Raw genomic sequence first — 115,343 nt, 5'->3', positions numbered from 1 at the left:
GATATAAAAAAAACGTGCTAAATTAAGTTTAGCACGTTTTTTTATGGTTTTAATTGTAATCTATTTCTTGCGTTTAGCAGCTCTTTTAGCTTCTACTGCTCTATTACGAGGTTTAGTTTTACGTGGGTTACGTTTACCAGGACCTCCAAGATTTACCTTTTGGTTTTTATCTTTCTTCTCGTGGAAAGCAGCTCCTTTTTCTATTGGCTTTTTAACCTTAGCAAGTTGTTTAGACTTTAACTTAGATTTTTCAAACTCCATAAGTGACTCAGAAATGACTACTTCTTCAGGTATTGTCATTGCTCTAAGTTCTTTTTCCATTAGAATCTCTGCAGCTAATTTTACTTCTTCCTCTTTAGGATCTACGATAGAGATAGCTGTACCTTTTTTATCAGCACGTCCTGTACGTCCTATTCGGTGAATATACTGTTCTGGAGAGTCAGTGAACTGTAAGTTGATTACGTGGCTAATATCAGAGATATCAAGTCCACGAGCCATTATATCTGTAGTTAGAAGACCTCTTAATTCATTCGCTTGGAACTCAGCCATAGATCTCATACGGAAGTTCTGAGATTTGTTAGAGTGAATTACAGTGAACTCTTCAGGAAAGGCAGCCTCTAATTTCTCCATTACAACATCTGCAAGACGTTTACTGTTGATAAAGATAAGTACTCTATTAAACTCTTCTTTATTGCTAAGTAAGTGCATTAATAGATTTAACTTCGTGTTGAAGTTAGGTACATTATATATCTGTTGATCTATATTCTCTAACGGAGTTCCAGAAGGAGCAAGAGATACTTCTTCAGGGAAGTCAAAATATTCGTCAAGTACTTCGTCTACTTCTTCTGTCATAGTAGCAGAGAATAAGATATTTTGACGTTTTCCTTTCATCATTGTAAGAATAGATGTAAGCTGTGTTCTAAACCCTAAGTTTAGTATTTCATCAAATTCATCAATGACTAACTTCTGTAAATTATCAAAACGCAATACTCCATCTAGAGCTAAGTCCATCATACGTCCAGGTGTACCTACTAGGATATCTACACCTTCATAGACAGCTTTTCGTTGTGTATTGATATTGGTACCACCATATACCCCTAATGTTCTTACAGACATATAGGCTGTAAGCTTTTCTACTTCATCTACTACTTGTACTACAAGTTCACGTGTAGGTACTAGTATCACTACTCTAGGAGATTCAGCATGGCTAAACTTCCATTGTTTTAAGATAGGTAGAAGGTAGGCGAATGTCTTTCCTGTACCTGTTTGGGCAATACCCATCATATCTCTTCCAGAAAGAATAACTGGAAATGATTTAGCTTGTATAGGAGTTGGTGAAATAATATTAAGCTCATTAAGAGCTTTTTCAAGGGCTTTCGGTAGATTAAATTGCTCGAAAGTATTCATATATGTCGATATTTGCAGCAAAGATACGTTTATTTTTTTTGCAATATCAAATAGTTTCTATTGTCTTAACGAATAGTTTTTGAGCCAAATAGGATAAAATAGTTAATAAAAAAACAATTACATAAGTCCTTGTAATGAATTGTGCTCCCATTAGAAAAGTGGAGACCTAAACTTACTATAGACTTAAATGATTTTCTTGATTACTCTTAGTTTATGAGTATGTCTACCAGAATCGATATTATAAATTCCTAAGTGATCTAGTCTGTCTATACGGACTTTTCCATGAGCATGTATGATATAGTTGTTCTCCATGATTATCCCTACATGGATGATATTACCCTCAGCATTGTCAAAGAAAGCTAAGTCACCTATTTCGCTTTCTTCGATGAAGCTTAAGGCTTCTCCTATAGCTGCTTGTTGTGAGGCATCACGAGGAATTCTATATCCATTGATTCTGTAAACCATTTGTGTAAAACCAGAACAGTCTATTCCGAAAGGCGTTTTCCCTCCCCATAAGTAAGGAGTATTTAAGTACATAAACGCAGTCTTTAGAAAGGTTTGTTTTGTAAACTGACCAGTGATAGTCAGTCCTTCATAAGTGAAGTTATCTGTATTGATGCTATTCTTTTTTAATCCTGTAAGGCAACTACCAAGAGGTACTGCCATTAAGTGATTGTTGTTAGAAGAAATAAAGTCTACTAACTCCGCAGAGTGAATAACAGATGTGTTTTGAAGGTATTTATAATCTTCTTCAGAGATTTCTTGATATTGTTTATTATCTATCCAACCTTGGTACTTGTCGAAAGCTAATTCTATTTTCGACCACTTCTCTGTTCTTTCTAAAATAGTAAAGTGTTCACCGAAAAGGACTTGAGAGACCATTTCGCTTCTGTCGCTTGGTTCAAGTCTTAAGGGTACAATGGCAAGGTTGCAATATGCAAACATAATATAGGTTTGAATTAAAGTACAAAAATAAAAGATGAGTTTGAACTAATCAAACTCATCTTGAATATATTATTAAAAATTAAGCTCTTTCGATAACTAATGCTGATGCACCACCACCACCATTACAGATAGCAGCAGCTCCTATTTTTGCATTGTTTTGTTCTAATACACTTAATAATGTTACGATGATACGAGCACCAGAACATCCTAGAGGGTGACCTAAAGAAACAGCTCCACCGTTTACGTTTACCTTTTCTGGATCGATATTAAGTAATTTAGTATTAGCAATACCAACTACAGAGAACGCTTCGTTAAATTCGAAGAAGTCCACATCTTCGATAGCTACATTCGCTTTTTTAAGCGCTTTAGGCAATGCTTTAGCAGGAGCAGTAGTAAACCACTCAGGCTCTTGAGCAGCATCCGCATATCCTTTGATATAAGCTAGAGGTTTTAATCCTAAGCTTAATGCTTTTTCTTCGCTCATGATTACTACAGCAGCAGCCCCATCATTAATAGTAGAAGCATTAGCAGCAGTTACAGTTCCTTCTTTTGTAAAAGCTGGACGTAAAGAAGTAATCTTATCTAATTTTACATTCGTGTATTCCTCATCCTTAGAAACTACGATAGCATCTCCTCTTCGTTGAGGTACAGATACAGGAACTACCTCGTTGTTAAACTTACCAGCATCCCATGCTTTTGCAGAACGCTCATAAGATTTAATAGCGAAGTTATCTTGTTCTTCTCTTGAGATATTATGTGTACTAGCACATAAGTCAGCAGATACTCCCATAGCATTATTGTCATAAGCATCTACTAGACCGTCATTTTGTAAACCATCAATGATAGTTGCAGGACCAAATTTGTTACCATTACGCATGTGTACATAATGAGGAATCATACTCATATTCTCCATTCCACCCGCTACAACTATTTCTGCATCACCTGCCATAATAGCTTGTGTCCCTTGCATAATCGCTTTCATACCTGATGCACAAACTTTATTTATTGTAGTACAAGCTACCTCTTTAGACAAACCTGCTTTTAAAGCTGCTTGACGTGCAGGTGCTTGTCCTTCTCCTGCTTGAACTACATTCCCCATCAATACTTCATCTACTAGATTAGCATCAAGGTTGATCTTATCTAGTGCCCCTTTAATAGCAGTAGCACCTAATACTGTAGCTGGTACAGTTGATAAACTTCCTAAGAAACTTCCTATTGGTGTTCTAGCAGCAGAAACAATAACTACTTTTTTACTCATAATTTATAGAATTAATTAAGTTTGATTTTTGTTTTAAAACTTTAGACCTTCTGTAAGGTTCAATAAAGATGTGGGAAAATACATAAAATATCTTGATTTTGGATAATTATCTAAGAAATAAAAAAATAATGTTTTTTTTATTTGTGTTTACTTCCTTGACTATGAATAGGTTTGTTTTTATGTGGTAATTTTTTGTTGTTTTTTTCTTTCAAAAGCTTGCATAGAACCAAAAGTAGTGCTAAGTTTGCATCCGCATTAGAGAAGTAATTCTCTTAGCAACGGAGAGGTGCCGGAGTGGTAACGGAGCAGATTGCTAATCTGTCATCGGGTAACCGATGCCAGGGTTCGAGTCCCTGTCTCTCCGCTTCTTTCGGGGTGTAGCGTAGCCCGGTCATCGCGCCTGCTTTGGGAGCAGGAGGTCGCAGGTTCGAATCCTGCCACCCCGACGAAAGAAAAACATCTAATGTTTTTTGGTTAGGTCCAATAGCTCAGCTGGATAGAGCAACTGCCTTCTAAGCAGTAGGTCTCAGGTTCGAATCCTGATTGGATCACAGAAGCCTCAACTTACGTTGAGGCTTTTTTGTTTTTAAATTGTTTTAGTTGATCTCTTTAAACAGAATAATAACATTTATTTTATTCTATAAAAGCTTAAATGTTATATATTTATATAAACTAAATAAGGATCAGTGACAAAAGTTGGGGACTAGGCAAAAAGTCTAGTTAATCTAAAAAGGAAAAACTTCTTATCTCTAACACCTCTATACATCATACGGAAGTATTTAATTTTGGCATTAAATGATTCCGCAGAAGCATTTGTACTTCTATTAATAAAGTAATTGATGATTTCGTTATAGTGTACATTAAAAGTCTTTAAAACAGTACTAAAGTGTTTGAGTGAAGCTTTTTCAATATCATTAAACCAATGAGCTAGCTTAGTCATAGCTATTTCTTTATCTATTTGTAGATTATATATCTGTCTAAGGTTATTAGCAAGTAGATAGGCTTGTTTAATCTCTGGGTATAATTCAAATAGTATCTTAGCTCTTTCTTGTTGGTCAGATGTCCAATTAATTTGGTTTTTATGGATCAGTGACAAAAGTTGGGGACTACGCAAAAAGTTTAGTTAATCTAAAAAGAAAAAACTTCTTATCTCTAACACCTCTATACATCATACGGAAGTATTTAATTTTGGCATTAAATGATTCCGCAGAAGCATTTGTACTTCTATTAATAAAGTAATTGATGATTTCGTTATAGTGTACATTAAAAGTCTTTAAAACAGTACTAAAGTGTTTGAGTGAAGCTTTTTCAATATCATTAAACCAATGAGCTAGCTTAGTCATAGCTATTTCTTTATCTATTTGTAGATTATATATCTGTCTAAGGTTATTAGCTAGTAGATAGGCTTGTTTAATCTCTGGGTATAATTCAAATAGTATCTTAGCTCTTTCTTGTTGGTCAGATGTCCAATTAATTTGGTTTTTATAAAGTAGAGAACGTGAGCGAACTAAAAGTTGCTTCTTAGTATCTCCATTACTAAGTATTTCAGGATTATATATAATGCCTTCTTCCTTAGCCTTTAAAACAGCAGTGTTCTCAGCGTCAAGCTCAGCCCATCTATATTTTATTCTAATATCTTGTACAGCTTCACTTACAAGCTTTTGTACATGAAAACGATCAATTACTTGCACAGCTTTAGGGAAGCACTTCTTAGCTATCTGTTTCATAGCCCCTGCCATATCTAAAGTAATCTCGGTAACTTTATTTCTAAATTTTTTAGGTAGTTTAGATAGATGCTTTATTACAGTATCTGATTTTGTTCCTTTAACTATCGCTACAATGGTCTTTTTCTGACCTTTACCTGCTTTAGAAGTCAGTATAGTGTACAATTCTCCCATAGATAAACATACTTCGTCTATGGACAGTTGTTCAGTTATATTTTCTGGATAGAGTAGCCAGTCTTGTGCATGTTCTTGTTGATTCCATTGTTTGAAACCACTAGTTTTATGTTTGTATTGGCGTTGAAACTTTTCACCTTTAACTCCAAATAATTCACCAATAGCCTTACAGCTAAGTACTTTAGTATCGGCCAATTTTTTTTAAGAACTCCGAAAACTCTGTAGTCATTCGTGTTCCTTCTGCGATGATATTCCAATCACGTGATATAATTTCTCCTGTTTGTTTATCTGTCCAACGACGACGTTGTACGTGTAGTTTAACTGATTTACCTCGTAACGGGAAGTCTTCAATAGTAATCATACTATGGAAACCTTTAGAAATAAGCTGTCTTTCAGCACATTGATTTCCGTAATCATTCTTCTCTTCAAAGTAGATATGTAGTTTGGTCTCTAATTCTTCTACTTTAGTAATATTGAAGTGTTCTACTAAGTAAGTAGGTAAGATTAGTTTTAGTATTTCTTGGCTATCCATCATAGCACAAAGATATTATTTTACACTTTCCTCCCCAACTTTTAACGTTGATCCGGAATAGGCGGGCATAAAAAATATGTAAGAAAAGACTTAACTAGGCCAATTATTATACAATCACATATAGATCCTGTGCCTGAGTTTATTGTTAAGCAGATTCTTCGACATTTAGGTTTTGATAAAAAGCAGTTTCATGAGTATTTAAAAGCTTATTATTAAGAATAGAACATATAGGAGCTTATTTGTCTTTTTGAGTTTAAATGGAATGCTTATCTTATTCTTCATAACAGTAGTTTTTAGTTCTTTTCTTTTTTACAGTAATGTGTCTTGTTAGGAGGGAGAATAGTTAAATCTAGAAGTAGTGTCAATATTTTGTCACTAGGTAAAATCAAATCTATCCTATAATCTAGGCTTAATAGAATGAGAATATCCTACAGAATCTTATTTGCACACCCCAGATATCCTTTTTATTTTTGAGACTAACGACAATAAAACTTACCGTAAATGATTACAGCTATTCAAGATTGTGTCTTAGTCAATCAAAAGAATATTTTTTATAAACACTTTTTTTATCAAGGAGAGAGTAAGTGCACGCTAGTGTTATTACATGATTCATTAGGTTGTGTTACCCTGTGGAGAGATTGGCCAGAATTGTTAGCAGAACGGTTGCAGTGTGATGTAGTAGTATATGACAGAGTAGGGTACGGACTATCAGATAAGATGGATACTACGAAGAGAGGAAAAGACTATCTAAAGCAAGAAGCAGTATTCTTAAAAGACTTATTGGAAGAATTAGAGTTAGAACGTGTCGCTTTATTTGGGCATAGTGATGGTGCGTCTATCGCTTTATTATTTGCAGCAATGTATCCAGATCACACTTTAGCGTTAGTAGCTGAGGCAGCACATATCTTTGTAGAGAAAGTAACTTTAGAAGGAGTGCAAGCTGCTAAGACTGCTTATGAGACTACAGATTTAGCTGAGCGCTTGGTTAAATATCACGGAACTAAGGTAGATGATGTAGTCCGAGCATGGGTAGATACTTGGTTATCTCCAGAATACCAAGATTGGACAGTAGAAGAGGAGATGAAGGGAATAGTGTCTCCATTGTTATTTATACAAGGAGATCAAGATGAGTACGGTAGTCTAGACCAAGTAGAGAAAACAATAGCGAAGGCTCAAGGAATTGCAGAGAAGGTTATTTTCCCTAATGTAGGGCATACTCCGCATAAAGAGATAAAAGAGCTGACGCTAGAGGTCATAGTATCGTTCTTTCAAAAGAACATTTAATTATAGTGCTTTTAGCGCTTCTATTTTGTCATAGAATAGTTTCTCTAGTCTTGGGTCAACACTACTCAAATAAGCGCTCTTTAAGCTTTTTAAGTATTTGTTTAGATCAGTTACGGTACTTCCAGGGTCTAGGTGAAAAGGTGTACTTAGATTCTTAGAAAGAATAATTTCGAATGCGTTGTTGATGTATTGTTGTTTATCCATGATTCTACAGATGTTATTAGGAGACAAAGGTACACAGAATTCAGAAGCATTAAAAAAACAAAGAGCGCTTATTTAATACATTAAATAAGCGCTCTTTGTTTTGGCTTTATAGCTAGATTAAATTCCTTTAGTTGGAATCTCTATTTCATATACTTTACCTTTTACTTTTAAACTAGTGTTTACTAACCACGGGTTGTATAGTTTTAGTAATTTGTAGTTGATACCTTGTTCTTTTGCGAATAAAGCTAAATCATCTATATCATAAGATACACTCACTTTTTTAGTAGGTACTATTGGATATTTTTCAGATTCAGGTACGTCAAAACCGTATTTTACAGGGTTAGACATAATCTCTTTTAAGGCTAATATTCTGAATACGTATCTAGAAGTCTCTTGGTTTAAGAATAAGTCATAGTAGTCCTCTACATATTGACTTTCCATAGCACGTGACATACCTGCCATTCCTCTATTATAAGACGCAGCAGCCATTGTCCAGCTACCGAAACGGTTTTTGGCACTTTGGAAGTATTTACACGCAGCTTCTGTTACTTTGATTAAGTCGTATCGTTCGTCTACGTATTCATCTATGTATAAGTTAAAGTCCTTAGATGTTCCTTTCATGAACTGCCAGAATCCACTAGCTCCAGCAGGAGATACCGCATTAGCTAGTCCGCTCTCTATCACACATAAGTACTTAAAGTCATCAGGAATACCATTCTTTTTTAAGATTGGTTCGATGATAGGGAAGAATCTATGTGCTCTTTTTATCGTTGTTATGGTACTACCGTGAAGATTCGTATTGATGATCATCTCTCGGTCAAATCTTTCTTTGACATCTATCTTGTCTAAAGGGGCTTTTTCTCCAGCGAAGTTAGCAGATAGCGGTAGAGGATGAGCGTGTAAGGCTGCTTCATTATGATCCTCCGTAGTGCTAGATATAGTAGTAGCAAACATAAACGAAGAAGCTACTGCTATAATAGCAGCGGTTACAAATACAGTTCTAAGTGTCTTTTTCATTATTTTTCTTAAGTATAATCGTTTCTAAATTTTCATTAAACCATTTGTGCTTGATGATAATCATCGCATGAGTACCTCCTTTTACCTCGATGGCAGATTGTATATTCTTATAAGGAAATATCTCATCGTTAGTCCCATGTATGTGTACTACGTTAGCTAATGGTTTGTCTTGTTTCCAATGCAGTACTTCTCTGATACACCAGTCTACATATTTCTTATCTCTTATTGGGAGATAGCGATCATATAGTGCTAATCTTTTCTTTTTTTTCTCTGAAGCTGTTTTTTTGATAACGTTCCAAAGAGTAGGGATAAGAGATGTAGGCAACCATTTATAGAGTCCTGTTTTTCTAGCGATACGATAGCGTTTAGGGAACTCTTTATTAGAACGTACACTCGAAATAATAATTGTCTTTCTTACAGAAATTAATTTACTTATTTCTTGAGCTATAATTCCTCCAAAAGAAACGCCTATTAAGATAGGATTATCATGTGTGATTAGGGGAAGATAACGCTTTACGTATTGTTCTAGTGATTCAGATTTATTTATAGGTAACCATTCTAAAAAGACAATTTCAAACTTTTCTTGATTCAAACTAAGATGTTCAAAAATCAAAGAAGTAGAGGACATACCTGGGAAGAAATAAATAGGTATTTTGCTCATTATAAATATTTTAAATCATTTTTATAAGGTTATGTGGAAAAAAATCCCGAACTTTGCTAAATATAGAGATTATAGTAACTTAAAAAAAGAAATACTAGATAATTTATTTTTTACTACAGTTTTAACGACAAATAATCCAATAAGAGCAGATTTATCGCATACACATCATGAGGTATATTAGTGATTAGAGATAATCATTTAGCATACCTGAGGTACTGTTATATGCTATAGTGTATTAGTTGGTCGTTAGAGAGTAGGAGTATACACTTACCCTCCTAATTAGTTTAGGAAGCACTGCAGTTATTATAATTTGTTTTGTAATCATAAAACTTGGAGATATAATGGAAATTAAAGACAATGAGTTACTACGTCAGTTCGAGTATGAGACTGAGCAAGGGTTGCTTAGTGTAGAGTATTCACTACAAGAGAGAAAGATTTTTCTTACAAAACTTACTGGATTAGAAGAAGCTTTACCAACACAAGCATCTGACTTTTTAAAAGGTATTTTGGAGATGTTAAGAGAGAAGAGATTAAGAGTAGTACCTACACATCCTAAGATTGTTTCTTTCTTTAGAAAGAACCCTACGTATAAAGAGATGTTACCTCCTGGTATCCGTATCTAAGTAATATTATACACGTTATAGCCTTTTAAAATAATAAGGACTAGAATGTAATGATATAAAAAAGCCTGTTTAGAAGATTCTAAACAGGCTTTTTTATATTTCTATATTGTATCAGATTTCTAATCTGTGACGGTCTATTGATGTCGTGTATAAACTTGTGTTAGATAAACTCTAACCTTACGATACCATCCTCATCTATCTTCGTTAACTTCACTGCGTGTAATGTATTTACTAACGCTGGATCCCATGGTGTTTTTACCTTCACATAGTTTTCTGTGAATCCGTGGATATAACCTTCTTTATTCTCACCTTCGAACAGAACTGTTTTCTCTTTGCCGATTTGAGACTCATAGAACGCACGACGTTTCTTTACGGAAAGTCCTCTTAGCATTTTACTTCTCTTATTACGTACATTCATAGGTACCACTTCATCCATATCTACAGCCTCTGTATTATCGCGTTCAGAGTATGTAAATACGTGTAGGTATGAAATGTCTAAATCACTTAAGAAATTATACGTCTCTAAGAATTTCTCGTCAGACTCCCCAGGGAATCCTACGATTACATCCACACCGATACAGCAGTCTGGCATCACTTCTCTGATCTTCTCTACTCTCTCTACATATAACTCGCGTAGGTAACGACGTTTCATTTTCTTAAGAATGTCGTTACATCCAGACTGTAATGGAATGTGGAAGTGAGGAACGAATGTTCTACTCTTCGATACGAAGTCTATTGTCTCATTCTTTAATAAGTTAGGCTCGATAGAAGAGATACGAAGTCTCTCTATACCCTCTACTTTATCTAATTCTTGTACTAGTTCTAAGAAAGTGTGTTCGTGTTTCTTATTCCCAAACTCTCCTTTACCATAGTCACCGATATTCACTCCTGTTAGTACGATCTCTTTTATATTCTGAGCAGAGATCTCAGCTGCATTTTTCAATACATTATCCATAGTATCACTACGAGAGATACCACGAGCTAATGGGATGGTACAGTATGTACATTTATAATCACATCCATCCTGTACTTTAAGGAAAGCACGTGTTCTGTCCCCTATAGAATAACTCCCTACGTAGAAGTCAGCCTCTGATATTTCGCATGAATGCACTTGTCCCATTTCATTCTTAGACAAGTCATTGATGTAATCTGTTATTTTAAACTTCTCTGTCGCTCCTAATACTAAGTCTACACCATCTACAGAAGCGAGTTCTTCTGGTTTTAATTGAGCATAGCATCCTACTGCAGCTACGAAAGCTTTATCGTTTTTCTTCTGAGCCTTTTTTACTATTTGCTTAAATTGTTTATCTGCATTTTCTGTTACAGAACATGTATTGATAACATATATATCAGCCACTTCTTCGAAATCTACTCTATCGAATCCTTCCTCTGCAAAATTTCTAGCGATAGTGGAAGTTTCTGAGAAGTTAAGCTTACAACCTAATGTATAAAAAGCTACTTTTTTTCTATTTTCCATAATGATTACTTACTAAGTAGTAACTTTGAATTATATTTACTTTTTCAATATTGAAAAGGTTTGCAAATTTACGTACAAAAATCGGTTTGATGAAATCAATAATTCATTACGTTTCAATATTTTGTGTCTGTGCACTGACGTTTTCTTGTCAGAAAAAAACAGCTGATCAGGATAAAAATTTAGTTTTTAGATATAACGAGAATGCTAATATTCAGACACTAGACCCTGCTTTCGCAAGAAATATGGCTATCATCTGGCCGTGTAATCAACTCTTTAACGGATTAGTACAGTTAGACGATAGTCTGCATATACAAGCAGATATCGCCAAGTCATGGACGATCAGTGAAGATGGTAAGCAGTATGACTTTATACTGAGACGGGATGTCTATTTTCACAAGCATAGCCACTTTGGGGCAGATAGTACTCGTGTAGTAGTAGCTAGTGATTTCGAATACAGCTTTAACAGGGTATTAGATGCGAATGTGGTTTCGCCAGGAGCGTGGATATTCCAGAAGGTAAAGAATTTTAAGGCAATTAATGATACCGTCTTTCGCATCGAATTAAAAGAAGCCTTTCCTGCCTTTTTAGGATTGCTGTCGATGAGGTACGCTTCTGTAGTGCCGAGAGAGATAGTAGAGGATAAGACGATAGACTTTCGTTCTCATCCCATTGGTACAGGGCCTTTCTATTTTAAATTTTGGGAAGAGAACATTAAGTTAGTCCTTCGCAAAAATCCAAATTATTTTGAAAAAGATGAGAAAGGCAATCAGTTACCTTATCTTGAGGCTGTATCTATTACATTTTTACCTGATAAGCAAAGTGGTTTTTTACAGTTTTTGCAAGGTAATCTAGATTTTATATCCGGCTTAGATCCATCTTATAAGGATGATATTATCACAGAGAATGGAGAGTTAAATCCGAAGTATAAGGAGAAGGTGCAGATGGTGACAGGCCCTTATCTAAATACAGAGTACCTAGGCTTTAACTTAGAGGCACCAGGTGCTATACAAGATGTAAGAATACGCAAAGCCCTAAATATGGGGTTTGACCGAAACAAGATGTTGTTGTATCTGCGTAGTGGTATGGGAGATGGAGCAGTAGGAGGAATTATACCACAGGGTCTCGGAGGGCACTTTAGTACTGATAAACTCTATAATCCAGAAGAGGCTAAAGCACTAGTGGATGATTATAAGAAGACGAGTAAAGAGAGTAAGGTAGAGATCACCTTGTCTACGAATGCTAACTATCTCGATATCGCAGAATACCTACAACGCGAGTGGAAAAAACTAGGGATAGAAGTAATAGTAGATGTGACACCGCCTGCTTCTCTACGTCAGGGTATGGCATCAGGTAAGGTGTCATTCTTCAGAGGAAGTTGGATAGCAGACTATCCTGATGCAGAGAATTACCTTTCGTTATTTTATTCAAAGAACAAGGCTCCTAATGGGCCTAACTATACTCGCTTCACTAATCAAAAGTTTGATCAGCTCTATGAACAAGCTTTTAAAGAAGTGTCAGAAGAGAAGCGAAATAGTATCTATCAACAGATGGATCAGATTATAGCAGATGAGGTACCCGCTATCATCTTGTTTTACGACAGAGCAGCGAGGTTCTCTCATCAGAATGTAAAAGGACTAGGAATTAACCCTATGAACAATTTATTCTTAAAGAGAGTTTACAAAGAATAATATAGTCCCGCCGCAGTACCTACTGTGGGATAAGAATACAAAAAGTCAGTTCACACGATCTTGTGTGGACTGACTTTTTTGTTTTTAGGAGTGTATAAGTCTTGTATTTATTTATGAATAGGTAGTAGGAGACTGTTTAGAGAAGTTTCGAAGTTGTTTACCATTATCCAGATAAGCTCATTAGAGGAGAATAGGTGGAATATAAAAGAAGCATTGTTCGACAAACAAGGCTCTAGCTCCACCATTCTCGAGGTATTGTCCATGTATTGTCGAGGGATTTGCAGATATCGTTAATGTTTATAGGGGTTGTGGGCATTTTAAGAGGAAGTGTATAATTAGGTGTTTTGTATTTAATGTGTTGATATATAGTGTTTTGATTGTTTTGAGGTTGTAAAAAAAATGAGATTGTTTTTTTATTAATTACTCTGTTTAGCAGGTTTTTTGGGGGAGAAGGATAAAAAAAGAGAGATAGAAGTGACTTTTTTAGTCTTTATAAGTCTTTATACTAGCTGAAAAATAAAAAAGTAAACTAATTAATTTTGAATACATCTTACAGGTTTGTAGGAATTGAGAATCAGTGTTGTAGTTTTGAATGTATCACATAAATCAGAAATGCATTAGAATAGTGTCGTGTTTTGATTGTATTTCATCAAGTAAAACATAAGTGAGTCATCAGCTGTAAGTACCAGTAGGATGAATATTATTGCCTATTTATATCAGTAGATGTAGTGAGGATATGGATGTATTGTTTATTTTTGCGTATACCACCATTATTATAAAATAAATACCTTACGAACATGATGAATGAACTAGTTGTTTTAGTTGTAGATGATGAACCTAAAGTAGCTGAAGTACTCAAAACGATTATAGAGAAAAAAGTAGTATACCACGAACGAATAGTCGTACATACTGCCCATTCTGTGCAAGAAGCTGCAAAAGAAGTTAATGCTATTTTGCCAGATATAGTATTCTTAGATATTCACATGCCAGAAGAGGATGGATTTGAGTTATTTAATTATGTTGATCAAAGTACTTTTGAGGTGGTGTTTACTACAGCGTATGACCAGTATGCTATAGAGGCCATTAATAAGTATGACTGTCTGAAGTATCTACTGAAGCCGATAGGGATACAGGATGTACAGAACGTATTCGACAAGTATAAAGAGTTAGAGGGGTATCACTACTTTTATAAGATCATAAAGAATAATCAGAAGCGCTATATCGTACGAGTAGAGGACATCGTGTACTGTAAGGCTGCGGATAACTACTGTGAGATTTATTTAAAAGATCAGAAATATTTAGTGTCTAAGACATTAAAGAATGTGGAAGATAAAATAAAGCATAAAAACTTTAAACGTGTGAATCGCTCTTATTTAGTGAATGTAGATCATATCGATTATATCGATAAGGATACGAATGTGATTTGTTTTAAAGAACAGATGGTAGTGAATCATGAAGAGGTGGATAATGTGATTACGGTGGCTTCTGCTATGATGAAGGAGCTTAATAGCCTTAATATATGAGATATTTACTAACCGTATTTTTTGTATTCTTTTACTTTATAGGATTCGGACAGGGGATTATCACGAAGCAGTATACCATAGAGAATGGTCTGATGGCTAATGATGTACGTGCGCTCTGTGTGGATTCTAAGGGAATAGTATGGATAGGATCTCGATCTGGTCTAGCACAAAAAATACAAGGATTAGTAAAAGCCAATGAGGATGCTGCTCGATACCGATATACTAATATAACAGATATCATAGAGGATGATAAGCAGGGTATCTGGGTAGGGAGTTATGGGCAAGGTATCTTATATAGAGGTAAAGGTGAGGTACGCATCATCAGTGTACAGCAAGGGCTTATCTCTAATAGAATAAGGCGATTATATCACAATGGCGATTATATCTATGTAGCTACCTCTGATGGGGTGTCTCTGATTTCTAAAAAAGACTTCTCAGTTATTACTCCTAGTTTTGTTACGAATAAGCATCACCCATTTGAGGTGAGTGATTTCTTTGAGTATCGAGGAGAGGTATATGTAGCTACGATTAATGATGGAATATTTAAGCTCATAAATAATGAGTTAGTTCTAGTAGAAAAAGAGGGAAGAATATTTGCTGCTATTGGTTTTGACGATAAGGTGTTTATCGGAGGTCAGGATGGCTTAGTAGTTAAAGATTTATCTACTAAAAAAGTGATAGCCAAGTATGATATTCCACCAGTCAAGGATATAAAGAAAGCAAATAATCAGCTGTATATCGTCAGTGGTGGAGTAGATGATAATAATGGGCGACTGTATAGATGGGATGGAGTCTCATTAGATAATATCACAGAGTACTTAGGAGTAGCTTCTACGGACTTCTATTCTGTGGGATATGATGAAAAGAATGACTTCTTATATATAGGGACTAAATCTCAAGGAGTATTTCAGATCGATTTATTCTCTCCTCTGAGTTATGATAGTTCACACGGAGGGGTATCTGTTATAAAAAAGTTGAAAGACAGAGTGTTCTTCTTTACTCAAAAAGGAGTGTTGATACAGAATAAAGATGAGGAAGTAGGGACTATACCTCTATCAGCATTTAAGCATTATCAAGAACAGCATTATCGCAAACATTTAGCTATAACTACGAAAAGCAATCACTTTTTTGAGATTGATTATACGGTGCCTGTAGATAAGATTATATTCTACTCAGCAGTAGAGTATAATGGTGCGATTTGGGTTAGTAGTAATATAGGTGTGTTTCAGATAGGGTATAACGGGTATATTTTATCTTATCATTCTATTCATACCTACCAGTTTGGCTTTTATCAAAACAGATTTATTGAGACTAATCCTTTTGGAGGAGTAAGGGTGTATCAGGATTTGAATAAGATGGACTATCAGTACCACTTTAGGGTAGATAGTGAGGATATACCAAGAGATATTGTTGATATAGAGTATGTTGGAGACAAGATGTTTTTGGCAGGAGCTCTAGATGGATTGTATACTTTCGATGGAAAGAACTTTATGTCCTTGTCTAAGCGCAATCTGTTTCCTGAGAATAGATTAAAGAAGATAGAGAGAGGAGCTAATAATACGCTTTACGTAGCTACGGACTTTAATGACATTTATATACTAGAGACGCAGAGCGGAAAGTATATGGTGAAGGACTTTATCTCAAATAAAGATATTGTAGGAGCCAATATAACCTTGCTCAAGTGTATAGGACAAAAGATCTTAATAGGAACGAGTAAAGGGCTAACTGTTATAGATGATAATCACAAGTTTCAATTTAATAAGGAACAAGGCTTTGGCAATGATGAGATCCTATCTTATGAGTTAAAGGATAATTTACTATTCATAGGGACAGTAGATGGGGTGTATACTTTAGATATCACTTATTTTAAAAGAAGAAATGTTCAGTATGAGGTCAATATTTCAGAGATTACAGTCAATGGGCATGAATTAGAAAAAAATGGAGAGGTCTATCATCATATACGAAAGTTAGAATTAGATAGCAGAGAGAACAATATTCAGATAGGCTTCGAAGTATTAGGAACGAAGTTTCCAGGCAAATTAGAGTTTCAGTATCGCTTAAAGTTAGGCGAGAATTGGATCAGTGTAAAAGAGAATAGACTAGATTTACATTATCTAGAGTCAGGACTATATCCTATCGATATTAAGGTGTATGACTATGACAGTGGTAATGAATTGATATACCCACTCTTATTAGTAGAGGTAGATAAGCCTTTTTATGCAAAGGCTTGGTTTATTATACTATGTGCTATTCTACTATTAACTGTTTCTTCTTTATTCTATTTATTTAGGTTTAAACAGTTGAGAAAAGTTCAAATAGCAGAACGTAAAAGGCTAGAATATCAAAAGAGATTAGCAGAGGTAAAACTACAGTCTGTACGTAGTCAAATGAACTCTCACTTTATCTTTAATGTATTGAGTTCTATTCAGTACTATATTATAAAAGAAGAGGTAGATGATGCACTCTTTTATTTAGAGCGTTTTGCTCAATTGATTAGGACAACATTAGATATGTCTACCAGAGAACGCATTACCTTAAATGAGGAATGCGAGTACCTGAGCACATACGTCGAGATTGAAAATATGCGATTAGACGGAAGGGTGAGTTTCGAGATAGATGCAAAGGGAGTAGATCTAAGAGGTATATTAGTTCCTCCTTTATTACTACAGCCTTTCGTAGAGAATAGTTTAGTACATGCTTTTCCTCAGCATATAAAGAGTCCTCGTATTGTGATTCGTATTTATAAAACAGAAGAAGAGTATTTAGCTATAGAAATAAAGGACAATGGAGTAGGAAATACTACTGTGAATAATAAGAAACATGAGTCTAAAGGTATGGCGATCGTGAAAGAGAGAATCTCGCTAATCCAATCGTATCTAGATGATGACTTAATCATCAAGCATGATAGCGAAGGAACATTAGTGAGAATAGTATTAAAAAATGTTTTAAAGTAATCAATGAAGAGATTTCTTTTTTTAGGCATATTCATTATGTATATGCTGTCTAATGTGTATGTGTTTTTTAATTATAGTGCATTAGTTAGAGATAGTGATTATAGTGTTAAAGTGTTGTTCGGTGCTATAGCATTGACGATGTCGTTAAGTATACTTATATTTTATAGTGTAGGGAAGAGAATGCCTGTATACTTAGCATCGTATTTCTATAGAATAGGTACGGGGTGGCTTATGTTGAGTATATACGCTTTTATGCTGTGTTTACTTTTTGATATAGGAGCGTTGATTAATCACTTTACACAGCAGTCTACCTTGTTTATTTATGATCATTACTCTTCTGCACGTGGTTCTCTATTGATACTGTTGACATTAGTAATTGCGTTTATAGGACATATTACCTATCTTAAAAAGAAGAGAAAAGAAGTAGTGATCAAGGTGAATAAGAAGTTGCCTAAAGAGCTTCGTTTTGTTTTGTTAACAGATTTGCATCTTGGGTATGCTATAGAACACAAAGAGTTAAATAAATGGGTAGATACTGTCAATGCAGAGCATGCTGATGCTGTACTTATCGCAGGAGATGTGATAGATGTAAGTCTGATACCATTACAATATTATAAGTTAGATGAGGTATTAAAGCAGTTTAAGAGTGAGTATGGTACATATGCCTGTCTAGGTAATCACGAATATCTGGCAGGGGTAGAAGGAAGCGTTACGTTCTTAAAATCAGCAGGTATAAATATATTACGAGATCAGGTCAAGGTACTAGAAGATATAAACGTGAATCTGATAGGACGAGATGATAAGACGAATCGACATCGTAAAGAGTTAGGTGAACTGATGGAGAACATAGATGGTGACAAACTGAATATTCTCTTAGATCATCAACCTTACGCCTTAGAAAATGCGGTGAACAATAGAGTGGATCTACAGTGTTCTGGACATACACATAGAGGACAGATGTGGCCTGTGTCTTGGATAACAGATCGGTTATTTGAGAATTCGCATGGGTATCTAAAGAAAGAGGATACACATATCTATGTCAGTTCTGGTGTAGGAATATGGGGAGGTAGATATAGAATAGGTACTGTGTCAGAATACGTCGTAATCAGAGTACAAGGAATATAATAAAATAAAGGCTATTTTTGTAAAAAATATTAGATTGTGAATTATTTATCGGTTGAGAATATAGCGAAATCATTTGGTGCGAGAACATTGTTCGAGGATGTATCATTTGGAATTAATAAAGATCAGAAAATTGCTTTCGTAGCAAAGAATGGAACAGGTAAAACAACCATTTTAAAAATCCTAACAGGAGAAGATTTTCCGGATGCAGGACAAGTAGTTATGCGCAAGGGAATCCGTATGGCCTTTTTGCCTCAGGAGCCTGTACTTCAGGATGAATTGACAATAGAAGAAAGTATTTTTGCCTCAGACAATGATACTTTAAAAATCATAGAAGAATACGAGAAGGCATTAGAGAATCCGGAAGATGCAGATGCTTATCAGAAGGCATTCGAGAAGATGGATGCTCATAATGCTTGGGATTTTGAGACGCAGTATAAACAGATCTTGTTTAAGCTGAAGTTAGAGGATCTAAAGGTAAAAGTAAAAACGCTATCTGGTGGACAACGCAAAAGGTTAGCATTGGCTATTATCTTAATTAATAGACCAGATTTGTTAATCCTAGATGAGCCTACTAACCACTTAGATCTAGAGATGATCGAATGGTTAGAGAATTACTTCGCTAAGGAAAATATTACGCTGTTTATGGTGACGCACGACCGTTTCTTTTTAGAAAGGGTTTGTAATGAAATTATTGAACTAGATAATGGTAAGATTTATCAGTATAAAGGAAACTACTCTTATTATCTAGAGAAAAAAGAGGAACGTCTAGCGATAGAGAATGCAAGTATAGACAAGGCGCAGAACTTGTTTGTAAAAGAGTTATCTTGGATGAGAAGACAGCCTAAGGCACGTACGACTAAGTCTAAGTCTCGTATTGATGACTTCTATGTGATTAAAGAAAAAGCACATAGTAGAAGACGTGAACACCAAGTAGAGTTAGAAATCAATATGGAGCGTATCGGTAGTAAGATCGTGGAGCTTCATAAATTACATAAGAAGTTTAAGGATAAGGTCATCTTAAATGACTTTAGTTATAATTTCAATAAAGGTGAGCGTATTGGTATTATCGGAAAGAATGGTAGTGGAAAGTCTACTTTCTTAAATATCCTTACTCAAGGTATACTACCAGATGCTGGTAAAGTAGTGGTAGGAGAAACTATAAAAATAGGATACTATACACAAGGAGGGATTAATATAAAACCAGAACAGAAGGTAATCGATGTGATTAAAGAGTTTGGTGAGTATATTCCGTTAGCGAAAGGTAGATCTATATCGGCAGGACAGCTTCTAGAGCGTTTCTTATTTGATAGAAAGAAACAACATGACTTCGTAGAGAAATTAAGTGGAGGAGAGTTAAAACGTCTTTATTTATGTACAGTATTGATTCAGAACCCTAATTTCTTGATTCTGGATGAGCCTACGAATGATTTGGATATCGTGACTTTAAATGTCTTAGAAAGCTTCTTATTAGACTATCCAGGTTGTTTAGTGGTAGTTTCTCACGATAGATACTTTATGGATAAGATCGTGGATCACTTATTCGTATTTAGAGGAGAAGGAGAAATAGAGGATTTTCCAGGTAACTATTCTGACTTTAGAACGTATGAAGATAGTATAGAACCAGTAAAAGAAGAGTCAGCAAAAGAGAAGGTAAACTGGAAAGAAAGTCAAGTTAAAAAAGGATTGACATTTCAGGAGCAAAAAGAGTTTCAAAAAATAGAAAGAGAGATTGCTAATCTGGAGCAAAAGAAAGTAGAAATAGAGAAATTATTTTCTGATGGAAAAGTAGGAGATGATGAGATCGAATCTAAAGCGAATGAACTACAGAAAGTGTTAGCAGAATTAGAGGATAGAGAAGAGAAATGGTTTGAACTTTCTTCTAAAATGGAAGAATAAAAAACACCATAATTAAGAAAAATAAGAAAGGTACAATATTGAGCAATATTGTACCTTTTTTTCGTTTAATAGCCTATTTTAGTGATGTGAGCTCCTTTAATTTAGGATTTATTTATGAAACAAACAAGATTGAAAAAGTTAATTGTTTATTTTTCAAATGGTTGATTTTTAATATTTTATATTGTGTGTTGGTGTTAAAATTTGAAAAGTGATATTAAAAAAATAGGAGAATGTGAAAAATGAAGTAACTTTGCAGACAGAAATTTCAAGTGGTGACAGGGCTTGAGAAATTAGTTTTAATGAGAAAAAAATGTTCTTTTTTTATTGGTATTGTCCTATTAACAGGGGTAGGAGTTTCAGGTTTTAAACAGTATGAAACTATGCTTTTAGAGGAGTATAAAATAGTTCCTGAAGGCCCCCTATCTTATGATTTTCCATATAGCGATTTAGCTATGGAGGAGTCAGGAGAGTTATTAGCAATACCATTTATCGGAAAGACTTATGTCGGTTTTAAACAGGCATTGGCAGTACGCGAATCTTATGGATTGTACAGAATAGTAAATTCATATGGTTACATGGGCAAATACCAGTTTGGTAAAGTGGCATTACGTTCAATAGGAGTAACGGATACGACTAATTTTTTACATGATCCACTAATGCAAGAGAAAGCTTTTGATGCTTTGGTTGCAAAAAACAAATGGATCTTGAGAAAAGAGATTGAAAAATTTGATGGTAAACGCATCGGAGGAATTGCAATTACAGAGTCAGGAATCTTAGCAGCAGCTCACTTAGGTGGAGCAGGTTCTGTAAAGAAATTCTTGAACAGTAATGGAGCAAACGGTTTCCAAGATGGATACGGTACTTCGATACGTACATATCTAAAAAGTTTTAGTGGATACGATGTATCTGATATTACAGCAGAAAAAGATGCTGTAGTGATGCTATAACTCTTTAGAAAAGAAAAACTTAAAGGATATCATTTAAAAAATGGTATCCTTTTTTTATTGTTTATTGAAAATAAGTTTCTACATTTGCAATTCAATAAGTAGAAAAACGAAATGAATTTAATTCTAACAAATACTTGGTGGTGGACTAAACTTACGTCGAATGTCGTGAGCAGTCCTTGCTATGTATATATGAATTAAGAGAAATAATATATAATACCTAGAAGAGGCTTGTCAAACGACAAGCCTCTTTTTTTTGTGCCTTATCGAAAGTAAAATTTAAAACAATATATAAAATGAAATATCAAGTTAATCAAGACGGTTATTATGGGAATTATGGAGGAGCATTTATTCCTGAAGCATTAGCTCCAATTATTGGCCAATTACAGAGCGAGTATATCACCATTATTGAACAAGAGGATTTTCAACAAGAAATGAATCAGTTATTAGAAGATTATGTAGGTCGTCCTACTCCTTTATATTTTGCAAAGGGGTTATCAGAGAAGTATAATACTAAAGTGTATTTAAAAAGAGAAGATCTATGTCATACAGGAGCTCATAAGATTAATAACACTATCGGTCAGATATTATTAGCAAAACGCTTAGGAAAGAATAAAATAGTAGCAGAGACAGGCGCAGGACAACATGGAGTAGCTACCGCTACAGTATGTGCTCTTATGGGCATGGAGTGTATCGTATATATGGGAGCTTTAGATATAGAAAGACAAGCGCCTAACGTGGCACGTATGAAAATGCTAGGTGCTGAGGTGAGAGCAGCGGAGTCTGGTGCAAAGACATTAAAAGAGGCTGTAGATGAGGCTTTATTATACTGGATAGAGAACCCTGATGATACATTCTATTTGATAGGATCAGCAGTAGGTCCACACCCTTATCCTGATATGGTGAGTAGATTCCAATCTATTATATCTAAAGAAATTAGAAAACAACTATTAGCAAAAGAAGGAAGAGAAGAACCTGATTATATAGTAGCTTGTGTTGGTGGAGGTAGTAATGCAGTAGGAGCTTTTTACCATTTCTTAGAAGATGAACAAGTGAAGTTAATTGTAGCAGAAGGTGGAGGAGAAGGAGCTGATAGCCCAAAAACAGCGGCTACTTCTTTTGTAGGAAAAGAAGGAGTGCTACATGGAAGTAAGACTTTGTTTATGCAAGATGAAAATGGAGAACCTCTAGAAGCATATTCAGTATCGGCAGGATTAGATTACCCTGGTTTCGGTCCTTTGTATGCACATATGAAAGAATTGGGAAGAGCAGAGTTTTATGCGATTAAGGATGATGAGGCAATGACAGCTGGGTTAGCCTTGTGTAAAATAGAAGGAATTATCCCTGCGATAGAAAGTTCTCATGCTTTAGCAGTATTAGAACAACGCAAATTTAAACCAGAGGATATTGTTGTAATCAATTTATCAGGAAGAGGAGATAAAGATTTAGATAATTATCGCAGTTATTTTAACTTCTAAAATAGATAAGGTATGTATTTAAGAATTGTTATCTGAAGAGAACTGTTTAAAAAGTAAAAAGCCAATAACATATTATATGCTATTGGCTTTTCTATTTAAGGTTCAGTATGTTTTAATCTTCGATGTTACCGATCATTAACTTAGGATCAACCCACTTGTCAAAATCTTCAGGTGTAACATATCCTAAGCGAACAGCTTCTTCTTTTAGCGTTGTGCCATTAGCATGAGCAGTTTGCGCTATTTCGGCTGCTTTGTAATAACCAATTTTAGTATTTAAAGCAGTTACTAGCATTAATGAACTATCTAATAATTCTTTAATACGTTTGTCGTTTGCTTCAATTCCTTGTGCACAATGCTCATCAAAAGAGATACAGGCTTCTCCTATCAGTCTAGCAGACTGTAAGAAGTTGGCTGCCATAACAGGTTTGAATACGTTTAGTTCGAAATGACCCTGAGTACCAGCAAAAGATATTGTTGTATCATTACCTATCACTTGTGCAGCTACCATAGTAAGTGCTTCACATTGTGTAGGGTTTACTTTACCAGGCATGATAGAAGACCCTGGTTCATTTGCAGGAATAATGATTTCGCCAATTCCAGAGCGTGGTCCAGAAGCTAGTAGTCTGATATCATTAGCTATTTTATAGAGAGAAACAGCAAGTTGTTTTAATGCTCCATGTGTTTCTACAATTGCATCATGAGCGGCTAGAGCTTCAAATTTGTTTGGAGCCGTTACAAAAGGTAGTTTCGTGAATTTAGCAATATACTCTGCTACTTTTACATCATATCCTTTAGGAGTATTTAAGCCTGTACCTACAGCAGTACCTCCTAGAGCTAATTCAGCAAGATGAGGTAAAGTGTGATTTAATGCTTTTAGTCCATAATCTAATTGTGCGACGTAACCTGATATTTCTTGACCTAGTGTAAGAGGGGTAGCATCCATAAGGTGTGTACGGCCTATCTTTACTACATCTTTTAGTTCTTTAGCTTTTTTGTCTAATGTGTTTCTCAATGCAGTCACACCTGGGATAGTATATTCTACGACAGCTTTATAAGCAGCAATGTGCATTGCAGTAGGGTAGGTATCATTAGAGGATTGAGATTTGTTTACATCATCATTTGCTTTAAGTACTGGTTCGCCTTCACCTATTTGAAGACCAGCTAATACTTGAGCTCTATTAGCAATTACTTCATTCACATTCATATTAGACTGTGTACCAGAACCTGTTTGCCAAATAACTAAGGGAAAATGATCATCTAGTTTGCCTTCTAGTATTTCGTCACATACTTTAGCGATGTGATCTCTTTTTTCTGAAGGTAAAACATTTAAATCAGCATTCGTAAAAGCTGCTGCTTTTTTAAGATAAGCAAAAGCTTCTATGATTTCGTGTGGCATAGATGCCTCAGGACCTATTTTAAAGTTGTTTTTAGAGCGTTCCGTTTGTGCTCCCCAATATTTGTCTTTAGCAACTTTTATTTCTCCTATAGTGTCTTTTTCTATTCTGTATTCCATTATTAATTTATTTAGAATGATTGTACCCTAAAGATAAGGAGAATTATTTAGTTTCATTCTAAAGAAAGATTAAAAGTTAAGGTAGACTAGGTAGAAAAAATAAAAGTGAGTATATTTACGGCGTATATACAAAAATTAATCCGGAGAAAACATGTTTGAATTTCAACAGTATTTAGGTTTCATCGTTGCCATGACTGTAGTTACTATGGCATTTTGGCTTATGATGTTCTTAGTTGGTTTCGTATCTTACTGGGCAGTAGGTGGAGCTAGAGAACTAATCAAAGAGAAGAAAGCTAAAAGACAGCAATTAGAAGACAATCAGATCTAGTATTTGGTTTAAGAAATAAAGAGTCATAATATGTATTATGGCTCTTTTTTTATGCCTATTTATGAGGGTTGATAGATTCGAAAAATATGGAGATAAAAAAAGGGACTACCCAATGGTAGTCCCCTAACAAATAATAAATTTATAATAGTTTAGTAAAGGTTTCTTTGTTTGATTACATCATTTCTCCTTCTCCTTGTTCTTCGCCACCACCAGCATTTCTTTGTTGTTTCTGTCTGTCCATTTTAGTTTGGTTAAAACGATAAGTAAATGATAAGTTTACTTGTCTTCCTCTCCACTGCATTTCACTATGTGAAATAGATGTTGGTAAATAAGTGTCTGTTTCTCTTTTTCTAGAGTCGAAGATATCACTAACATTTAATGTAATGGTAGCTTTGTCTTTTAAGATATCTTTACTTATAGAGGTATTAGCTGATAAGTTTCCTAATGCTTTTCCTTGTGACGTATCATAAGGTGCTCTATACATTCCGTTTACTTGCCAATCTATTTTATAAGGCAATGATATCTTAGATGATAATCTAGTAAACCAAGCATAAGAGTTTTGGTCAAAGTTTTGCGTTTCTACTGTTCCATCTAGTTTAGTGAAAGTATAGTCTCCTTTTGTTTCTGTTCTAAAGAAGTTGAAGTTACCATTTAATTTCCACCATTTAAATGGAGTATAGTTTAAGGTGAAATCAAATCCATATCTGTATTCTGTAGCTAAGTTAATTGGTGAACTAACAATAATAGTTGTACCACTTGCATTTGTACCCGCTTCTCTTCTTACGAATTGGAATGTGTCATCCGTTTTATTTAAGTAAGCAGATGCACTAAGAGTGAAGCCACTCCATCTCTTCAAATACCCTAAATCAAATGCATTTGTTTTAGCAGGGTTTAAATCAGGGTTTCCTTGAAAGAAGTTGATGTCACTCGTATAATTAGAGAAAGGGTTTAAGAAACGCCCTCTAGGACGCATAATACGTTTACTATAACTAATACTCACATTACTAGATTCATCCAATTCATAGTTTAAAAATAAACTAGGGAAGAAGTCATCATATTTCTTGTTGTTGTAATCGTTGCTAGTTAATTGATTTACGTCAATATTACTTTTTTCCCAACGGAACCCAACCATATAGTTAAGTTTGTCAGTTATTTTATCTCCATATTGAGCATAGAATGCATTAACTTGTTCTTTGTATTCTAGTACGTTAGAAACTCTAGTGTTATTAATCCATTCATTATTAGTTAGATTATATAATCCAAAGTTATTAGTTGTCGATTTAAATGTACCTAAGTAACCTGCTTCAAAGTTTCCACTCTCTCCTAAAGGTAATGTGTAATCTACTTTTACTAGACCTGACTTATATTTGTCATCACTAAGAGTTCTTTCGTAAGTCATTAGGTTATGCTTATCATTAATGTCAGAGATATTAGCATCGTCATCACTAGTGTCTTTAGAAATACTAGCCTCTACTGTTAACTTGTGATCTTCTTTAGCGAATTTCTTTTCAAATGATGTTGTATATTCTACACTGTTATAGCTTGACTTACGTCTTTCTTCTCTATATCTATTATAGTCTAAGTTGTGGTTACCATCGTAATATTGGTAATCAACAAAGTTAGGAGAGGTACCATTACTTCTACGTACATTCACACTATTAGACCAAGTTAGAGAAGGAGTAATATAGTAGTCTAGACCGAACATACCGTTGTAGCCTTGTCTTTCTCTATTGTTGTCTTTATATTCATCGATGTACTGTATAGGATTACCATCGTGATCTAGATATTGGTTGTTGTTAACGTTATATCCTTTTGTTTTAGTATCTCTATAAGATAAGGTCGTATAGAAGTTATATTTCTCTCCACGAATATTTACATTACCATTTAATTCATAGTTGCGAGGATCTCCTATTGTACCCGTGATATTTCCATTAATACCTTGTGCTTTACCTTTCTTAAGGACGATATTAATAATACCAGCACCTCCTTCAGCTTCATATCTAGCTGATGGATTAGTGATTACTTCTACTTTTTCGATTGATTCAGCAGATAGAATACGCATTGCTTCTTGGATATTATTAGCAAGACCAGTAGGTTTACCATCGATAAGTACTTTTACATTCTCGTTACCACGTAAACTAACAGCACCTTCACTATCTACAGTTACTGAAGGAACGTTGTCTAATACATCTCCTGCAGTCCCCCCTTTTACAATCATGTCTTCACCTACATTGTAAACTTTTTTGTCAAGCTTAATATCTACAGTAGATTTTTCTGCAATGACTAGTACTTCGTCTAGCATTTGAGCGTCATCTGTAACTTTCTTAATACCTATATTAGTATTTCCATTGACAGCTACTTTGCGTAGTTCAATAGTTTTAAAACCTAAGTATTCTATACGAATTAAGTATGACCCGTCAGGTACTTCAAAAGAGTATTGTCCTTTTGAGTCGGTCATACCTCCTGAGACAATATTAGCATTGTTCTCATTTTGTGCGAATACACTCGCATATTCTAAGGGAAGATTTGTAGCAGCTTCTACTACAGTACCTGTTACAGTACTTTTTTTAGAGTTCTGTGCTAATGCTGTTACCCCGAACATTAGAGTTAACAGCATTAGAAGAACTTTTGTAGTTTTTAATCTTTTCATTATAGTCGTTAGTTTTATATCTATTAGACTATAATTTGCGGTGAAGGTTTAAAAACAAAATGGTTAATAAATTGTTAATTAGTCTTACAGAATTTCATGAATCTTTTCTGTAGGTCTTGCAATAACAGCTTTAGGGCCATTAACAACAATAGGTCTTTCAATCAGCTTTGGGTTTAAAACCATAGCTTCGATTATCTCGTCATCGCTCAATGTATTACTTCCAAAAGTATCTTTCCAAAATGCATCTTTTGTACGAACTAAATCGATTGGATTGTAATTGAGTTTTGTTAGTATTGTCTTTACATCATTTTCAGTAAGGTCTGCATCCAAATATTTTATAATTTTGTATGCTACACCTTGCTCTTCCATGAAAGCAATACTTTCGCGTGATTTGCTACAACGCGGATTGTGATAAATTGTGATCATAAATAAGGAATTTTATACCAAATATAGTACATTTTTTGAGATATGGGAATTATTGAACAGCTATTGAGAATAAACAAAAGTCAGAAACTTTGGCATTATTTACCTTTTTCGTTATTTTTTTTAGGGATTATGTTCCTGAATTGGATTTCTTTAAGATATTCAGCCCTATCTACTAATGAAATCATAAAAATGAATATTGATAAATTTGGTAAAAATATCAATTTTTTGATAACTATAGGGCCATTAGTATTCATGTTTGTGTTTCTAATAGCTTGGGTATTAGTAGTTCATAAGCAGAGTCTGCTAAGCCTTACTACCTCTAGGGTTAAGGTAGATTGGAAGAGAGTATTATTTGCTTTTTCTCTATGGAGTTCTGTGATTATAGCGTTCTTTATCTATGGATATATAACTTCTCCAGAAGATTATGTGTTTTCGTTTAAACTGTGGCCTTTTTTAGTATTCTTTCTATTTGCGATTGTTTTAATCCCTTTACAGACTAGTTTTGAAGAATACTTTATGCGCTCTTATTTAATGCAAGGAATAGGTCTAGCTACGCGCAGTAGAGCAGTAGCTTTGTTTACAACGTCTATTTTATTTGGCTTAATGCACCTAGCAAATCCTGAAGTAGAGAAGATAGGATTCTCTATTATGATTTATTATATCGGAACAGGACTCTTTCTAGGGATTATTACTTTAATGGATGATGGTGTAGAGTTAGCTTTAGGTTTCCATGCTGCGAATAACTTAATAGGAGTGCTATTAGTCACTTCTGATTGGACTGCCTTTCAGACAAACTCTATTTTTACCAATGTTAATTCGGAAAGTGTTATTTCACCTTGGGAATATATTATCCAAGTCGGCGTTGTATTACCTCTAGTGGTTTTTGTTTTCGCTAGAAAGTATAAATGGAAGAATTGGAAACACCAGTTATTAGGAAGAGTAAGATAAAAGAACAAATTATGGAATTAAATTATATACATCCTAACTTTAGATTGAATGGTAACTCTTATACGATAGAGGAGTTGATTACATTGGCTAAAGAATGGGAACTAGGAACTCAAGAATATTTGGTCGATTTAGGAAGGCTTATTATAGAATGGTTTGATACGAATGATTATGTAAGTTTGACTACATCAGGTACTACTGGACCTCCTAAGATTATACATTTAAAGAAAGAAGCTATGATCTGTTCAGCAAAGGCTACTGCTTCTTTTTTTGAAATAACTACTGGTAGTACTGCTCTTTTATGTATGTCTACGAAGTTTGTAGGTGGTAAGTTGATGTTTATTAGATCTTTAATTGTTGGATGGTCTTTAGATGTTAAAGAACCTACAGCAAGACCTTTGGAGCAAAATACAAAGTTATATGACTTTGTAGCGATGGTACCTATGCAAGTAGAGAACTCGATAGAGGAGTTAAATAAAGTAAAGACTCTTATTATTGGAGGTGCTAAAGTGAATCAAGGTTTAGCAGATAAGTTAAAACAAGTTACTACTAAGGTATATGAGACTTATGGGATGACTGAAACAATCACTCATATAGCTGCTAAACGAGTAGGTGTAGCATCTTTCTCAGTGCTTTCTCATGCGACAGTTAGTCAAGATGATAGAGGGTGTTTAGTAATCTCTGCCCCGACTGTTAATCCAGAATTAGTTATTACTAATGATTTAGTAGAAATTATTAATAATAAGGAGTTTAAATGGCTTGGAAGGGTAGATAATGTCATTAATAGTGGTGGAGTAAAACTTTTTCCTGAGCAAATAGAAGAAAAGTTGTCAAAGAGGATTCCTTATCGTTTCTTTGTGGCGAGTAAAGAAGATACTTACTTAGGTAATAAACTAGTGTTAGTTATTGAAAGTGAGCAGTATACTTTACCTGATGATATATACGTGGAGCTTGGTAAATATGAGAAACCTCGTGAAGTACAGTTTGTTTCTAAGTTCGAAGAGACAGAAACAGGCAAAATAATAAGAAAGAAGAATATTCAATAAACTAGATTAATAACATGAAGAAGAATAGTGTAAGTAACATTATCCTAAGCTGGGTTGTAGCATGTTTAGTTTCTTTTGGAGGAACTGCTTATGCTAAGAAGATAATTAGAAATGGTGATAATACCAATCTAATTACCAATGAGATGTTAGAACGTATTTTAGAGAAAAATAGAATACATGTAGGAGAAGGAAAAGTCGCAGACTATATCCCCGAACTGAGCAAGGTTAATGCCAGCGCTATCGCATTTTCTGTAGTGAAGCAGAATGGAGAAGTTGTTAATGTAGGGGATGTATCACAGAAGTTTACGATTCAGAGTATTTCTAAAGTAATAGCTCTGATGGTAGCTGTAGAGGAGTTAGGAGAGAAAGAAGTGTTTTCTAAAGCAGGGTATTATGGAACTGACAAGCCTTTTAATCATTACGCTAATTTAGAGACTAAAGGAAAGCCCTTAAATCCTTTAATGAATGCTGGTGCTATACTTACTACTGCCTTGTTAGGTGGGGATAATGATGAAGCATTTCAGAAGATTTTAGACATGGTTCGTTATATCACGAAGAACGAAGCGATAGGTTATAGCCACTCTGTATATATGTCTGAGAGAGAAACAGGACATAGAAACAGAGGTATATTCCATTTATTAAAGAATAATGGTCTGATCGAAGGAGAAGAGAATAGATTAGATAATTATTTTAAACAATGTTCTATAGAAGTTACAGCAGAAGATTTAGCTAAGATTGGTTATTTCTTTGCTAATCAGTGTACTCGTTTTGATGGAGATACGAAGTATAAAAACTCAGAGATGTCTAAGTTAGTACAGTCACAGATGTTAATCGCGGGGATGTATGAGTTTAGTGGAGAGTATGCTCGTACAGTAGGTTTGCCTAGTAAGTCTGGAGTAGGAGGAGGTATTGTTGTTTCTGTGCCGAATAGAATCGGAATAGGGACTTTCAGCCCAGGATTAGATACACAGGGTAACTCTGTAGTAGGGTATCACATGATCTTAGATCTAGTAAATGAATTAAACCTTAGTATCTTTTAATAGATAAGAATAAGTACTTGTAAATAGAAAAAGCCAACTGTTATCAGTTGGCTTTCTTTTTGGGTGCAAATAATCTATTGCAAATTCTTAGAATTGCTCTCTTCCTGAGAAGTGGAAAGCAGACTCGATAGCAGCGTTCTCGTCGCTATCAGATCCATGTACTGCGTTTTCACCGATTGATTTTGCATATTTTTTACGGATAGTACCTTCAGCAGCTTCAGCTGGGTTAGTAGCACCGATTAATTTTCTGAAATCTTCTACAGCGTTCTCTTTTTCTAAGATAGCTGCTACGATTGGACCTCTAGACATGAATTCAACTAATTCTCCGTAGAAAGGTCTTTCACTGTGTACTTCATAGAATTTTTGAGCGTCTCTTACAGTTAATTGAGTTAACTTCATTGAAACGATTTTAAATCCTCCTTCAGTAATCATGTTGATGATTCCACCGATGTTACCTGCTTCTACAGCATCAGGTTTAATCATTGTAAAAGTTCTGTTCGTTGCCATTATTCTTAAATTTAATTTATTGCAAAAATAGTCTTTTAAATATTACAAAAGTGATAATATTTATAAAAAAGTGTGGTTTAAATCACTTTTATTTAGAAACAGGAATCTCTAATAATCTCTGTGCTAATTCTATCATCTCAGGAGTTCCTGTGTGCTTTTTAGGCTCATCTGATAATTTCACTACATCAGTCCAATATCCTCCCTCTGGAAGAGCTTGAGACATCTTGATTACGATATTCATAGCGTCTAGCCCCACATCATTAGTAAAGTCTGTACCGATACCAAATGACATTCCTATTCTTCCTTTACAGTGATTAGCGATGCGCTCTACTTTTTCAGGGTTCAATCCATCAGAGAAGATAATAGTCTTCTGAGTAGGATCGATATTTAATGATTTGTAATGTGCGATGACTTGATCAGCGAAGTCTAGTGGATCTCCACTGTCATGTCTAACTCCGTCAAATAACTTAGCAAATTTCTTATCAAACTGTTCAAAGAAAACTTTACTTGTATACGTATCCGTTAGCGCGATTCCTAGATCTCCTCTATAAGTATCTACCCAATGTTCTAATCCCATTGAGTTTGCCATTTTGAAACCATACTTAGCTGCGTGGAACATAAACCATTCATGAGCATGTGTTCCAATAGGTTTAGTGTTATACTTCATCGCTAAGTGCACATTACTCGTTCCGATGAAACTGCCATCACCATATTGTTTTAAGGTATCTACCACTAATTGGTGTACTGCATAAGAGTGTCTTCTTCTTGTACCAAATTCAGCAATAGTAATCCCTAATTCTTTGTATTTCTCTATTTTGTTACGCGTATTCGCAATCACCTTTTCTGAAGAGTCTCTTTCAGAATTAGTCATTTTATAATATAGCTCACAGATAATAGACATTAGAGGTACCTCCCATAAGATAGTTCTATACCAATATCCTTTAATATGTACTTCTAGGTCTGGTCCATCTTGTGATATTTCTATTTCTGATGGATCATAGTGATACCCTTGTAAGAAGTCTAGATAAGTAGGGTCTAAGTAAGGACAAGTCTTTTCTAAGAATATCTTCTCTGCTTTTGTTAGTTTTAGTTTAGCCATTTCATCTACGGCAGAGCGCAGTGCTTCAGCAAAACCTGGGGGGTATTTATGTTGTCCTCTATTGATGAAGATATAGGACGCTTTAGCATAAGGGAATTGTTTAATAGCAGCGTACTGCATCGTAAACTTATAGAAATCGTTATCTAATATAGATACGATAACTTGGTTAGTGTTCATTGCTTCCATAGTTTTTTAGATTAATATATCACTTTCTAAGTCAGATTTCTCCACATGAAATTTGAAGTTTAACTTATGCATTAGCTCTAATACTAAGTTTTTATACCAATTCTCTGACTTAGGATGAATATAAATTTTTTCTATTAATTGTTCGATATCCACGTGTATTTTAATACCCTCATTGACTTCTATACCCAGAGGGCTAACATCTGAGATAATACGAACCTCTTTTTCGTATTGAAAACTTTGTCTTTTGAACAAGAAAGGGAAGAACTCATCGTCAAAAGGAATAAACTCTCTTTTGTAATCGATATAGTTTACTTCTCCAATGTACTGATCTATTCGGTTTTCTACAGAGACCGCTTTTTGCAGTCGTTCTAGCGTAGATTGAATAGCGATACCTTCTTTGTTTTTTGTGAATATCTGCCACATCGCGAAAGACTCACATTCATTAAGGTGCCAACTACTGATAACTATATTCTTTCTTTTCTGTTTATAGTGATGTAAGAAATCAGGATTGTCTTGGCTGATTCTTTTTATCTCTTCAAAAGTAGGCTCGCTAAATGTCCCTTCATACTGATCTTCAAATTTGTCAGATCTAGACATGAATAGTTTATTAGACAGTAATAAATCTAAAAACTTAGATAAGTCTAAGTACTTCCATACAACAGTATTCGGATCGCTAGGGAGTGTTATATTTTTACCGTCTTTATACATTTATTCTAATGATTGTAGTGAAACTAATTTAGAGTAAGTACCATTTAACTGGATTAGCTCTTCATGAGTACCTTGTTCTACTATTTTACCTTTTTGCATGACTACGATTAAGTCTGCCTTTTGGATCGTAGATAGGCGGTGAGCTATGATAATAGACGTTCTGTTTTGCATCATATTATCTAGTGCTACCTGTACTAGTTTTTCGCTTTCTGTATCTAATGCAGACGTCGCTTCGTCTAATATCATGATCGGAGGATTCTTAAGCACTGCTCTTGCGATAGACAGACGTTGTTTCTGTCCTCCAGATAATTTGTTTCCAGCATCACCGATATTGGTATCTATACCATGAGGTAGATCTTTGACGAACTCATACGCATTAGCTATTTTAAGTGCTTGCATGATTTCTTCATCCGTAGCATCTTCTTTACCTAGCTTAAGGTTGTTCTTGATCGTATCATTGAATAAGATACTATCTTGAGTTACTAGTCCGATAAGATCACGTAGATCGCTCAGTTCTAAGTTACGAATATCTTCGTTATCTATTTTAATTGCTCCTTCATTGATATCCCAGAATCGAGTCAATAAGTTTGCTATCGTACTCTTACCACTACCAGACTGACCTACTAGTGCTACTGATTTTCCTTTTGGTACTGTAAGGGTAAAGTCTTTTAATACGTACTCTTCTTCGTATTTAAACGAGATATTATCTACCTCTATTTTATCCTCGAAGCTAGACTTCGCTATTGCATTTTCTTTGCTTTCGATAGGATTATTTTCTTCTAATATTTGTAACACACGCTCTGCAGCAGCATTACCACGTTTTAATGAGTATGAGGCCTTAGACATAGCCTTAGCAGGTGTAAGGATATTATAAGCCATACCGATATAAGCAATAAATGCAGCCCCTGTCAGTGTACCTTCACCTAGTACTAAGTGACCACCGTATACTAATAATACAGCGATAGTCACGATACCTAAGAATTCACTAAGTGGAGAAGATAAGTTCTGACGATTAAGGATAGTATTGTTTAGTTCATAGAAACTATGTGTAGAGTCTTGAAACTTTTTATTGAAGTTTTTTTCTGAGTTAAAGCTTTTGATCACTTTTAGCCCAGATAGAGATTCTTCTATAATAGATAAGAAGTACCCTTGTTCTTCAGAAGCCTTTTGTGAACTTTTCTTTAAGGTCTTCCCTACTTTAGAAATGATCACACCTGAGATAGGAACAAATATAAATACGAATAAAGTTAGTTCAGTACTGATTGCAAACATAGCTACAATAGTAAATACGATGGTTAGAGGCTCTCTTACCACTACTTCTAAGATAGATAAGAAAGAGTGTTGTATCTCTAGCACATCAGAAGTGATTCGAGAGATCACATCCCCTTTTCTTTTTTCAGAGAAGAACGATAGTGGTAATTCTAATGACTTTTTATACATCGCATTACGAATATCTTTTAATACCCCATTTCTCAGGAAGGTAATAAAGTACATCGCCCAATAGTTGAATAAGTTTTTTAATAAAAACAACGAGATAATTACAGCAGCCATTACCATCAAGGTATCTTGAGCTCCATGCTCTGCAGTATACTGTGTGATGAAGTAAGACATATAGTCTTCTAAGTAATTCTTGATATGTCCTATACCTGTATAGATAGGTTTCTCTGTAACTTTTTTGGCATCACCAAAAAGCACTGTCAACATCGGGATCAATGCCACAAAAGATAGCGCACTGAATAAAGCGTATAGTATATTAAAAAAAACGTTTAAGTAAGCATAGGTCTTATATGGCTTACCAAAGTGAAGTATCTTCTTAAAGTATTCGTTCATATTTGTTATAATGTAAAAAGCAAAAATAAAGAAAAAAAGACTGGTAGTACTACCAGTCTTTCTTATATGTTCTAATTCAACTTCATTTCGTTGATGATATCTTGAATTTTTTGGTCTAATACTTTCTCCGTTGCCTTCACTTCAGCGATATCGTGTAATGGTTCGTTTACACTAAAGTAGAATTTAATCTTCGGTTCAGTACCACTAGGACGAGCAGCTATCTTCGTACCATCTTCTAGATAATAGATTAGTACATTAGATTTAGGCACATGGATAGGTTCTATTTCATTAGTGAATAAGTTTTTCGCTTCACTAGACTGATAGTCTTCTACACATACTACTCTCTGTCCGATGATTTCAGTAAGTGGATTTTCTCTTAATTCGATCATCATTTGTTTAATCTCTTCAGCTCCAGAAATTCCTTTTTTCACTAGAGAAATAAGGTATTCTTTATAGAACTTATTGTCGATATATAGATTCATTAACTCTCTATAGAAAGAACTACCTGCAGCTTTAGCTACAGCTGCAATCTCACATACTAATAGAGCAGAAGCTACAGCGTCTTTATCACGTACAGCATCACCTACCATATATCCAAAACTCTCTTCACCACCACCGATAAATTTCTGAGTAGGACATTCATTGATAAACTTAGCTATCCATTTAAATCCTGTTAATCCTACTTTACACTCTACACCATAGCTTTCTGCTAAGTCTAGCATCATAGGAGTAGAAACGATAGTAGAACCAATAAATTCATTTCCTTTAAAACCGATATTGCGTTTGTACTGTTCTAGTAAGAAACCTGTCATCATCACCATCGTTTGGTTACCATTTAACAGAATCATATTACCATCTAAGTCACGTACACCTATACCGATACGGTCAGAATCAGGGTCAGTACCGATCACGATATCTGCACCTGTCTCATCTGCTAACTGAAGTGCCATAGTCAATGCTTCTGGTTCTTCAGGATTAGGAGATTTTACAGTAGGGAAGTCCCCATCTGGTTCTGCTTGTTCTTTTACGATGAATACATTCTTATATCCAGCAGCTTCGAATGCTCTAGGGATAAGTTTGATAGAAGTACCGTGTAGAGAAGTATACGCTATTTTTAACTGATCTTTTACAGACTGTGGAGTATCAAAGCTTGCATTCTCTACAGTTGATTGGATAAACGCAGCATCTAGTTCTTCTCCTACATAAGTAATCAGGTTATCATCCCCTTTGAAGTTTACTTCATTATAGGTTAATCTGTTGATTTCGTCTATAACAGCCGCATCATTAGGAGGAACGATTTGTCCACCATCTTGCCAGTATACTTTATATCCATTGTATTCTGGTGGGTTGTGTGATGCAGTTAATACGATACCAGCATTACATCCGTAGTGTCTTACCGCGAAAGATAACTCAGGAGTAGGGCGCATCTCTGCGAATAAGTATACTTTAATACCATTAGCAGTGAATACATCTGCTACTACTTTAGCTAACTCTTGACTGTTGTGACGACAGTCGAAGTTAATAGCTACTTTCCATTCTTGGTTAGGGAATGATTGTTTGATATAGTTTGATAATCCTTGTGTATTTTTACCTAGTGTATATTTATTGATACGATTTGTACCAATTCCCATTATACCGCGCATACCTCCTGTACCGAACTCTAAGTTTTTATAAAAACTGTCTTTAAGAGTTGCAGGATCAGTATCCATCATTTTTTGAACAGAAGCCTGTGTTTCAGCATCAAAAGGTTCTTTTAACCATAATTCAGCTTTTGCTAAGATTTCTTTTTCTATTTGCATAATATTGATATTTAGTGTGGATTAAAAACCGCTTTGTTCAGCGATTTTATATCTACTAATGTTTGTCTTTGTTTTAAGTATAAGTTCTCCTAAGAATCCCGCTAAGAATAACTGTGTTCCGATGATCATCGTTGTCAGTGATATATAGAACCACGGATCTTGAGTCACTCGGATAGCAGGTAATCCATAATAAAGCTTATACAGCTTATTCGCTCCAATAAAGAAGGCAGCACAGAACCCAACCCCAAAGGTGATAACCCCAAGTGATCCGAATAAGTGCATCGGTCTTTTGCCAAATTTAGAGAGGAACCAAATGGTAATCAAATCTAGAAAACCGTAGATAAATCTACTCATCCCAAACTTGGTAGTACCGTATTTACGTGCTTGGTGGATGACTACTTTTTCACCTATTTTGTCATAGCCTTCATTTTTGGCTAGGACAGGGATGTAGCGGTGCATCTCACCAGATACCTCTATATTTTTAATGACCTCGTTTTTATAGGCCTTTAGTCCACAGTTAAAGTCGTTTAGCTGAACACCAGAAGTCTTTCTCGCAGCCCAGTTAAATAGTTTAGAAGGAAGGTTTTTGGATACGACAGAGTCATATCGTTTCTTTTTCCAACCAGATACCATATCATACCCCTCTTTAGTGATCATATCATATAGTGCCGGTATCTCATCAGGACTATCTTGAAGATCAGCATCCATAGTGATAACTACATCTCCTAGTGCCTGTGCAAATCCAGCATGTAAAGCCTGTGATTTACCAAAGTTGCGTTGGAAGCGTATTCCTTTAACCTGAGTATCTCTAGCAGCTAGTGCAGTGATTATATTCCACGATTTGTCTTTACTACCATCATCGATAAAGAGAATCTCATAGGTAAAGCCGTTCTCCTGCATAACTTTAGTTATCCACGTATGTAGTTCTGGCAGAGACTCTGCTTCGTTTAGCAGAGGAATTACTATTGATAGATTCATCTAGATTATTTATGATCTTTATTAAAATCAGTATCTACATCGTGATTAATTTCAGGATGTGGGTTTACGAATTCTGATTTATTTTTAAATATAGCAGCTAATAATATCCCTAGTATTGAATTTCTAAGTACACTACCTGCCCATAAAAATAATTGTGATTTAGGAGCAAATTGGTTGATATTTCTAGCTTTTTCTAATTGTTCATTGATTTGTTCTTGTGGAAGTCCAGACCCGTCTAATGTTTTGATTAACATATCATAAAGAGATTTGCTAATTTCCTCCTTAGCAGAAGGATCCACGATATTAAAAAGAATATTATAAATGATAATATTCGCAGTCACTCCGATGATGACCATCAAGAAGAATGGAGTAAAACCTTCTCTGAATGTAACATATCCTCCTGCTTTTTTACGAGCAAAATAGATAGTCAGTATCCCTAAGATAACCATCACACCCATATTAAAAAAACCAGCGAAAGTATTGGCAAATAGGGCTTTGTCTGTAAAAAATATTACACTGTTAAATAGTGTGTAATAGATGGCTAATATGATTCCGAAAGTAATACCTACTTTATTTACTGGGTTCTTCATTGGTTATCTATAAATATGATTTACAAATATAATAAAATAACCCTTTTAGAACGGTATGTAATGGGAGTTTGTTAACAGAATGTGCACTAATCATCTTATTTATCTATTCTTTTTATAAAACAGTAAAGTTGTGAAGATGCAGAAGGTCTTGTCGTGCTTTCATTTATTGGTTCTTTCTATACTAGAAGGATATCTAATCGAATAATTTATAAGCATATTGAAAATGAGTATGTGGAGCGTCTTTTTATCAATGGGAATTAAAATTCATAATCCAGTTTTTTTGTTTTGCTCTAAAATGTTGATGTGTACCTCCTTATTTGAGCTATAATCTTCTATTTTTTTAAAAATTTTCGGTTCTAAACGCTGTTTTTGACCCTTTTTATAAAAAAAGTATCCTATTTTTTTTAGAATGCTAAAAAGAGATATTTACTGCTAATCTCTTTATTTATAAGGGATAGAGGCTATATTGATACAAATAATGATATGATGTACCTAATATGATACCCCCTTGTAATCCCTTATAAACACTAGTGTTGGTTCTTATTTGCTCGACAATTCATGGAGAATAAGCCGAGAATGGTGGAGTAGAGAGGTCATTAGTCGAAGAATGATTCTTGTATTGATAGGGGATCTACGACTAATCTAAAATTTGGGTTCTGTGTGGAGAGAGTTATAGGTTGATTAATTTAATTTTGAGTAAAGGGGCACTTAAATAGAATGAAGTATGGAGTATGTATGGTAGGTGTATAGGTTTGTTTGAAAAGTGTTTTTTTATATCGTATTTTAGTATTCTATTTTTATATAAAATGTTTATGCAAAAGAATAATATAGAGGGATGTGGAGCGTAAAAATGATGAAGTATGTTAGATTTAATTTCAGAGTATTTTCATACTCTTTTTAGAGAACATCCAGAGTATGGAGGTATAGGACTCGTATTGATAGGAGGTGTGCTTTTATTCTGTTCTATTAAAGCATATGAGCACATGTATGATCAGACAGGAAGACCTGTGTTTAATATGGCTTGGATACGAAATACCTTTGGAATTAAAGTAGCTAAGTTTTTGAATATCTGTTTTTCTATACTCTTTATTTTGATTGGTATAGGATTCTATCTCGCTTATAAAAAATAAAGAAGTGACTTATATAATATTTACCTATAAGGAGTGTTAGAAACCAAAAGCGCCTTTCTCTAATGAAAAGAGAAAGGCGCTTTTGGCTTTATTGGTCGCAGACTGTAGTTAAAACTATGCACTTTAGTGCATTTAGCTTTCAGCTTCTAAAAATGTTTACCTTTGATATATGGAATATCAACGAACCGGAGGACATAGTGTATCACGTTTAACTGCCCATATAGTATGGGTGACCAAATATCGTTATCCAGTATTGGAGGGTGATATTCAGATACGTTGTCGTAGCCTGATTATTCAAATCTGTGAAGCAGAAGATATTCAAATTTTAAAAGGTGTGGTATCAAAGGATCATGTTCATCTTCATATAGAGTATCGCCCATCTCAAAACATAAGCAATATTGTCAAACTCTTCAAGGGGCGTACTTCAAGGAAATTACAAATAGAATATCCTGAGTTGAAACAACGCTACTGGGGACGTCACTTTTGGGCAATAGGTTTTGGTTGTTGGAGTACAGGAAATATTACTGATGAGATGCTAAATCAATATCTTGAACACCATCGTAAACCAAATGATAACGGAGGTAACTTCATACTTGAGTAAGTAGCTCCACCCAGGCAGACTTTAGTCTGCTTTAACAAACTATGGACTTTCAGTCCATAGTGGTTGTGTGCCCAGCATGGGCAATAACTCTAGGGTGCAAGTCCCGAACACACCTTTACAGTGGGAAGTGTTAGCTAATAGCAAGGGTGTCCATCGTGAGGTGGAATCTGAAGGAAGCTTACGGCAAAACCTTGACCTGACGAACAGAAACTATATATAAGGCTCAAAGTATCGGATAAGGTTGCAACCCAAACTGAAGTCCAAAACTGTACAGAGATATGCGGGTAAATATAGCAGGCACATGAGGTGAAAGTTATTGTTCTTACCTGGGGAGGTCTTACAGACGTAGGGAGTTTTTTTTTACAGAACTACGGATAACAATTGCTGTAAGAAGTCAGCAGAGGTCATAGTATGTATGGATACAAGCTTGGCATTACCAAGAAGTCTTACGAAATACAGAAGGACTGAACTTAATTAAGTGAGAAGTAAATGAATGTTACCCAATGAAAGGCGGAATGCAGAAAATATCGATGAATATTGATAACTACCTTGAGAATGATAGGGCAGAACCTGACAGCTATCAAGCAGTAGCAGACTTTTATAGGGATAACTGAAAACAACCTCATGGAAGTACAATTAGGACAGTTAGATTTACTTGAACAAATCCTAAGTCCCTCAAATCTAAACTTAGCTTATAAACGAGTTAAGTCAAATAAAGGGAGTCATGGAATAGACAAGTTATCTACTGAAAACATGCTAGAATGGCTCTTACTTCATAGAGAATCTTTGTTAAACTCGTTAGCAAAAGGGAAGTATAAACCTCAGGGAGTACGCAGAGTAGGAATCCCCAAAGAAGGAGGTAAAGTTCGACTTCTAGGAATCCCTACAGTTATTGATAGACTAGTACAGCAAAGTATCTCTCAAGTATTATCTCGGATATACGAACGTTATTTTCATTTAAGTAGCCACGGATTTAGACCTCAAAGAGGATGTCACACAGCGCTGAAAGAGGCGAAGAAACATCTAAATGATAAGTACCACTATGTAGTAGACTTAGATTTAGAAAAGTTCTTCGATACAGTTAGTCATAGTCGGTTAATTGAACTTCTGTCAAAGCGGGTAAAAGACTCACGTGTAATATCACTTATACATAAGTATCTAAACTCTGGGGTGGTTATAAATGGAAACTATGAACAGAGTACGCAAGGAGTTGTTCAAGGAGGACCTCTGAGTCCATTACTGAGCAATATCATGCTTCATGAACTCGATATGGAGCTGGAAAGACGTGGACATCGATTTGTTCGCTATGCAGACGACTGTTTAATCTTCTGTAAGAGTAAGAGAGCATGCGAACGTGTAAAAGAGAGTATAACTCTATTTATAGAAACAGTACTGCACTTAAAAGTCAATAAAGAGAAAACTACTATAGGATATGCTCAAGGAAAGAAGTTTTTGGGGTATAGTTTCTATGTCAGTAAAAACAAACAGTGGGAACTATGTGTACATGCTAAGAGTTATAGTAAACTCAAAGATAAATTAAGATAAATTACTAAACGGAGTAATGGACAAGGATATGAGAAGCTCAAAGAAACATTAAAGATGTTTGTAAGAGGATGGGTGTCCTATTTCAAGTTAGCGAATATGTCAGATAAGATTAAGCGTATAGATAAATGGCTTCGGTCAAGAATACGGATATTTATATGGAAGAATTGGAAGAGTAAGGGATTAAGGTACACCAATCTTAAAAAGATAGGTGTTAAAGCTAATCAAGCTTATCAATGGGCTAATACCCGAAAGGGGTATTGTCGTGTAGCCTTGAGTCCTGTTTTAAAAACATCATTGAATATTTGGGTTTTAAGGAAAGCAGGTTATACATTTCTGAATGACATTTACCTAAAAGTATCGTAAATTAAGAACCGCCATGGTACGGATCCGTATGCCTGGTGGTGTGAAAGGTCGGCTGAAGAAATAATCTTCAGCCACCTACTCGATTATTTTCAAGTTATTTTAGGGGTTTTAGTCCTGTCATTTTTTCTAACGTAGAGAAGAACTGCGTTCTCATCTCAGGAGTCATATTCTTCACACGCGCTTGTCCATGATCTTTTTTAGGAAGTACGTAAGCTTTAGAGTTGACCTTAGCACTAGGTACTACCATAGAGGCACTCCATGTATCTGTCTCGCCATATACATAGATAATGTTATTCGCATCATTCTCTAACCATGTTTTTACTTTTTGGATTAGTGCATCGTTAAAGTTGTTATATGTAGTTCCTTCAGGCATAAAGGTAGCTAACGGGTTAGACGTAAAGCTCACGTATTTCTTGAATGGAGTGATGTCATATCCGTAGTATCCTAGCTGTGTTCCTGACTGATAATAGTGAGATTCGTATCGCTTGATCGTTTGATCACTAAAGAAGTCTATATTACTCACGCTAAGGAAGTGTTCTGTTAGTTCATCAATGTTTTTTGTATTTGGGAATGTAGTACATGAGTGACCACTTTGCCAGAATCCGAAGCTGTATTCTAATACGGCGTATTCAAAAGCTTTTTCTAAAGAACCTAAATAGTTAAAAGACAGTCTAGCTCCTTTAGCATACCATTTAAGCTTTTCTAGAATCTGTGTTTTATTTTCAAATAGTTTTACCTGGATATTGTAGATTTTGTCTCTACATGATTTGTCTCCTACATTTGCTAAAAATGGATATATACGAGGCTCTTCTAACGCTTGGTTAAATGGAGCTACATACGGAATCGCTACATCTACGTCATTAGGATAGAAGTATTTATAGTAGATGCTAGTCTGTCCACCTTTGCTAATACCTGTACTGATCCATTTATTGTTTGTATAGATTTCTTTAAACAGTTGGTTGATCTCATGTAAGTCAGCTGTTACTTGTTCCATAGTAAGATACTGCCATGGTTTGCCTTCAGGGATAGACTCTCCGAAGAACCTATGTTCTATATTTAAGTAGTTACTCTGTAGATAGTTTACCATTTCGCTAGCACGTACATATAGATCATAACCGTTAGTCTCCATAATCATAGGGTGGTCAAAATCCTTGTGATAGAAGTGTACCTTTTGATAAAAATAACCTTTAGAAGGATCTGTGTGATCTACTTGTTGTCTTACTCTAAGTTCATACAATAGATATGAGTCATCTTTAGACTCTAGTTGTTTGAATGTTACATTCTTTAAGTTGTACAGAGCCTGTTCTACTTTTTTCTGATCAGGGTGTGCGACTGCCAGCACTGTAATCAATAAGAATACGAGTGTGATTAATTTTTTAAACATAATGTTTTAGTCTTAAATAGGGTTAGTGTTTTCAAAGATAGGATTGTTAAAGCTTCACTAAAATATAAAAATGTTAAAATGCGAAAAATTTTGTATATTTAGTTTCAAAATTAAAAGAGTTATGAGCGATCAAAGTATGAGTATTCGTGTTTTAGAGGTAGGCGGCTTTAAAGCTACTGGAGTGATTAATATGTCTTATGCTAACTTTAGCGACAAGGATAAATATCCTTATGCATTTGTTATAGAATTATCACTTGTAGAGACAGAGCGTGAGTACCCTACATGGGAAGAAAACGAACGATTAGAAGAAATAGAGAATAATATCATAGATATCTTAAGAAGAACTCAGTCGGATATACAATATATAGGTAAAATGACGCGTAGGGGGGTAAGAGATATCTTTTGTTATTTAGCGAGTGATGATGTAGATGGAGAGGCTATAGGAGGATATTGTGATACTATAGAAGATACTATAGATATACATATAGAGATAGAAGAGGATAAGGATTGGGAGATAGTGTCTAAGCTTATTAGTTGATAACGAATAGAATATTATAAGGGATTGATAAAATCAGTAAATAAAGTAAAATAGTTATTTGATTTTTCAAATTATATTGTACATTTGCAATCTGAAATAAAATACATAAGTATAACTAAAAAGTTATCGGAAGTTTACACCTTTCTTGAAAATAGAAAGCTTCGAAATGGAAGGTAGCTCACAATTTAAAATAGAATTTATCATGAGAAAAGGTATTCACCCAGAAAATTACAGATTAGTAGCATTTAAAGATATGTCAAATGATGACGTATTCATCACAAAATCAACAGTAGAGACTAAAGAAACAATCGAAGTTGACGGAGTAGAATACCCAGTGTACAAAATGGAGATCTCTCGTACATCTCACCCATTCTACACAGGTAAATCTAAACTTATCGATACTGCAGGACGTATTGACAAATTCAAAAACAAATACGCTAAATTTGGTAAATAATTTTAGCTTATCATATACGAAAGCCTCTCAAGTGATTGAGAGGCTTTTTTTATAGTTTATATACATCTGACGTGTTGAGATATGCATCTCTAGAGAGTGTGTATAATACTTGCTTTCCTTTGGTTTGTATAAAGGCAATGACATTGTTGTTCTTGATCGGGAAGTGTATGTATAGTTCTTTTCCTTCTTCTATCATCCTGATACCGTAGGTCTCAATACTATTTATAGTGTGATGTTCAAATTCGGTGTAGTTACGTGTGCTGACTTGTCCATCTTCACTGGTGATAGTATATTTTCTTTTTTCGAACGTGATGGTGAAGTGTTTATTGTTTTCATCTGTAGCCTTCCATTCACCTTGATAAGTATCAGAGCCACTACAGCTACTTAATAGTGTACATAGGACGAGACCGAATAATAGCAATAGTTTTTTCATAATATTTTTTATTTTAAAGATAAAGGATTTATTTTGAAGTAGATAGGTTGTGGAGTGAATTTGTTATGTATGAATAGAGTATTATTTAATTGATCGTTATCACTGTTTTTTACTGTAGATTCGTTAACTTTAAACCTTTAAAATCTTGAATTATATACTATGAACTATATCTTATTCGATGGAGACGTAAGAACAGCCTTATTGCCGTTTACGTTTACTAGACCAGTAGCAGATATTCGTGTAGGAATATTGACTATCCGCGAAAAATGGGAAAATTACCTGCGTTATACAACTACAACTCTGACAGAGGAATATTTATCTACTAAATATCCAATGATAGAGGTGGAGAATAATGTAATGATTAATGCGGCTTATCTACCTAATCAAGAGGTAGCTGATTTAATTAAGGAATTACAACCTATGCAGGCTGTTATCTATAATGAAGATATAGTGGCGTTCTATACACAAGACTCTCAAGAAGAAGTGAACTTCGATGACTATGAGTTATTGGTATGTGAGAGTGAATTGATGAAGATAGAGCACAAATGGGATATATTCGAGAAGAACGACGCTGCTATTCGTGCAGATTTTGCTTTAATTACAGAAGATAGAATATCAGAAGACATTCCGGAGAGTGTAAATGTAATCGCTCCAGAGAATGTATTTATAGAAGAAGGAGCTAAGTTAGCATTTGTAACATTAAATGCTTCTACAGGGCCTATTTATATCGGTAAGAATGCTGAGATCATGGAAGGTTCGGTTATTAGAGGGCCATTTGCACTATGTGAAGAAGCGCAGGTGAAACTAGCAACTAAGATTTATGGAGCTACTACTGTAGGGCCTCACTGTAGAGTAGGTGGAGAAGTGAGTAACTCTGTGATGTTTGGATATTCTAATAAAGGGCATGACGGATTCTTAGGTAATTCTGTATTAGGAGAGTGGTGTAATCTAGGTGCAGATACAAATAACTCTAATCTAAAGAATAACTATAGTCCTGTGAAATTATGGAGCTATGAGACTCAATCGTATGAAAATACAGGTTTGCAGTTCTGTGGTTTAATGATGGGAGATCACAGTAAGAGTGGTATTAATACCATGTTCAATACAGGAACTGTAGTGGGGGTGGGATGTAGTATCTTCGGAGGAGGATTTCCTAAGACATTTTTACCAAGTTTTACTTGGGGAGGAGGAGAGTCTTCTGAAACATATAAAGTAGAGAAAGCTCTAGAAACGATGAAAATAGTGATGGCTAGACGACATGTAGAATTAACTCCTATAGATGAGGAAATCATGCATAATGTAGCAGCAGAAACAGAGATTTATAGATTTCAACAATACTTAAAGAATAGATAAAATAATCCCCAAAGTAGACTAACTGCTTTGGGGATTTTATTAATAATACGATACGGTACGAGGCCTATCGTAGTTAAAGTCTGGTAGATTCATATTGTACTGTCTAGAGTTAGCTCTGATGACGCTAGATCCTGTATCAGGCATAGTAGGGTAGAAAACAAGAGAGAGTGCTACTTTACTAAAAACTAGATAATCATTATAAGCAACAAGTCCGATGCTGAATCTAGAATAGAATTTAGAATCAAATAAGTTTTCGCTCTTATTCGTAATAAAGGCACCTTCGAAACTGAAATAAGGGTTAAAACGGAATCCTTTCCACTCATAAGGCGCGTAAGACTGCCATTGGTAAGCGAAGGCTAGACGTTTTGATCCTGTTACTTTCTGGGCACGTATTCCTTGGATTACATTATCTAATCTAAGTTCATCTCCGATGTGATCATAACGATTATATCCATAGATAAATTGAGGAGTAAAGAAGTGTCTAAAACGCCAGTTACCCATAATAAATAGCTTAGTGAAATAGGTTCCTTCTAATCGTAAAGCACCTTGCTCTGAATCACTGCCATAGAAGTAACTTCCCCATTCGACATTGCCGGAGAAATAGCCAAGTCTAGTATATCCTCCCATTGCTAGTTTAGCTCCATAGTAGGCTCTTCGCTTGCCATACTGATCTCTCATACCTCCAGTCAGTGCGAATACTTTACCGACTTGGACGTCCTCAATAATATTATAGTTAAAAATGTATTGATCTTGGACGTAGTTGATGGAACTTAAACTAACAGAAGCTAAATAGGTACTCTGGTCTCTATAGAATCCATATGGATCATATTGCTCTTGTGGGCTCTCTGTGTAATTTTGTTTTATATATCGCAATGAGGTTCTAAGATTGGTAATAACAGGTTTGTCCTTATAGCTTTTAAACAAAGGAATAGAATATCCTGCCCACGTATCTACTGTATTATACTTGCGTGATTCGTAACTGTAATTATTATTAATATCAGGTAGAGAATCTCTTCTAAAATGCTGAGATAAGGTCACACCTCCTGCCCATTTAGCATAAGGAGAGTAAAAAGGTCTGTCTACTACAATACCTTTTACATAGTCTCCCCAAACTTGTTTATTATATAATAGATTAGCTCTTATGAAGGTATTCTGAATATTGTTAACCGTATAATCGAAGTATACCCCTTGTTTTTTTTCTTTGTATCTATTCGTATACTGAAGAATCACGTCATGTCCTAGACCAGCAAAGTTTCTGTCACGTAGTTTTATCCTATAAGATGAAGTAGAGATAGAGCCGGTCGGGTATATACTCCAAGAGTCTAACTCCCTTATGAGGACATCTACAGAATCTGGATGTGATGTAGGAATAGGATACATTGTTACTTTTCTTACAAAGCTCTGGGTACGCAAAAGACGCTCACTTTCTTTAATCTTTAAAGAGTCGAAACGCTCTCCTTCTTTGAAGATTAGAAAGTTCTTGATGGTAAAGCTTTTTGTTTTGAAGTGGAGCTTATTTCCTATTTCCTCTACTTTGTTTTTAGGTGTCTTTAGAGAGTCTGTATCAGAAAACCCAAAAGGGTCTAATGTCTTGATATAGATATTGCGTATAACTTTTCCTTCGCCTAATTCTAGATGTTGGTTTGTTTTTATTTCGGGAGCATTCGCTATAAGTTTCTTATTATTCTTATAAACAAGTTTGTTGAAAAAACGTCCTACTTTTGTTTTTTTACTTTTTTGTTCGAAGTTTTTAAAAATTCGAGTGGTGTCTCTCTCTATTAACTTAGGTGCTTCATGTTCAGAGTAATGCACCTTAACATAAGACAAAGAATCTTTCTGATAAGGTTGATTTTCTTGTGCATTACTAGCTGTAAAGCATAGTGTAAATAAGATAATAAAAAAGCTTAGATAACGCATTCTTGTTTAGAAACTTAGATGTATAACGCTAAAATTACGTGTTTATTTCTAAATCTCTTATATAATCTTCGTGTTCGTAGAAAAATAATTCAAAAAGGTTCATGTTATCATTAAAGAAATCATAGATCTCATTCCAGGTTTTTCTGTTATTGATACAAACATTAGGTTGCTCTATCCAAATACGGCTGATCAATTTACCGTTTTCTAGGTAGAAGTTTCTTTCAAAAATAGCTTCAGGAAGATATTCTTCAAGTAAGATTGTTTTTAGAGATTCAATCTTTTCGAAATAGATTTTTCTTTTTTCTTCGTCTTTGTGTTCTATGTCTAATAAAACTTGTGCTTTTTTGTTATCAGCGTAGAATTTAAAAGAGAAATCTTTAATCTTAGTATTGTGTAATAACCATTTGCGAGGATATTCATCTGCAAAAGTTATCCAGAATTCTTTTTTTATTCGTTGTGCTTCTTCTTTGCTAAACATAGATAATAAAATTGTAATTTTAGTAGTTGTAATTTATACGTGTACAAAAATATGACTTTTGATTCTCTTTTACATAGAATACCTGAAATTAAAAGTGTTAATCTACTAGGAGTAGAAGCACAGCAACTTATGGTGCCTGAAGAAAGGCGCCCTTACTTAGCTGTAGATGATTTCATTAAGAAGGATCCGAGATACTCTGCTGTGATGATGCTTTTATACCCTAAAGGAGAGGATACTTCTATCTTATTAATCGAAAGAGCTAGCTGTGGTGGAGTGCATTCAGGACAAATAGGATTCCCAGGAGGGAAGTATGAGGAAGAAGACTTGTCTTTAGAGAGGACAGCGCTAAGAGAAACGGATGAAGAAATAGGAGTGTCTCCTAGTAAAATACAAGTGCTAAAGGCATTTACGAGGGTGTATATTCCTCCTAGTAATTTTATCGTACAACCTTATTTAGGAGTGATAGACCATACTCCTAAAATGACATTAAGTGTAGATGAGGTGGCTAGTGTGATAGAGATGCCACTTAAGACCCTGTTAGACGACAGCATTGTCAAAGAGGTAGGGCTACAAACTAGTTATGCTAAGTTTATAGATGTGCCTGCGTATGTATACAAAGATTTTACGATTTGGGGAGCTACGGCGATGATGTTAAGTGAGTTAAAGGAGACAATTAAGCAGATATATAAGTAGGTTATAAAAAAATATTGATTCTTTATCTGTTCTGTTATTCAGTATATTAGTGTTTATTTAATACTATTTAGTATTTAGAAGTATGACTTATTTCATTTAATTAACAAAGTAGAGGAGTAAAAGTTGTAATTTTGTAGTTCGAACCAATGTGTGTGAATTATGGGATTGTTTAAAAGAAATCCATTTGGTCATATTTTATTTTTAAAGAAGTGGATAATTAGAGTTTTTGGATTTGCAACGCATCAGCGTTTCCGTGGCTTTAATAGCTTACAAATAGAAGGCTCTGAAGTGCTTAGGCAATTGCCAGATAGGCATGTATTATTTATTTCAAATCACCAAACTTACTTTGCTGATGTGGTAGCAATGTACCATGTATTTAATGCAAGTCTTAAAGGACGTGAAGATTCTATCAAGAATATATTTTATATCTGGAAGCCAAAGTTGAATCTGTATTATGTAGCTGCATCTGAAACAATGAAGGCCGGATGGCTACCGCGTATATTAGCTTATGTAGGGGCTGTAACAGTAGATAGAACGTGGAGAAGCCAGGGAAAAGAGTTAGAAGAGAAAAGAGAGGTGAATCAAGATCAGGTAGAGAATATTAAAGTAGCTCTAGATGATGGATGGGTAATCACTTTCCCTCAGGGAACGACTAAGTCTTTTAAACCTATTAGAAAAGGAACGGCTCATATTATTAAGAATTATAAGCCTATCGTAGTGCCTATTGTTATCGATGGATTTAGAAGATCTTTTGATAAAAAAGGATTACACCTTAAGAAAAAAGGAATTCTTCAATCTATGGTGATTAAAGAGCCTTTAGATATCGACTACGAGAATGATACTATAGAGCAAATCGTAGAAAAAGTAGAGATGGCGATAGAGCAACACCCTTCTTTCTTGAAAGTGATTCCAGAAGAATTTATAGAAGAGGAGAAGGCATTAAATGAAAAAAGAACTTATAGATATTATAAAAAAGACGAACGATAGTTCGTCTTTTTTTGTTTAGGGTTTAGGGTAAAATGTTTTAGGTGTCTTTTTAGGGAATTAGTTAATGTATTATCTTTATCGTTTATTTATACAAAAAAGGAAAGATGTGCTTTATGGAGCAAAAAGATAAACGATTAGACGAAATAAAAGAATTATATGATCAGTTGGTGATGGGAGATGATTTGTCTAATGCCAATGAAGATCAGAAAATAGAATTATACCATAAAAATCAAGAACTGTCAGAACAGATATTATCGATTATAGAGGAGATTCTAAGAGAGGATGCATTAGATAAGGATGCGCTATTCTGGAAGATACGCATCTATAATGGGCCATACTATGACGATGTCTCTGTGATGATGTCTACAGCACAAGAGATTATAGATAAACTGCCTACTGATAAGAAGTCTGTGTTTAGTGCTTTTGATTGGTTGTCTTGGATCTATGAGACTAAATTAGAGCTTAAAGAGAAAGCAATTGAGGTACTACATGATAAGTTAATCGAAATATCGTTGTTAAAAGACGATTATAGTCTGCAAGATAAAGAGTTCGGAGAGACTTACTATATGATAGCTTATCTATATCGTGAATTAGAAGATTATAGTACAGCGGTGTCTTTTTATAAATTAGCTTATGATCACTTCCCTGATCATTATTACGCTACTTATCAAGGAGGACGATTATTTTTAGAAAGAGGAGAGTATAATGAGGCTTATGAGTTATTAAACTCTTTCTATATCTTTCATGGAAATGAGTATAGTGTCAATTTTGGAAAAGAAATAGAGGAACTGTATAAAGCAGGAAAATTAGAGGGGTATTGGAATCTAATCTCTTTATTATATCATATCGGTATTGATTATCCTGAAGAATTCGGAGCGAAGAATACACGTGAATATGGAATGAGGTTCGCTGATATAATAGAGGAAGAGTTAAAAACTAACCCTGAGAATGAAATAGTACTTCGTATGAAAATACGTTACTATCTCGTAGTAGAAAAAAATTCAAAGAAGGCTTTCGAAACTTTAGGTAAGTATTATTCAGTGGTAAAGGAAGTGACTAGTTCTCTATTTTTTACTTATTATGAATTAGCAGAGAAATTTGGTGTGTCAATAGAGGATTATCCTATTCGATGTGATAGTTTTTATGGGTACAACTTGATGACTCGTTTTCTAGAAAAAGCTGGAGAACTAAAAGGAGAAGATAATGAAAGGGCATTAAAGTACTATGAACAGGCAAAAGAAATAGGAGGATTAGTCATCCCTCAACTTGATGCTTATTTTGATAGAGGAGAAGGCCCAAAGGTGAATAATAATAGTCATGGCTATGCGATGCTGTGTAATAACCTGGGAATAGCGATCAGAAATGTATCTAAATTAAAGGAAGATACTTATGAGACTGATGACTGTAGATATGCCTTAACCCTTCATCGCAAAGGGTATGAGTTGTCTCCATTTATAGAGAACTTAGACAATGGTTTGTTTTTAGCAGAAACATTAGAAGAGTTTAGAGAAGTTGAGTATTTCTCTCAAGAACTATTAACGTATCACGATGAGTTTAGCAGTGAGTGGATGTCTGTTCAAGGACGTATTTTAAAGAATCATATTAATGCTAATCAATATGAGGAGGCAGAGTTATTTTATTACAGCTTAAAAGAGCGATTTGAACAAAAAGAAATAGAGGATGAGGACATTGTATCAGAGATGATCTATATGGCAGCAGACTTCTTTACTTATGTGAGATATAAGAAGCACGATTTTTATAAAACTATTGAATTAACAGAAGAGTTCTTCAGTAACCCTATGTATTTTGATTTAGTAGATGAGGTAGCGAAGGTTAATTATTGGTTTAGTTTAGCTTGGTCTTATCATGGGTTAAATGATAGAAATAATGCAAGTAAGTATTTTGATATGATAGTCGATGCTTTTGATGGACATGGGCGCTATCAGAGTACAGTAGATGAAATTCCTCAAGAATACAAGTTACCTAGTGAGGAACGTGAAGCTGTTAATCGATTATGGCATTTGGCACAAGTAGAGGTTAATGTTACACAGAATTATTCTTTAATGGACCATACAGCGAATATTAAGTATTTGGCTGATATTGTTGATTATGTACAACAGGGACAAGAGACACCTGCTGAATATTGGGTAAGTGAAGAATACCATTTAAAAGTATGTCCTAGGAATTTAAGAGAAAATACTAAGGAGGTTATTTATGATACATCATTAGATTTTTATTTTAAAGAAGGAAATTATACTATTCGTTTTAATATAGATGAACGCGAAGAGAAAGTAAGGAAGCTATTAGGGTTAATCTCAAAAAAGATTTGGGCAAAAGAAGTTTATACTTATTATTACTTCTATGAAGATGATGAAGAGACTTCTAATGATTATGAAGTCTATGGTGGAGGGAAACACCCTGATTTAGACAAGGTCGCTCAACAATTATGGAATACTTGGGTGGAAAAAATTAAAACAGTAAACTAAGAAAGGTACCTAGTAAGGTACTAAATAAGTTAAAACGACGTATCAGTACGATGTTCTAATAAAATGAAACATGAACAGTCATGTATAGTTAATATAGCTATATATGGCTGTTTTTTTGTTTCATTAAATGTGAAGAAATAGGTTAAAAGGAAGCATAAATGAAGTATTTTAAAAAGAATATGTTTTTTATGACTATTGTGTTTTTTACTTTCTTTTGGTTGTTTTTATGATTGTAAGTTTATTTTTTAGGTTAAAAAATATTGATTAATGATAGTTGTTTATGTTTGTGTGTATTGTGCTGTGTGACTGTATGCGAAATATTCTTGTTTCATGTTTTTAAATATGTGACTTTTTAGATGTCTTGTTGTCTTATTTACAGAAGTTAACCATTCATTTTTGTGTAAAGTATACTTATAAGGTATATAATATATCTAAAAAATAAAGTATGATATATATCATGTAACAAAAATAGGAGCTTGAATTACCTAATAATCGGATTTTGCGATAATATTTTTAGTAATATTTACAAAATAAGGGTAATTTGGTTTATTATTTTCTTTACTTAAACATGAATGGTGAATAAAGTTTAATAATTTATTGTGTAATGGTTGTTTTTTGTTCGTCATTTTAAGTTTATATATATGATTTTCACAAAACTGATCTTGCATTGTTAAAAAATGTTTTTAAGTAAGAAATAAGTAATAAATTTGCACTGCTTTAGAGAAAAATATGAATATGCGAATATTTATATTTAAGTCCCCACTTATCTAGGCATGTACCACATATTGTATCAATATGTGGCGTATGATCTTGTGCGTTGAGGGCAGCTTCCAAAGCATTGCATTAACACCACCTAACGCATGAAATTTTTGAGTAATCCTTATAACGCAAAAAGTGATAAAGCTATCTTCGAAAAGATAGTGCAGCTAACTATTGTATTAGTGGCTTTGCAGTTTTTATTATCGCTAATCAATATTAATATTACGTTTGGATACTTCATCCTACCTATCATATACGTTATGATAAAATATGACCGTACAGAGGTCAATATCTTTAATAAATTACAATTACATTTTGTAGGTACTTTAGGAGTACTATTATTAGCTTTTAGTGAAATGACAATGCTATATGAGATTGTTAACCTACTTTTTTTGGTAGGATATCTATTTGCTATTTGTAAAAATATAAACTCAGTACACGCAAAGAACTTAAGTTATAAGGCATTTAACTTTATTAGCTTTTTTAGTTTTTATGCTGTTGCTGGTACTGTAATTTGTTTTTTCTATTTCCTAATGGATTTATTTGATAAGAGCTATGGAGTAACAAGTTCTTTCTTATTTGGTGGAATAGATTTCTTTGCTATTTTGTTTTCGACACTTACTTTGATTGTTAGTCGTTCAGAAGAAACTGTTGATAATGAAACTAAGGAGGTAACAAATAAGATTATAGAAGCTCCTGTGTTGAATGTTGTTGTTACTGATGTATTAGAGACAGAAATGAGTGGTCAAGTAGAAAGTATTATTCAATACTTCGAAAACTCAGAAGAATATTTGGATACTAATTTCTCTTTAGATCATTTAGCTAAAGAAGTTGAGATGAGTAAACATCAAGTGTCAGAAGTTATCAATCACGATATGAATACTAGTTTCTATCAGTTGTTAGCAAAGTATAGAATTAACCATGCGAAATTTTTAATAGAAAAGAAACAGAACTTGACTATTGAGGCGATAGTAGATGAGTGTGGATTCAGTAGTAAGTCAACTTTTAATAAATATTTTAAATATTTCGTTGGCCAGACACCATCAGGTTATAGAAGTTTGGTAGCGTAAGGATAAGTTATGGAAGAATATTTATACATACTTATTTTATCAGCAGCAATCGTTTTCGCATGTATATCTTACTTTATAAATAATAGATTAGTTAGTAAAAGAAGTTCTCAGAGAATTTTAAATTGGTTTTTACTATTTATGATTCTTCATTGTACAGTAACTATTCTAGTGCGATTCTTTTTTGAAGAAGAAACATTTGTTTATTTAGGGATGCCATTTGGAATATTTTATGCACCATATTTTTACTGTTGTTTTAAAACGTTTGTAAAAGAGGTTAAAGAAAATGCTGATACAGGTAAAAGTGCGATAGTATTTTTTAAAGATGACTATATTCACTTTGTACCAGGTGTTCTTTTTTTTATTGGATATATCATTACCTTATTTAATTTAGGCAGTGTTGAGGTAGAATTTTTGATTTACTACTATTTAGTTAATTATGTAGTATTAGGAAGTCAGCTAATTCTTTATGCCATTTTTGGTTATTTAGCAGTCAGTAAGTTAAATATATCTAATTCTGTACGCTTATTAGTATTGCGTGTTATTTGGATTATGGTTTTTGTGGGAATTGTTTCAATAGGATTAGTATTGTACAATGCAATTCCTAATAATGATGGTAATGTATTATATCTAGGGGTGCTGTGTTTAGCAATGACTATTTTTTTCTATTATGTAGAAAAATTGAAAAGCGATGAGGTTTATATTAACCAAAGGGAAGAGGAGAAGTCTGGAGATATAGTTGATGTAGAGCTAAACAAGTATGAGAAATCTAAGTTTGCAAACGAATTTGTAGATGAGTATAAAGAGAAAATAGAAAAAGTAATTTTTAAAGATCAATTGTTTTTAAAAACAAATTGTTCATTGGATTTAGTAGAGAAATTAACACGTATACAGAGACATCATCTGTCACAGTTCTTCTCTACTGAATACGGTAAGAATTTCAATACTTATATCAATGAGTTGCGAGTAGAATATGCTAAAGAGACATTGAAAGCTAGAGAATACAATGTTTCTGTTAGTGAATTAGGAGAAGAATGTGGTTTTAACTCAAGAACATCTTTCTTTAGAGCATTTAAAAAATATGTGGGAGTATCTCCTTCAGAGTATATTGAGAATCAACAAGTCAGAACGACAAACAACAATAATTAATTACCTCGATTTTACATAGCCAGTGTAGAATCAATCGCTACAAAAAAGTCACAACGTTTCGCCAATGTTGTGACTTTTTTTTTGTTTTAAGCAGATCTGTTTTGTTCTATAGAATGATATTCTACTTTCTATTTTGTGTGCTAAGAGCGGTGAAATAGTGTCATGATATCATAAAATGTAAGTGGTTTTAGTGTTCTTTTTTGATCAATATTAAGGGGTATTCTAGTTGTAAAATTTACTTTTTTTATTGTGGTATTTATGATTCAAAAAGCTGTTTTTGTTGTTTCAAAAACGCTTTTTTTAGGTGTTTTTCTATTTCTTTTTAATATAGCTCTATTTTTTGGAGATAAATAAAAAAGTATTTTGTAAGTATCTGTTAGCGTGGTGTTAATGGTTTTTTGTTTCATGTTTCATTTTGTTGGTACGTCTTTCGAGCTAATGTTTTGGAACATTTTATCTCTTCTTTTAAGAGAAATTTGTAGCATAAATAATGCGCGTATAGAATTAAGGTGTATGCGTGTAAAATGATGCTAATAAAAACAAAACTAGGCATTGTTAATAATTTAATTATAAAAGACTACTTGATCTAAGATTCATTTGACTAGAACTTTCTTCAGTAGCATTTTTTTAAAATAAGATATTAATCATTATTGTTATGAAAAAAAGATTACTTCCTGTTGCACTTTTATTAGGAACTTTTGCTACTAATGCCCAAGTAGGTATTGGTACAGCAACACCTAATAAATCTGCAGAATTATTAATCGAGTCAAGTAATAGGGGTTTATTGATTCCTAATGTTGCATTAACTAGTGCTACTGACAGAACAACTATCACAAATGGTAATGTTCAAAGCTTGATGGTTTATGCTACAAAAATTTCTGAGAAGAAAGATATTACTCCAGGGTACTACTATTGGGATATCAATAAGTGGGTGCGTTTAACAGCGGATAAAGATATACCTCAGATAGTAGTGAATAATTTCCAAGATATTGTGAATATGGATGGTGATAAAGTACAAACTATCATCAAGAACATCGTTAAGAATACAGAAGGTAATGTTATCTATGAAGGTGATAAGTTTTATACGTTCACTAAAGATGGTGACAAAGTTGTAAAACAAGAGATAAAAGATAAATTGACTTCTATCGTGTATGATGAAGTTACTGGAGACTATATTTATTACAATGAGAATGCTGTAGATCGCAATGGCAAAATCATTGGTGAAGGTATTCGCATTAAAGTAAAAGAGACAGTTATCAATAAGTTTGGTGATATTATCAATAATAAAACTGTTCAAGATCATATCACTAATTATTTAGATGGAACTTATGTAGGTGGTAATGTTTATTATGAAGGTGATAAGCTTACTTATGTAACTAAAGAAGGAGAAAGAAAAGAGGTTTCTATTAATCAAGTTATTACTGCTAATGAAAGTAAGACTGTTATTATCACTGTAAATAAAAAGCAATATTACGTTTCTGAAGAGTATCTAGTAGCTAATAAAGGTGTAGTGCCAACTACAGTAGATGCAGCTAATTTACCAAAAGGAATCTATGCTATTGACGTTGTTGTTGGTGTTGTAAATAACTTAGAAGAGATAGTAAATAAAGGACCTGTTACTGTTGATGGGCGCACATTCAAAACAGTGAATGATTATATTACTTATTTAACAGAGTCTAAAGGTGGATTTACTAAAATTGTTTATGATCAGTCTACAGGGGATGTTATATTCCAAGAATGGGATGAAACTACTCAAAAATATGTGAATGTAGATAACTCTAAGTTTAGTACTATCGTTAAAGGTAATGAGACTTTGACTACATTGTTAGATAAAGGAGATGGTACTTTAGAGTATACTGATGAGAAAGGGAAGACAGTATCATTTGATAGCAATAAAACAACTGTTGAAACACAGAATGGTGTTTATACATTCAAAGATGGTAAAGGTGAAGTGATTACTACTATTGATACCAATGCTAAAGCTATAGGGTATGATAATACTGATTCAGGATTGAGTTCTAAAGATGTACAAAGTGCTATCGATGAAATCGTGAAATCTTTAGGATCTGGTGCAGATGTGTCTATTAAAGATAATAATAACGGAAGTTTCTCAGTAGTATCAAAAGATGGTACTGTATTAGGAACAGTTAATAAAGCAGGATTAATAGATAACACTAATGGTACTTATACATTTACTAATGGTAATGGTAAAGATGTTACTATTGATGTTCCACAATCTGTAATTAACCAGTTTGATAAAATTATCAATGGAGGACCGATTACAGTTAATGGAAATACATATACTACAGTAGAGGAGTATTTAAAAGATTTTGTTGAGAAGAACGAAACTGTAACTACGCTAAAAAACAATAATAATGGTACCTATACTTACACAAGTGAGAATGGAACAGAAACTATTATTGATATTCCATCAAGTGTAGTTAAGCAATTTGAAACTATTGTTAAACAACCTGTAACAGTTGATGGACGTGCATTCACTAATGTTGATGAATATATTAAATATGTAACTGAAACAAAAGGTGGGTTTACTAAGATTGTTTATGATCAGTCTACTGGGGATGTTATATTCCAAGAATGGAATGAGGATAAGAAAGAATGGGTTAATGTAGACAACTCTAAGTTTAGCACTATCGTTAAAGAAAATGAGACTGTTACTACATTAGTTGAAAATGCAGATGGTACTTATACTTACTATAATGAGAAACAAATAGGTGCAGATGGACAACCATTAACAGGTGAGACAGGAGTAACTATTGATCCAAAAGAAGTATCTGTTGCTTTGAATACCACAAAGAATGTGTATGAGTTCAAAAACTCAAAGGGTGATGTAGTTGGTGAAATTGATGCGAATGCTGGTGGTATTGTATATAATGACAATTCAACTCAGTTAGGAGCAACAAATGTTCAAGGAGCGATAGAGAAATTATTAGAAAAAATTACTACAGTAGAAGGTACTAGTGGTGATTTAGTGGTATCAGGTGGTCTTGAATTTATTGCTAAAACAACTGGAGTTAAAGCATTATTAGCAGATGCTAATATCCAAGTAGCAAATAAAGGAATCTCTACTGAGAAATTAGACGATAAAGCAGTTACTAACGAAAAGTTAGATGATAAGTCAGTATCAGCGGATAAGATGACTTCTTTTACTTCAGAAAATGGAACTACTAATCCTGTAGCTGAAGGACAAATCCCTGTTGCTGATGGAAAAGGAGGAGTTACTTATAAAGAAATCTCAGGTGAGACTCTTAAAGGTAAAGCACTTACTTCAGGTTCTATCTCAGTATTTGGTGGAGAAAAAGCTCTTTTAGATGGAACTGTTATCGAAGTTCTAGGTGGAGAGAAAGATGGTCAAGTGTTAGTTACAAAAACAAAAGAAATAGTTGTTGGTAAAAATGCTGACGGTACAGATAAGAAAGAAACTCATAAAGTTACTGAATGGGTAGATCCTAAAGAATTTGTGTCAGGTACTGTAAATGCTAAGAATGGTATTACAGTTGTAAATAACGCAACAGATGGTAGTAGTGAGTTTAAATTAGGAGGTTACTTAACAGAACCAACTGTTATCGATACTAAAGAGAATTCGTTAGCTATTGCTAATATGGATTCAGTAGAGAAAGGAAAAGTATTAGAGAATAATCTAGTTATCGCTGATGCTAATGGTGTGTTAAAACAAACTTCTGCTAAGAACTTGATTGAGGATGCTGTTGAAGTAGGGGATTTAAAAGCAAAAGCTTTAACTACAGATGGAGTTATTGTGATAGGTACTGATAGTACATCAACTACTGTTTTAGCAGATAATTCATTATTAGCTGATGTAAAATTAAACATAGGAAAAGATAAAATAACTGCAGATCATATTGCTACAGGTGCTGTAACGTCTGACGAGATATTAGATGGTACGATTAAACCTGGAGATATGGAATCGGCTGGAGAATCTAAAGTATTAGTTACTGGAGCTGATGGTCAAGTACAGTGGATTGATCAATCTACTTTAAATAATAAAGATACTTTCACAGGAAATGCTCCAATTAGTATTGTAGAAGGTTCAACTAACACAACTGGAGGTAAAGATTATGTGATTCAAATTGCTGATGCGAATGGTACTACAGCTGGTGTTACTAAACAAGCAGAAGTAGATCCAACTATTTTATTTAAAGATGGTGTAGCGTCTGTTAATGTTGAAAATATAGCAAAAACACAAGGTAAGGCTCTTACTTCTCAATCTATTATCGTTAAAGGAGGAGATAATTCTTTATTAAAAGATACTAATCTTGAGATTAAAGGAGGTACATCTGAAGGACAAGTATTAGTGTCTACACCAGAACTTGATGCTAACGGACAACCTGTAGTTGATGAGAATGGTAAAGGAGCATATATCACTAAATGGGTAAATGCTGATAAGGTAGGTGTAGAAGTTACTAATGGTATTCAAAAGATTACTGGTGATGATGGAACTACTAAATTAGGTCTAGGTGGTACTTTAACAGAAGCTACTAAGATCAAAACTGATGTAACAAACACATTAGCAATAGAAGGATTAGCTAGTGTTGATAAACCTGTAACTGATAATAATATTGTTATTACTGATAAAGAAGGTGTGTTAAAACAAACTTCTGCTAAGAACTTAATTGAAGACGCTGTTGAAGCAGGTAATTTAGAAGCAAAGACATTAAAAGGAGCTGGAATTACGGTAACAGCTGGGGTTGAAGAAGGAACTGATACTTCAGTAGCTAGTTCTCTATTAAAAGATGTGACTTTAGGTATTGCTGATGGAGCAGTTACTTCTGATAAAATGAAAGCGACAGTAACAGACGGAAATGGAGGTTCTACTAATGCAGAAGCAGGTATGGTACCAGTTGCTAATGCAAATGGAACAGTAACTTATAATAAAGTTGACGCTAAAGATGTTACTTATACTAAACCTACAACAGATAACGGATTAACATCTAATACTGTAGAAGGTGCTATTAACGAGTTAGCAGGTAAAAAAGGAGATCTTAAAGTAGCAGGAGGAATGTTAACTATCAATGATGGTGGTAAAGATGCTCTTCGTCATGATGCTACTATTTCTTTGAACCTTGAAGGAATGAATGCTATTAAAGTAATTGATGGCGTTTATGGCATAGAAGATAAGGATGTAATCTTACTTGGAAATGCTGTTAATGGAGAAGTAATAGTAAATCTTCCTACAGCAACAGCAGCAAATAAAGGAAAGAAATACACTATCAAAAAGCACGATGCAGAAGAGGATAACTATGTAACTGTAAAAGGAAATATAGAAGGAGCAAGCGAATTATATACTGCTCTTCCTTACTCTGGATGGGATCTAGTATCTGATGGTACTCAATGGCAAATCGTTAACAAATTTTAATCACCTTACTTAATTAGAAATCAAAATGAAAAAATTAATATTATCAGCTACAGTAGCTTTCACAGTTTTAACAACTTCAAATATATATGCTCAACAAGGATTCGGAACTAATACACCAGATAGATCATCTGCTGTAGAGATCGTTTCGGGTAAACGTGGTTTATTGATTCCTAGATTGGATATTCCAAATTTAGACCAAGGTACTCCAGTAATTAATCCTGCTAATGCTTTAATGGTATATAATATTGGATCGAAAACACCAGCTGGTTTTTATTACTGGGATGCAAATTTTAAACACGAAGGTGGATCTAAAGGTAGATGGGTACGTTTCGTATCTTCTAACTCAGGTAGTTCAGTAACAGTTTCTGCAGGAGATAATGTGACAGTTACACCAAAACCAGATGTAAACGGACACGATATCGATTATAATGTAAATGTAAAAGCAGGAACTGCTCCTAATCAAGTGTTAGTGACAAAAGAAGTTACTGTAGAAGGAAAAACTACTTATGTTTCAGAATGGGTTAATCCTGAGGTGTTTTTAAAAGATGTAGTAGCAGGAACTAATGGTGTGAAAACAGAGGTTATTACAGATGATAAAGGAAATACTAAAACAGTTGTAAAACTAGGTGGGGATTTAACAGAGAAAACAATTTTAAATACAGGAGCAGGTAAAGAATTAGCGATAACAGGTCTTGATACATTAACAAAAGGTAATGTAGCTGGACATAATATCGTAGTAATGGGAGCTGATGGTATCTTAAAGAATGTATCTGCTAAAGATTTAATGGAAGATGCTATAGATAAGGGTGCTATAGATGGAAAAGCATTGACTTCTAAAGGGAATTCTATTCAAATAGAGGGTGCTGCAGCTGATACTGCTCTTTTAAAAAATGTGAATATCGAAGTTAAAGGAGGAGAGAAAGCAGGTCAAGTATTAGTTACTAAAGAAGTTAAAGATGGTGAAGGTAAAGTTACTTATGTAACAGAATGGGTTGATGCATCTGCTTTAGGTAATACAGTAAAGTCTGGTCAAGGTATTACAGTTAAAGATGACAACACTGTTAACTTAGGAGGTAAGATTAAAAATGATGGTACTACACCAGGAGCTATTATTGACTTAACTGATAATAATGGTGTTAAAGCTGGTGATATTGCTATTAAAGGATTAGATAATGTAGCTAAACCTGTAACTGATAATAACATTGTTATCGCTGATAAAGAAGGTGTGTTAAAACAAACATCAGCTAAGAACTTAATTGAAGATGCTGTTGATAAGGGTGGATTAGTTGCTAAAACATTAACTACTGATGGTAAAATTGTTATTGGTGATACTCAATCTTCTGAATTAAAAAATGCTGTTTTAGTAGATACTAAACTAAGTATTAAAGAAGGAAGTATTACATCTACAGAGATTCTTGATGGTACAATAGCAAATGTTGACTTAGGTAGCGGAGCTGTATCAGCAGATAAAATGACTTCTAATACTACAGATAATGGGACATCTTCTCCTGCAGGAGAAGGACAAATTCCAGTAGCAGATGGTATAGGTGGAGTTACTTATAAAGAAATCTCTGGTGAGACTCTTAAAGGTAAAGAATTAAAATCTAAATCAATTGTTGTAACAGGTGGAGCAAAAGCTTTATTAGATGAGACATCAATAGAAATAAAAGGAGGTACTACTGCAGGTCAAGTATTAGTTACTAAAGAAGTTAAAGATGCTGAAGGAACAGTTACAGGAACTACTACTGAATGGGTTGATGCTTCTGCTTTAGGAAATACAGTTAAGTCAGGACAGGGTATTACAGTTAAATCTGATAATACAGTTAATTTAGGTGGTGAAATAACAGAGCCAACTAAATTAGATCTAACAGGAAATGGTTCATTAGCTATTATAGGATTAGATGCTCCAGCTGATAAAAATACTGTTTTAGAAAACGTGAAAATAGGAGCAGATGGTAAGTTATATGCTGTAAACAAATCTGAATCTACAGGAAGTATTACTATAACTAAAGAAGGTGATATTAATATCGCAGGAGATACTAATTACTCTATTAATCAAGAGGAAGTGGTAATCGAAGTTACTTTAGGAGCTACAGATACTAATTTAAAATTACCAACTCCAAGCGGTGTAGAAGGACAAACTATTAGTGTGAAAATTGCTAATACAAATGAAAATCACAATGGTTATTTAAATATTGTTCAAGAGAATGATACAGTAAGTAATCGCTTAGCTTATGGAGCTATGCCATTCCAAGGGTGGATTATTAAGTCTAATGGAACGAAATGGATCGTTGTTGGACGTAACTAATAAAAAATAGAATACAAAAGATGAAAAAGACATACATAGGATTTGCCGGACTTAGTTTATTACTTTTATTAGGAACTCAAACAGTTCAAGCACAACAAGGATTCGGAACAGATAAACCAAATAAATCAGCAGCAGTAGATATACAATCCTCAAAAAGAGGATTGTTGATACCACGTGTAGAGTTAGTTGAAACAACTAATCAAGAGCCTATTACTAAACCTGAAACATCATTAATGGTATATAACCAAGCAACAGCTAATGATGTTACTCCAGGTTATTACTATTGGGATGGAACTAAATGGGCTCGTTTTGCTAAACAATCTGAAATTACAGAGATTACTTTAGATGGTGATGTAACTGGACCAACTAATGCTACTGTAGTAGGTAAAATACAAGGGGTAGAAGTATCTGATACTAACCCAACTGCTAATCAGGTATTGACTTTAGTAAATGGTGTATGGACACCGACAACTATTACATCAAGCTTAATTTCTGATGCAAAAGGAATTACAGGTACTGGGATTACTGTAGGAGGTACAGATAATGGAGCAGGATCAGTATTAAAAGAGGTAACTCTTTCGATTACACACGGTGCAGCTAATCAAGTGATGGTAACAAATGCTGATGGAAATGGAACTACTTGGGTAGATCAAAAAGATATCGTTAAAGCTAACGAAACAGTTACTACTATTAAAGAAGGAACAAATATTACTGTAACTAAAGCTGCAGATTCTCATGAGTACACTTTAGATGTTCCAACAGCTACTAAAGATGTAGCAGGTGTAATAAAAGCAGGTGAAGGATTAAATGTAGATGGTACTGGTAATTTAACAGTTAACTATGAAACTGCTAAAGAAAAATTAGCAACAGGTAATGTTACTTCTAATTCAATTGTTGTTAATGATGATAAAGGAAGTGTAGGTTCTACATTCAAAGATGTTTCTTTAGAAATAAAAGCGGGTACTAATGGGCAAGTAATGGTTACTAAAGAAGGTAAAGCTACTTGGGTAGCACAATCTGAAATAGTTCCTACAACTACTAATGCTTTAACTAAGAAAAATAATAATGGTACTGTAGATAGTAACACTATTGTTTCTACAGTGAATGGAAAAGAAGCTGAAGTTAAAGTAATTGATAATGTTACAAATACAGTTGATGGTACTACAATTGTTACTTCTGTTAATGGCGTAGAGTCAGGTTCAGTAGATTTAAAGGACGCTATCCAAGCAGGACAAAAAGTTACTACTGTTGTTAATGGATTAAATACAACAGTAAGTTCATCTGTTAATCCAGCAGGAAGTAATACGACAGAGTATAAAGTAAATGTTTCTAATGACGATATTCAAGCAGCACAGAAGTTAACTACAGTTTCTGAAGGAAATGGAGTGAAAGTAACACCTACTACAGCAACAGGAAGTACTACTACGGATTATAACGTAGCAATTAACACTGATGGAGGAAATGCAGGTGATGTATTAACAGTAGTAAAAGATGGTGATACAAATACTAAAGTAGAGTGGAAAAAACCTGAGGAATATAAGAATATTTATAACTCAGATGGTACTTTAACGAGTAACCGTATTGTTGATTTTGGAAAAAACACGTCTTTAATATTTGAGAAAGGTGGTCAATCTCATGGATTTACTTATGATTCAGATCATACTGGTTTAAATATGTATGGAGATAAAACGTCATCTATAGGTTTAATTTCAAAAGTTGAATCTACTAATGGTATTGAATCGAAATTAAAGTTAAATCATGATAATGATTGGTCACATATTAACTCAAGTGCAGATAAGGGATTTAAATTATCTACATATTATTCAAAAAACATCAGTTTTGAAACATATAAAACATACGATGGAAATAGTAGTGCTCTTATTAACCTTGTTATTCATGGAGACGGAGGAGTTCAAGTTAATAATATTAATAAACCTGAATTTACTGGAGAATCAACTAATAAAGTTGTGGTAGCGGATGCTGATGGTGTGTTAAAAACTGTAGAACGTGCTAAAGTAGCTCCTCAGTTCTTCTATATGCCAGCAGTTATTTTTGATACGAAGTCAAAAGGAACTGGCTTAGAAAGAGATTTATATAAAGAATATGTAGATCAGTTTACAGGAGGAAAAGCAGGAGTAGGAAATGCAGATTATCCTATTGCTCATGGTGCTGGTGGATATACAATGCCTTATACAGGCGGAATAGTGGGGAGTGATGGTGCTCCAGCAGATATAGCTGTATTTGATAAAGGAGAGCTTCATTACTATGTGACTTATTATGACACAAAAGTATTTAAAAATCTTAAGATAGATAAAGATGGTAAGCTTACTTATGACATCATTGGTAATGCGACACCTGCCTCTTATATGAATATCGTTTTTGTAATCAAATAACGAAAAAATAGTTAGGTATCTTTAGCTTAAGATACTTATTAAACTAAATTATAATTACAAATATAATATGATATATAAAATTATAAATAAGATAACAATCAAAGTAGTACTTACTCTAAGTTTAGTCTTAGGAGTAAGTACAACTATGTTGGCAGACGGTTCTAGAAATTTATATCCTAGTGGAGCAAGTGGGCATCGTGCTATGTTATTGGGAAATAAACATAGTTCTCCAGAAGCAATACCTTTTCCTAATGCTGGAGCACATTATGTATATGCTAAAGTAGGGGAAACTATTACGATGGCATCTTCAGCTCAGGGAACAACTAACTGGAGAGATGCTAAGGGAGGAATTACTTTGTATAATCCTTCCGGTAGTATAGTTGTTGATAATAATCAAACAGAAGGGCAAATTCCAAATCGTTCTGCTGAGTTAGCTGGACCTAGGTTAAAAAATGATAGCAAAGGAGGGTATACACCTATTTATTATACTGTTCCAGTAGGAGGTGAAGGAATTTATCGTGTAGAGTTTACTGGTCAAAGAACAGTTGGTAATAATCGCATAGGAGAAACAGGATATGTTCAATTAGCAGATACTCAGTGGAAAGAAGTTGAAGCTTTTAGTATTATAGCTTGGGATGTATCAGTTATTAATGAAAGTAACACAAAGTTTGTTAATGGTAGGGTTTATGCTACGAATTTAAACTTTTCTAATGGAAATTTTTCTAGTGGATCAAATTATCAAGATGTAAAATTTAAAGGGGAATTTTTTGTTCGTACTAATGATGGGTTTACATATAGAGTTACTCATAAGGGGTCTTCAGGTATTGTATGGGCATTTTTTGTGAATAACAATGGTTTCTATGACGCTAAAACAAAGAATTCTTTGTATAAGAGTATGAATAATGAAGCTAGTAAGGTTATTGACAAAATTCATAATCCTAATACTCCAGATGATGATAGTAATATTACCCATAAGATCTACTATACATTACCTGCAAAAGATATGCCTAATAAGGCAAAAGTTGCTATTAATAGTACCTCTTATGGTTTGACTACATGGTTAAATCCTACAGTAATAGAGCCAGAAGTATCTAATGTGAAGATAGTAGGTGCTGAAGGGACAGTAGGTATTTTTGGACATAAAGGTGGGTATATAGAGTTTGACGCCCCTGTAAGTGGACAGCAGTTTACGATTGATATCATAAGTAGTGGATCTGTATTTAAAAGATTAGAAGGAAATACAAAAGAAGGACACAATAAAATTTATTGGGATGGAGTAGGTGGAACAGATGGAAAAACGAAGCTAAAAGGTGTAGTTCCAGTTGATCTAAATGTACAATTACAAGGTGCTGAAGTTCACTTCCCTTTCTTTGATATGGAATATAATATAGGAGGTATAGCAATTGAATTGTTAGATTACCATAATTATAGTAATGTGCTATCAGATTTAGTATTTTGGGATGATAGTGATATACCATATGTAAGCAATGGGTCGATTGTTAATCCTAAAGTTAATACACACTTTACTCCTGGAAATAGAGGAATTAGTAGCAATACTAACGGACATATATGGGGGATTAATGGAAGAGGAGCTAGTAATACTTTTGGTGATAAAAAGTCAATGGATACTTGGACGTTCAGAGTTGGAAATAAAAAAGAGATTAAGACAGAGGTTGTTATAAAAGAGGCAGACCTTTATACGAATATTACTTATAAAGTAGGTGGTACTGGTAAAGGACATAAAGGAGATACAGTAGATTATGTAGTGACAGCAGGTAATAAAGGACCTTCTGATATTATAGCAGATGCTAGTAAAGGAATTCATGGTGCCCCTTTTACATTTACAGTTCCTCCTGGGGTGGATGTAATCAATCCAAAAGGAGTAAAAGCAACTTTTAAATGTGCAAATGGAAATGCTAAAGAATCAGTAGCACTTACTTATGATCCTCTAACGCGTACATTCCGTTCAGAATTACAAATACCTAATGGATGTACAGTTGAGTATAAAATCACGGGAGTGTTAAACGGTATGACGGGATCAATGATTGCAGAATCAACGATTATGAGACCTGCTGACGTTTCTGATCCAGATGCAACAAATGGAGATCCAAATGTGAAACCAACGAATCCACATTATGAATGTTATAATAATGATTCAGGTAATTTACCTGGAGGTAGTGGATCAATAGGATGTAACAATATCAATGAAGTTGTCTTTATGGCACTTGGTGAGTGTGTAGATAAGATATTGTATTTTGAAGATTTTGATCGTGGATATTGGAATGTAAATTCAGGAAGAACAGATTGGAGTCAACGAGCTTCTATTAGTATAGGAGTGAATGGAGAGATATTGACAGAAGAAGGGAAGGTACTAAGAGACGGACCTAGAGGAGGAGCAACAGCATCTTATCTTTTTGCACCAGGTGTTAACGATCGTCGTTATGCAGGTGCGAATAGAAATCCTCATAGTGAAACTATCTCTGTAGCACGTATCAAAAATGGATATTACTCTGTAAATCCTCCTGGGTATGTACAGATGGGAATCCCTACAACAGATTCTTGGCATGAAGGAATATGGGTAGAGAATGCACCAAGTAATGATCCAACTGAAGCAAATAGTAATTTTGACTGGACTCCAGCTTGGGATAATGCTAAAGCGATAAGAGATATGTCTGGAGCAGTAAATGGTTCAGCATTCTTAGTAAGAGGAGCTGCTTCAGCTGCGCAAAGCATTAAACCATTTTATGAGTTTGAATTAGCAGAAAAAATAGAGAAAGACAGAGTTTATACTTTAGATATCTATTCTTATGTGACTTACCATGATAAAGATTATATGATCATGGATGTGTTAGATAAAGAGACTGGTCATATCTATGCATCAGTTCCACTGAAGTATGGAGGTGTTGGATTGCCAGAAGGAGCTAAGCCAGAAGGATTTAGTTTAGGATGGGTACCGTTGACAGCTAGTTTTACATTTGCAGAAGCTGCATGTGATGATGTAGTAAGTAAAAATGTGAAGATTGCTATTCGAGGGAGTCAAGATAGAGCTTTAGAAACTGGAAAAGGTTTTGGACATACTCTGATAGATAATATCACATTCTCTAAGCGCATTCAAGATCCAAGTTGTGGAATCCATGTCTCTAATATTACTTGTGCAGATGAGTGTTATCAAGACATCGTAGGTAAAGGTTTTGGATGGTTTCATAGAGCTGGAGCTCAAAAAGAAGGTAGTAATGTGGTTGAGAAGTTTGAACAACCTGCTACAGATGGAGGATTTGTTGTAGATATTTATCGATTAGACAATTCTTTTAATATGGTTATTAATGGAGTACCTCTTTATAAAGAAGAATTAGAGTTTGAAACAGGCCATGCAAATAGAAATGTACGTTTTAAATCTGATGGAAAAAGATTTGGAGAGACAGGAACTAGTGCTGTTTGGAATGTGAATAAAAACCCTAATGATGATGAAAGTGATAATACACATATTGATCAGAATGATCGATTTAATAACCCTTCACCAGTTATTCGTGTTAATATTGATAAATGGGGGAATGTAACATTATGGGGAAAAAGAACTACGAATGCTTCATTAGAAGAATTGGAAGTGTATGATCGATATAATGGAAATGTAGCGGTACCGTTGCAAGTAGTACATTGGATTTCAGAAGGAACAGGTGCAAATATCAATAAAGTAGATGTAACTCAAAATGTAATTGGTCAAACGATGATGTATGGTTTTGGTTATGGTCAACAGCAAAAAGAGTGTGAAACTTGTACTATAGAGAAAGAAGGAGTGTTTACAGATGAGAGTAAAGATGGATATGCACAAGTAGGAGAAACAATCTTATATACTTTCGATGTGAAAAATGCTGGAGATATGGATATAGAGGATATTGAGATTATTGATCCATTGTTTGGATTTACTATTAAGCTAGATGAGCGCACTCATTTACCAATACAAGAGGGAGTGACTTTCTCAGGTGATAAAAATAATAATGGTATTTTAAATAGAAATGAGACTTGGACGTTCACAGTATCTTATAAAGTAACAGAAGCTGATATATTCGAAACGAAAGGAGTTTATAATCAAGCTACTGTAAAAGGAGTTGGTAAATTGCCTAAATCAGAACGTACTGTCGAAGTAAAATCAACAGATCCAACACCATATAAAGAAGGTGACGAAGGATGGGATGCTACTAAAGAATTTCATACTTATGTACCTTTAAAAGGGAATGGATTATTGATAACGAATCCTATGATTTATCAAAAAGTGAGATAATAGAATAATAACTGTGCTAGTTTCACACTAGCACAGTATTTAAAAACTGAAAACTATGCAATCAAAAAAAATATATAAATCAGTTGCCTTATTAGGTTTAGCATTGCCAGCTACAGTAGTAGCACAGCAAGCTAAGAAAGACCAAGTAATGGTAAACCAAGGAAAGATTTCAGTAGCAGAAGGTGGTGTAATGTCTACTATCTATGATTTTGACAATACAAAAGAAGGGTATGTAAAGAATGATGGAACGGTTTATTACTACAGCAACTTTAACAATGACAATATTTACGATCACAGCACGAACGCCAAAGGTTCTAAAGCTGTGTTCACTCCTTTTGAAGAAGCAAAAGGAGCTCAACATATCACAGGAAGCCAACCTTCTAATTTCTTTGACGTAGTACTAGATAACGCTACTAAAGACATGGCCTTCGACCTAAAGAACGAGGCTAACATAAGAGGTAGTGTAGACTTTAAAGATGGTATCATTAAGGTAGACTCACTAGCAGGGATGCTAACCTTCCACCAAGGAGCGAAAGCACTTAAGCCTACAGATAGAAGCCATGCAGAAGGATATGTAGAGAAGATAGGTAATGAGGAATTCCAATATCCTAAGGGAGATAAAGGACTATACCGTTATGCTAGAATCACTGCTCCAGACCATGTAAAGGATGCGTATGAAGGAAAGTATAACTTAGATGATAAGAACTTCTTTAGAGCGCGTAGTGCTAAGTCAGGAGTGATTAACTTACTAGATGAGCGCGAGTACTGGACAGTAGATAAAGGAAGTGATAATAGCAAAGGAGACATCATGCTGACGTTAAGTTGGGATGAGCGTACTACACCTAAAGAGTTATTAGTAAACCCAGAGAAAGAATTACACATCGTACGCTGGGATGCTAAGCAACAACTTTGGGTAGACGAAGGAGGAGTAGTAGATCTAGAGAAAAAAGAGATCACTACACCTACAAGTGTTAAGGGGTACGGATTCTTTACATTAGCTACTGTGAATACAGACCTAATCTTAGACGGAGATATCGTTATTTATAACCTTGTTTCTCCTGATGGAGACGGTAAGAATGATTACTTTATCATAGATAATATCAACAGATTCCCTAATAATACAGTAGAGATTTATAACCGTTGGGGAGTTAAGGTATATGATACGAAGAGTTATGACAGTGCAGGTAATGTGTTTAGAGGATACTCTGATGGACGTGTTACTGTAAATAAAGGGGAGAAATTACCTACAGGTACTTATTTCTACATCGTGAGTTATGAGTATAAAGACGCTAGCGGTTCGCGTATGATTAAGAAATCGGGTTACCTACATTTAGAAAGCAATAAGTAAGAGAATACATGAATATTCAACAAAACATAAAGAAAATCGGAATCAGCCTATTCGCCTTAGGCTGCTTTTCTCAAATGCAAGCTCAACAAGATCCACAGTATACACAGTATATGTATAATGCTAATATGATCAACCCAGCTTATGCAGGTAGTAGAGGAACACTGAACGTATTCGGGATGTACAGAACACAGTGGGTAGGACTAGATGGAGCACCTAAGACTGCGAATGTATCTGTATCTACGCCTCTTGGAGAAAGTGGATTAGGACTAGGAGTGAACTTTACGAATGATCGTATAGGAGCGATGGATGAGAATAATATCTCTGTAGATTTAGCTTATGCTATTGACTTAAACGCTGATTATAAATTAGCATTCGGGTTAAAAGCGACTGCTAATCTATTAAGTGTTGATTATACAAAGCTTAATATCCACAATCCTACAGATCCTGTAAGCCAAGAGAATCTAAATAACAAGTTTAACCCAAATATTGGAGCAGGGGTTTATTTATACTCTGACAAAGCTTATGTAGGATTATCGGTTCCGAACTTTTTGACTACAGATCGCTACGATGATAATGATATTACGACGATGCGTCAGAAGATGCACTTCTACTTAATGGGAGGGTATGTATTCGATGTGAGTGAGAACTTATTATTTAAGCCGGCCGCTTTAGTTAAGGCAGTAAGTGGTGCACCATTACAAGTAGACTTGACAGCTAACTTTTTGATGTATGACAAGTTTACATTAGGAGCTGCTTATCGTTGGGATGCTTCGGTTAGTGCATTGGCAGGGTTCCAGGTAAATGATAATTTATTTGTTGGATATTCTTATGACTTTGAGACTACTGCACTTAAACGTTATAACTCAGGTTCACACGAGATTTTCATGAGATTCGAATTATTTAACCGTCGTAGTACAATTAATGCTCCTCGTTTCTTCTAATAAGAGAGGAGTTAAGAAAACAAGTATGAAAAAACAGCTATTGAGAATAAGCTTATTGACGATGTTGCTTTTCGTAGGTATGAGTACCTATGGACAGAAGGTAGCAGAGAAGAAAGCGGATAAAGAATATCAAACCCAAGCTTACGTAGATGCGATTAAGATCTATGAACGCATCGCTAGCAAAGGGTATACTAATGCTGATATGCTGAAGAAGTTAGCGGATGCATATTACTTTAATGGAAAGTTAATAGAAGCAAATCAGTGGTATACTGAATTGTTCGAAGGTCAATACGAAGATAAAGGTAAAGAAGTGTTACCATCAGAATATTATTATCGTTACGCACAGACGCTAAAAGCTGTAGAGAACTATGATAAGTCAAAACTGATGATGGAAGAGTTCTCTAAATTAGAGGCAAACGATTCTAGAGCACAACTTTTTGAATCTACTAAAGACCGTTATCTAAAAGAGATAGAGAATAACTCTGATCGCTATGAGCTAAAGAATATAAGTGTGAACACTGCCTATTCAGATTATGGAGCAGCTTTATTAGGAAATCAGTTGATTTATACTTCTGCTCGTAATACAGAACATCAGTCAGGAAAGAGATTACACGAATGGACGAACGAGAGTTTTACAAGTTTATACAGTAGTGTGATTAATGCAGACGGTACTTTTGAAGAGCCCGTGAAGTTTGCACCTGAGTTAGACACTAAAGTAAATGAAGCAACAGCTGTATTTACTTCTGATGGGAAGACGATGTATTTTACACGTAATAATACAAGTGCAAAAGGAAAGAGAAGATTAAATAAAGAGCATTCGACTTTATTAAAAATATATAAAGCGACTTTATCAGAAGAAGGTAAATGGGAGAATGTAGAAGAGTTGCCGTTTAACTCGGATAACTATAATACAGCTCACCCAGCTTTAACACCTGATGACAAATGGTTATATTTCTCTTCAGATAGAGAAGGTACTTTAGGACAATCTGATATTTTCAGAGTAGCATTATATCCTACTGGAGAATATGGTAAAGTAGAGAATATAGGGAATAAAGTAAACACAGCAGGTAGAGAGACATTTCCATTTATATCTAAAGATCACTTCTTGTTCTTTAGTTCAGATGGACACCCAGGACTTGGTGGTTTAGATGTATTCGTGACGAAGATTAATGTAGATGGAAGTGTAGGTCAAGTGACGAATATGGGAACACCTATTAATAGTAGCACAGATGATTTTGCATTCTATATTGATAGTAAGACACGCAAAGGATTCGTTAGTTCTAATAGAGTGAATGGTGTAGGGGGAGATGATATTTACTTCTTTATGCAGAAAATATGTCACCAGAGCCTAGAAGGTATTGTGTTTGATAAAGATACTCAAGAGGTATTAGCCAATGCTAAAGTAACTGTGTATGATAACTCATATAAAGTGATAGGAGAAATAATCACTGATGATAAGGGATATTATAGAATAGATGAACTAGAGTGTAGAGGGAAGTATCGCTTAAAAGCAACAGCTGAGAAGTATAATACAGAAGAAGTAATCGTACAATTAGATGCTGTAGCTGGAGGAGTTAAAAAACAAGATATTCCTTTAGAGAAAACAGAGAAACCTATTACTAAAGATGATGATCTATTTAAGAAATTAAAACTGAATCCAATCTATTTTGATTTTGATAAATCAAATATTCGTAGAGATGCATCTATTGAATTAATGAAAGTGGTAGAAGTATTAAAAGAGTACCCTACTATGAAGATAGATGTACGTTCTCATACAGATAGTAGAGGGAATGATGATTATAACTTAAGATTGTCTGATCGCAGAGCGAAGTCTACAGTACAGTGGATTATCAGTCAAGGTATCGAGGCAAGCCGAGTGACAGGACAAGGATATGGTGAGACACAATTACAGAATAAGTGTAGTAATGGAGTGCCATGTACAGTAGAAGAACATCAGTTAAATAGACGTAGTGAATTTATTGTTACAGAATTGTAATATAATGACTTAAGTTTACGTTTATACTATATTATAATTGTTCTTAAAAACAACAAAACAATTTTTTTTTCGACCGATCCTGCTGTAGGATTTAAAACTAACAGCATTAGCCACTAAAAGCTCCCGTAAGGGAGCTTTTTTTATTTGTAGTATTTGGTATTGATTGCTATTATAGTTTTCATTTTAGATATTGTTATTTGTAGTATTAAAGGTTAATTAGGATGTATTAGAACATAAGTAGTATGGTAGCTGTCTATTATGAGATTTTGATAATGTAATTGATCATATTACATTTAATAGGATATTTATAGGTTGTTTATGGGGTAGTGGTCGCATACTTTTATCTCTTTTTTATGCGAGCAGTATCCCATAACTATGGGACCACTATGTGATCAGTCTAATTAGGGGTGTCTCGTCCTACTATAGCTGTACAGTTTTTTTAGGACGGATTACCCCTTCATTTTTTAACCTGATGTCTTATTAGGGAGTTTATTATTGGTAGCTTATTTGGTGTGAAAGACATAAAAAGATAAAGTATTCCATTAGTTAGAAACTTATGTGCTGTTTCCTTAGGGGGGGCATCTATATTTTGTTAGTCTTAGGTTTATGGATTTATACTGAGTAATGTTTTTTAGATTTTTAAGTGATTGATTGTTTGAATATTAATATACTAAACTGTATATAATGTCTTTTTTAGCTTTTTTATTTGGTTCAAGAGTTTAAAAAACAATGTTTTTCAAATATTTAAAATGTATTAAACGAGGGTTTTATGTAATTATAGAGGGTTTTCAGACTTAAGATGAGTATTGTTTTGATTTAAAATCATTAGAAGTAGAATTTTTTTGTTAATAATTGTTTAATAGATAGTGTGTTAAAAAATGTTTTTTAATTGATTATTAAATGTTAATTTTATTTTTAATTTTGTTATTTGTTATAATGTTTGCTTTTGGTATGTGTATATCTGTGAATTTTATATAAATAAGTGTAAAAAAAATGATATGAAAAAAGGGAATACATTGAAATTAATACCTGTGCTTATAACTTCTTGTGTGCTACATGCACAAGAGAAAGTAGAGCTTTATAATACAGGAGAAATGTTTGTATCTGCTAATGAAGTCTTGTTTGTAAGTGGAGAGTTTGTTAATAGTGCTCAAGGAAATTTTGTAAATTCTGGAGATATCTATTTTTTAGATGATTTTAGTAATACAGGTGCTTTTGTTTTTTCACGTTCAGTCAAGGCTAGTCAGGTATTCTTTGAACAATTGAGTGAAGCTAAAGCAAAACAAAAAATATCAGGAGGAGCAAATTCCACTTTGTTTGAAGATGTAATCTTTAATAGTAATGGAATTGATTTAGAGAATGAAATAAGTATTGCTGGTAAAGCTTATTTTGAGCGCGGTCATGTAGTTGTAAATACTCCATTATCAGGAAGTATTACCTTTTTAGAAAGCTCAAGTGTAGAGGGTGTAGGAGATGAAAGTCACGTAGTTGGTATGGCCGATCTAGATGCAAAAAAAGAAATGGAAATGCCAGTAGGAGATGGGACATATTATCGCCCAATTACCCTAGGAGAGAGTAGCGGATTACAAAATTTATTTCAAACCCAGTATAAACGTGTAAATCCTTTGGTGGGTCGAGCACATAATGTTAAAAATGCGATTATAGATATAAATAATGAGGAGTATTGGGAAGTAAAGAATGAAGCGAGTAATGGAGCTATTATATTAACTTTAAGTTGGAATGAGCAAACGCCCCCTTCTTTTTTATTGGCTAATCCAGAGAAGAGTTTACACATTGTTCGTTGGGATGATAAGGGCTTAAAATGGGAAGACTTAGGAGGTATAGTAGATGTATCAACAAAGACTGTAAAGACGCCTATTGTAGTAGAAGCTCAAGGTGTTTTTACATTGGCATTAGTGGATTCAGATTATAATTCAGAATTAAAGATTTATAATGCAGTTTCGCCAGATGGGGATGGAAAGAACGATTATTTTATCATAGAGAATATAGATAAGTATCCAAATAATTCTGTTCAGATTGATTACTATGATAAAAGCAAATAATAATTCATAATATTTATTTCGTTTTTCTGATAATAATTCAATTATCTAAGACATAGACATGCCTGGAATAATGTATATTATCCTCTATGTTTATATCCGTTATGTATAGCTTTTGATTAAGCTACTTGTTTCATTACATACATTTTTCGGTTTTCAACGCACGCACATATACGTTGTACTAATTTGTTTCTTACATTGTTTAACACAAGCATTTTGTGCTTTCCGTCTCCCACTTTTCTCTCATAATAACTCTTGATCTCTGGATCATGCCTAATACTTGATAATGCACACATATGTAAAAGCTTTTTAAGCTTCTTATTTGACATGAAGTGTACTTTAGGCTTTCCTTTTACGCATTTGCCTGATGTATACTCAAAAGGAACTACTCCACAGTATGATGCTAACTGTCTAGCATCATCAAATGAGGTAAATCTATTAGTATAACAGATCAAGAACATTGCTGTAATAGGCCCAATACCAACTACAGATGTAACACAGTCATAAATCTCTTTAATTTCTTGATGCTCTTTTAACAGAATATCTAATTGATTATCTATTGACTTAATCATCTCTTCTAAGGCTTTTAATGAAGCTTTTTCATTAGTACATAGTATTTTATACAAATCAACATTAAAGTCCTTTAATTCATTTGTTCTTGTACTCATTGCCGTTTTATGAGCTATACTCATTTCACGTTGACCTAATAATGCTTGCATCTTATCTATTACTTGATCAGATGCTTTAAACAAAGTTGCCTCTTCTTGATTCTTTTTAGCATATAACGCTATTCTTGCTGAATCTACCTTATCATTTTTCCCCCTTTGTATTCCACTACTTCTAATAATCTTGTAAGCCATCTCTACCCAGATATTACAGTTTTTAACTTGTAATTCTCTAACTAAAATATTCTTATAAATTCCTGTATGTTCCATACAGACTAATGTATTATCAATAGAACAACCTTCACTCTTCATCCATTTCATAAATTCTAAAACACCTTTCTTTGTATTAGCAAATTGGTTGTGCTTATACTTGTTTACTTCTACATAAATTGATGCATCAAAATACTCTTTTGAAATGTCGATTCCGATAAATTGTGTAAATTTGTCCATATGATAATTATTTAAGGCAACCTATTACTAAATATCATCTAAACCTTAATACTAGACCCGAACGTCTTAATTACTAGTCTGATACCTTTTAGTAGAATCAACAAAGTCCTACTCAGTTCTTAAGTCATTAACTTTGTCAACCGTTTGGTTCACTCTGTTGATTTGGTTGCTTTATTATACTTCTATAAAATTATCATTTTCTTATTCAACAAATCTAAAGGAGATTACTATGTAGCCGTTAAAGCTAAAGGATATAAATCTGAAGAAGTATCTGTAGAAGATGTTAATAAGGATGATTCTATAGAGGTTGACTTTGAATTAGAAAGAAGTAAGGCATTTTCATCTCTTAATTATCCAACTGATGATGATAACGACTATATGGAACCTAAAAGAAAGAATGAAGGTAATCCAAGAATTGGAGATGATTTAGGTAAGCTTACAGATTTAGCACCGATATACTTTAATAATGATAGTTCTGTTATTAGAAGTGATGCACAATTAGAATTGTCTAAAGTAGCATCTATTATGATGACTAATCCTTCATTAAAATTAGAAGTTCGTTCGTACACTTCTAGTGTTGGTCCTGATGAGTATAACTTAAGATTATCAGAGCGTCGTGCAGATCAAACAGTAGATTGGTTAGTACGTCAAGGAGTGAATAGATTGAGATTAAGAGGTGTAGGATATGGAGAAAGAGGAATTATCAATCGTTGTAAAAACAATGTTCCTTGTAGTGAGAGAGAACATCAAGAGAATAGAAGAAGTGAATTTATAATCACAGATTTATAAGAAGTAAAAAAGGTTGGACATGTCCAACCTTTTTTTTATCTCATAATTAAAGTTTCTTGTTGAAGATGAGGAATTTGTAGATATGTTATTTTATAATAATAAATATGTATTGTTGTGATAAAATGCGTAATTTGCAACTTGGTTTAAATTCAACTAAGTAGAAAAAGATTTATAATGATTATACAACCTAGAACTAGAGGATTTATTTGCTTAACTTCTCATCCAGAAGGATGTGCAGAGAATGTAAAAACGCAAATCGAATATGTTAAGTCTAAAGGACAAATAGTAAACGGACCTAAAAAGGTATTAGTAATTGGAGCTTCTACAGGATTTGGATTAGCTTCACGTATTTCTGCTGCTTTTGGTTCTAATGCAGCTACAATTGGTGTGTTCTTTGAAAAACCAGGTACAGAAGGTAGACCAGGTACAGCAGGATGGTATAATTCTGCAGCTTTTGAAGAGCAAGCTAAACAGGCTGGTATTTATGCAAAGAGTATTAATGGAGATGCTTTTTCTGACGAAATTAAGAAAGAAACTATAGAGCTAATTAAAAAAGACTTAGGTCAAGTAGATTTAGTTGTTTACAGTTTAGCTTCGCCACGTAGAACTCATCCAAAGACTGGTGTAGCTTATGCTTCAGTATTAAAACCTATCGGAGAACCTTTCACTAATAAAACAGTAGACTTCCATACAGGTGTTGTATCTAATATTAGTATTGATCCTGTTAAGGAACAAAGCGATATTGATAACACTATTGCTGTAATGGGGGGAGAGGATTGGAAATTCTGGATTGAAGACTTAAAAGCAGCGGGTGTTTTAGCAAATGGAGCTAAAACAGTTGCTTATTCTTATATAGGACCTGAATTAACTTACCCTATCTATAGAAATGGTACTATAGGTATGGCTAAAAATGATTTAGAGGCTACGGTACCAGTAATTAATGATTTACTTAAAGATCTTAATGGTGTATCTTATGTTTCTGTAAATAAGGCTTTAGTTACTCAATCAAGTTCTGCTATCCCTGTTGTTCCTTTATATATTTCATTATTATATAAAGTAATGAAAGAGAAAAATATTCATGAAGGATGTATTGAGCAAATGCAACGTTTATTTGCTGATCGTTTATATGGAGGTAGTTTAGCTTTAGATACAGAAGGACGTATTCGTGTTGATGATTGGGAGATGAGAGAAGATGTACAATCTGCAGTAGCTAAGTTATGGGAAGAGGTAACTTCAGAGAATATCGAAGCTATTTCTGATTTAGCTGGATATAGAAAAGACTTCTTCAACTTGTTTGGATTTGAGTTTGATTCAATTGATTATACATTAGAATCAGATGAGCTAACAACAGTTGCTAGTTTGAAATAATAGACAAGATTATTGTTATATATAAAGCCCCTTAATATTCGTATTAAGGGGCTTTTTGATTAGTTATTCTTCTAAGTGATTCTGTTTTATCTGAGTAAGTATTAAGTTTATTTTATCTTCCAATACCTCAATATAGTTTCTTAGTTCAAGTTGAGTTTCGAAAGTTATTGTTTTATCTTCTAGTACTTCTAGAAGAGGTATAATGGATGTAATTTCAAGTTGTCTGAACATAGGTAGCATTTTATGAGCTATATTTCCAATTTGTTCTAAGTCAAAATCTTCTTCAGCATAATGCATGTCTAATAGGTTCTCTTCTGTACTTTCTATAAAGATTACTAGAAGGTTCCTTAAAGCATTAAGATCATCTCCAATAAATTGTTTTAGTGTATTCGTGTTATAAGTAGCACTTATTGTTGTTTGATTATTAGCGTCTTCAATGTTCTTTTCTTTAGTTCTAGAACTGTTTAATTGATAGTCAAGATTAAGAATATTAGAAATTAGAATTAGTAACTCTGTAAGCTGTAATGGTTTTGGGTGCGCAGAAGCAAACCCTGCTTGAGTGAATTCTTCCATTGTAATATCTCTTTTACCAGAAAGTGCTATAACAGGAATGGTCTTAAAATCAGTATTTTTCTTTAAATGACTTATAAGCTCAAATCCGTCCATCTTAGGCATCTGAATATCACTAAGTATCAAATTGTATTGATCTTCTTTTAAAATAGCTTCTATGGATGTAGGATCGAAAGTTACAGTGACTTTATTAAATAAAGGAGAAAGAATCTCTTCCATCAATTGTAACTGTACTTTATCATCATCTATAACAACTATATTTATCCTATTAAGAGATTGGAATACAGATTGTAAGTCATTGGTGTGTACAATTATATTGGTGTCTTCTTCAGCTTCTATAATAGGTATTGTAAAGGTGAAGGTAGATCCTTCATTCAATATACTCTCTACATGAATAGTTCCTCCTAATAATTCAATCATTCTTTTAGAAATATTAAGTCCTAATCCAGTACCTCCAAATTTCTTTTCTATTCCATCATGAGCTTGTTGAAACTCGTTAAAGATATTCTTAGTTTGGTTAGCTGCTATTCCTATTCCAGAATCAGAAACTTTAAAGACTATATATTCTTTTTCTTTCGTAACACTAACATTCACTCCTCCTTCTTGTGTAAACTTGATTGCGTTAGTGACTAAGTTTGTTAGTATTTGCTTTATACGATGCGGATCTGAGACAAAGTTGCTATTTAAGCTATCTTCAATTGACCAATTTAATTTTATGTTTTTGTTCTCAGCATTAGGCACTAGTATATTACATGTGTTATCTACTAGTTCTTTAGGGTTGAATGCTTTCTGTTGTATACTTATTTTGTTGTTCTCTAATCTAGAGAAATCTGTTAAGTCGTTGACTAAATTTGTGATATACTTAGAAGAAGACTTAATGTTGTTAACGTACTTCTGTTGTTTGTTATCAAGGTTTGTTTGATCTAATAAATCAGTAAAACCAATAAGTCCCCCTAGAGGAGTCTGTAAATCATGAGTTACTGTAGCGAGCAGCATAGACTTACTGCGCAGTAGCACTTCATTCTCTTTATTTAGTTTTTCTAATGCATTTCTGTATTCCTGTGTTTGATTGATATCCCTAATGATAATCCACCCTAGTATTAAAACTACGATTAGTGCAGTCCCTCCGATATACGCGATATTGGTAGAAGCAGCGCTAATTCTAGATTTTGACTCATTGATCTTTTGATAAGATAGTGTAAGTATATTTTGTTCTACATTCTGTAGGATACCTCTTAGCTGATCAGTGATAATCTTGTTTTCTTTCAGTAAACGTTGTTCTTGGTTGAGCAAGTTGTTTTGTTTGTCATTGATTTTCTCTTGTGTAGCGATAAGGATACGCTCCATTGCATTGATAATAGAGTCAGATATACTAGGATAGTTAATAGTTGTTTTAATAGTATCAGTATGATCTCCTTTGAATAACCTTGCCCAACCACTTCTTTTCTCCTTTTCTTTACTTTGGATTACGATAGGTTGTATGTTTTTCTCTATTTCTTCACGGATATTGTAGATTTCAGAGAAAGCCTCAGTGTATTTGTTTTCAGCAGAAAGATCTTTTCTAGCTTTGATAATGTTTTCAAAACTGACTTTTTTACGAGAAAGTAGGTCTTTAACAGAGTCAAGCTTCACTACTGTAATAGGATCTTGTACATGTGTTTGTACCAAGTTAATTTGCTTAACGATGGTGTCGAGCTCTTTATAATAGAGCTTGATATCTTTACTATTACCACTCAGAATAGCTGTTCTACTATAAGCTTCACTACTGTATAGGTTATTGATAGCACTAGTAACTAAGAAGATTTTATTATTTTCTTCAATTACATGCTCCTCAGGAATAGTAAATTTTTTAGCCTCTTTATAAATATACGCTCCAGAGAATAATGCAGCTGCAAATAGCGTAAAGTATAGAAAGAGAATCTTCGCTTTTATAGATTTAGGTGGCTTCATGTATAGATAAAGTTTGGTGTAAAATTACAAAAGAGAGTTCAATGATTGTGTTAAAAGCAATAGTCTTTGCTAAAGTTTATTTTTAACTGTTTTTGTTTAAGTATATCTTTTTTGGTATTAATGTTGTTTTTTGTTTTGTATTTAACTTTTTGTTTGTATTTTTGGTTTAGGTGATTAGCGGTGTTTATTGCCCTTTAAGTAGAATCGTACAGATTAAATTATATGAAAAAGAGAAAAGAAAATTCTCACGAATCAATGTTTAATACGTTTTAAACAAAGACTTACTATTTACAGTAGGTCTTTTTTTGCTTATAAGGTATTTGTTAATCTTAAAAACGCTATTTTTACATAACGTAAGTAGAAGATTATGAGTACGGTAAAATTATATTATAGCCCTTTTCATCCCAAACAAAGTGATGCTAAAATCATGTTGTTTGCTTTAGGAGTAAGTGTATTCTTATGTCTAGGTGTTATTGGTAGTTCTTATTTGTTTACTTCTGATTCTAATAGAAAAGATGAAACTATTGTATTTTGTCCCTTACTTCCTCTTCCAGATAGTAATAATGACTTAGCTAACACTGTCGAAGCTTATTATCTATTAACAAGTCCTATAATTGACTATGTACCTGTAGAAGAAATTCCTTTAGGAAACTATTTTGAAGGTCCAAGAGTTAGGTTTAACAACCAAATGCCAGCTGATATTACACAAGTAGGAGTAGTAGGAGGGGATATTATAGAATATGATACTAGTATTACTGATATAACTGTTAGTCCTGAGAAAGAAATAATTACAGCTTCTGGTGAAGAAGTTAGTTCTAACAGTGCGGATACTAATATTGAATACATGGAGGAAGAGTATGGTAAACCTTTTTTTTCTTTGATAATAGAAGCAAGTCCATATGAAGGGGAAGAGACTTTTAGAGCAAATATGATTAATAAACTTAATTTAGATCATTATTTAAATCAAGGTGAGCAGTATCGTTTTAATGTGAACTTTACAGTAGATATAGATGGTACATTCTCTGATATTGTTATTCAGAGTATACAAGGATATCTACCACCTTATTTAAAGAGAAATATTATAGCTGTATTTCAAACAATGCCTCAGTGGCAACCTGCTTCTCAGAATGGCAGGCGTGTCCCGACAACATTTAAATTACCCATCAAGGTCAATGTACAATAAATAAGAAAAGGCTATTAACACAAGTGGTTAATAGCCTTTTTTATAAGGATTGAGTAATGCTTATTTAGCAATAGCTCTAGAAATAACGATCTTTTGAATCTCAGAAGTACCTTCATAGATTTGAGTGATCTTAGCATCACGCATCATTCTTTCTACGTGATATTCTCTTACATATCCATTACCTCCGTGGATTTGTACAGCTTCAATAGTTGTATCCATTGCTGTTTTAGAAGCGAATAACTTAGCCATAGCACCAGATAATGAAATATCTTGACCTGCATCTTTCTCAGCAGCAGCTTTGAAGCAAAGCATTCTAGCAGCAGTGATTTGAGTAGCCATATCAGCTAATTTAAATGCAACTGCTTGGTGGTTGATAATTTCAGTACCAAAAGCTTTGCGCTCTTTAGAGTATTTTAATGCTAATTCGTAAGCACCTTGAGCGATACCTAATGCTTGAGAAGCGATACCGATACGTCCTCCGTTTAATACATTCATTGCAAATGCAAATCCGAATCCGTCTTCTCCGATTCTATTTTCTTTAGGAACCTTTACGTCTGTGAACATTAATGAATGTGTATCAGATCCTCTGATTCCCATTTTTTGTTCTTTAGCTCCGATTTCAAAACCAGCCCATCCTTTTTCAACGATGAAAGCATTGATTCCTTTGTGTTTTTTCTCTACATCAGTTTGAGCGATTACGATATAGTAGTCCGCTGTACTACCATTCGTGATCCAGTTTTTAGTACCGTTTAGTACATAGTGATCTCCCATATCTACAGCAGTAGTTTTTTGAGATGTAGCATCTGAACCTGCTTCTGGCTCTGATAAACAGAATGCACCGATTACTTGTCCTGAAGCTAGAGGTACTAGGTATTTTTGTTTTTGTTCTTCACTAGCATATTTTTCTAAACCAGCACATACTAATGAGTTATTTACTGACATAACTACAGCAGCAGAAGCATCTACTTTTGCAATTTCTTCCATAGCTAATACATAAGATACGCTGTCTAATCCGCTACCTCCGTATTTAGGATCTACCATCATTCCTAAGAATCCTAATTCACCAAGTTTTTTAACTTGTTCTGTTGGGAATTTAGAATGTTCATCTCTTTCAATTACACCTGGTAATAATTCTGTTTGAGCAAAGTCGCGAGCAGCTTGCTGAATCATCAATTGCTCTTCTGTAAATTTAAAATCCATTTATAGTCTCTTAATTTTTTAGTTGTTCTAATTTTTGTAGCTCTCAAATATAATTGATTTAAAACAATTATTCAATTTAGATTCTGTTTAAATTTGATGCATAAAATGATTATAATTTATTTTTGGACGAAACAATGTTTGTTATTTTAAAGAACCTGTATTGATAAGTGAATAATGTAATGAATATTGTACTTAAACTTTTGTAGATTATAGTAAAAAACCAATCTTTATACTATGAATAAATACCAATATAATATCATCGGAGTTATGTCAGGTACTTCATTAGATGGAATAGACCTGGCTTATATCACTTTTAATTGTGAAAGTGGTAAGTGGAGTTTTGAGGTTCACTGTACTGATACTGTCGCTTATAGTGCTCAGTGGAAAGAACAATTAAAGAATGCAATCGATCTTGATAGTAAACAAATAGAAATATTAGATGTACGCTATACTACCTATTTAGCTACTGTGATTAATCAATTCATTAAAGATAAAACGATAGAGAATATAGATGCAGTATGCTCACACGGTCATACTGTCTTTCATAAGCCAGAGCTTGGCTATACTTTACAGATAGGGAATATGCCTATACTAGCTGACTTAATACAGCAGAAGGTGATATGTGACTTTAGGGTACAAGATGTTCTGTTAGGTGGACAGGGAGCACCTTTAGTGCCTATAGGAGATCGCTTGTTATTTAATGAATACGAAGCTTGTCTTAATCTTGGAGGATTTGCTAATATTTCTTTTGAAGGAAGGCTTAATTATAGATTAGCCTATGATATTAGCGCAGTGAATACCTTGCTTAACGAACAAGTGGCCAAACTTGGCTTAGAGTATGACGATAAAGGAATGCTTGCCTCAGAAGGAACGATTAATGAAGACCTGCTAAGAGAATTAAATGCACTTGATTTCTATAAGCAGTCTGCGCCTAAATCATTGGGGATAGAGTTCTTAAATGCTTATATAAAACCCATTCTTAATAAATACACCTTATCTGTAGAAGATTATTTAGCTACGCTAGTAGAGCATATTGCTATTCAAATTGCAGCAGGGATCGGTATAAAAGAAGGACAGCGTGTATTAGTAACAGGAGGAGGAGCTAAAAATGATTATTTAGTTAGTAGGATTAAGGCACATGCGAAGGGCGTTTTGTTTGAAAGACCTTCTGATGAAGTGATTGACTATAAAGAAGCAATTATATTTGGTTTACTAGGAGTGCTAAAATTGAGAGATGAAGTGAATGTCTTAGCTAGTGTTACTGGAGCCAAGTATGATCATAGCTCAGGTAGAATACACGAGGTATATACACAGGTAAATTAGCTTATTCAGAAGAGGAAGATTATGTTTGCATGGTATTGTATACGAGTGTATTAATTAGTAGGTGAACTAGCTGGGATAATGACTAGCATGAATGTTATATAAAGAATATAGCGTTTATGTATAATTATACATACAAAACATTTTATCTTTGAACTCATTTTGAACTATAATGGCAAACGATTATAAAGACAAAATCTCACTTTTTTTGATATTTTGAATATTAAATCTCATTTTTTTTCGTTATCATGAAGTAAATGAGATTATAGAATGAGAATAATCTATATCGATTTTGCACAATATAGAACAACAGAAAAAGACTTTTAAAATTTTAAAACTCAAATTATTTATGTTTCATTTCTTACAAGTGGATACAACAGCAGTAGCACAGAAATTAGCTAATGCAGCAGAAGCTGGAGAAGCAGCCGTTAAAAAAGAACTAGCTCTTAGCGAAATTATCTTTAGTGGTGGGCCAATAGGGCAGGCTATTATGATCATTATTTTTATCATGCTATTCTTGGCTTTGTATTTGTATTTAGAGCGCTTCTTTGCTATTAAAAATGCGTCTAAGATAGATGATAACTTTATGGCTCAGATAAAAATGTTCTTATCTCAAGGAAAGATAGATCAAGCTAAACTATTATGTGCAAATACTGATACACCTGTATCTCACCTAATCGGAAAAGGTATATCTAGAATAGGGAAACCGCTTCAGGATATTAATATTGCGATAGAGAATGCAGGGAAGTTAGAAGTGTATAAGATGGAGAAAAACATTAATCTGTTAGCAACATTATCTGGAGCAGGACCTATGACAGGATTCTTAGGAACTGTAGTAGGAATGGTGATGGCATTCCATGAGATGTCTACAGCTAGCTCTGCTCGTATAGATATGAGTGTATTATCAGAGGGGATTTATACAGCGATGATGACTACAGTATTTGGATTGATTGTAGGAATTATATCTTATGTAGGGTATAATCACCTTGTAAGTAAGATAGATAAGATTGTACATCAGTTAGAGGCAAATGCAGTAGAGTTTTTAGACCTATTAAATGATCCAGCATAATGAATATAAGAGGTAGAAATAAAGTATCTGCAGAGTTTAATATGTCGTCTATGACCGACATCGTATTCTTATTGCTTATATTTTTTATGGTAGCCATTACTACGATGACGAGTACTAATGCACTAGATTTAATACTTCCTAATTCTGATGGTAAAGCTGATGTAGTAGAGACTGTAGCTGTGAGTGTAGATGACCAGTCTAGCTATTATATCAATGAACAAAAAGTGATGCCTGAAGAACTAGAAGAGGGACTGAAAAATAAATTAAATACAATAGAGAATCCTAATGTAGTATTGCATGTCGCTAAAGGTGTACCTGTAGAGGATGCAGTATTTGTGATGGATATTGCTTATCGCAATAATTATAAGATTGTATTAGCAGTGGAACCAAAGTAGGTATGAAGATATTACAAACAGAAAGTAAAAAAAAGGCTTTTGCAATTACTTCAACAGTTTTTGTGCTTCTTTTTTTGTTGTTTTTCTTTTATAAAATTATAACTCCTGTTCAGGAAAAAGAACCTTATTTATTAGGTGGTGAGATTGCTATTAACTTTGGGAATAGTGAAGTAGGGAAAGGAGATGTACAGCCGACAGAACCTATCGCTATGGAACCAGAGCCTGAAGTAGCTACTCCTGTTGAGACAACAGCTGAGCCTGTTGTTACCCAAAATAAGGTAGATGTTCCTGTAGTAAAAAAAACGGAGGATAAGCCAAAAGCTAAGGAAGAACCTAAAAAAGAAGTTGTCAAACCTAAACCTGACCCAAAACCTAGTCAAAGTACAACTGATGCGCTAGCTAGCCTTATTAATGGGCCAAAGACAGCTGGAGAAAAGTCTGAAGGACAAGGGAACTCTACTAAAGGAGGAGATCAAGGAAAGCTAGGTGGAGATATGTACTCTAACTCTACTTATGGTAGCGGTAAGGGGAATGGTAGTGGTAACGGTACTAGCTGGGGACTGAATGGACGTGCATTAGCCAATAGAGGACAAGTAGTGCCTGAATGTAATGAGGTAGGAACTGTAGTGGTGGAGATAAGAGTAGATAAGAGCGGAAAGGTCGTATCTGCACAACACACTAAAGGGACAACGAACTCTGCTAAATGTCTTACAGATGCAGCTATTGCTACTGCCAAGACATTTAGATGGAAAGCAGATGACAACGCACCGAATATTCAAGTCGGATTTATAGTTATTAATTTTAAAGTAGGACAGTAGTCCTATTTTTTTGAATATGAATTATCAAGAAACTTTAGAATGGATGTTTAATCAATTGCCAATGTATCAACAAAAAGGGGCAATAGCTTATAAAGCAGATTTATCCAATACAATAAAACTAATTAATCATTTAGGAAATCCTCAAGATAGCCTGAAGACGATACATATAGCAGGTACTAATGGAAAGGGGTCTACCTCTTCTATGATTGCTTCTATTCTACAAGAAGCAGGATATAAGGTAGGGTTGTATACTTCTCCGCACCTAAAGGACTTTAGAGAGCGTATCAAGATCAATGGGGTAGAGATATCAGAATCTTTTGTAATCGACTTTATTGGACGTAACAAACCCTTTTTTGAAGAGAATTCGCTGAGCTTTTTTGAGATGACAGTAGGTATGTGCTTTGAATACTTTAAACAGGAGCAAGTAGATGTAGCTGTAATCGAAGTGGGAATGGGAGGTCGTCTAGATGCGACTAATGTTATACATCCATTGATTTCTGTGATTACTAATATAGGTAAGGATCACACAGCATTCTTAGGAGATACACTTGAAGCTATAGCAGGTGAGAAAGCAGGTATTATAAAGAAAGGTGTACCTGTAGTGATAGGAGAGTATAATGAGCATACACAACCTGTATTTATAAGTAAGGCAAAAGAGATGTCTGCAGATATCTATTTTGCTCAAGATACCTATATAGACAACGCATTAGTCTCAGATTTAAAAGGAGATTATCAGAAATCTAATATCCGAACTGTAAGACAAGCGATAGAATTACTAAGAAAATCATTCCATATAACAGAAAAAGCCGAAGTAGAAGGGCTTCTTCATGTGGTCTCGAACACAAAATTATTAGGTAGATGGCAAGTTTTAGGTCAGAATCCGAAGATAATTACAGACACAGCACATAATTCTCACGGATTAACTATCGTGATGAATCAGCTAAAACATGAAAATTACCGCAATTTATACATCGTTTTTGGTGTAGTGAATGATAAAGATTTAGATTCTATCCTTCCTTTATTACCACAAGAGGCAAAATATTTTTTTGCAAAACCAGATAATTTACGCGGGCTAGAACCTGAGATTTTAGCTGCTAAAGCGAGAGAGTTTGGTTTGATGGGAGAGGTTTGTAGTTCAATACCAAATGCTTACGCAAAAGCGAAGGAGACAGCAGGTGCTGAGGACTTGATATATATAGGGGGGAGCACATTTGTGGTAGCTGAAATTTTATAAAAAAAATATTCAAAAAAGCTTGCAAAGTAAAATCACAGTCGTATATTTGCACCCGTAATCAACAAACGATTACACGTTCTTAAAAAGGAAATGGGCGATTAGCTCAGTTGGTTCAGAGCACCTCGTTTACACCGAGGGGGTCGGGGGTTCGAATCCCTCATCGCCCACCATTTTCAAAATATTGTTTTTATCCAAAATTGTTTAAATACTTAGGGCGATTAGCTCAGTTGGTTCAGAGCATCTCGTTTACACCGAGAGGGTCGGGGGTTCGAATCCCTCATCGCCCACAACAATACCAAGTTATTTAAAATTCTTTTGGGCGATTAGCTCAGTTGGTTCAGAGCACCTCGTTTACACCGAGGGGGTCGGGGGTTCGAATCCCTCATCGCCCACAATAACACCAAGTTATTTAAAACATTTTTGGGCGATTAGCTCAGTTGGTTCAGAGCACCTCGTTTACACCGAGGGGGTCGGGGGTTCGAATCCCTCATCGCCCACAAGACAAGTTTGTTTAAAAATAATATTTTGGGCGATTAGCTCAGTTGGTTCAGAGCATCTCGTTTACACCGAGAGGGTCGGGGGTTCGAATCCCTCATCGCCCACATCCTAAGCTTCACTATACAGTGAAGCTTTTTTTTTGATCTAAAGTGTTTACTGTTCTGTCTTTTTTAGGGATTACCATACTGTTCCACTCTTATGAGTTCAATCTTAGAGATCTGATCTACTAATCATATCGGTAATCTTCTTTTAAGGTCTACTTGCTTAGAAAAATATAGACTCCCTTTTTTATTATTATCTTCTTCGTAGAGCTATATAGCCTTCAGAAATAGCTTTTCTATATCCTTTTTTAATTGATATTATATTGATATTGTCTTTTGTATGAGAGAAAGGTAAAAAACTACTACATTTTTTTTGTACCTCTTTTTTGTTTATTGAATTGTTTTTCAATGCTATACGTTTTTTAGTGTTGATGTTTTGTTTCACATATACATTGTTCTACCCCTTGATAAGTCTGTGTTTTCCTTTATTCCCTCGACAATCCGTGGAGTATAGTCCATAAATAGTGGATTAGAGAATTAGTAGTCGACGAATACTTCTTGTATTGATAGAGTGTTGTTCTAGAAGTAAAAGTGTAGCTAGAGTTAGCATGAATATTAATCTGTCGAAATGAATTATTTGTTAATTGTTATTTCGAAAGTTTATTGAGGTTTATACATGATAAATAGTGTAGATCCTTTTTTAAAAGCTATTTGATTAGTTAAATAGTTGTGTTTCTGTTTTTTATATCTTGTGATAAGAAAAATAGAGAGAAGATAACTAGAGAAAGGTTCAAGACAACTGTAATTAGCCTTGACAAACTAATAATATCACAACTAAACAGTATTAATCATGGCTGAGATAAAAGATGGAATATTAGGAGGTGTACATGGTACAGTGGGCACAGTAGTAGGATTTATGTGGAGAGGGCGTTATTTTATACGTTCTAAGCCTCGTAAGTCTCATAAACTAGCTACAGAGGCTCAAGTACTTCAACGAAGTAAACTAGGGGTAGTATCTAGCTTTGTGAGTAAGTTTAAAGACTTTATAAATGAGCATTACCCACAGGCTCTATTGAATAATAAAATGGCGACAGGAAAAGAGCAACTGATCTCTATGCTGATGAAAGAAGGAATCGTTAATGTAGAAGGCGAACCGTGTATTGATATCGCGAAGGTACTAGTGTCGATAGGACCATTGCCTCCTGCTGTAATTAAGAAAATAAACCAACTTAAGACTGGACGTATAAAGGTACAATGGGATAATAGTATCACAAATGTACTGACGAAGAATACGGATAGATTATCTATTATAGCCTATAGCGAATCGTTAGATTTAGTAGCAGAGATAAGTGCGATCGCAAAGAGGGAGGATAGGTATGTTCACTTTGATTTACCTAAGGAGTGGAAAGAAGGGAAGGTTCATTTCTGGAGTGTGTGGAAATCAGCAGATGATAGAGTAATCAGCACAAGTGCGTATCACGGGATAACACAGATAGGAGGGGATAGTGAGCAGCACACTGAGGAAGGAGAACTACAAGCAGGTAACAGGGAACAGGAGGTAGAGAATGAAGAGCTAGTAGCTGAGAAAAGAGAGGTGATAAAGCTAAGTGTGTCTACTAAAAGAGAAGATGTAAAAGAGAAAGAACCACTAGATATAGAACAGCATAAAGAGCCTGAGAAAGTTGGGCTAATAGAGAATACATCTAAGAAGAAGTGGGCTCCACCTGGCTTCTATGGAAGTGAGAAGAGCAGGGATAAAGAAGTAGTACCTCTAGGTGAAAACGCAGCTCGATCTGTATTAGAAGCGATGCCTCCATCGCAGGATTCTGATTAGGATTTTTTGTATCAATACTAATAGAAATATTATCTATTGTTGATAGATAATACACAGTAAATATTGTATAAATAAACTTATATAATGTTGGTGTTCTTACATTAAAATTAATAAATGTTGATTAGTTTTTATAGTATGCTACTCTATATGAAGTAGTTTATTTAGTTGTTTTTTTTGTGAAATGTTTCATTTATTGTAGTATATGTGATTTATTGTTTGAATTATGATATTAATGAAGTTTTAACTGTGTTAATTTTGGTAAAATGATATTCTTAAATTAATGTTGTATGAAACTTAAAAATTACTTAACGTTTGTAGTCTTTATGATACTAGGTGTAATGTATAGTCAGACAAGAAATATTGTTACAGGAAGTGTTAAAGATATTAATGGAGTTCCTTTAATAGGGGCTAGTGTCATCGTAGAAGGTACTAATCAAGGAACGATTACCGATGAGCAAGGTCTTTTTTCTATTAATATTATAGGGGGGGGATACGCTAATAATTAGTTATGTATTCTATGAAACAAAATCAGTAAAGATTGATGCTAATTCAAAGTATGATATCGTATTACATCAATTAAATGAAACTTTAGAAGATATTGTAGTAGTTGCTTATGGTTCATCTACAAAAGAGTCTTTAACGGGATCTTTATCCTATGTAACTAGTTCAGATATTGAAAAACGCCCTAATACAAATGTATTAAATGCATTAGTAGGTGCTGCACCAGGCGTACGCATTAATAATAGTTCAGGTCAGCCAGGTTCTGAACCCTCAATAAGAATTAGAGGTTTTTCATCATTAACTAATAATGAACCATTAATAGTCCTTGATGGAATAGTATACGTAGGACCTGTTGGAAATATTAATCCGTTAGATGTAGAAAGTGTTACAGTTTTAAAAGATGCCTCTGCTACGACACTATATGGGAATCGTGCATCAAATGGAGTAATCTTGATAAACACAAAAAAAGCTTCTAAGGGACAAGGTTTTTTAGGCGTTGGTTTTAAACAAGGGCTTTTTTATCGTTCTCAATTAGAATATGATAAATTAGATCCAGATGGATTTATGGAGACAATGTGGAAAGGGTATCGCAATTCTTTAGTAAGCAACGGAAACTCTTTAGCTGATGCGAATAGACTTGCAACAAAAAATTTGATTCCAGATGTATTAGGAATGAATATTTATAACTTATCTAATGAGCAGTTGTTCGATTCTAATGGGCGTTTAATGTCCAACGCATCTGTTTTGCCTGGTTATAGGTCAGATTTGGACTGGTATAAACCTGTAGAAAGAGTAGGGACTTATCAAGATTTAAATTTGAATGCAAGGATTTCTAATGAAAATGGTGGAGCTTATTTTTCGACAGGTTTTTTAAATAACGAAGGATATTTTAAGGGTAGTGATTATAAAAGATTTACTACACGTATTAATGCTGATTACAATGTAAATGAATTTGTTAAGATAGGAACTAATGTATCAGGTTCACATCAAATAACTAATTCTAATGTTTTTAATCCAGTACATGTAGCTTCAAATATGGCTCCGATTTATCCAATCTATTTGCACAATCCTGATACTGGCGATTTTATTTATGATGAGTTAGGAGATAAGATTTTTGATTTAGGAGATAAGACACGTAAATCTCAAAGATTTAGGAATATGGTTTTAGAGAATAAGTTAGATGTTAATGAAAGTATTTCAACAACACTTAATTCACAGATTTATACTGATATTAATTTTTTAAATGATTTTACTTTTTCTATAAAAGGAAGTTTAGCTCTAGGCTATAATGATATAAGAAATTATAGAAATAGTGCAGGGGGAATCGGAAAGAGAACTAATGGGGAGTCGGGTAGAAATAGTAGTAGAAATAAAACCTATAGTTTTCAACAACTCCTTAATTGGAAAAAAGATTTTGGTAATCACAATTTTGATGTGATGTTAGGACATGAGAATTTTAATACAGACGCAGGTACTTTATATGGAGTTAAAAGTGACGAGACTTTTAAAGGGCTTATCGAATGGTCTAATTTTAATAAATTAGAAATAGCAAATGAGAGATTAACTAAATATAGAACAGAGGGATATTTTTTTAGAGGAAAGTATAATTATAAAAATAAGTACTTTATAGAAGGATCTTTTCGTCGTGATGGGTCTTCTAAGTTCCACAGTGATAGTCGATGGGGTAATTTTTGGTCAGTTGGAGGAAGTTGGGTTGTTTCTTCAGAAGACTTTTTTAAAATTAAAAAAGTTGATTATTTGAAGGTACGTGCTTCTTATGGAGAGGTGGGAAATGATGAAGCTGCTAATCTATATGCCTCACATACATTATATAAAATGTATACTTATGCTGGAAAGCCTTCGGCTTATAGGAGTCAATTTGGAAACAAAGGCTTAAAGTGGGAAACTTCTTCTTCTTTTGATTTTGCGATAGATGGTAGAGTCTTTGATCGAGTGAATTTTACTGTAGAATATTTTGATAAACGCTCACAGAATCTTTTGTTTGATTTGAAATTGCCAGTATCTAATGGATCTACTTTTCCTTCAATGTTTACTTCATCTATAATTAGTAATGTTGGTAGTATATCAAATCGCGGTTTTGAGGTTTCTTTTGATGTAGATGTTATTAAAATGAACGATTTGTCGTGGAATATTGGAGTAAATGCTACAATGTTAAAAAATAAATTATTGAAATTACCTCCTGCTAATAGAGAACATGGGATAGTTTCAGATCCTTTTTTAAGAAAAGAGGGAAAAAGTATTTATGAGTTTTATTTAACTGAGTTTGTTGGTGTAGATCAAATGACTGGAAATGCTTTGTATACTATAGATTCAGAAAAATACAATGTGAATGGCTCAGCTCCTGATAAGTCTTCTGTATCAGAAGCACATTTGGTGAATATAAATGGACAATATTATACAACTAATCCGGGTGTGTTTGGTAAAAAAGTTTATGCAGGAAGTGGTGTTCCTAAAGTAGATGGTAGTTTCTCAACAGTATTGAGTTACAAGAGTTTTAGTTTATCAGGGCTATTTACTTATGCATTAGGAGGTAAGGTTTTAGCTAGTAAATATAGGAGTTTGATGGATGTATCTTATAAAGTTAATGCAATTCATAAAGATATTATTCATGCTTGGGATGGTATACCTGAAGGAATGACTGAGTCTTCAGTAAATAGAATAGACTATAATGGAGTGCCTCGAGTGGATTATAGTACAAGTGAAAATAGTAATGCTCAATCTACACGATTTTTAAAAAGTGGAGATTTTTTATCGATACAAAATATTACTCTGAATTATGATTTTCCATCAGAGTTATTAAAAAAAATAAAGATAAAAAAAATGGGTATGAATGTTAGTATAGAGAATGTTTACACTTTTACTAAATTTAAAGGGTTAGATCCACAACAATCTTTTACAGGTTCAGGACTTATTGGTAATAGTTCAGGCTCTGGGGCGGCGAGAATATTTATTTTTGGCATTAATCTTAATTTTTAAATCAATCGTATTATGAAAAAAATAGTAGTAAATTTTTTATTATTAAGTACTTTGTTTATTAATATTGGATGCGAGAAGGATTATTTGGAAACAATTCCTTCAGAAGAAGTTTCAGAAGAAATTATTTTTAAGGATACTGAAGGAGTGACATATGCCATTAATGGTTTAGCAAGACTAATGATGACAGACATGGGGAGGAGTTTCAATGGAGAAGGATCGATTAAATTACTCTATGGAGAATTAACAGGTAGTAATTACAGGAAAGACGAATCTAGTACTGTCGCAATAAGTAATAATGAGTATATTGAAAACGTAACCCATGAGAATAATTCTTATCCTTGGCATTATTATTACATGATTATTAGTAATGCTAATGAAATCATTGCTCAAGTAGACGGCGTGCATGGTTTTGCTAGTGTTAAGAAGTATTTAAAAGCACAAGCATTATCATATAGAGCTTATGCTTACACGATGTTAGTACAAATTTATGGTAATCGTTGGCAAGATTCTAATAATGGGCAGGCTAAATCAGTTGTATTAAGGTTAAGCCCTAAAGATCCTAGAGCTATGCCTCTTGCTCCATTAAAACAGGTTTATGATCAGATATATAGTGATTTAGGTCAAGCAATTGTTTTATTTACAGAGAGTAATTATAAAAGGAATACAAATTATTTAATAGATGCTAGTGTAGCACATGCAATTTTTGCTCGTGCAGCGTTGAATAGACAAGATTATCAAAGCGCTCTAAACCATGCTATATTAGCTAGAGAAGATTATCCCTTAATGTCAATGAAAGCTTATAAAGAAGGATTTGATAATATTACATCGGAATGGATATGGAGTAGTTTTGGAAGTGATGAGAATTATCTTTTTGATAATTCATATGGTGCTATGATTGGATACAATTCAATTTCAACATCTGTGATTGCTAGTCTTAGCAGAATTAGTAAAGAATTATATGAGTCAATTCCTACAACAGATATTAGAAAAGAACTTTTTTTAGATCCAACAGGATATGACCCGTCTACTTATAATATTACAACAGGAGCTATTCAAAAAAATAGTCTACTTGATATAACTGTTAGAGAACGCTTCCCTAATATTGATAAAAAAGCTACAACAGCTGCTTATATGCAGTTTAAAATAAAAGTAACTAGTCAACCAGGTGTTATGCATGTGAACCATTTCCGATCTTCAGAAATGTGTTTAATCCAGGCAGAAGCATTGCATTTTTTAGGTAGAGATAATGAAGCTTCTTCAACATTAGTTGAACTTACAAAAAACACACAAAGAGATTCTAATTATGTATGTACTAAGACAGGTGTAGCATTATTAAATGAGATTATTAAGTATAGAGCCATAGAGCTTTGGGGAGAGGGATTTGATTGGTTTGATTATAAGCGTTTAAATTTAACTATAGATAGAAAATCAAGCGCACATGGAGGGAATGCGTCTGACTTGGTAACAAAGAAGATTACTCCGGATATGAACAATAAATGGACTTATAGAATACCGAAAATTGAAACAGATTATAATTCAGAAATATAATTAAAATTGGAAAGAGAGTGTCTATATATAGACATTCTCTTTTTTGTGTGTGCCCAGCATGGGTGATAACTCTAGGGTGTAAGTCCCGAACACGCCATTACAGCAGGAAGTGTTAACCGACAGCAAGGGTGTCCATCGTGAGTTGGAATCTGAAGGAAGCTTTAGGTAAAGTCTTGACCTGACGAACAGAAACTATATATAAGGCTAGAAATGTCGGATAAGGTTGCATATCAAACTGAAGTCCTAAGCTGTACAGAGACATCATAGTAAATATAGCAGGTATATGAGATGAAAGTTATCGTTCTTACCTGGGGAGGTCTTATAGACATAGGGAGTTTTTTTTTTACAGAACTATGGATAACAATTGCTATAAGAAGTCAGCAGAAGTCATAGTATGCACAGATACAAGCTTGGCAATACCAAGAAGTCTTACAAAATGCAGAAGGACAGAACTTAATTAAGTGAGTAGTAAATGAATGTTACCTAATGTAGGAAAGAATGCAGAAAATATCTATAAACAGAGATAACTACCTTGTAAAGGATAGGGCGGAACCTGACAGCTACCAAGGAGTGCAGACTTACATAGGGATAACTGAAAACAACCTCATGGAAGTACGATTAGGACAGGGGAGTTTACTAGAACTAATCCTTAGTCCTAATAATTTAAACCTAGCCTATCAAAAGGTTAAGGCAAATAAAGGGAGCTATGGAATAGACAAGTTGCCCACAGAAGAATTATTGCCATGGCTCTTACATAATAGAGATTCATTGGTTTCATCGCTAGAAAACGGAAAGTATAACCCCCAAGCAGTTCGAAGAGTAGAAATCCCCAAAGAGGGAGGTAAAACACGCCAACTTGGTATCCCTACGGTAGTAGACCGTCTCGTTCAACAAAGTATAGCCCAAGTATTATCTCCTATCTACGAACAAGAATTTCACCCAAGTAGTCACGGCTTTAGATCCAACAAAGGTTGTCATACAGCCTTGAAAGAAGTGGTAAACCATCTAAATGACCGATATCATTATGTAGTGGACTTAGACTTAGAAAAATTCTTTGACACAGTTAACCACAGTAGATTGGTTGAAATATTGTCAAAGAGAGTAGAAGACCCTCGGGTGATATCCTTAATCCATAAATATCTAAATGCAGGTGTTGTTATTGGAGGTAAATTTGAAGAGAGTAGATTGGGAGTACCTCAAGGCGGCCCCTTAAGTCCCCTTCTGAGTAACATAATGCTTAATGAGTTAGATAAAGAACTAGAAAGACGAGGACTTCGTTTTGTGCGTTATGCAGATGACTGTCTAATCTTCTGCAAAAGTAAAAGAGCGTGTCTTCGTGTGCAGGAAAGTATCACTAGGTTCGTTGAAGAAGTCTTATACTTACGAGTAAACAAGGAGAAGACTACCACTGGTTATGCCAAAGGGAAGAAATTTCTAGGGCACAGTTTTTATGTAAAAAGCAAAGGGAAATGGAGTCTTTGCGTACACCCGAAAAGTTACAGTACACTCAAAGATAAGCTAAAGGAACTTACAAAACGTAGTAGAGGTAAAGGGTACGATAAACTCAAAGAATCCTTGCGATATTATATCCAAGGCTGGGTGTCATACTTCAAGCAATCTGATATGTTATCCAAGATTAAGTGTATAGATGAGTGGCTTCGCTTTAGGATACGGATGTTAATTTGGAAGAGTTGGAAACAGAATAAGACGAGATATGTTAATCTTAAGCGCATCGGTGTAAGAGATAATCAAGCATATCAATGGGCAAACACTCGCAAGAGTTATTGTCGCACAGCACTTAGCCCAATCCTACAAGCTTCTTTAAACATTCAAAATTTAAGGAAAGCAGGATATACATTTCTATATGACATACTCCTAAAAGTATCGTAAATTAAGAACCGCCTTGGTACGGATCCGTATGCCAGGTGGTGTGAGAGGTCGGCTGAAGAAATAATCTTCAGCCTCCTACTCGATTATATAATTATTTTTAATTATTTATTTTCTGTTTGATTTGTTAAGTTTTTTATAAAAAATGATGTTTATTTTTGGAGATGATTACTTCTTAAAAATAAATATTGTATGAAGCTTAAAAAATATTTAACGTTTTTAATATTTATGACATTTAGTGTAATATATAGTCAAACAAAAAATATTGTTACAGGAAGTGTTAAAGATATTAATGGAATTCCTTTGTTAGGAGTTACTGTTGTTATAGAAAATTCTAATAAAGGAACAATGACTGATGATCAAGGTCTCTTTACTATTCATGCTATAGAGGGAGAAATATTAACAGTTAGTTATGTGTTCTATGAAACAAAGTCAATACATGTAGGTGCTAACTTACATTATGATATTGTATTACATCAAGTTAGTGAAACTTTAAATGATATTGTAGTAGTAGCTTATGGTACATCTACGAAAGAGTCTATCACTGGAGCATTATCTTATGTAACTAGCTCAGATATTGAAAAAAGACCTAATACTAATGTATTAAATGCATTAACAGGTGCTGCGCCAGGAGTACGTGTTAATAATAGTTCAGGCCAACCTGGCGCAGAGCCTAGTATTAGAATTAGAGGATTTACTTCAATGGATAAAAATGATCCTCTAATTGTTTTGGATGGAATGGTATATGCAGGCCGTGTTGGTGATATTAATCCTATAGATGTAGAGAGTATAACAGTTCTTAAAGATGCCTCTGCAACTACCTTATACGGTAATCGTGCCTCTAATGGTGTAATTCTAATTAATACAAAGAAGGCTTCCAAAAGAGATGGTTTTTTTGGAGTAAGTTTTAAACAAGGATTAGTCAGTAGATTCCTAAAAGAGTATGATAAAGTAGAGCCAGATCAGTTTATGGAAACGATGTGGATGGGATATCGCAATTCTTTAGTGAGTAATGGAAATTCTATTGAAGAAGCTGGTAGACTTGCAACAGCTAATTTAATTCCAGAGATACTAGGTATGAATATTTATAACTTGTCTAGTGACCAACTGTTTGATACGAATGGGCGTCTAGTGCCTCATGCTTCAGTTTTAAAAGGATATAGATCAGATTTAGATTGGTATAAACCCATTGAAAGAACAGGTACATATCAAGATTTAAATCTTAATGGTAGAATGTCTAATGAAAAAGGAGGAGCTTATTTTTCGACAGGTTTTTTAAATAATGAAGGCTATTTTAGGGGGAGTGATTATAAGAGGTTTACTACACGTGTTAACGCTGATTACATGATAAGTGACATAATTAAGATAGGAACTAACGTTTCTGGATCACATCAAATAACAAACCTTAATAGTGTTTCTCCTGAGTCACATGCTTCAAGTATAGCACCAATCTATCCTATTCACTTACATGATTCTAAGACAGGTGATTACATATATGATGAATTAGGAGATTAAATTTATGATTTAGGAGAAAATACTCGTAAACAGTATGAAAGGCGTCATATGATTTTAGAAAATCAGCTAAATAGTATGGAACGAATAGCTACAACATTAAATTCTCAGATTTATACTGATATTAAGTTAATGAAAGACCTTACGTTTAGTCTAAAAGCTAATTTAGCTTTAAACTATACAGATGTTAAAGAGTACCAAAATAGTATAGTCGGATCAGGTGCAAACCTTAAAGGAAGATCATATAGAAATAATAATAGAGGAAAAACATATTCTTTTCAACAATTACTGAACTGGAAAAAGGATATTGGTCAGCATAATATTGATGTATTGTTTGGTCATGAGAATCTTAATGTGGATTCAGGGAATTTAAACGCTTCAAAAATAGAAGAGATTTTTACTGGAATTGTAGATTGGTCAAATTTCAATAAGCTTTATACAGCAAATGATTTTTTAACAAAATATAGAACTGAAGGTTATTTTTCTAGAGCTAAGTATAATTATGCAAATAAGTATTTTTTAGAAGCATCGTTTCGTCGCGATGGGTCTTCAAAGTTTCATAGTGATACTCGCTGGGGTAATTTTTGGTCAGCAGGAGGTAGCTGGATTATTTCGTCAGAAGATTTTTTTAAAATTAAACAGATTGATTACCTAAAGTTACGTGCCTCTTATGGAGAAGTAGGGGATGATAGTGCTGCAGGTTTATATGCTTATTACTCTTTATATCGATCAGTTAGCAATGCTGGTCAACCTGCTGTTTATAGAAAGCAGTTTGGAAATAAAGGATTAAAATGGGAAACATCTAGTTCTACGAATTTTGCTATAGATGGTAGGGTATTTAATCGATTGAATTTTACAGTAGAATATTTCGATAAACGATCAAAAAATCTTTCGATAAACGATCAAAAAATCTTTTGTTTAATTTAGAAATGCCTCTATCTAATGGTTCTACTGCTCCTACTTTTCCTTCTTCGTCTATAGTTAGTAATGTTGGTAGTATATCAAATCGTGGTTTTGAGTTTTCTTTTGATGTAGATATTATTAAAAAGAGTGATTGGTCTTGGAATGTAGGAGTTAATGCTACCATGCTTAAAAATAAACTATTAAAATTGCCTTCTGATAATAGAGAGAACGGTATAGTTTCTATTCCTTTTTTAAGAAAAGAAGGAAGAAGTGTGTATGAGTTTTACTTAACTGATTTCGTTGGTGTAGATCAGATGACTGGGAATGCTTTGTATACTGTGGATTCTGAAAAGTATAATGTAAATGGCTCAGCTCCTGATAAGCCTTCTGTATCAGATGGGTATTTGGTGAATATAAATGGACAGTATTACACAACTAATCCAGATACTTTTGGTAAAAAAGTTTATGCAGGAAGTGCTATACCTAAAGTAGATGGGAGTTTTTCAACGTCTTTACATTATAAAAGCTTTAATCTATCTGGACTATTTACCTATGCATTAGGAGGAAAAGTGTTGGATTATAATTATATGAGTTTGATGGAAGCTTCTGATATGGTACGAGCTATTCATAAAGATATTACTCATTCTTGGAGTAGTGCACCTAATGGAATGACAGAGACATCACCTGATAGAATAAATCCTAATGGAATCCCTCAAATAAATTATACAACTAGTCAATATAACAATGTTGAATCTAATCGCTTTATTAGAAGTGGAGATTTTTTGTCTATACAAAATATTGCTTTGAATTATGACTTTCCTTCTGAGTTGTTGAAGAAGATTAAGGTAAAACAGATGAGTATGAATATTAGTGTAGAGAATGTTTACACTTTTACTAAGTTTAAGGGATTAGATCCTCAGCAATCTTTTTCTGGAGCTGTAGGAAGTGGGGCAGGAGCTCCAAGAATATTTATTTTCGGGATTAATTTTAATTTCTAATAGCAAGATAAGATGAGAAAGATTATGAGATTTTTTTTAGGTGTAGTTACTTTATCTGTTTTTATAGCATGTGATCATGATTATTTAGGAACGGAACCCTCAGGAGATGTATCAGAGTATAATGTTTTTAAAGATACAGAAGGGATAATTTATGCTGTTAATGGTTTAGCGAAATTAATGTCTACTAGTTATGTAGGAAGTGGAAATAACGGAGAAGGAACCATAAAACTGATTTATGGAGAAACAGCAGGTAATCATTATAGAAAGGATAGAGCGGGTTCTGTTGGGGTTAGCAATCACGATTATATAGAAAATGTGACACATTTAAATAATTATTATCCTTGGCATTATTATTATATGGTGATTACGAATGCTAATGAAATCATCGCTCAAGTAGATGATGTGAAGGGATTACCTAGTGTAAAGAAATACTTAAAAGCTCAGGCAATGTCATATAGAGCTTATGCTTACACGATGTTAGTACAAATTTATGGTAACCGTTGGCAAGATTCTAATAATGGAGAGACTAAATCTGTAGTATTAAGACTTAGTTCTAAAGATCCTAGAGCTATGCCACTATCTCCATTAAAGCAAGTTTATGACCAGATTTATAAAGATCTGGATCAAGCAATCGTTTTATTTAGGGAGAGTAATTACAAAAGAAATCCAAGTGATAACTATTTAATAGATGCTAATGTAGCACATGCAATTTTTGCTCGAGCAGCTTTAAATAGACAAGATTATCAAAGTGCTTTAAGTCATGCTACTCAAGCAAGAGTAGGATATCCATTAATGTCTCTGTCTGTTTATAAAGAAGGTTTTAATAAGGTAACATCAGAATGGCTTTGGTGTAGTTTTGGAACTACAGATGATCAGCTAAATAATAATGCATATGGGGCTTATATAGGATATAACTCAGAAGCTACAGGTGTAACATCTGGGCCAAGTAGAATAAGTAAAGAGTTATATGAGTCTATTCCGATGACAGATGTGAGAAAACAGTTTTTTTTAGATCCTACAGGATATGATACTTCTACTTATAATGCTACTACTGGTGTTATACAATCGAATAGCCCTTTAGATATTGCAGTGAGAGAACGTTTTCCGGATATAAGTATGAAAGCTAAAACTGCGGCCTATATGCAGTTTAAGATAAAAGTAACTAGTCAACCTGGCGTTATGCATGTAAATCATTTTCGTTCTTCAGAAATGTGTTTAATTCAAGCAGAAGCACTATACTTTTTAGGAAGAGATAATGAAGCAATAGCGAAGTTAGTTGAACTTACAAAAGATACACAAAGAGACGTTAAGTATGTATGTGATAAAACAGGAGTAGAACTATTAAATGAAATTATTAAGTACAGATCTATAGAGTTATGGGGTGAAGGATTTGATTGGTTTGATTATAAGCGTTTAAATTTAACGATAGATAGAAAATCAAGTAAAGAAGGCGGGAATGCTTCTGATTTGATAACGAAGAAGATTACTCCTGAAATGAATAATAAATGGACTTATAGAATACCAAAAGCAGAAACAGATTATAATTCAGAAATATAATTTAACTAAAAAGGAGAATGTCATAAACATTCTCCTTTTTAGTTAAGGAGGGGATGATTTTATATTAGAGAGATGTTTATATTTAGAGAAGTGTAATGTACCGTTATAAATAAAGAGAACTAGCAATATCTTAAGAAGGTAAGACTTTATAAAAGGTAAATTTGGTTTGTTGAAATAACTTGTAATGGAGACTATTGTTAATGTTTATATTCTATTTACTAGTAGTAAAAAAGCCTTATAAAGGTCGTTTATAAGGCTTTTTTAAATTGTAATAATAAATGAAATAGTTTATTTCTTTTCAAGAACTTCTTCAAGTTTTTTCCCAAGTCCTGATCTTCTAAGATTTATGCCTAATATAGTCCCTTTATTATCAACTAAGTAGCTTGCGGGTACTGATTTAATACCGTAATTTTTTATTATTGGGTCATCCCAAGACATTAAATTAGATACATGAGTCCATGTAAGATTGTCTTTCTCAATTGCTGTTAACCATAATTCTTTTTTTTGATCTATAGAATACCCTAATATATCTAATCCTTTATCATGATACTTTTTATAGTTTTCTACTACATTTGGATTTTCTTTTCTACATGGTGCACACCAAGAAGCCCATATATCTATAAGAACTATTTTTTTTCCTTTTAAAAAAGAAGCTAGAGTTACTTCTTTTCCATTAGGATCTAAAGCTTTAAATTCTGGTAATTTATCTCCTATTTTTAAAACTACTTCAGATTCTTTTTTTTCTATGTATTTATTTAATCTATTTTCTGTTTTTTTTCCAATTATAGTTTGTTTTAATTCAGGAGAAAACTCAGCAAAGAGTTTCTTACATTCCTCTATAGAAAATTCCTCCATACCTATCATTTGGCAAAGAGTGAACATTCCAAAGCTATTATTTTTATTATCAGATTCGTATTTTCTTAGAATCTGATTATTTTCTTCTGTGTATTTATCTAGTTGAGACTCGATTTCATTAATGGTTTTTATGTCATCCTCCTCTTCTGCTTTTTCTAATCTTTGTTTGTTTTCACTATAATATTTATTAATATTTTCATAAACAACTCCTCTTTCTGTAATGAATTCTTGGAATTTCTTATTGTTTTCGGTACCTCCGAAGGAGTTGTTGTTTATATTATCTTTAATATATGTTATTTTGATATTACCAGCTTCACCAATAAAGAAAATGCCATTTATTTTATATTTACTATTTTTTACGTCTAAATAGGCTTCATCTAATTCAGTAAAAGGATTTTCTAAAGTTACTTTACCATTTAAAACCTCTCCAGTTACAAGAACTTTTTTGTCCTTTATTCCAATAGGGTGTGTAAAGATTTCCACTTCTGTATGATCAGGTACTCCCTCTGCAATTACTTCAATTGTATTCTTTTTTTGGCATGAGATTAATATGGTCATTACCAAAAGTAATAGACTGATTTTTTTCATAATTGTATTGATATATGTTAGTTAAAGGATTAAAAGTACTAATTTGATAGATTGTAAGATTAGCGATGTTTGATTCTATTTAGCATTAATTGGTTTTATTTGATATTTGAAATATTTGTGTTGTTTCTTAGTTTACTCTTATTATTAATTAAATATGATGTTGGTATTTAGTTTTATTTACTTGTATTTAGTATTTCTAATGAATTATGTTATTTTTGTTTATAATATTAAATTATGAAAAACCTGTATTTATATCTATTATTACTGATTGGGATGCCTTGGGTATATGGGCAGGCTGTTCTGTCTAAGCCTAGTTTTGCTAGTTCTGCTTCTATCGTTTATCTCAATAGTAATCCCAGAATGTATTTAGAGGATTCTCAGGTGAGATTTTTTACTAGTTTTAGAGCTAAGCATACTTCTGCTAAGACTAATAGGTATGAAGAGAAATATGAGTTAGAAGAACTGATGTACAATAAATATCGTTTATTAAACAGGAATATTAAGTTTAATAACGGAGTAGCTGTGGATGTGTCTCCAGATAAGGGGTATGTAAGAGAGTACGATCAGGATTTAACCTTTTTACAGAACCTATTTCTTGATCTTCTTATCGGAATATTGCCCTAATTGTGTGTTAATATAATTACATTATGGGTAAAGTATGTTTTTATTTGTTGATTTTACTAGGAATACCCTGTATGTATGGATAGTCAGCCCTATCTACTATTCACTTTGCGAGTCCTGCATCTATAATATACTTAGAGGGAAGTCCTGAAGTTTATTTAATAAATGCAGATGTGAGGTTCTATGCGAATTTTAAGGTTAAACAGAAGTCATCTGTGAGGGATAGATACGAAGAGATGTATAGTGTAAGAAGATCTATGATGGATAAGGAGCTAGAGGAAGAAGAGAAGGTGTATGTGAGAGTTCCTTCTAAACGAGCATTCAATAAAGAGATGACAGGTTGGTTAGATAAAAAAGAAAGAGCAGATGTAGTTCGCAAAGGCTTTGAAAAAACTGTAGGTAGAGTATTAGCTAGGGTGATGGGAGGAAGATAAGATGGTATGTTGGTAGATAAAATAATTAGTTAGTATATGGACTCTGTAATAAAAAAATAAGCAAAGCGACTTCTGGTGTATCAGGAGTCGCTTTGCTTATTTATAAATATGTATTATCGTTTATAGTACGCTATAATACTCGCTTTTGCGATGGTGTTTGCCCATAAGTTAAAGCCTACAATGGCAGGAGTAGTATTTCCATCTAGTCCTAGTTTATCCGTTTTAAGTGCATGTACTGTTATGATGTATTGGTGATATCCATGATCTACAGGAGGACATGGTCCACCAAAACCTTTTATTCCATAATCTGTAAGGCTCTGTATAGCAACTTTAGGTAATAGAGGAGAGTTGACTTTTCCTGCATCAGTTACTAGTTCGTTTATATTGCTAGGAATATCAAAGACTACCCAATGCCAAAAACCACTTCCCGTAGGTGCATCTGGATCATACATCGTGATGGCAAAGCTTTTGGTGTCTTTAGGAGCATTGTGCCAAAATAGCTGAGGAGATTGATTCTCTCCATCGCATCCAAAACCATTAAATTCGTGTTGTTTAGTTGTTTCTCCACCTAGATCTTTACTAGATAATGTAAAGGTGTTCTGTCCAAAAACACTAGTCGATAGTGTTAGTACTAGCCCGATTATAAAATTTGCAGCTTTCATTGTGTTATGATTAAATGTTTAGGGCAAATTTATAGTAAGGTCTATAGTAGGAGTTAGCGGGATTGGGTCAAAAAATGTTGCTAGAAGCTCATTGTTTTTGACTTTGTTTAGGTGTGATATTATACTTGGATTTATACGCTTGTATAAAGCTAGATACATTCTCATAACCTACCTTTAGATAGATTTCTGATGCAGTAGTTGTATGCTGTGTAAGTAGGGTATGTGCATATTCTAATCTTCTGTTTTGAAACCATCTGCTAGGAGAATCACCATAGTGTTTTTCAAATTCTCGTTTGAAAGTAGATACGCTCATATTGCACAGAAAGGCTAGCTCAGATAGAGTGAGCTTGTTTAAGATGTTCTTTTCTATTGTCTGTGTGAACTTTAAACTTTTATTATTGTTGTTAGTTATAAAGGATTGAAGAAATGCTGTTCCATTGACCTCAGTGAGGTATAGCATAATCTCTTCTAGTTTTATATTTAGTAATCTCTTTTGAATAGAAAGGGAGAGTTTAGCTATATCCATTAGACTTTCTACAAAGTGCTTACTGAAGTTATCGTAGTTAAAAGTATGGATAGAGTGAGTACTTTTATTTTCTACTAGTTCTATATTGTATTTAGAGATAAAGTTAAGTATCAATTCATTGTCAAAGAACAAGAGGATACTTCTGTAATTAGCAGTGTTAGATAGTTTTTCGGTCATTAAACAATGACCAGCTTTCATTAGGATGAATTTGGAGTTATCTAGTGCTTCAAAAGAGTTGTCAGACCATACTTCCTTTGTTCCTTCAACTAAAAAACTAAAAGTGTTTTGATTTAAAATTACTTGTTGTTTAGAGATCTCCTGTTTAGTATGATAATCAAATATAGTTATCTGTTCAGTGACGTCAGTGATGAAGTCGTTGGGAAGAAGGATACTTTTCATACTATCAGTTTTAGGCTATGTAGGTCTTTTTATTTCACTATTATAAATAGGATTTAATAGGTAGGGTAAATGTAGTGAAATAAGCGAAGTGAAAAGAGGTTGAATAGTCAAGGAGAATGTAATTGTATTTATGAGGACTTTTTATTTAAGCAGTAGTGAGGAGATTGGTGTTACTTTATGAATATTGTAAGCAGAATTTTGATAAGGATGTGAGATGCTTTAACAATTTTTTGTTTGTTTTAAAGGAGATAAAGAGGTTGTTTTTTAAGATAAAATATTGTATTTTAGATAGTTGTTTTTAAGAGGAGATTGGTAATAAATTCTAAAGGAAATGTTTAAATTCCTTCTATACTCTTCTTTAAATGAAGAAATATAAATTATCTTTGCTCCTTTAATTAAATTAATCAAAATGACATTAAATCAGATTTTAACTCCGCAGATAGAGAAGGCGATTCAACAATTATACGGTGCTACTGTAGATAAAGTTGAGTATCAGGCGACAAGAAAAGAGTTTGAGGGTGATATTACTGTAGTTATCTTTCCTTTTCTAAGACAGATAAAAGGAAACCCAGTAGAAATCGGTACTAAGATAGGTGAGTACTTAGTAGAGCATACTTCTGTAATAGAACGGTTTAATGTAGTAAAAGGATTTTTAAATTTAGTCGTTTCAGATAGTTACTATATCGATTTCTTTAATGCTACACGCAAAGAAGAACACTTCGGATATGTGACACCTACACCTGGTGATAAGTCAGTGTTAGTAGAATATTCTTCTCCTAATACAAATAAACCTCTTCACTTAGGTCACGTTAGAAATAACTTATTAGGATATTCGGTAGCTGAGATATTAAAGGCTTCTGGTAAAAAAGTTTATAAAACACAGATCATTAACGATAGAGGTATCCATATCTGTAAGTCTATGTTGGCTTGGCAAAAGTATGGTAATGGAGAGACTCCTGAGTCTACTGGACTTAAGGGAGATAAATTAGTAGGAAACTACTATGTGAAGTTTGACGTGGAGTACAAGAGCCAAATCAAAGAATTAATGGCTCAAGGTATGTCTGAAGACGAAGCTAAGAAAGAAGCTCCAATCATTAAAGAAGCAAAACAGATGCTTGTAGATTGGGAACATAATAAACCTGAGGTTATTGAATTGTGGAAAACAATGAACCAATGGGTCTATGATGGTTTTGCGGTATCGTATAAAAACTTAGGAGTAGACTTCGATAAAGTATACTACGAGAGCAATACTTATTTATTAGGTAAAGATGAGGTAGAGAAAGGTCTAGAGCAGGGAGTATTCTTCAAAAAAGAGGATAACTCTGTATGGATAGACTTATCAGAGGAAGGATTAGACGAGAAGTTGGTACTTCGTGGAGACGGTACTTCTGTATATATGACACAGGATATCGGTACTGCTATACAGCGTGTGAATGATTTCGGCGATGTAGGTGGTATGGTGTATACTGTAGGTAACGAACAAGATTATCACTTTAAGGTTCTATTTTTAATACTTAAACGTCTTGGTTTTGACTGGGCTGAGAGTTTATATCATTTATCTTATGGAATGGTAGAGTTGCCATCAGGTAAGATGAAGAGTAGAGAGGGAACTGTAGTAGATGCAGATGAACTAATCCAAGAAATGACTGACACAGCTAAGTCTATCTCAGAAGAATTAGGTAAACTAGAAGGGTACTCTGAAGAAGAGCGTACTCAACTATTTACTACAATAGGCTTAGGTGCATTAAAATACTTTATCCTAAAAGTAGACCCTCGTAAAGGAATGATGTTTAACCCTAAAGAATCAGTTGATTTTGCAGGGAATACAGGGCCGTTTATTCAATATACATATGCTCGTATCCAATCTATCTTAAGAAAGGCAGACTTCGATTATACATCAGAAATAAAAGGAATCACATTAGATCCTAAAGAGAAAGAATTATTAAAGTTATTAGAGGAGTTCCCTGTAGTGATTCAGGATGCTGCTCGTACACATAGCCCTGCTCTTATAGCTAATTATGTATATGAATTAGTAAGAGAGTATAACTCTTTTTATCAAACGGTATCTATTCTAGGAGAAGAAGATGCTGTATTAAAAGCGTTTAGAGTACAATTGTCAGAAAAAGTAGGAATGGTGATTAAGGATGCGTTCTCATTATTGGGAATCGCTGTACCAGACCGAATGTAATCTTATATTTTTTTGTGAAAGTAGAGAAATCATACCTATACCAGTCACTTGCCATTATAGTAATGGCAAGTGGCTTTTTTTTATTCTTTAAAGGAAATTTGCCTAAAAAGTTATTTAGTGAAGAAGCTCTTCCTACGAGTAATATTGTAGTGGATAGTCTGATGTTAGAAGCACTAGAAGGCATAGAAAAAGAGAAGCTAGTAACTAAAGATAGTCTAAAGACTGAAAAAACAGGAATAGATGATGAGAATGTAATCATCGTTCCAGAAGATGTGTTTACTAGTGATGAAGAATCTAGTTCTTTTAAAGGAATGGCGTATCTGGAGAATTTCTTTGCTAAACTATATGCTCTAGAACAACAAAAAGGGGGACGTGTTCGTATCGCTTACTATGGAGATTCGATGACTGATGGAGACTTAATCGTGCAAGATCTGCGTAAGAATTATCAGAGTAAATATGGGGGTATGGGAGTAGGTTATGTGCCTATTATGTCTGAATCCGCACAGTCTAGATTATCTGTTATCCATAAGTATTCGAATAACTTCAAGATGCAGTCTTATCTAAACGTCAAAAAACCTCAGAAGCCTTTTGGGGTATCAGGACAGGTGTATTTCGTGAAAGATACAGTTAAATCTACTTGGGTGAGTTATACAGCAGGTAAGATGCAAAATATGACAATGCTTTATAATCCAACACTTTATTATGGAAGTTCTAATAATAAAAGAGGAGAAGTAGCAGTTATTATTAATAAGGATACTATTGTCAAGAAGTTAAGTGTCAGTTCAGAATTAAATAAATTGAAGATAGCTGATGGTAATATTAAAGATGTTAAACTACTATTTAAACATGCTGATTCTATTCCAATATATGGTGTAGACTTTAGTGCAGGCGGTGGAGTGCAGGTTGATAACTTTTCTAGTAGAGGTAATTCAGGATTGCCACTATCGTTGTTTAAAGTGAGTTTAATGCAGAAGTATCAAAAGAATTTAGATTATAGTCTAATCGTATTACACTATGGTGCTAATGTTTTAAATTACGGATCTCTAGATTACTCATGGTATACGAAGAAGATGGGGAATGTAGTGAAACATTTAAAACAATGTTTTCCTAATGCTAGTATTCTAGTAATATCTACTGCGGATAAATCATCTAAAGTAGAAGGTGTGATGAAGACAGATGCTGCTGTAGAACCACTGATGAAGGCACAGAGAAAATATGCTATGGAAGCTCATGCTGGATTCTTTAACCTATACGAGGCTATGGGAGGAAATGGTTCTATGGTCAAATGGGTAGAAGAGGTACCTGCAAAAGCGAATAAAGATTATACACACTTTAATCATAGAGGAGCTTCTGATATTTCAGGTAAGATCTTCGCTAGATTAGAGGAAGGGTATACAGATTATAAAAAGAAACACGCAGGACATGTGCCTGTTAAGAAAGTAGATTCTCTTCAGCAACCAGAAAAAGAAACTGTAAGAGAGGATAGTTCTAAACAAAAAATAGAAAATGAAAAGGAATAAAATTGCTGTTTTTGTTGTAGGTATTTTATTTCATATTGGTTCTTTTGCCCAGGTTAGTTCACTTCGTACTAATGAGTTTAGTGATGAAGAGGTAGAATCTGTGAATGGAGAAGGAATAGGAAATAAGATCTATTACGCAGAACAATTAAAAACTTTCTTTGAGAAAGTTCAGAAGATGATTCGTTCTAAGGAAGGAAAGATTAACATTGTACATATAGGTGATTCTCATATTCAAGCTGATTTTTTTAGTGGAAGAATGAGATCATTACTTCAAGATAGATTTGGAAATGGGGGATTGGGATTTGCCTTTCCTTATAAATTAGCTAAGACGAATGGTAACTCCCTAGTTAGGTATTCTTCTAATGCAGAATGGAGTAGTTATAGAAATATATTTCCAGTAAAAGATGCACAAGTAGGATTAAGTGGAATAGCGCTGTCTACAAATAATAGTAATGCTGTTATAGAGTTAAGTGTACGTGATGCTTCATATGGTTTTTCTCGCATGAAAGTTTTTACACCTTCTAATAAAAAGGAGTTTAATGTAGGAACGGCTAGTCAAAAAGTTTTCTTAGAATCAACTGCCCCTAAGAAGATTTCTCATCAGATTAAAAGAGGAGAGTCTCTAGGAGCTATCGCTAATAAGTATAATACTACTATTACTGAGATTAAGAAAGCGAATAATATGAAGACGAATACCATTCATGCGGGTAAGAGGCTTAGTATTCCTACTAAGCAGAGGGAATCTGTAGTGGTGTCTAATAATATGTTTAATGAGCTATCAGGGGAGAAGAATGACGTATTCTATACCTTTGAGTTAGGAGAAGAGCTAGACCGTATCTATTTCTACTCTAATCAACAGGCTGAAGCGTATGACCTAAATGGTGTAGTATTAGAGAATGATAAACCTGGAATATTATATCATACAATAGGTGTGAATGGGGCGAGGTTCTCTGATTATACTAAATACGATTTGTTCTTTAAGCAACTTAGAGGATTAGAGCCAGACTTAGTAATTGTATCTATGGGAACTAATGAGTCCTTTGATAGAATGAGTGGAAGAGATTTTCAAGAGCAAGTCAATATGTTCTTAGCTAAGGTAAAGAAAGTAGCACCTCATGCAAGTGTGTTATTGACTACACCTCCACCATCTTATTTCTCTAAAGATAAGCCTAATACTGTAGCAGCAGAATTATCTAATGAATTAATCATTAATGGAATAGATGGGAAGTATGCTATCTGGGATTTATATTATAATCTAGGAGCAACGCTAGGTTTGCCTAGTTTAAGAGAGAACGGAATGCTATCAAAAGATCTTGTGCACTATACCGTGAAAGGGTATGAATATACAGGAGATTTATTCTATGAGGCTCTTATCGATGCTTATAACCAATTTGTCAAACAAAATAGTGCTTTTTAATTAAATGAGTCTATTTAATATTGAAATACCAAGTATAACTATTGATCAAGTAATCAACTGGTTTACTTTTAATCCTAAAGAGCCTTTGTTGTTTAACTCAGGTTTGTTTTTAGGGATATTTATTGTGTTTTACCTCTTCTATATCTTGATGAGAAAAACCTTCCACATTCGTTTATTGTATGTGACCTTATTCTCTCTATTCTTTTATTATAAGTCTAGTGGAATGTATTTTATTATCTTGATAGGATCCTCTTTAATGGATTACTATTTTGCTAATATTATTAATCATACCTTGAATGCAGCGAAGAAGAAACTACTCTTAACGATTAGTATTGTTGTAAACTTAGGGTTACTAGGTTACTTTAAGTACACAAACTTCTTTTTAGATGGAGTTAATTTCTTTGCGAATACGAAGTTGCATTTAGATGATATTATACTACCTGTAGGGATCTCTTTCTTTACGTTCCAATCTATTAGTTATATTATAGAGATTTATAGAAAAGAGATAGAGCCAACGAAGAACTTTTTAGATTATTTATTCTTTATTTCGTTCTTTCCACAGTTGGTTGCGGGGCCTATCGTTCGTGCAAAAGACTTCTTGCCACAGATATATAAGAATATTTATGTGTCTAGAGATTATGTGAATGAAGGGTTGTTATTAATCATCGGAGGGTTATTGAAGAAAGCAGTTATTTCTGATTATATCTCTATTAACTTCGTAGATCGTGTATTCGATGCTCCGAATAGTTATACAGCATTTGAAAATCTAATGGCATCTTATGGGTACGCTATTCAGATTTATTGTGACTTCTCAGGATATTCAGACATGGCTATTGGTATAGCATTGTTGATGGGATATAGATTGCCAGTTAACTTTGATGTACCTTATCAGTCTATGTCTATTACAGAATTCTGGAGAAGATGGCATATATCGCTTTCTACTTGGTTAAAAGATTTCTTGTACATATCAGTAGGAGGAAATAGAAAAGGAAGTTTCGGAGGATATTTCTTTCCAGGATTATTCTTTGCAGGTATCTTAGGATGGGGGATTTACTATATGAATGAAAGTATTATTCCATTAATTCTAGCTGTAGCATCTATTGTTGTTTTCGGCCTAACCTTCTTGTTAGCAAAAGACAAAAAGAAAAATATGTATACTAACTTTAACCTATTAACGACTATGTTATTAGGAGGGTTATGGCATGGAGCTAGTTTGCGTTTTATTGTGTGGGGAGCCTTACACGGTATTGCTTTAGCGATACATAAGATTATCATGGAGCTGTTTCCTAGAGCAAAAGGAGTTAAACCTCACTTATTATGGAGAATTTTCTCTATATTCTTAACCTTTAACTTTGTAACGTTTTGTTGGATATTCTTTAGAGCGACCTCTTTTGATACCGCATTAAATGTTATCAATAATATTGCAAGTATAGAGTTTGATTGGGAAGCTTGGACTACTATTGCTATGGGGTATAAAAATGCGTTTATGTTGATCGGTATTGGATTCGTATGGCATTATATACCTAAGTCATGGATGGCAGTGCCTCATCAGATGTTTAATGTTGCGCCAATGTTTGTAAAGGCAGTAGTACTTGGCTTTGTGTTTTGGATTGTTTATGCAACTGCTACAGCAGGACCACAACCATTTATTTATTTCCAATTCTAAAAGTATTTGATTTAAGATAAAAAAAGCCCGATTCTAATGAGTCGGGCTTTTTTGTATTATTATTATAAAGATTATTTCTGTCTTAAATCAGCACTGTGTTTAGGAGACAATAGAGGTTCTGCGAATTCTATTACTTTTTCTTCTTCTAATGCTCCTAAGATAGCATATACATTTCGATAGTCGGTTTTGCTAGGAATGTTAATCACGAAGTATTGCTCACTACACACTTCTATTTCTGTACCTGCATAAAGGATTTCATTGTATAGATCTTCTCTGTTATATTTTTCTTTTTGAACGATAACTTGCACAGTAGAGTTCCCTGAAGCAGTATCTACATATCGATACGTAAGTGTGTTTTCTGTTTCGTCAAATTCTGCATAGATAATATCATCACATGAAAAATCAGGTCCATAAAAAGGAATATTATCAACTTGGTATAACCCTTTTTCTTTATCTATGGTCTTTCCCCAAAAAGTCTCGACCGTATTTTCTTCTAAGACATCACTATAATATCTAACTAAGATTTGTTGATATTGCTCTTCCATTGTGTATTAATATTTGTTCTAT

General features: G+C 33.9%; 85 protein-coding genes, 8 tRNA genes and 1 pseudogene. 63 read left to right on the top strand and 31 right to left on the bottom strand.

Annotated features, from left to right (window positions below):
• Positions 1 to 60: 60 nt before the first annotated feature.
• From BK054_RS00955 to BK054_RS00945, 3 genes are all read right to left on the bottom strand, one after another.
• Positions 61 to 1,407 (bottom strand): DEAD/DEAH box helicase, encoded by a 1,347-nt coding sequence (locus tag BK054_RS00955; RefSeq protein ID WP_006265929.1) that lies wholly within the window; start codon positions 1,405 to 1,407, stop codon positions 61 to 63.
• A 183-nt stretch (positions 1,408 to 1,590) separates the two neighbouring features.
• A complete protein-coding gene (locus tag BK054_RS00950; protein WP_006258745.1) occupies positions 1,591 to 2,352 on the bottom strand; it encodes a C40 family peptidase in 762 nt (253 codons plus the stop codon).
• A 79-nt stretch (positions 2,353 to 2,431) separates the two neighbouring features.
• The gene (locus BK054_RS00945; protein ID WP_006265928.1) at positions 2,432 to 3,610 is read right to left on the bottom strand and encodes an acetyl-CoA C-acyltransferase; all 1,179 of its coding nucleotides are present in this window, start codon (positions 3,608 to 3,610) and stop codon (positions 2,432 to 2,434) included.
• Between the two features lie 280 nt (positions 3,611 to 3,890).
• Here BK054_RS00945 and BK054_RS00940 point away from each other — a divergent pair.
• From BK054_RS00940 to BK054_RS00930, 3 genes are all read left to right on the top strand, one after another.
• A tRNA-Ser gene (locus BK054_RS00940) sits at positions 3,891 to 3,974 on the top strand.
• Positions 3,975 to 3,981: 7 nt separating this feature from the next.
• Positions 3,982 to 4,056: transfer RNA gene (locus BK054_RS00935), tRNA-Pro, on the top strand.
• A gap of 31 nt (positions 4,057 to 4,087) precedes the next feature.
• Positions 4,088 to 4,161, top strand: a tRNA-Arg gene (locus tag BK054_RS00930).
• Between the two features lie 152 nt (positions 4,162 to 4,313).
• Here BK054_RS00930 and BK054_RS00925 read toward each other — a convergent pair.
• Genes BK054_RS00925 through BK054_RS00915 form a run of 3 tightly spaced genes read right to left on the bottom strand, consistent with a single transcriptional unit; the run spans position 4,314 to position 6,043 of the window.
• Positions 4,314 to 4,706 carry a transposase gene (locus BK054_RS00925; protein ID WP_232234325.1) on the bottom strand — a complete coding sequence of 131 codons (393 nt, stop codon included), beginning with the start codon at positions 4,704 to 4,706 and terminating at the stop codon, positions 4,314 to 4,316.
• A 10-nt stretch (positions 4,707 to 4,716) separates the two neighbouring features.
• Positions 4,717 to 5,703, bottom strand: coding sequence for a transposase (locus BK054_RS00920; RefSeq protein ID WP_071306886.1), 987 nt, complete (start codon positions 5,701 to 5,703; stop codon positions 4,717 to 4,719).
• A complete protein-coding gene (locus tag BK054_RS00915; RefSeq protein ID WP_006260368.1) occupies positions 5,690 to 6,043 on the bottom strand; it encodes a hypothetical protein in 354 nt (117 codons plus the stop codon). Before BK054_RS00915 ends, BK054_RS00920 begins: the two co-directional genes overlap by 14 nt.
• A gap of 498 nt (positions 6,044 to 6,541) precedes the next feature.
• On the opposite strand from BK054_RS00915, the gene BK054_RS00910 reads away from it, so the two are divergent.
• Positions 6,542 to 7,324 carry an alpha/beta fold hydrolase gene (locus BK054_RS00910; protein WP_006265926.1) on the top strand — a complete coding sequence of 261 codons (783 nt, stop codon included), beginning with the start codon at positions 6,542 to 6,544 and terminating at the stop codon, positions 7,322 to 7,324.
• Here the strand turns inward: BK054_RS00910 and BK054_RS00905 are convergent, their stop codons facing one another.
• The 3 genes from BK054_RS00905 to BK054_RS00895 form a co-directional block, all read right to left on the bottom strand.
• The gene (locus BK054_RS00905; protein ID WP_006265925.1) at positions 7,325 to 7,528 is read right to left on the bottom strand and encodes a hypothetical protein; all 204 of its coding nucleotides are present in this window, start codon (positions 7,526 to 7,528) and stop codon (positions 7,325 to 7,327) included.
• Between the two features lie 117 nt (positions 7,529 to 7,645).
• Positions 7,646 to 8,545: a lytic transglycosylase domain-containing protein gene (locus BK054_RS00900; protein ID WP_006265924.1), complete on the bottom strand. Its 900-nt coding sequence runs from the start codon at positions 8,543 to 8,545 to the stop codon at positions 7,646 to 7,648.
• The gene (locus BK054_RS00895) at positions 8,529 to 9,206 is read right to left on the bottom strand and encodes an alpha/beta hydrolase (RefSeq protein ID WP_006264363.1); all 678 of its coding nucleotides are present in this window, start codon (positions 9,204 to 9,206) and stop codon (positions 8,529 to 8,531) included. The genes BK054_RS00900 and BK054_RS00895 overlap by 17 nt, the downstream gene beginning before the upstream one ends.
• 341 nt (positions 9,207 to 9,547) lie before the next feature.
• On the opposite strand from BK054_RS00895, the gene BK054_RS00890 reads away from it, so the two are divergent.
• Positions 9,548 to 9,829, top strand: coding sequence for a GNAT family N-acetyltransferase (locus BK054_RS00890; RefSeq protein ID WP_006258736.1), 282 nt, complete (start codon positions 9,548 to 9,550; stop codon positions 9,827 to 9,829).
• Between the two features lie 160 nt (positions 9,830 to 9,989).
• On the opposite strand, the gene mtaB is transcribed toward BK054_RS00890, so the two are convergent.
• Positions 9,990 to 11,306, bottom strand: coding sequence for a tRNA (N(6)-L-threonylcarbamoyladenosine(37)-C(2))-methylthiotransferase MtaB (gene mtaB / locus BK054_RS00885; protein ID WP_006258735.1), 1,317 nt, complete (start codon positions 11,304 to 11,306; stop codon positions 9,990 to 9,992).
• An 89-nt stretch (positions 11,307 to 11,395) separates the two neighbouring features.
• Between mtaB and BK054_RS00880 the strand changes: the two genes are divergently transcribed.
• The 7 genes from BK054_RS00880 to trpB all read left to right on the top strand — a co-directional run bounded on the left by BK054_RS00880 (position 11,396) and on the right by trpB (position 22,914).
• Positions 11,396 to 12,994, top strand: a complete 1,599-nt coding sequence (locus tag BK054_RS00880) for an ABC transporter substrate-binding protein (protein WP_006265923.1) — start codon at positions 11,396 to 11,398, stop codon at positions 12,992 to 12,994.
• Positions 12,995 to 13,791: 797 nt separating this feature from the next.
• Positions 13,792 to 14,517: a LytR/AlgR family response regulator transcription factor gene (locus BK054_RS00875; protein ID WP_006265922.1), complete on the top strand. Its 726-nt coding sequence runs from the start codon at positions 13,792 to 13,794 to the stop codon at positions 14,515 to 14,517.
• Complete coding sequence (locus BK054_RS00870) at positions 14,514 to 17,471, top strand: histidine kinase (protein ID WP_006265921.1); 2,958 nt, start codon at positions 14,514 to 14,516, stop codon at positions 17,469 to 17,471. The genes BK054_RS00875 and BK054_RS00870 overlap by 4 nt, the downstream gene beginning before the upstream one ends.
• A 3-nt stretch (positions 17,472 to 17,474) precedes the next feature.
• On the top strand, positions 17,475 to 18,596 hold the full coding sequence (locus BK054_RS00865; protein ID WP_006265920.1) for a metallophosphoesterase: 1,122 nt from the start codon (positions 17,475 to 17,477) through the stop codon (positions 18,594 to 18,596).
• 36 nt (positions 18,597 to 18,632) lie between these two features.
• Positions 18,633 to 20,492: a ribosomal protection-like ABC-F family protein gene (gene abc-f / locus BK054_RS00860; protein WP_006264360.1), complete on the top strand. Its 1,860-nt coding sequence runs from the start codon at positions 18,633 to 18,635 to the stop codon at positions 20,490 to 20,492.
• Between the two features lie 299 nt (positions 20,493 to 20,791).
• Positions 20,792 to 21,439, top strand: coding sequence for a hypothetical protein (locus BK054_RS00855; protein WP_006261835.1), 648 nt, complete (start codon positions 20,792 to 20,794; stop codon positions 21,437 to 21,439).
• Between the two features lie 293 nt (positions 21,440 to 21,732).
• Positions 21,733 to 22,914, top strand: a complete 1,182-nt coding sequence (gene trpB, locus BK054_RS00850; protein WP_006265919.1) for a tryptophan synthase subunit beta — start codon at positions 21,733 to 21,735, stop codon at positions 22,912 to 22,914.
• A 112-nt stretch (positions 22,915 to 23,026) separates the two neighbouring features.
• Here the strand turns inward: trpB and fumC are convergent, their stop codons facing one another.
• The gene (fumC, locus tag BK054_RS00845; RefSeq protein WP_006258726.1) at positions 23,027 to 24,427 is read right to left on the bottom strand and encodes a class II fumarate hydratase; all 1,401 of its coding nucleotides are present in this window, start codon (positions 24,425 to 24,427) and stop codon (positions 23,027 to 23,029) included.
• A gap of 151 nt (positions 24,428 to 24,578) precedes the next feature.
• Between fumC and BK054_RS18410 the strand changes: the two genes are divergently transcribed.
• On the top strand, positions 24,579 to 24,755 hold the full coding sequence (locus tag BK054_RS18410) for a hypothetical protein (protein ID WP_006258725.1): 177 nt from the start codon (positions 24,579 to 24,581) through the stop codon (positions 24,753 to 24,755).
• Positions 24,756 to 24,927: 172 nt separating this feature from the next.
• On the opposite strand, the gene BK054_RS00840 is transcribed toward BK054_RS18410, so the two are convergent.
• Both BK054_RS00840 and arsC read right to left on the bottom strand, forming a co-directional pair.
• Positions 24,928 to 27,405, bottom strand: a complete 2,478-nt coding sequence (locus BK054_RS00840) for an outer membrane beta-barrel family protein (protein ID WP_006265918.1) — start codon at positions 27,403 to 27,405, stop codon at positions 24,928 to 24,930.
• Between the two features lie 84 nt (positions 27,406 to 27,489).
• Positions 27,490 to 27,831 carry an arsenate reductase (glutaredoxin) gene (gene arsC, locus BK054_RS00835; RefSeq protein WP_006258722.1) on the bottom strand — a complete coding sequence of 114 codons (342 nt, stop codon included), beginning with the start codon at positions 27,829 to 27,831 and terminating at the stop codon, positions 27,490 to 27,492.
• Positions 27,832 to 27,873: 42 nt separating this feature from the next.
• Between arsC and BK054_RS00830 the strand changes: the two genes are divergently transcribed.
• The 3 genes from BK054_RS00830 to glsA are packed head-to-tail and all read left to right on the top strand — an operon-like array spanning position 27,874 to position 30,862.
• Complete coding sequence (locus BK054_RS00830) at positions 27,874 to 28,779, top strand: CPBP family intramembrane glutamic endopeptidase (protein ID WP_006258720.1); 906 nt, start codon at positions 27,874 to 27,876, stop codon at positions 28,777 to 28,779.
• Positions 28,737 to 29,822 carry an AMP-binding protein gene (locus BK054_RS00825; RefSeq protein WP_006258719.1) on the top strand — a complete coding sequence of 362 codons (1,086 nt, stop codon included), beginning with the start codon at positions 28,737 to 28,739 and terminating at the stop codon, positions 29,820 to 29,822. Before BK054_RS00830 ends, BK054_RS00825 begins: the two co-directional genes overlap by 43 nt.
• A gap of 14 nt (positions 29,823 to 29,836) precedes the next feature.
• The gene (glsA, locus tag BK054_RS00820) at positions 29,837 to 30,862 is read left to right on the top strand and encodes a glutaminase A (protein ID WP_006258717.1); all 1,026 of its coding nucleotides are present in this window, start codon (positions 29,837 to 29,839) and stop codon (positions 30,860 to 30,862) included.
• An 87-nt stretch (positions 30,863 to 30,949) separates the two neighbouring features.
• On the opposite strand, the gene BK054_RS00815 is transcribed toward glsA, so the two are convergent.
• The 7 genes from BK054_RS00815 to BK054_RS00785 form a co-directional block, all read right to left on the bottom strand.
• Complete coding sequence (locus tag BK054_RS00815) at positions 30,950 to 31,369, bottom strand: nucleoside-diphosphate kinase (protein WP_006258715.1); 420 nt, start codon at positions 31,367 to 31,369, stop codon at positions 30,950 to 30,952.
• Between the two features lie 88 nt (positions 31,370 to 31,457).
• Positions 31,458 to 32,645 carry a nicotinate phosphoribosyltransferase gene (pncB, locus tag BK054_RS00810; RefSeq protein WP_006258711.1) on the bottom strand — a complete coding sequence of 396 codons (1,188 nt, stop codon included), beginning with the start codon at positions 32,643 to 32,645 and terminating at the stop codon, positions 31,458 to 31,460.
• A gap of 15 nt (positions 32,646 to 32,660) precedes the next feature.
• Positions 32,661 to 33,362, bottom strand: coding sequence for a DUF2971 domain-containing protein (locus BK054_RS00805; protein WP_006258710.1), 702 nt, complete (start codon positions 33,360 to 33,362; stop codon positions 32,661 to 32,663).
• Complete coding sequence (locus BK054_RS00800; RefSeq protein ID WP_006258709.1) at positions 33,363 to 35,192, bottom strand: ABC transporter ATP-binding protein; 1,830 nt, start codon at positions 35,190 to 35,192, stop codon at positions 33,363 to 33,365.
• 71 nt (positions 35,193 to 35,263) lie between these two features.
• Positions 35,264 to 36,991, bottom strand: a complete 1,728-nt coding sequence (locus BK054_RS00795; RefSeq protein ID WP_006258707.1) for a phospho-sugar mutase — start codon at positions 36,989 to 36,991, stop codon at positions 35,264 to 35,266.
• A gap of 21 nt (positions 36,992 to 37,012) precedes the next feature.
• Complete coding sequence (locus tag BK054_RS00790) at positions 37,013 to 37,969, bottom strand: glycosyltransferase family 2 protein (protein ID WP_071306885.1); 957 nt, start codon at positions 37,967 to 37,969, stop codon at positions 37,013 to 37,015.
• Between the two features lie 5 nt (positions 37,970 to 37,974).
• Entirely contained in the window at positions 37,975 to 38,559 is a 585-nt protein-coding gene (locus BK054_RS00785) for a DUF4199 domain-containing protein (RefSeq protein WP_006258705.1), read from the bottom strand.
• Positions 38,560 to 39,419: 860 nt separating this feature from the next.
• On the opposite strand from BK054_RS00785, the gene BK054_RS00780 reads away from it, so the two are divergent.
• The 4 genes from BK054_RS00780 to BK054_RS18525 all read left to right on the top strand — a co-directional run bounded on the left by BK054_RS00780 (position 39,420) and on the right by BK054_RS18525 (position 42,198).
• Complete coding sequence (locus tag BK054_RS00780) at positions 39,420 to 39,689, top strand: hypothetical protein (protein WP_071306884.1); 270 nt, start codon at positions 39,420 to 39,422, stop codon at positions 39,687 to 39,689.
• Positions 39,690 to 39,858: 169 nt separating this feature from the next.
• Complete coding sequence (tnpA, locus tag BK054_RS00775; protein WP_016648886.1) at positions 39,859 to 40,290, top strand: IS200/IS605 family transposase; 432 nt, start codon at positions 39,859 to 39,861, stop codon at positions 40,288 to 40,290.
• Between the two features lie 624 nt (positions 40,291 to 40,914).
• The gene (gene ltrA / locus BK054_RS00770) at positions 40,915 to 41,835 is read left to right on the top strand and encodes a group II intron reverse transcriptase/maturase (RefSeq protein WP_232234324.1); all 921 of its coding nucleotides are present in this window, start codon (positions 40,915 to 40,917) and stop codon (positions 41,833 to 41,835) included.
• Between the two features lie 54 nt (positions 41,836 to 41,889).
• Positions 41,890 to 42,198 carry a group II intron maturase-specific domain-containing protein gene (locus BK054_RS18525; RefSeq protein WP_232234323.1) on the top strand — a complete coding sequence of 103 codons (309 nt, stop codon included), beginning with the start codon at positions 41,890 to 41,892 and terminating at the stop codon, positions 42,196 to 42,198.
• A 94-nt stretch (positions 42,199 to 42,292) separates the two neighbouring features.
• On the opposite strand, the gene BK054_RS00765 is transcribed toward BK054_RS18525, so the two are convergent.
• Complete coding sequence (locus tag BK054_RS00765) at positions 42,293 to 43,582, bottom strand: S28 family serine protease (RefSeq protein ID WP_006264354.1); 1,290 nt, start codon at positions 43,580 to 43,582, stop codon at positions 42,293 to 42,295.
• Positions 43,583 to 43,703: 121 nt separating this feature from the next.
• Between BK054_RS00765 and BK054_RS00760 the strand changes: the two genes are divergently transcribed.
• Together BK054_RS00760 and BK054_RS00755 are read left to right on the top strand one after the other, a co-directional pair.
• Positions 43,704 to 44,120 (top strand): DUF695 domain-containing protein, encoded by a 417-nt coding sequence (locus BK054_RS00760; protein ID WP_006261821.1) that lies wholly within the window; start codon positions 43,704 to 43,706, stop codon positions 44,118 to 44,120.
• 202 nt (positions 44,121 to 44,322) lie between these two features.
• Positions 44,323 to 44,574 (top strand): type B 50S ribosomal protein L31, encoded by a 252-nt coding sequence (locus tag BK054_RS00755; RefSeq protein WP_025125308.1) that lies wholly within the window; start codon positions 44,323 to 44,325, stop codon positions 44,572 to 44,574.
• A gap of 49 nt (positions 44,575 to 44,623) precedes the next feature.
• On the opposite strand, the gene BK054_RS00750 is transcribed toward BK054_RS00755, so the two are convergent.
• Positions 44,624 to 45,007, bottom strand: a complete 384-nt coding sequence (locus BK054_RS00750) for a hypothetical protein (RefSeq protein WP_071306883.1) — start codon at positions 45,005 to 45,007, stop codon at positions 44,624 to 44,626.
• A 159-nt stretch (positions 45,008 to 45,166) separates the two neighbouring features.
• Between BK054_RS00750 and BK054_RS00745 the strand changes: the two genes are divergently transcribed.
• Positions 45,167 to 46,360 carry a GlmU family protein gene (locus BK054_RS00745; RefSeq protein WP_071306882.1) on the top strand — a complete coding sequence of 398 codons (1,194 nt, stop codon included), beginning with the start codon at positions 45,167 to 45,169 and terminating at the stop codon, positions 46,358 to 46,360.
• Between the two features lie 39 nt (positions 46,361 to 46,399).
• Here the strand turns inward: BK054_RS00745 and BK054_RS00740 are convergent, their stop codons facing one another.
• Positions 46,400 to 48,277, bottom strand: coding sequence for a hypothetical protein (locus BK054_RS00740; protein WP_006265914.1), 1,878 nt, complete (start codon positions 48,275 to 48,277; stop codon positions 46,400 to 46,402).
• A gap of 34 nt (positions 48,278 to 48,311) precedes the next feature.
• Entirely contained in the window at positions 48,312 to 48,755 is a 444-nt protein-coding gene (locus tag BK054_RS00735) for a DUF4268 domain-containing protein (RefSeq protein ID WP_071306881.1), read from the bottom strand.
• Between the two features lie 51 nt (positions 48,756 to 48,806).
• On the opposite strand from BK054_RS00735, the gene BK054_RS00730 reads away from it, so the two are divergent.
• The 13 genes from BK054_RS00730 (at position 48,807) to BK054_RS00665 (ending at position 76,616) form a co-directional block, all read left to right on the top strand.
• Complete coding sequence (locus BK054_RS00730) at positions 48,807 to 49,448, top strand: NUDIX hydrolase (protein ID WP_006258696.1); 642 nt, start codon at positions 48,807 to 48,809, stop codon at positions 49,446 to 49,448.
• 159 nt (positions 49,449 to 49,607) lie between these two features.
• A complete protein-coding gene (locus BK054_RS00725) occupies positions 49,608 to 50,435 on the top strand; it encodes a lysophospholipid acyltransferase family protein (RefSeq protein ID WP_006258695.1) in 828 nt (275 codons plus the stop codon).
• 113 nt (positions 50,436 to 50,548) lie between these two features.
• On the top strand, positions 50,549 to 52,921 hold the full coding sequence (locus tag BK054_RS00720; RefSeq protein WP_232234322.1) for a tetratricopeptide repeat protein: 2,373 nt from the start codon (positions 50,549 to 50,551) through the stop codon (positions 52,919 to 52,921).
• Positions 52,922 to 53,781: 860 nt separating this feature from the next.
• Positions 53,782 to 54,750 carry an AraC family transcriptional regulator gene (locus BK054_RS00710; RefSeq protein WP_006264349.1) on the top strand — a complete coding sequence of 323 codons (969 nt, stop codon included), beginning with the start codon at positions 53,782 to 53,784 and terminating at the stop codon, positions 54,748 to 54,750.
• Positions 54,751 to 54,888: 138 nt separating this feature from the next.
• On the top strand, positions 54,889 to 55,896 hold the full coding sequence (locus BK054_RS00705; RefSeq protein ID WP_232234321.1) for a helix-turn-helix domain-containing protein: 1,008 nt from the start codon (positions 54,889 to 54,891) through the stop codon (positions 55,894 to 55,896).
• Between the two features lie 655 nt (positions 55,897 to 56,551).
• The gene (locus BK054_RS00700) at positions 56,552 to 61,288 is read left to right on the top strand and encodes a hypothetical protein (protein WP_071306878.1); all 4,737 of its coding nucleotides are present in this window, start codon (positions 56,552 to 56,554) and stop codon (positions 61,286 to 61,288) included.
• 25 nt (positions 61,289 to 61,313) lie between these two features.
• Positions 61,314 to 63,596, top strand: a complete 2,283-nt coding sequence (locus BK054_RS00695) for a hypothetical protein (RefSeq protein ID WP_006261811.1) — start codon at positions 61,314 to 61,316, stop codon at positions 63,594 to 63,596.
• A 20-nt stretch (positions 63,597 to 63,616) separates the two neighbouring features.
• Positions 63,617 to 65,989: a hypothetical protein gene (locus BK054_RS00690; RefSeq protein WP_006261810.1), complete on the top strand. Its 2,373-nt coding sequence runs from the start codon at positions 63,617 to 63,619 to the stop codon at positions 65,987 to 65,989.
• Positions 65,990 to 66,056: 67 nt separating this feature from the next.
• Positions 66,057 to 70,268 carry a hypothetical protein gene (locus BK054_RS00685; protein ID WP_006261809.1) on the top strand — a complete coding sequence of 1,404 codons (4,212 nt, stop codon included), beginning with the start codon at positions 66,057 to 66,059 and terminating at the stop codon, positions 70,266 to 70,268.
• A 55-nt stretch (positions 70,269 to 70,323) separates the two neighbouring features.
• Positions 70,324 to 71,616 carry a gliding motility-associated C-terminal domain-containing protein gene (locus tag BK054_RS00680; protein ID WP_006261808.1) on the top strand — a complete coding sequence of 431 codons (1,293 nt, stop codon included), beginning with the start codon at positions 70,324 to 70,326 and terminating at the stop codon, positions 71,614 to 71,616.
• Positions 71,617 to 71,624: 8 nt separating this feature from the next.
• The gene (locus BK054_RS00675; protein WP_006261807.1) at positions 71,625 to 72,557 is read left to right on the top strand and encodes a type IX secretion system membrane protein PorP/SprF; all 933 of its coding nucleotides are present in this window, start codon (positions 71,625 to 71,627) and stop codon (positions 72,555 to 72,557) included.
• 25 nt (positions 72,558 to 72,582) lie between these two features.
• Positions 72,583 to 74,553 carry an OmpA family protein gene (locus BK054_RS00670; protein ID WP_036496858.1) on the top strand — a complete coding sequence of 657 codons (1,971 nt, stop codon included), beginning with the start codon at positions 72,583 to 72,585 and terminating at the stop codon, positions 74,551 to 74,553.
• A gap of 998 nt (positions 74,554 to 75,551) precedes the next feature.
• Positions 75,552 to 76,616 (top strand): gliding motility-associated C-terminal domain-containing protein, encoded by a 1,065-nt coding sequence (locus BK054_RS00665; RefSeq protein ID WP_071306877.1) that lies wholly within the window; start codon positions 75,552 to 75,554, stop codon positions 76,614 to 76,616.
• A 116-nt stretch (positions 76,617 to 76,732) separates the two neighbouring features.
• Here BK054_RS00665 and BK054_RS00660 read toward each other — a convergent pair whose 3' ends face one another.
• Positions 76,733 to 77,728 (bottom strand): IS110 family transposase, encoded by a 996-nt coding sequence (locus BK054_RS00660; RefSeq protein ID WP_006258682.1) that lies wholly within the window; start codon positions 77,726 to 77,728, stop codon positions 76,733 to 76,735.
• Positions 77,729 to 77,872: 144 nt separating this feature from the next.
• On the opposite strand from BK054_RS00660, the gene BK054_RS00655 reads away from it, so the two are divergent.
• Together BK054_RS00655 and fabV are read left to right on the top strand one after the other, a co-directional pair.
• Complete coding sequence (locus tag BK054_RS00655) at positions 77,873 to 78,517, top strand: OmpA family protein (RefSeq protein ID WP_006258681.1); 645 nt, start codon at positions 77,873 to 77,875, stop codon at positions 78,515 to 78,517.
• Between the two features lie 174 nt (positions 78,518 to 78,691).
• Positions 78,692 to 79,885 carry an enoyl-ACP reductase FabV gene (gene fabV, locus BK054_RS00650; protein ID WP_006258680.1) on the top strand — a complete coding sequence of 398 codons (1,194 nt, stop codon included), beginning with the start codon at positions 78,692 to 78,694 and terminating at the stop codon, positions 79,883 to 79,885.
• Positions 79,886 to 79,948: 63 nt separating this feature from the next.
• On the opposite strand, the gene BK054_RS00645 is transcribed toward fabV, so the two are convergent.
• On the bottom strand, positions 79,949 to 82,405 hold the full coding sequence (locus tag BK054_RS00645) for an ATP-binding protein (protein WP_006258679.1): 2,457 nt from the start codon (positions 82,403 to 82,405) through the stop codon (positions 79,949 to 79,951).
• A 367-nt stretch (positions 82,406 to 82,772) separates the two neighbouring features.
• On the opposite strand from BK054_RS00645, the gene BK054_RS00640 reads away from it, so the two are divergent.
• The gene (locus BK054_RS00640) at positions 82,773 to 83,588 is read left to right on the top strand and encodes a hypothetical protein (RefSeq protein WP_006261803.1); all 816 of its coding nucleotides are present in this window, start codon (positions 82,773 to 82,775) and stop codon (positions 83,586 to 83,588) included.
• A 60-nt stretch (positions 83,589 to 83,648) separates the two neighbouring features.
• On the opposite strand, the gene BK054_RS00635 is transcribed toward BK054_RS00640, so the two are convergent.
• Positions 83,649 to 84,788: an acyl-CoA dehydrogenase gene (locus tag BK054_RS00635; RefSeq protein ID WP_006258677.1), complete on the bottom strand. Its 1,140-nt coding sequence runs from the start codon at positions 84,786 to 84,788 to the stop codon at positions 83,649 to 83,651.
• Positions 84,789 to 85,022: 234 nt separating this feature from the next.
• On the opposite strand from BK054_RS00635, the gene BK054_RS00630 reads away from it, so the two are divergent.
• The 18 genes and pseudogenes from BK054_RS00630 to BK054_RS00555 all read left to right on the top strand — a co-directional run bounded on the left by BK054_RS00630 (position 85,023) and on the right by BK054_RS00555 (position 103,900).
• On the top strand, positions 85,023 to 86,111 hold the full coding sequence (locus tag BK054_RS00630) for an anhydro-N-acetylmuramic acid kinase (RefSeq protein WP_071306876.1): 1,089 nt from the start codon (positions 85,023 to 85,025) through the stop codon (positions 86,109 to 86,111).
• 346 nt (positions 86,112 to 86,457) lie between these two features.
• Positions 86,458 to 87,177, top strand: coding sequence for a MotA/TolQ/ExbB proton channel family protein (locus BK054_RS00625; RefSeq protein WP_006261801.1), 720 nt, complete (start codon positions 86,458 to 86,460; stop codon positions 87,175 to 87,177).
• Positions 87,177 to 87,572, top strand: a complete 396-nt coding sequence (locus tag BK054_RS00620) for an ExbD/TolR family protein (RefSeq protein WP_006258674.1) — start codon at positions 87,177 to 87,179, stop codon at positions 87,570 to 87,572. The genes BK054_RS00625 and BK054_RS00620 overlap by 1 nt, the downstream gene beginning before the upstream one ends.
• Before the next feature lie 2 nt (positions 87,573 to 87,574).
• On the top strand, positions 87,575 to 88,390 hold the full coding sequence (locus BK054_RS00615) for an energy transducer TonB (RefSeq protein WP_071306875.1): 816 nt from the start codon (positions 87,575 to 87,577) through the stop codon (positions 88,388 to 88,390).
• 16 nt (positions 88,391 to 88,406) lie between these two features.
• A complete protein-coding gene (locus BK054_RS00610; protein WP_071306874.1) occupies positions 88,407 to 89,624 on the top strand; it encodes a bifunctional folylpolyglutamate synthase/dihydrofolate synthase in 1,218 nt (405 codons plus the stop codon).
• 92 nt (positions 89,625 to 89,716) lie between these two features.
• A tRNA-Val gene (locus tag BK054_RS00605) sits at positions 89,717 to 89,794 on the top strand.
• Positions 89,795 to 89,836: 42 nt separating this feature from the next.
• A tRNA-Val gene (locus tag BK054_RS00600) sits at positions 89,837 to 89,911 on the top strand.
• Between the two features lie 30 nt (positions 89,912 to 89,941).
• Positions 89,942 to 90,016, top strand: a tRNA-Val gene (locus BK054_RS00595).
• 30 nt (positions 90,017 to 90,046) lie between these two features.
• Positions 90,047 to 90,121: transfer RNA gene (locus BK054_RS00590), tRNA-Val, on the top strand.
• Between the two features lie 30 nt (positions 90,122 to 90,151).
• Positions 90,152 to 90,226: transfer RNA gene (locus BK054_RS00585), tRNA-Val, on the top strand.
• Between the two features lie 787 nt (positions 90,227 to 91,013).
• The gene (locus tag BK054_RS00580) at positions 91,014 to 91,997 is read left to right on the top strand and encodes a DUF6266 family protein (RefSeq protein ID WP_071306873.1); all 984 of its coding nucleotides are present in this window, start codon (positions 91,014 to 91,016) and stop codon (positions 91,995 to 91,997) included.
• Positions 91,998 to 92,284: 287 nt separating this feature from the next.
• Positions 92,285 to 95,495, top strand: a pseudogene (locus BK054_RS00575) (SusC/RagA family TonB-linked outer membrane protein).
• Positions 95,496 to 95,507: 12 nt separating this feature from the next.
• Positions 95,508 to 97,043 carry a RagB/SusD family nutrient uptake outer membrane protein gene (locus tag BK054_RS00570; protein WP_071306872.1) on the top strand — a complete coding sequence of 512 codons (1,536 nt, stop codon included), beginning with the start codon at positions 95,508 to 95,510 and terminating at the stop codon, positions 97,041 to 97,043.
• A gap of 498 nt (positions 97,044 to 97,541) precedes the next feature.
• Positions 97,542 to 98,933, top strand: a complete 1,392-nt coding sequence (gene ltrA / locus BK054_RS00565) for a group II intron reverse transcriptase/maturase (protein ID WP_071306871.1) — start codon at positions 97,542 to 97,544, stop codon at positions 98,931 to 98,933.
• A gap of 189 nt (positions 98,934 to 99,122) precedes the next feature.
• Positions 99,123 to 100,445 (top strand): TonB-dependent receptor plug domain-containing protein, encoded by a 1,323-nt coding sequence (locus tag BK054_RS18825; RefSeq protein WP_232234319.1) that lies wholly within the window; start codon positions 99,123 to 99,125, stop codon positions 100,443 to 100,445.
• 48 nt (positions 100,446 to 100,493) lie between these two features.
• Complete coding sequence (locus tag BK054_RS18820) at positions 100,494 to 101,369, top strand: TonB-dependent receptor (protein ID WP_232234318.1); 876 nt, start codon at positions 100,494 to 100,496, stop codon at positions 101,367 to 101,369.
• Positions 101,357 to 102,343, top strand: coding sequence for a hypothetical protein (locus BK054_RS18815; RefSeq protein WP_232234317.1), 987 nt, complete (start codon positions 101,357 to 101,359; stop codon positions 102,341 to 102,343). Before BK054_RS18820 ends, BK054_RS18815 begins: the two co-directional genes overlap by 13 nt.
• Before the next feature lie 12 nt (positions 102,344 to 102,355).
• Positions 102,356 to 103,900, top strand: coding sequence for a RagB/SusD family nutrient uptake outer membrane protein (locus BK054_RS00555; protein ID WP_006258667.1), 1,545 nt, complete (start codon positions 102,356 to 102,358; stop codon positions 103,898 to 103,900).
• 288 nt (positions 103,901 to 104,188) lie between these two features.
• On the opposite strand, the gene BK054_RS00550 is transcribed toward BK054_RS00555, so the two are convergent.
• Positions 104,189 to 105,343: a peroxiredoxin family protein gene (locus tag BK054_RS00550; protein WP_071306870.1), complete on the bottom strand. Its 1,155-nt coding sequence runs from the start codon at positions 105,341 to 105,343 to the stop codon at positions 104,189 to 104,191.
• Positions 105,344 to 105,577: 234 nt separating this feature from the next.
• Here BK054_RS00550 and BK054_RS00545 point away from each other — a divergent pair, with 234 nt between their 5' ends.
• Together BK054_RS00545 and BK054_RS00540 are read left to right on the top strand one after the other, a co-directional pair.
• Positions 105,578 to 105,967 carry a hypothetical protein gene (locus BK054_RS00545; protein WP_006261792.1) on the top strand — a complete coding sequence of 130 codons (390 nt, stop codon included), beginning with the start codon at positions 105,578 to 105,580 and terminating at the stop codon, positions 105,965 to 105,967.
• Positions 105,968 to 106,179: 212 nt separating this feature from the next.
• Positions 106,180 to 106,398 carry a hypothetical protein gene (locus BK054_RS00540; protein WP_232234316.1) on the top strand — a complete coding sequence of 73 codons (219 nt, stop codon included), beginning with the start codon at positions 106,180 to 106,182 and terminating at the stop codon, positions 106,396 to 106,398.
• A gap of 113 nt (positions 106,399 to 106,511) precedes the next feature.
• Here the strand turns inward: BK054_RS00540 and BK054_RS00535 are convergent, their stop codons facing one another.
• Together BK054_RS00535 and BK054_RS00530 are read right to left on the bottom strand one after the other, a co-directional pair.
• Entirely contained in the window at positions 106,512 to 107,060 is a 549-nt protein-coding gene (locus tag BK054_RS00535) for a YbhB/YbcL family Raf kinase inhibitor-like protein (protein ID WP_071306868.1), read from the bottom strand.
• 88 nt (positions 107,061 to 107,148) lie between these two features.
• Entirely contained in the window at positions 107,149 to 107,985 is an 837-nt protein-coding gene (locus BK054_RS00530) for a helix-turn-helix domain-containing protein (protein ID WP_006258662.1), read from the bottom strand.
• Positions 107,986 to 108,394: 409 nt separating this feature from the next.
• On the opposite strand from BK054_RS00530, the gene argS reads away from it, so the two are divergent.
• The 4 genes from argS to BK054_RS00510 all read left to right on the top strand — a co-directional run bounded on the left by argS (position 108,395) and on the right by BK054_RS00510 (position 114,776).
• Positions 108,395 to 110,173, top strand: a complete 1,779-nt coding sequence (gene argS / locus BK054_RS00525) for an arginine--tRNA ligase (RefSeq protein ID WP_006258661.1) — start codon at positions 108,395 to 108,397, stop codon at positions 110,171 to 110,173.
• Positions 110,174 to 110,235: 62 nt separating this feature from the next.
• Positions 110,236 to 111,693, top strand: a complete 1,458-nt coding sequence (locus BK054_RS00520; protein WP_071306867.1) for a hypothetical protein — start codon at positions 110,236 to 110,238, stop codon at positions 111,691 to 111,693.
• Positions 111,680 to 113,110, top strand: coding sequence for a LysM peptidoglycan-binding domain-containing protein (locus BK054_RS00515; protein ID WP_071306866.1), 1,431 nt, complete (start codon positions 111,680 to 111,682; stop codon positions 113,108 to 113,110). The genes BK054_RS00520 and BK054_RS00515 overlap by 14 nt, the downstream gene beginning before the upstream one ends.
• 4 nt (positions 113,111 to 113,114) lie before the next feature.
• Complete coding sequence (locus BK054_RS00510; protein ID WP_006261788.1) at positions 113,115 to 114,776, top strand: MBOAT family O-acyltransferase; 1,662 nt, start codon at positions 113,115 to 113,117, stop codon at positions 114,774 to 114,776.
• Between the two features lie 71 nt (positions 114,777 to 114,847).
• On the opposite strand, the gene BK054_RS00505 is transcribed toward BK054_RS00510, so the two are convergent.
• The gene (locus BK054_RS00505) at positions 114,848 to 115,321 is read right to left on the bottom strand and encodes a DUF4265 domain-containing protein (RefSeq protein ID WP_006258657.1); all 474 of its coding nucleotides are present in this window, start codon (positions 115,319 to 115,321) and stop codon (positions 114,848 to 114,850) included.
• Between the last annotated feature and the right edge of the window lie 22 nt (positions 115,322 to 115,343).

Source organism: Myroides sp. ZB35 (assembly GCF_001865835.1).
Lineage (GTDB): Bacteria > Bacteroidota > Bacteroidia > Flavobacteriales > Flavobacteriaceae > Flavobacterium > Flavobacterium odoratimimum.
The sequence above is the reverse complement of the archived record's forward strand: the minus strand, read 5'-3'. Positions and strand labels throughout refer to the sequence as shown.

Excerpts from the sequence above, each read along its gene's own strand:
- BK054_RS00955 (WP_006265929.1), bottom strand. The coding sequence starts at position 1,407 with ATGAATACTTTCGAGCAATTTAATCTACCGAAAGCCCTTGAAAAAGCT.
- BK054_RS00950 (WP_006258745.1), bottom strand. The coding sequence starts at position 2,352 with ATGTTTGCATATTGCAACCTTGCCATTGTACCCTTAAGACTTGAACCA.
- BK054_RS00945 (WP_006265928.1), bottom strand. The coding sequence starts at position 3,610 with ATGAGTAAAAAAGTAGTTATTGTTTCTGCTGCTAGAACACCAATAGGA.
- BK054_RS00915 (WP_006260368.1), bottom strand. The coding sequence starts at position 6,043 with ATGATGGATAGCCAAGAAATACTAAAACTAATCTTACCTACTTACTTA.
- BK054_RS00910 (WP_006265926.1), top strand. The coding sequence starts at position 6,542 with ATGATTACAGCTATTCAAGATTGTGTCTTAGTCAATCAAAAGAATATT.
- BK054_RS00905 (WP_006265925.1), bottom strand. The coding sequence starts at position 7,528 with ATGGATAAACAACAATACATCAACAACGCATTCGAAATTATTCTTTCT.
- BK054_RS00900 (WP_006265924.1), bottom strand. The coding sequence starts at position 8,545 with ATGAAAAAGACACTTAGAACTGTATTTGTAACCGCTGCTATTATAGCA.
- BK054_RS00895 (WP_006264363.1), bottom strand. The coding sequence starts at position 9,206 with ATGAGCAAAATACCTATTTATTTCTTCCCAGGTATGTCCTCTACTTCT.
- BK054_RS00890 (WP_006258736.1), top strand. The coding sequence starts at position 9,548 with ATGGAAATTAAAGACAATGAGTTACTACGTCAGTTCGAGTATGAGACT.
- mtaB (WP_006258735.1), bottom strand. The coding sequence starts at position 11,306 with ATGGAAAATAGAAAAAAAGTAGCTTTTTATACATTAGGTTGTAAGCTT.
- BK054_RS00880 (WP_006265923.1), top strand. The coding sequence starts at position 11,396 with ATGAAATCAATAATTCATTACGTTTCAATATTTTGTGTCTGTGCACTG.
- BK054_RS00875 (WP_006265922.1), top strand. The coding sequence starts at position 13,792 with ATGATGAATGAACTAGTTGTTTTAGTTGTAGATGATGAACCTAAAGTA.
- BK054_RS00870 (WP_006265921.1), top strand. The coding sequence starts at position 14,514 with ATGAGATATTTACTAACCGTATTTTTTGTATTCTTTTACTTTATAGGA.
- BK054_RS00865 (WP_006265920.1), top strand. The coding sequence starts at position 17,475 with ATGAAGAGATTTCTTTTTTTAGGCATATTCATTATGTATATGCTGTCT.
- BK054_RS00855 (WP_006261835.1), top strand. The coding sequence starts at position 20,792 with ATGAGAAAAAAATGTTCTTTTTTTATTGGTATTGTCCTATTAACAGGG.
- trpB (WP_006265919.1), top strand. The coding sequence starts at position 21,733 with ATGAAATATCAAGTTAATCAAGACGGTTATTATGGGAATTATGGAGGA.
- fumC (WP_006258726.1), bottom strand. The coding sequence starts at position 24,427 with ATGGAATACAGAATAGAAAAAGACACTATAGGAGAAATAAAAGTTGCT.
- BK054_RS18410 (WP_006258725.1), top strand. The coding sequence starts at position 24,579 with ATGTTTGAATTTCAACAGTATTTAGGTTTCATCGTTGCCATGACTGTA.
- BK054_RS00840 (WP_006265918.1), bottom strand. The coding sequence starts at position 27,405 with ATGAAAAGATTAAAAACTACAAAAGTTCTTCTAATGCTGTTAACTCTA.
- arsC (WP_006258722.1), bottom strand. The coding sequence starts at position 27,831 with ATGATCACAATTTATCACAATCCGCGTTGTAGCAAATCACGCGAAAGT.
- BK054_RS00830 (WP_006258720.1), top strand. The coding sequence starts at position 27,874 with ATGGGAATTATTGAACAGCTATTGAGAATAAACAAAAGTCAGAAACTT.
- BK054_RS00825 (WP_006258719.1), top strand. The coding sequence starts at position 28,737 with ATGGAAGAATTGGAAACACCAGTTATTAGGAAGAGTAAGATAAAAGAA.
- glsA (WP_006258717.1), top strand. The coding sequence starts at position 29,837 with ATGAAGAAGAATAGTGTAAGTAACATTATCCTAAGCTGGGTTGTAGCA.
- BK054_RS00815 (WP_006258715.1), bottom strand. The coding sequence starts at position 31,369 with ATGGCAACGAACAGAACTTTTACAATGATTAAACCTGATGCTGTAGAA.
- pncB (WP_006258711.1), bottom strand. The coding sequence starts at position 32,645 with ATGAACACTAACCAAGTTATCGTATCTATATTAGATAACGATTTCTAT.
- BK054_RS00805 (WP_006258710.1), bottom strand. The coding sequence starts at position 33,362 with ATGTATAAAGACGGTAAAAATATAACACTCCCTAGCGATCCGAATACT.
- BK054_RS00800 (WP_006258709.1), bottom strand. The coding sequence starts at position 35,192 with ATGAACGAATACTTTAAGAAGATACTTCACTTTGGTAAGCCATATAAG.
- BK054_RS00795 (WP_006258707.1), bottom strand. The coding sequence starts at position 36,991 with ATGCAAATAGAAAAAGAAATCTTAGCAAAAGCTGAATTATGGTTAAAA.
- BK054_RS00790 (WP_071306885.1), bottom strand. The coding sequence starts at position 37,969 with ATGAATCTATCAATAGTAATTCCTCTGCTAAACGAAGCAGAGTCTCTG.
- BK054_RS00785 (WP_006258705.1), bottom strand. The coding sequence starts at position 38,559 with ATGAAGAACCCAGTAAATAAAGTAGGTATTACTTTCGGAATCATATTA.
- BK054_RS00780 (WP_071306884.1), top strand. The coding sequence starts at position 39,420 with ATGTTAGATTTAATTTCAGAGTATTTTCATACTCTTTTTAGAGAACAT.
- tnpA (WP_016648886.1), top strand. The coding sequence starts at position 39,859 with ATGGAATATCAACGAACCGGAGGACATAGTGTATCACGTTTAACTGCC.
- ltrA (WP_232234324.1), top strand. The coding sequence starts at position 40,915 with ATGGAAGTACAATTAGGACAGTTAGATTTACTTGAACAAATCCTAAGT.
- BK054_RS18525 (WP_232234323.1), top strand. The coding sequence starts at position 41,890 with ATGTTTGTAAGAGGATGGGTGTCCTATTTCAAGTTAGCGAATATGTCA.
- BK054_RS00765 (WP_006264354.1), bottom strand. The coding sequence starts at position 43,582 with ATGTTTAAAAAATTAATCACACTCGTATTCTTATTGATTACAGTGCTG.
- BK054_RS00760 (WP_006261821.1), top strand. The coding sequence starts at position 43,704 with ATGAGCGATCAAAGTATGAGTATTCGTGTTTTAGAGGTAGGCGGCTTT.
- BK054_RS00755 (WP_025125308.1), top strand. The coding sequence starts at position 44,323 with ATGAGAAAAGGTATTCACCCAGAAAATTACAGATTAGTAGCATTTAAA.
- BK054_RS00750 (WP_071306883.1), bottom strand. The coding sequence starts at position 45,007 with ATGAAAAAACTATTGCTATTATTCGGTCTCGTCCTATGTACACTATTA.
- BK054_RS00745 (WP_071306882.1), top strand. The coding sequence starts at position 45,167 with ATGAACTATATCTTATTCGATGGAGACGTAAGAACAGCCTTATTGCCG.
- BK054_RS00740 (WP_006265914.1), bottom strand. The coding sequence starts at position 48,277 with ATGCGTTATCTAAGCTTTTTTATTATCTTATTTACACTATGCTTTACA.
- BK054_RS00735 (WP_071306881.1), bottom strand. The coding sequence starts at position 48,755 with ATGTTTAGCAAAGAAGAAGCACAACGAATAAAAAAAGAATTCTGGATA.
- BK054_RS00730 (WP_006258696.1), top strand. The coding sequence starts at position 48,807 with ATGACTTTTGATTCTCTTTTACATAGAATACCTGAAATTAAAAGTGTT.
- BK054_RS00725 (WP_006258695.1), top strand. The coding sequence starts at position 49,608 with ATGGGATTGTTTAAAAGAAATCCATTTGGTCATATTTTATTTTTAAAG.
- BK054_RS00720 (WP_232234322.1), top strand. The coding sequence starts at position 50,549 with ATGGAGCAAAAAGATAAACGATTAGACGAAATAAAAGAATTATATGAT.
- BK054_RS00710 (WP_006264349.1), top strand. The coding sequence starts at position 53,782 with ATGAAATTTTTGAGTAATCCTTATAACGCAAAAAGTGATAAAGCTATC.
- BK054_RS00705 (WP_232234321.1), top strand. The coding sequence starts at position 54,889 with ATGATTCTTCATTGTACAGTAACTATTCTAGTGCGATTCTTTTTTGAA.
- BK054_RS00700 (WP_071306878.1), top strand. The coding sequence starts at position 56,552 with ATGAAAAAAAGATTACTTCCTGTTGCACTTTTATTAGGAACTTTTGCT.
- BK054_RS00695 (WP_006261811.1), top strand. The coding sequence starts at position 61,314 with ATGAAAAAATTAATATTATCAGCTACAGTAGCTTTCACAGTTTTAACA.
- BK054_RS00690 (WP_006261810.1), top strand. The coding sequence starts at position 63,617 with ATGAAAAAGACATACATAGGATTTGCCGGACTTAGTTTATTACTTTTA.
- BK054_RS00685 (WP_006261809.1), top strand. The coding sequence starts at position 66,057 with ATGATATATAAAATTATAAATAAGATAACAATCAAAGTAGTACTTACT.
- BK054_RS00680 (WP_006261808.1), top strand. The coding sequence starts at position 70,324 with ATGCAATCAAAAAAAATATATAAATCAGTTGCCTTATTAGGTTTAGCA.
- BK054_RS00675 (WP_006261807.1), top strand. The coding sequence starts at position 71,625 with ATGAATATTCAACAAAACATAAAGAAAATCGGAATCAGCCTATTCGCC.
- BK054_RS00670 (WP_036496858.1), top strand. The coding sequence starts at position 72,583 with ATGAAAAAACAGCTATTGAGAATAAGCTTATTGACGATGTTGCTTTTC.
- BK054_RS00665 (WP_071306877.1), top strand. The coding sequence starts at position 75,552 with ATGAAAAAAGGGAATACATTGAAATTAATACCTGTGCTTATAACTTCT.
- BK054_RS00660 (WP_006258682.1), bottom strand. The coding sequence starts at position 77,728 with ATGGACAAATTTACACAATTTATCGGAATCGACATTTCAAAAGAGTAT.
- fabV (WP_006258680.1), top strand. The coding sequence starts at position 78,692 with ATGATTATACAACCTAGAACTAGAGGATTTATTTGCTTAACTTCTCAT.
- BK054_RS00645 (WP_006258679.1), bottom strand. The coding sequence starts at position 82,405 with ATGAAGCCACCTAAATCTATAAAAGCGAAGATTCTCTTTCTATACTTT.
- BK054_RS00640 (WP_006261803.1), top strand. The coding sequence starts at position 82,773 with ATGAGTACGGTAAAATTATATTATAGCCCTTTTCATCCCAAACAAAGT.
- BK054_RS00635 (WP_006258677.1), bottom strand. The coding sequence starts at position 84,788 with ATGGATTTTAAATTTACAGAAGAGCAATTGATGATTCAGCAAGCTGCT.
- BK054_RS00630 (WP_071306876.1), top strand. The coding sequence starts at position 85,023 with ATGAATAAATACCAATATAATATCATCGGAGTTATGTCAGGTACTTCA.
- BK054_RS00625 (WP_006261801.1), top strand. The coding sequence starts at position 86,458 with ATGTTTCATTTCTTACAAGTGGATACAACAGCAGTAGCACAGAAATTA.
- BK054_RS00620 (WP_006258674.1), top strand. The coding sequence starts at position 87,177 with ATGAATATAAGAGGTAGAAATAAAGTATCTGCAGAGTTTAATATGTCG.
- BK054_RS00615 (WP_071306875.1), top strand. The coding sequence starts at position 87,575 with ATGAAGATATTACAAACAGAAAGTAAAAAAAAGGCTTTTGCAATTACT.
- BK054_RS00610 (WP_071306874.1), top strand. The coding sequence starts at position 88,407 with ATGAATTATCAAGAAACTTTAGAATGGATGTTTAATCAATTGCCAATG.
- BK054_RS00580 (WP_071306873.1), top strand. The coding sequence starts at position 91,014 with ATGGCTGAGATAAAAGATGGAATATTAGGAGGTGTACATGGTACAGTG.
- BK054_RS00570 (WP_071306872.1), top strand. The coding sequence starts at position 95,508 with ATGAAAAAAATAGTAGTAAATTTTTTATTATTAAGTACTTTGTTTATT.
- ltrA (WP_071306871.1), top strand. The coding sequence starts at position 97,542 with ATGCAGAAAATATCTATAAACAGAGATAACTACCTTGTAAAGGATAGG.
- BK054_RS18825 (WP_232234319.1), top strand. The coding sequence starts at position 99,123 with ATGAAGCTTAAAAAATATTTAACGTTTTTAATATTTATGACATTTAGT.
- BK054_RS18820 (WP_232234318.1), top strand. The coding sequence starts at position 100,494 with ATGATTTTAGAAAATCAGCTAAATAGTATGGAACGAATAGCTACAACA.
- BK054_RS00555 (WP_006258667.1), top strand. The coding sequence starts at position 102,356 with ATGAGAAAGATTATGAGATTTTTTTTAGGTGTAGTTACTTTATCTGTT.
- BK054_RS00550 (WP_071306870.1), bottom strand. The coding sequence starts at position 105,343 with ATGAAAAAAATCAGTCTATTACTTTTGGTAATGACCATATTAATCTCA.
- BK054_RS00545 (WP_006261792.1), top strand. The coding sequence starts at position 105,578 with ATGAAAAACCTGTATTTATATCTATTATTACTGATTGGGATGCCTTGG.
- BK054_RS00535 (WP_071306868.1), bottom strand. The coding sequence starts at position 107,060 with ATGAAAGCTGCAAATTTTATAATCGGGCTAGTACTAACACTATCGACT.
- BK054_RS00530 (WP_006258662.1), bottom strand. The coding sequence starts at position 107,985 with ATGAAAAGTATCCTTCTTCCCAACGACTTCATCACTGACGTCACTGAA.
- argS (WP_006258661.1), top strand. The coding sequence starts at position 108,395 with ATGACATTAAATCAGATTTTAACTCCGCAGATAGAGAAGGCGATTCAA.
- BK054_RS00520 (WP_071306867.1), top strand. The coding sequence starts at position 110,236 with ATGGCAAGTGGCTTTTTTTTATTCTTTAAAGGAAATTTGCCTAAAAAG.
- BK054_RS00515 (WP_071306866.1), top strand. The coding sequence starts at position 111,680 with ATGAAAAGGAATAAAATTGCTGTTTTTGTTGTAGGTATTTTATTTCAT.
- BK054_RS00510 (WP_006261788.1), top strand. The coding sequence starts at position 113,115 with ATGAGTCTATTTAATATTGAAATACCAAGTATAACTATTGATCAAGTA.
- BK054_RS00505 (WP_006258657.1), bottom strand. The coding sequence starts at position 115,321 with ATGGAAGAGCAATATCAACAAATCTTAGTTAGATATTATAGTGATGTC.